This window comes from Mesorhizobium sp. P2_F7 (genome assembly GCF_056403695.1).
Genome location: NZ_JBFUFA010000005.1, coordinates 56548 through 167041, shown reverse-complemented (window position 1 = coordinate 167041; position 110494 = coordinate 56548). Strand labels below are relative to the sequence as shown.

The window sequence follows — 110494 nt, the reverse complement described above, 5'->3', positions numbered from 1 at the left end:
CGCCGAAAAGGGCCATGCCGGCGCCCAGGCGACGCTCGGCAACCTTCTGTTCCAGAGCGGCAAGATCGTGCGCGGGCTGGCGATGATGACGGCCGCGCTCGAACGCGCCTCGCCGGCCGATCAGCCATGGATCCGCGGCATGCAGGAAGAAGCGTTTGCCGCCGCCGGCGAAGCCGACCGCCGCACCGCCATTTCGCTGGCCGATGACATTCTCACCAAGGGCGGCGGCGACCAGTAAGGTTGCTGATCTCCCCCCTCGTGGGGGAGATGCCCGGCAGGGCAGAGGGGGGGCGCTGTCCCTCCGGCCTATCGGGCTGTCGGGCCTACCAAGGCACCAATTTCAGCCAGATAAATTCTCGGCACTTCATAGGTTGATTGAGAGTTCGCGATCCCTCGCGCGCCCCTCTGGCCTGCCAGCCATCTCCCCCACCAGCCATCTCCCCCACAAGGAGATCGGCTCTCACATCAGTTCGCGATCGGTTCCGTCGGCACCATGCTGGGCGCCGGCACCGAGATCGGCGTAACGTGCAGGTGCGACTTCATGGTGTTGTCGGGGCAGGTGTCGTCGATCTTCGTCCACGAGGTGTTGTTGAGCACCAGGTCGCAGCGAGCCATGTGGCTCTGGTCGGAAACCGTCAGGCAAGCGACCTGGCCCAGCTGGTAGGACTTGCCGTTGGCCAGGCACTCCTGATCGGCAAGAGCCGCTGCAGGGGCGACCATGGCAAATGCCAGGCCGATCGGACAAAGAAGGAATCGTATAGTCATGGAACCCCAGCCATGCTGATTTCCAAATCAACGGCGCGATTGTGGCGATATCAGGGTTTGGGCTGATATCAGGCCGGCAGCAAGGCAAGATCGATCGCCACCGGCACGTGGTCGGACGGTTTTTCCCAGGCGCGCACGTGTTTTTCGATCGAGGCCGAGGAAAAACGATTGGCCGCTTCGGGCGACAACAGCAGATGGTCGATGCGGATGCCGTTGTTCTTCTGCCAGGCGCCGGCCTGGTAATCCCAGAAGGTGTAGACATCGGCAGCGTCGGTGACGGCGCGCACCGCCTCGGTGAAGCCGAGATTCTTCAGCCGGCGGAAAGCCTGCCGCGTCTGCGGCTGGAACAGCGCGTCGCCCAGCCAGTTCTCGGGGAAGCGCGCATCGATCGGTTCAGGGATGACATTGTAGTCGCCGGCCAGCACCAGCGCCTCTTCCAAAAGCAGGCGCTGCTCCGCCCAGCGGTGCAGCCGCTCCATCCAGGACAGTTTGTACGGGAACTTCTTGTCGTCATCGATCGGGTTGCCGTTGGGCAAATAGAGCGAGGCGACGCGCAGCGCGCCCTTGTCGGTGGAGAACACGCCCTCAATGAAGCGCGCCTGTTCGTCCGTGTCGTCGCCGGGCAGGCCCCTGGTGACCTCGTCGAAAGGCAGCTTCGACAGCAAAGCGACGCCGTTAAAACCTTTCTGGCCATGGGTTTCGACATTGTAGCCCAGCGCCTCGATCTCGGCGCGTGGGAACTGTTCGTCGACCGTCTTGATTTCCTGCAGGCAGACGATGTCGGGTTGGCTCTCGGTCAGCCAATGGGTGAGGTTGCCGATGCGGGCGCGAACGCCGTTGATGTTCCAGGTGACGATTTTCATGGGCGGCCTCAGGGATGTTCGGGCGGGAGACGTTCGACAAGCCCGATCGTATTGCCTGCCGGGTCCTTTAGAAAGGCCATCCACTCGCTTTCCCCCGCTGGACCGAACGTGCCTTCGGTATCGCGATGGACAAGCGCGGGCGGCGCGGTGAAGGGAACGCCGGATGCTTTCGCCTCGGCATGGAAGGCTTCGAGCCCCGCTATGTCGAGATAGACGGTGCCGGCCGGCACGCCGTCGGTGAACAGCAGGCGCACAGGGCCGGCCATGATGAAGGCGATGCCGGGCGGGTCGTAGCGGGCGTGAACGCTGAGACCGAGCACGTCGCGCCAGAAGGCCAGCGTGACATCAAGATCGCGCCCGGCCGACAGCGCGACCTGACGGACCGCGCCGACCGCAGACATATCGTTAGATGGAGAAACTGGTGCCGCAGCCGCAGGAGGCGACTGCATTGGGGTTGCGGATCTGGAACGACTGACCCATCAGATCGTCGACGAAGTCGATGACCGAACCGCCCATATAGACCAGCGACAGATCGTCGATAAGCACGGTGGCGCCGTCCTTCTCGATGGCGACGTCGTCGTCATTGCGGGTGTCGACCAGGTCGAACTTGTAGGAAAAGCCGGAGCAGCCGCCGCCTTCGACAGAGACGCGCAGCGCCGTCTTGCCGGCTTCGCCAGAGACGATTTTCGCGATCCGCCTGGCGGCGGAGTCGGTCATCTCGACTTTCATGGCAGTCTTGGCATCAGCGCCCATGGGCGTCACCTTGCTTTCGGTTTCACATGATAGGTATGAAGCGGGAAGGGGCAAGTCAACTGCGGCGGCATCAGCCATGACAAATGAGCTTGGCGACATTGGGTTCGGCTATCGGCCGCGCGCGGCTTATGCCAGCGATCCCGCCAAGTCGCGCGGGCGGCTCTATGACGAGGTCGAGAGCCCGACGCGCACGCCGTTCCAGCGCGACCGCGACCGTATCATCCATTCCACCGCCTTCCGCCGGCTGAAGCACAAGACGCAGGTGTTTGTGGCGCATGAGGGTGACCACTATCGCACCAGGCTGACGCATTCGATCGAGGTGGCGCAAATCGCGCGCGCTTTGGCGCGGGCATTGCGCGGCGACGAGGATCTGGCCGAGGCGGTCGCCCTGGTGCACGATTTCGGCCACACGCCGTTCGGCCATACCGGCGAGGATGCCCTGAACGAGCGGATGTCCCAATGGGGCGGCTTCGACCACAATGCGCAGTCGCTGCGCGTGGTAACGCGGCTGGAGCGGCGCTATGCCGAATTCGACGGGCTGAACCTGACCTGGGAAACGCTGGAAGGCCTGGTCAAGCACAATGGCCCGCTGACCGACACCAAGGGTAAAGGCCTGAAGGGCCCGGTGCCGCAGGCGATCCGCGACTATTCCGAACTGCACGACCTCGAACTTGACCGCTACGCCGGCATCGAGGCGCAGTGCGCGGCGATCGCCGACGACATCGCCTACAACACTCATGACATCGATGACGGCCTGCGCTCCGGCTTCCTGACGCTTGACATGCTGGAAAAGGTCGCGCTGCCGGGATCGATCCTTGAAAGCGTGCGCGCCCGCTACCCCGGCCTCGACGATGTGCGCACCGGCCATGAGTTGATGCGCCGTCAGATCACCATGATGGTGGAGGACGTCATCGTTTCGACCACCGCAAACCTGGCGCGTATAAAACCTGAGAGCGCCGAAGCGGTGCGGGCGGCGGGCGAGACGATGGTGACGTTTTCCGCCGAAATGGCGGCGACCGAGAAGGAATTGAAGGCCTTTCTCTACAAGCATCTCTACCGGCATGACGAGGTGATGCGCGTGCGTGGCGATGCCGAGCAGATCGTGCGCGACCTGTTCGACGTCTATTTCGCCGATCCGCGCGCCATGCCGGATGGTTGGCGTGAAGGGCTCGACCGGGCGGAGGATCGCATCAAGGCGCGCAGTGTCGCCGATTTCCTGGCGGGGATGACGGACACCTACGCCTTGAAGGAACATCGCCGTCTGTTTGACCATACGCCCGATTTAAGCTAGGGCGGGCGCGATTTGCCGGCCAATGAGCCGGTTCTCCTGCACAGTCCGCCAGAGCAAGACCCATGAACATCTTCGCCGATTTCAGCGCGCGAATCACAAAAGCCGTCGAAGCGCTTGATTTGAAAGACAGTAATGGCGTTTCGCCTGACCTGTCGCGAATCGCGGTCGAGCCACCGCGCGACGCCAGCCATGGCGATCTCGCCACCAATGCGGCGATGGTGCTGGCGAAGCCGACCGGGCAGAACCCGCGCGCACTGGCCGAACGGCTGGTCGAAGTGCTGCGCACTGACGCCGATGTCGCCGCAGCCGATGTTGCCGGCCCGGGCTTCGTCAATCTCAGACTCAAGGACGCTTTCTGGCAGGCGCATCTGACCGCGCTGCTCGGCGAGGGCCGCAACTATGGCCGCTCGACCATCGGTGGCGGCCGCAAGACCAATGTCGAGTATGTCTCGGCCAACCCGACCGGGCCGATGCATGTGGGCCATTGCCGGGGTGCAGTGGTCGGCGACACGCTGGCCAATCTGATGGCCTTCGCCGGCTACGACGTCACCAAGGAATACATCATCAACGACGCCGGCTCGCAGATCGACGTGCTCGGTCGCTCTGCCTTCCTGCGCTACCGCGAAGCGCTGGGCGACGACATCGGCGAGATACCGTCCGGTCTCTACCCCGGCGATTACCTGGTGCCGGTCGGCGAGGCGCTGGTTGCCGAGTTCGGTCGCAAGCTGTTGCAGATGCCGGATGACGAGGCGCTGGCCATCGTCAAGGACCGCACCATCGACGCCATGATGGCGATGATCCGCTCGGATCTGGCGCTGCTCAACGTCCATCACGACGTGTTCTTCTCCGAGCGTACGCTGCATGCCGACAAGGCGAAGAAAATCCGCTCGGCGATCAACGATCTGACGCTGAAGGGCCATATCTACAAGGGCAAGCTGCCGCCGCCCAAGGGTGAGAAGCCGGACGACTGGGAAGATCGCGAGCAGACGCTGTTCCGCTCGACCGCGGTCGGCGACGACATGGACCGGGCGCTGGTCAAGTCGGACGGCTCGTTCACCTATTTCGCCGCCGACGTCGCCTATCTCAAGGACAAGGTCGATCGCGGCTTTGTCGACCTGATCTATGTGCTGGGCGCCGACCATGGCGGCTATGTCAAGCGGCTGGAAGCGCTGGCGCGAGCGATTGCGGGCGATGATCTGAAGCTCCAGCTGACCGTGCTGCAGTGCAATCTGGTGAAGCTGTTTCGCGACGGCGAACCGGTGCGGATGTCGAAGCGGTCGGGCGATTTCGTCACGTTGCGCGAAGTGGTGGAGGAGGTGGGCCGCGATGCGATCCGCTTCATGATGCTCTACCGCAAGAGCGATGCGCCCCTCGACTTCGACTTCGCCAAGGTGACCGAGCAGTCGAAGGACAATCCGGTGTTCTACGTGCAGTACGCCTCGGCGCGCTGCCATTCGGTGTTCCGGCAGGCGAGCGAGCAGTTGGGCGAGGCCAATTTCGACCGCAACAGCCTGGCTGCAGCCTCGGCGTCGCTGAGGGATGAGGGCGAGATCGGGCTGATCCGGAAGCTGGCTGAATATCCGCGCCTGATCGAATCCGCGGCTCTTGCGCTGGAGCCGCACAGGCTGGCATTCTACCTCTACGATCTGGCCTCCAGCTTTCATGGCCACTGGAATCGGGGCACCGAGAATCCCGACTTACGTTTTGTTAAGGTTAACGACCGACAATTGACGCATGCCAGACTAGGGCTGGTGCAGGCTGTTTCGGATGTTTTGACCTCCGGCCTGACGCTGATTGGGGCTGATGCGCCCACCGAAATGCGTTAGGTTTGACTAAAACACCTGTCACCATTTGCCCACATTGCGCTGGTAAGGGCCAACCCTACGCGACGTCCATGGCGTCCGAATGAGTGCGAGTTCGGGAACAATAATGGCAGACAGAACCCAGCTGAGAGCAGCCGACAACAACGACATCGCCGAGGATGATCCGTTCGCGGAACTGACCAGGATCATGGGTTTCGATCCGCGCCAGCCGGTCAAGCCGCATGCGCCAGTCGTCGAGAAGGCTGTGGACGAGGGTGATTTCGACATCGACCTCGAGAAGGAGTTGATGGGCGAATTCGGCGATGACACTGCTTCCGTGGAAGTAAGCCAGCCTGTTGCCGAGCTCTACCAGCCAGCTGCCGAGGTTTATGAGCCTGCCGAGGTTCGCGAGCCGACTTTCGAAACCGCCGACGCGGCGATGGACGATGCGCTCGCCGCTTCGCTGGACCATGATTTCGTCTTCGACGATGCCGCCGATCATGATTTTGGCGCTCTCCCGCAGGCTGCGACGGCTGCCGTCGAGCCCGCATTCGAAGAACCTGTATTCGATGACGATTTCGACACTGCTGTCGCCAGCTCGCTGGAAAACGTGTCGCCGCTCGAAGACGACCTGCCGATGGACGACGAACTCGCGGCCTCGCTCGAGCAGGGATTGCTGCTCGACGACGATGCGAGGGATGATGTCGAACATGGCGCTGGTGTCGCCGAGGTTGCCGCGCCTGCCGACGACGTCGCGTTCGACGATGATTTCGGCAATGCCGTCTCGCTGTCGCTGGAAGATGAGCTGACGCTGGACCGCCATGTGCCGGCGCAGGACCAGTATGCCTCTCCGGCAACCGAGGTCGCCGATGCCGGCGACCACGCTGTTGCCGACGAGGATTTCGCGGGCCATTTCGACGACGCGATGGCCGATGTCGACATGGATTTCGCTGCCCAGGATCTCGCTGGCCAGGATTTCGAGCCCCAGGCGTTCGAAGCTCAGGCTGTTGAAGCCGTGGATCCGGAAGATCGCGATCTGGAGGCCAGCGCGCCGGTTGAAATCGATGCGCCGCAGGCCGATGAGGCGCCCGCCTGGACCGTCGAGGCCAGCCCCTCCCATGAGGCCGCGCACGAGGAGGCCGCGCACGAAGCATTCGACGATTTCGATCTGAGCATCGATGACGCGGATGCCGACCACGAGCCGATTGCCGAGATGGCGGCCGCCCCGGTGCAGCCAGCTCCGGTACAGCCAATTGCGGTACAGCCAGCTCCGGCCGCCCCCGCCTATGTCGCGCCCACCGTTGTGGCGACCCCGGCCGCGCCGGCTGCTGACGAACGGACATTGGAAGATGAACTCAACGCGCTGCTTGGCGCGATGACCACGCCAAGGCCGGCCCCAGTCATTGAACCCGCCAGGACCATCGAACCCACCCGAGCCTATGAGCCTGTCGTACCGGTGCAGCGGTCCGCTGCGCCGCCGGCGGCTCCTGCAGACAATCTCGACTGGGACCTGGACGAACACGCGCCGGCGCAGGCTCCTCAAGCCGCCGCGGCCCAGAACGATGCCGATTTCGGTGATCTGCTTGCGGGTGAACTCGACGGTCATGAGCCCGAGATCGAGTTCGATGATCATGCCTTCGATGCGGCCTTGGCCAAGGGCATCGATCTCGGTGAGGACGACACAGCCGCACCGATCGCAGGCGACTGGCGTTCGACGCCGCCGGAGCCGGCACGCTCGTGGAGCCGCGTGACGCCGACGCCCGCCCAGCCTTCCTTTGCGGCGCAGCCGCAACCTACTTTTGCAGCGCAGCCGCAACCTACCTTTGCAGCAACGCCTTCCATGCCTGCGGCAGCAGCGCGGACCTATCGCGATCAGCCGGCCGCAGCGGCCGCCTATGTGGCGCCAGCGCCGACGCGCCAGGCGCCGCCTCAGGCCTATGACGAGATGCCCGATGTCGAGACGGTCGATGTGCCAGAGCGTGTCGTGGCGATCGCCGACGACCTCGATATTCCCGAACTCAACTTCCAGGAAGACGAGCCGGCGGCCTATGACGACATAGACGCAGAATTCGCCGGCCTGCTCACCGACATGAACGCGGTGGAAGCGGCGCCGGCGCCTGCTGCCACGCGCAGCGCCGCCTATGACGACGAATCCTACAGTTCAGGCTTCAGTTCGGGTCATGAGCTCGACCAGCGCGCCTATGCGGCGCGGCCGGCCGAAGTACTTGCGGCGACGCAGAATGCCTACGCCGGTGCTGCTGGCGGCTTCGACATGGACGAGCTGCCCGGCAGCCAGCCGGTTTCGCAGGCCGACGATTTCGCCGTCGACGAACTCGACTACGATCCGGATCTCGACGAGGCGATGGCGGTGCCGGGCTTGGCCGAGCAGGAAACCGCAAAGCCGCGCCGGAGCGGCCTGTTTATCGCGGCGGTCGTCGGTGCTGTGGCTGTTATCGGGGGCCTCGGTGCCTTTGCCTTGTCCTTTGGCGGCAAGGGCGGCAGCGACGCTCCCGTAATCGTCAAGGCTGACAACACCCCGATCAAGGTCAAGCCGGAAAACCCGGGCGGCGCCGTCGTGCCGAACCAGGACAACAAGGTCTATGACGCGGTGGCCAAGGGCACCAAGCCGGCCGAGCCGGTGCAGGAGAAGCTGGTCACCAATACCGAAGAGCCGGTCGATGTGAAGGCACAGGAGCCGGAAAGCCGCGTCGTCGATCTGTCGCCCGACGAGACCGACGCTGCCCCGGGCACCGACGCCGCCGGCACACCCGACGCTGCCGCCAATCCCGATGCCGCCGGCAATCCCGATGTGGCTGCAGCACCCGCGCCCAAGTCCGAGGACCGCATCGCGCAGGTTCTGCAGGAAGCCGACAAGAACCCCGATACGGTCGCCGTTGCCCCGCGCAAGGTGCGGACCATGGTGGTCAAGCCCGACGGCTCGCTGGTGGCACGCGAGGATCCGGCGCCGGCTGCGCCGCAGATTGCGGCTGCCGAGCCAACCGATCCGGCGCCGCAGCACGTCGCCCCTTCAGCCGATGCCGAGCAGACTGGTACCGTGGCGCCCGCCACCGATCAGGCAAACAGCGACCAGGCAACTGCCGAGACCGCCAAGCCGGTCAAGCCGGTGAAGCCGGTGGCCGCGCCGAAGGTTGAGACCCAGTCCGCCAACACACCGGAGACGGTTGCCGTGGCGCCGCAGCGCCCATCCGACCAGCCGGTCGACGTGGTCGGCGAGGTCAAGCCCGACCAGGTTGCCTCCATTCCGGCGACGGCTTCGACATCAGGCGGCGGTTCGTGGTCGATGCAGATCGCTTCGCAGCCGACAGTCGAAAGCGCCCAGGCCAACTATGCCGACCTGCAGCGCCGCTACGGCAACGTGCTGGCCGGCCGCACCGCCAACATCGTCAAGGCGGAGATCGCCGGCAAGGGCACCTTCTACCGTGTCCGCGTCCCGGCGCAGTCGCGCAACGATGCGATCAATCTGTGCACCAGCTACAAGGCTGCCGGCGGCAACTGCTTCGTGTCGCGCTAAGACCTGATCCAATCCATCAAAGCCGGCGCGTTCCCAAGGGGGCGCGCCGGCTTTTTCATGTGGACAGGCAAGCGGTTCGGGCGCTTGACGCCCGGGGTGATTCCCTTTGGTGGCGCGAAGCCCTAAACTGACAGGATGACCGAATCAAAATCCATGATCCTCGGCTGTGCCGGGAAATCGCTCACTCGCGACGAAATCCGCTTCTATCGCAATGAATGCCCGTGGGGCTTCATCCTGTTTGCGCGCAACATCGGCGAGACCGAGCAGATCCGCGATCTGGTCGCCGAAATGCGCGACTGCATCGGGCGTCCCGATGCCCTGGTGTTCATCGACCAGGAAGGTGGACGGGTGCAACGCCTGCGGCCGCCGTTGGCGCCGAACTATCCGGCCGGCGGCGCGCTCGGCGCATTGTGGCGCAAGGACCATGACGCCGGCACCCGCGCCGCCTGGCTGATGGCGCGGCTGCATGCTTTCGACCTTTTGCGCTACGGCATCTCGGCCGATTGCCTGCCGGTGCTGGACGTGCCGATCGAGGGCGCCAGCGACGTCATCGGCGCGCGCGCCTATGGCAAGGAGCCACGCCCGGTCATCGAACTTGGCCGCGCGGCGGCGGAAGGGCTGATGTCGGGCGGCGTGCTGCCGGTGATGAAGCACATTCCGGGCCATGGACGCGCCTTTGCCGACACGCATTTCGAACTGCCTGTGGTCGATGCGTCGCTGAGCGACCTGCAGCGGCATGATTTCGCCCCGTTCCGGGAGCTTAGCCATCTGCCGATGGCGATGACGGCGCATGTCGTCTACAGCGCCATCGATCCGAACAACCCGGCGACCACGTCGGGCAAGGTCATCGACGAGATCATCCGCCGCGAGATCGGCTTCGACGGGCTCTTGATGAGCGACGACACTTCGATGAAGGCACTTTCTGGGGATTTCCCGACAAAGGCGGCCTCGATCCTTGCGGCGGGCTGCGATCTGGTCCTTCACTGCAATGGCGTTTTCGAAGAGATGGCGGGCATCGCATCGCGAACCACAGGACTTGAAGGTACGTCGCTGGAACGCGCCAAGCGGGCGCTGACCTATATAAGGGATCGCGACCGGGCTGACGAAACCGAGATACGTGCCGAGTTTGCCACCTATTTCGACGCGGTGGCCTAGAGCCGGATGATTTCAGGTCTGTTCGACCTGAAATCTGAATCCGGCTCTAAACAAGATAGAGAGAGCATGATGTTGTCCGAAAACCGCTTCACACTTTTCGGCATCATGCTCTAAACAGGAGACAAAGGGGCAAGTGGCGGAAACATTGGACAGCAAGGCTGCGAAGGCCGCACCGATGGACCGTCTGTGGGCCGAGAACGACGATTCACGCGTCACCGGCGATCCGTCGCTGGTCGTCGATGTCGCCGGTTTCGAAGGTCCGCTCGACCTCCTGCTGCACCTTGCTCGCACCCAGAAGGTCGATCTGGCGCGCATTTCCATCCTGGCGCTGGTCGAGCAGTATCTGACCTTTGTCGAGACGGCGAGGGCGCTCAGGCTCGAGCTTGCCGCCGATTATCTGGTGATGGCGGCGTGGCTGGCCTTCCTCAAATCGAAGCTTTTGATCCCCAAGCAGCCCGGCGAGGAAGGCGAAAGCGGCGAGGAACTGGCGGCGGTGCTGCAATTCCGGCTGAAGCGGCTGGAGGCCATGCGCGACGCCTCGGCGCGGCTGGTTAACCGCAATCGGCTCGGCCGCGACGTGTTCGCCCGCGGCATGCCGGAAATGGTTATCGTCGAGAAGCGCAACGCCTATTCGGCTTCGCTCTACGACCTGCTCACTGCCTACGCCCAGCAGCGGCAGAAACAGGCGATCACCAATGTGACGATTGCACGTCGCGGCGTGTGGTCGCTCAAGGATGCGCGCAACATCCTGGCCCGGCTGGTCGGCTCTATGCGCGACTGGACGACGCTCGACAGCTTCCTGATCAACTATATGAATAGCCCGGAAGAGCGGCGCACCGCCATCGCCAGTTCGTTCGCCGCGACACTGGAAATGGTGCGTGAGCGCGAGATCGATGTGCGGCAGGACCAGGCGTTTGCGCCGATCTACCTGCGCGACCACCGGGAACCGGCAATCAAAGCAGTCGAGGTGGCATCATGAGCGAACGCGCCAATGCTTCGGTCATTCCGTTCAAGGTCGAAGAAGAGACCGAGGAGGGTGACGTCGTCCAGGATACAACCGAGGGCCAGAATTCGTCGCTGAATCCGGGCGAGCGTCTGCATATGGCGGAAGCCGTGCGCATGGCCGAGGCGATCGTGTTCGCCAGCGCCGAGCCGGTCAGCGAAAAACAGCTCGCAGCCAGACTGCCCGACGGCATCAACATCGCCGCTGCCATGGCCGAGCTGCAGCAGATCTATGCGCGGCGCGGCGTCAATCTGGTCCGGGTCGGCGATGCCTGGGCGTTCCGCACCGCCGGCGATCTCGCCTTCCTGATGAGCCGCGACACCGTCCAGCAGCGCAAGCTTTCACGCGCGGCGCTCGAAGTGCTGGCGATCATCGCCTACCACCAGCCGGTGACGCGCGCCGAGATCGAGGACATCAGAGGCGTCGAGACGTCGAAGGGCACGCTCGACACGCTGCTCGAGACGGAATGGGTGCGCATGCGCGGCCGCCGCCGCACGCCCGGCCGTCCGGTCACTTATGGCACGACGGACAGCTTCCTCGACCATTTTGCGTTGGAGGAGATCCGCGATCTTCCCGGCATGGACGAGTTGAAAGGGGCGGGGCTGCTATCCGGCCGCATGCCGTCGAACTTCGCCATCCCGCTGCCGCCGGCCGATCCGGATGCGCTGACCGAGGACGAGGATGCTCTGACCGACATCGACCTCGAGGAACTCGGCCTGTTGACGCCGCGCGTCACGGAAGATTGACCCGGCAGCGCCTGTCAAAAGCCGCTTTCTGGATGTAGATGCGCCGATTGGTAGCGGGCAGCTTTGCCGAAAACGCGTGACATAAGCCGCGCCTTCATAAACTTTGTCGCTGTTGTGTTTGAATCCCAACGCGAAAACGCATAGATCATCGCCAGGGAAAACATTCGAGAGAGAGTTACAATGGGTTCATTTTCGATTTGGCACTGGATGATCGTGCTGGTGATCGTGCTGCTGGTGTTCGGCCGCGGCAAGATTCCTGAGCTGATGGGCGACATGGCCAAGGGCATCAAGAGCTTCAAGAAGGGTATGGCTGACGACGACACCGCCGATGACAAGCGCACCGTCGAGCACCGCCCCGACGAGACCGTTTCGGCCGTGAAGGAAAAGGCCAGCAAGAGCTGAGCCCAAGGTTCTAGTCGGAACAGATTGCCATGTTTGAAGTCGGCTGGACCGAAATGCTGGTGATCGCGATCGTCATGATCGTGGTCGTCGGGCCCAAGGATTTGCCAAATATGCTGCGCACCTTCGGCCGCACGACGGCGAAGCTGCGCGCCATGGCCGCCGACTTCCAGAAGCAGTTCAACGAGGCGCTGAAGGAAGCCGAACTCGACGACGTCAAGAAGTCGGTCGATACGCTCAGAAGCCTCAATCCGGCAGCCGAGATCCGCAAGCAGCTCAATCCGTTCGAGCAGGCGGCAGCCGATGTGCGCTCCGGCGTCGATGCGGTGATGAAACCGAAGCCGGCCGACGATCCCTCAACACCGGCGGCAGAGACGCCGCAGGCAGTGGAGCCGCTCAAGAATGGCGCGACGGTGATGCCCGGTGTGGGTGCTCCGGACGCTGCCCCGCCAGCGCCGATCTTTCCGGCAATGACTGACGAGTCGGTGGTGACGCCGGCCGCTGGAACGACGGCGCCGCAAAGAGCGCCTGCAAAGAAGGTAGCGGCGCCGAAGCAAGCGAACGCCCCAGCGACCAAGACGGCGGCAGCCAAGGCAGCACCGGCAAAGGTTACATCTGCGGCTAAAGCTTCGGCCAAGCCGTCAGCAGCGACCGCCAAGGTGGCGCCGGCAAAAGCCGCCAAATCAGCTGCTGCACCAAAGGCAGCGACAAAGGCTAACCCGAAGCCTGCGCCGGCAAAAAAGCCTGCGCCCAAGAAGACGGCCGGAGCCGCCAAGTGAGCATTACGGACAGCGAAAAGGACGAGATCGAGAAGTCGTCGGCTCCGCTGATGGAGCATCTGATCGAACTGCGGCGGCGGCTGATCTGGTCGATCGGCGGTTTCTTCGTTGCTTTCCTCGTCTGCTTTTTCTTCGCCAAGAAGCTGTTCAACCTTTTGGTCGTTCCGTTCAAATGGGCGACGCAATGGGCCGGGCTCGATCCGCACAAGGTTGAGCTGATCTATACGGCGCCGCAGGAATTCTTCTTCACGCAGGTCAAGCTCGCCATGTTCGGCGGCATGGTCATTGCGTTTCCGCTGATCGCCACGCAGATCTACAAATTCATCGCGCCCGGCCTCTACAAGAACGAACGCAACGCCTTCCTGCCGTTCCTGATCGCTTCGCCGATCCTGTTCCTGATGGGCGCGTCGCTGGTCTATTTCTTCTTCACGCCGATGGTGATGTGGTTCTTCCTGGCCATGCAGCAGGCCGGCACCGACGACCAGGTGCAGATCTCGCTGCTGCCGAAAGTGTCTGAATATCTCAGCCTGATCATGACGCTGATCTTTTCCTTCGGCCTGGTGTTCCAGTTGCCGGTCGTGACCAGCCTGATGACGCGCGTCGGCATGCTGTCGTCGAAGGCGCTGGCCGAAAAGCGCAAATGGGCGATCGTCATCGCTTTCGTCGTCGCGGCCGTGCTGACGCCGCCCGACCCGATGAGCCAGATCGGTTTGGCCATCCCGACCATCCTGCTCTACGAAGTTTCGATCTGGGCAGCCCGACTGATCGAGCGCGACCAGGTCAAGCAGAAGCTGGCGCGCGAAAAGCAGGAAGCGGCCGAAGCCGTGGCGGAAAAGGCAGCGAAGGCGTCCTCGACTCAGGCTTCTTCCTAGACGGCAAGCCTTGGGCGGCTGCGCCTGCGGAAAAACGCGGCAGTCGCTGAACGCTCGTCTTGCATCGATCAAGGATGCGGTTTACGCCCTCTGGCCTAGCTTGAGGACGAACCAACATGCTCGATATCAAATGGATTCGCGACAACCCGAAGGCCCTTGTCGAGGCGCTGGCCAAGCGCTCGTGGTCGGCTGACGAGGCGCAGTCCACGGTCGACGATCTGATCGCCAAAGACGAGGCGCGGCGCGAGCACGTCACCGAATTGCAGACTAAGCAGGAGCGCCGCAATGCCGCCTCGAAGGAGATCGGCAACGCCATGCGCTCCGGCGATGCCGCGCTTGCCGAGAAGCTCAAGGCCGAAGTCGGCGAGATCAAAACCTTCATCCAGAATGGCGAGGCCCGCGAACGCGAACTCGACAAGGCGCTGAACGACGCGCTGGCGGTGCTGCCCAACGTGCCGTTCGACGATGTGCCGGTCGGCAAGGACGAGCACGACAATGTCGTCAGGCATATTGTCGGCAAGGTGCCGACGCGGCCGAACTGGGTGAAAGAGCATTTCGAGATCGGCGAAGCGCTCGGCATGATGGATTTCGAGCGGGCGGCAAGGCTGTCGGGCTCGCGCTTCACCGTGCTGAAGGGCGGGTTGGCGCGGATGGAACGCGCCATCGGCCAGTTCATGCTCGATTTGCACACGACCGAGCACGGCTATGAGGAAATCATCCCGCCGCTGATGGTCAGGGACGATGTCCTGTTCGGCACCAACCAGCTGCCGAAATTCGAGGACGATCTGTTCTTCACGCCGCATGGCGACGGCCGGCTGGGCCTGATCCCGACCGCCGAAGTGCCGCTCACCAATCTGGTGCGAGAGGAGATCACGGCGCAGGAGAAGTTGCCGCTGCGCTACACCGCACTGACGCCGTGCTTCCGCTCGGAAGCCGGCTCGGCCGGCCGCGACACGCGCGGCATGCTGCGCCAGCATCAGTTCTACAAGGTCGAGCTGGTTTCCATCACCGACCAGGAATCATCGCTCGCCGAACACGAGCGGATGACGCAATGCGCCGAAGAAGTGCTGAAGCGACTGGAATTGCCGTTCCGCACCATGGTGCTGTGCACCGGCGACATGGGTTTTGGTGCGCGCAAGACCTACGACATCGAGGTCTGGCTGCCCGGCCAGAACGCCTATCGCGAGATCTCGTCCTGTTCGGTCTGCGGCGATTTCCAGGCCCGGCGCATGGATGCCCGCTACAAGGACAAAGACGGCAAGGGCAATCGCTTCGTCCATACGCTGAACGGTTCGGGCACTGCCGTCGGCCGCGCACTCATAGCTGTCATCGAAAACTACCAGAATGAGGATGGCAGCGTAACCATTCCTGAAGTGCTGCGGCCTTACATGGGTGGTCTGGCGAAGATCGAATCGAAATAATGCGCATTCTTCTGACCAATGATGACGGCATCCACGCCGAGGGCCTGGCGTCGCTCGAACGCATCGCCCGCACGCTTTCGGACGATGTCTGGGTGGTGGCGCCGGAGCAGGACCAGTCCGGCTATGCGCATTCGCTGTCGATCTCGGAGCCGCTGCGCCTGAGGAAGATCGGCGAGAAGCATTATGCCGTGCGCGGCACGCCGACCGACTGCGTCATCATGGGCGTCAAGAAGATCCTGCCCGAGCCGCCGGACCTGATCCTGTCCGGCGTCAATTCCGGGGCCAACATCGCCGACGACGTGACCTATTCCGGCACCGTCGCCGGCGCCATGGAGGGCGCGCTGCTCGGCATCCGCTCGATCGCGCTCAGCCAGGGCTATTCCTATGTCGGCGAGGACCGCGTCGTTCCCTACGAGACCACCGAGACGCTGGCGCCGGCGCTGCTGAAAAAGCTGGTCGCCATGCCGCTGCCGGACGGCGTGCTGCTCAATGTCAATTTTCCCAACTGCTTACCCGACGAGGTTGCCGGCACGGTCGTCACCTCGCAGGGCAAGCTGGTGCACAGCCTGTGGGTCGACGAGCGCCGCGACGGGCGCGGCCTGCCTTATTACTGGCTGCGCTTCGGCCGCGAGCCGGTCGAGGGCAGAGAAGGCACCGACCTGCATGCCTTGCGCAACCGGCTGGTGTCGGTGACGCCACTACAGCTTGACCTCACCGCGCATGAAATCCGCGACCAACTGACCAAGGCGCTGTCTGATTAAGGTTTTGGAATGAGGAAGGTTTTGGCATGAACTTGCCGCTAGACGACCGCGAGGGTTTCGCTGCTTTCCTGCTGCGCTTGCGTGGCCAGGGCGCGGTGCCGAAGGCGCTGATCGCCGCCTTCGAGGCGACGCCGCGGCGCGGCTTCCTCAACGGCCAGTACCACTCGATTGCGTGGTCGGACGGCATGCTGCCGATCGAATGCGGCGAGGCGATCGAGGGCGCCGACCTGCAGGCGGCGGTGATCGCATCGTTGGCGATAGAGTCTGGCAACCGGGTGCTCGAGATCGGCACGGGGTCCGGCTATACAGCAGCAGTGATGTCGCGGCTGGCGGCACGGGTCGTCTCGATCGACCGCTACAAGACGCTGGCCGAGCAGGCCAGGCAGCGCTTCGAGGCGCTCGGCATCGGCAATGTCGTCGTCCGCCAGGCCGACGGTTCAAACGGGCTCGCCAATGAAGGGCCGTTCGACCGCATCGTCGCCTGGGCGGCTTTCGACAGTCTGCCGCGCTTCCTGCTCGACCAGCTGTCGAGCGGCGGCATCGTCATCGCGCCGATCGGGCCGGAAGAGGGCGAGCAGGTGCTGGCCAAGCTGACCAAGGTCGGCAGCCGTTTCGAGCGCGAGGATATCGGAACCGTGCGCCTGCAACCGATCCTGCGCAGTGTCGCGGCTGTGATCTAGCAGCACGCTCGAATATTTTAAGAAAATTTGCGTCGGATTCTAATGGGTTAACCCGCCAGTAACATTAACGCGCTTTAATCATGACCAGTGTGTACCGGGTCTGTGCGGGTTAGTGCGATGCAATTCAGTGTTTTGAAGGCAAACGGGCGTACTCTGTCGCGGGGGTGCGCTGTCCTCATGCTAGCCGGCGTGGCTGCGGGGTGTAGCTCCCAGGCCTCGCGGTTCAACGGTGTCGACGACGTCTTCACCTCCTCGACCAACAATCAGCGCGCCATCATCGACAAGCAGAGCACCGCGCAGCCCTATCCGGGCGATGTGGCGGCAGCACCCGTCGATGGCAGCCACACCCAGTCGGTCAGCCGCTCCAGCCTGGAGCCGGTCACCGTCCAGCAGCTGCCGCCGCCAAGCCAGCCTGCGGCGGCGCCGATGCGCACCGCTTCGGCACCGGCGCTTGCACCGGCACCGCATGTCGACAGGACTATGACGACCGGCACCGTTCAGCCGGCAAGGCCGTTCAAGAATGCTGGTGAGTCCGATCCGAGACCGGCCGCTGCAGGCACGCCGCATGCCACCGAGATCGTCGTCAGGGACGGCGAGACCATTTCCGGCATAGCCCAGCGCTATCACGTGCCGGCCGATGTGATCATGAAGGTCAACGGCTTGAGCGCCACCAAGGGGCTGAAGACCGGCCAGAAGCTGGTCATCCCGGCCTATGCCTATTCGAGCAAAGGCACCGAGCCGAAGGTCGCCGACGGCAAGCCGGCGAACAGCCCCAAGGCGCCGGCGCCGGAGAAGGTCGCCGTGCTGCCGCAGCAGCCAAAAGTCAAAGACGGCAAATCCGCCGCGCAGGTCGACGCTTCGGCCGCCGCGAACAAGCCGAAGACCGACAAGCCGGCGCAGCAGACGGCTGCGGCCACGCCCAAGGCGGGTGCCGGCACCTATACCGTGCAGTCGGGCGACACCATGTCCTCCATCGCACGCAAGACCGGCGTCGGCGTCGTCGCGCTGAAGCAGGCGAATGGCATGAAGGACGGTCTGCTGAAGATTGGCCAGACGCTGAAGGTTCCGGCCGGTGGCACGGCGACCGTCGCCAGCGTCAAGCCGGCAAAGGTCGATCCAGTGACGACGGCCACCACCCAGCCGGCCGCAAAGCCGACGGAGACGCTCGCCACCTACACGCCGCCGAAAAAGGACGCCAAGGTCATCCAGCAGGCCGAGGACGACGACGCTGTTGCGCCGGATGCCACCGGCATCGGCAAGATGCGTTGGCCGGTGCGTGGCCGCGTCATCTCCAGCTTTGGTGGCGGCAAGGACGGTGTCGACATCGCGGTGCCGGAAGGCACGCCGGTCAAGGCGGCCGAGAATGGCGTCGTCATTTATGCCGGCGACGGCCTCAAGGAATTCGGCAACACGGTGCTGGTGCGCCACGAGAACGGGCTGGTCACCGTCTACGGCCACGCCAGTTCGATCGAGGTGCAGCGCGGCCAGAAGGTCAAGCGCGGCCAGGAAATCGCGTTGTCGGGCATGAGCGGCACCACCGACTCGCCGAAACTGCACTTCGAAGTGCGCAAGAACTCGGCCCCGGTCGATCCCTCAGGCTATCTCGAATAGAACAATAAACGATTGCAGGCCGTCTGACCTCCAGTCCGGCCCGCCGGCTCAGCCCGCCCTGTCAGGGGCGGGCTTTTTCAGTCGTTTTGTTTGACCATGATCTTATCCGAAAACCGGCTTCCACTTTTCGGGATCATGGTCGGACATCAGTCGTTGAGCGGCTTGCCGAGCCGTCCCGCCAGATCCTGGGTGAACTGCCACGCGACGCGGCCGGAGCGGCTGCCGCGCGTCGTCGCCCATTCGAGCGCCTCGGCGCGCAGCTGCTCAGGGTCGATCTCCAGCCCGTGATGGCTGGCATAGCCATTGATCATGTCGAGATATTCGTCCTGCGAACATTTGTGGAAGCCGAGCCACAGGCCGAAACGGTCGGACAGCGAGACCTTTTCCTCGACCGCCTCGGACGGGTTGATGGCGGTCGAGCGCTCATTGTCGATCATGTCGCGCGGCAACAGGTGCCGGCGGTTCGAGGTGGCGTAGAAGATGACATTGGCCGGGCGGCCCTCGACGCCGCCTTCAAGGGCTGCCTTCAGCGACTTGTAGGAGGTGTCGTCATGGTCGAACGACAGATCGTCGCAAAACAGGATGATGCGGAAGGGCGCCGCCTTCAACTGGCCCATCAGCCTGGGCAGCGTGTCGATGTCCTCGCGGTGGATCTCGATCAGCTTCAGCGGCAGGTCGGATTTGGCCTTGGCATTGATCTCGGCATGCACCGCTTTGACCAGCGATGACTTGCCCATGCCGCGCGCGCCCCACAACAACACGTTGTTGGCGGCGTGGCCGGCGGCGAAGCGCTCGGTGTTTTCAACCAGAATGTCGCGCACCCGGTCGACGCCGCGGATCAGGCCGATGTCGACCCGATTGACCTTGCGCACCGGCTCGAGATAGCCGGGATCGGCCTGCCAGACGAAGCAGTCGGCCACGGCAAGATCGGTCTGCGGCACCGGCGGCGGGGCGAGGCGGGTGACCGCCTCGATCAGGCGGTCGAGCTTCTCGTTCAGGGCCTCGATGGTGCTGTCGGTCATATCTCGGTCTTTTGTTTTGTTCTGAAAACGTGCGCAGGGGCGGACATCGTCCTGGTCCGGGTGATAGAAACTGGTTCCAAGCTTTTGTTTGAGCATGATCTTTTGCAAAAACCGCGCCCGCTATCCGGGTGCATGCTCTAACACGGGTCAACCGGCTGGAAAAGCGGCCGAAAGCCGGGCCGTCCAGTTGCATTGGAAACTTTACCCACTATATTCCGGCCAAATTTGGCGAGGCCGCCTTATGGCCTTCTTCGTACCCAGGAGTTCTTGATGTTCGTCACACCGGCATACGCCCAAGCCACCGGAACTCCGCTTGGTCCGTTCGGGGATATCGGCATGATCCTCCCGTTCGTGCTGATCTTCGTGATCATGTATTTCCTTATCATCCGGCCGCAGCGCGCGCAGCTGAAGAAGCGCCAGGAGATGCTCTCGGCGGTGCGCCGTGGTGACACGGTCATCACCGGCGGCGGTTTTGTCGGCAAGGTGACCAAGGTGATCGACGACCATGAGCTCGAGATCGACCTCGGCGGCGGCACCAAGGTGACGGCGCTGCGCTCGACCATCGCCGATGTGCGGGTCAAGGGCGAGCCGGTGGCCAACCAGAACGCGAAGAAGTAACAGCCGAGAGATGAACGGCGGCGCAGCCCGCCGGCAAGGAGCCACGCCAAATGCGGTTCTCGCGCCTCGCGAAGGGCCTGATATGGCTGACCGTAGCCGTCGTGGTGGTGCTCGGTTCGGTCGTTGGCGTGCGCTCAATAGAGGCCACCGGCCGGCTCGTTGACCTCCTTGCCTGGTTGCCGAAGCGGCAGACGAGTTTTGAGCAGCAGGGCGGTTCGCAATTCCTGCTCGAGATCGACAAGGACGATGTAATCAAGTCCCGTCTCGAGGCGGTGCTCGATGACGTCCGCTCATCCTTCCGCGAGGCCAAGATTGGCTACCGGGGGCTTTTCGTATCGGGTCGTGAATTCAGGGTCCACATCTCGGATCCAGCTGACATCGATGCCGCCAAAACAGCCCTCAAAATGTTCACAGGTGAGGCTGCCGGACCCAATTCAGTCAAGGAGTTCGTGCTTGACGAGCCGGAGCCGGCACTGCTCAGGCTCGCTCTGACCGATGATGGCGTGAAACTGCGGACGTCGATGTCCATGGCACGCTCGATGGAAAGCCTCAGGCTCCGGGCAAGCGGAAACGCGCCCGACCCGATCGTGCAGCAGCAGGGCGATGACCGTATCCTGCTTCAGGTACCGGGCTTGCAGGATCCGGAAGGGCTGAAGGAAGTTATAGGCCGGACCGGCAGGCTGACATTCCAACTGATCGATACATCCTGGCCGGTTGAGGACGCGCTCAAGAATCGGCCGCCGCGAGGCTCTTCGGTGCTGTTTTCTCAAGACGAGCCGCCGCTTCCCTACCTGGTCGAAGACCGTGTCATTGTTTCCGGCGACAACTTCGTGAGTGTGAACGCTACCGTCTCATATGCGAATGAGCCCGTTGTATCGTTCAGCTTCGATTCAAAGGGGAAGGCACGTTTTGCTGAGGCGACCTCACAGAATGTCGGCAAGCCGTTTGCTATAATCCTCGACAATCAGGTGCTTTCGGCTCCCATCATCCGCGAACCGATCCTGGGCGGCACCGGCCAGATATCGGGCAACTTCACCATGGAAAGCGCCAAGGAACTCGCCTTGATCCTGCGTTCCGGCCCGATGGGCGCAAAGATGAAAATAGTCGAGGTACGAACGATAGCGCCCGGCGGCGTTCAGAATTAGAATGGAAACCGGCGAAGGCGATTGGCGCCCGGTGCGACCCCGGTCGCAGCGCCGAATTGACCTTAGCGCGCTCGACAATCAACGATGTGCAGGGTAAGGGCGAGCCGGTGGCAAATAACAACGCCAAGAAATAACCGAATTGTCGGCGGAACGATCCGCCAGTATGCCCTGACGGACGACGCCATATGCTGTATTTTTCGCGCCTGAAGATGATCCTGATCTGGCTGGCCGTGGCCGCCACGTTCATCCTTGCCGCGCCCAACCTTTTCCCCGCCAGCACATTGGCGCAACTGCCAAGCTGGGTGCCGAAGCGGCAGATGACGCTGGGTCTCGACCTGCAGGGCGGCTCGCATATCCTCTTGCAGATGGACCAGAACGATCTGGTCAAGGCGCAGCTGGAAACGACGCGCGACGAAATCCGCACACTGCTGCGCGACGCGAAGGTGGGCTATACCGGCCTTGGCGGCACAGGCAAAACCGTGCAGGTGCGCATAACGGATCCCAATCAGATCGATGCCGCAAAGACGGCGCTTAAGCCGCTGACCGATCCGGTCGCCGCCGGCCTGTTCACCGGTGGTTCCATCCAGGAAATGTCGCTGGATGATTCCGAAGCCGGCGTGCTCAAGTTCACCGTCACCGATGCCGGCGTCAAATACCGCACCTCGGCCGCATTGGCGCAGTCGATCGAAGTCGTCGAGCGCCGCGTCAACGAACTCGGCACCACCGAGCCGATCGTGCAGCGGCAGGGCGACGACCGTGTGCTGGTCCAGGTGCCGGGCCTGCAGGATCCGCAAAGGCTGAAGGAGATCATCGGCCAGACCGCCAAGATGACCTTCCAGATGGTCGACACCTCGATGTCGGTGCAGGATGCGCTGAATGGCCGCCCGCCGGCAGGCTCCTCGGTGCTTTACTCGCAGGACGATCCGCCGGTTCCCTATCTGGTCGAAAATCGCGTCATCGTTTCCGGCGAGGATCTCGCCAAGGCGACGGCAACCTACAACTCGCAGAACAACGAGCCGGTGGTTGCGTTCACCTTCAATTCGCGCGGCGCGACCCGGTTCGGTCAGGCGACGCAGCAGAATGTCGGCAAGCCGTTCGCCATCATCCTCGACAACCAGGTGATTTCGGCGCCGGTGATCCGCGAGCCGATCCTCGGCGGTAGCGGCCAGATTTCCGGCAATTTCACCGCCGAAAGCGCCAACGACCTCGCAGTGTTGCTGCGCGCCGGCGCGCTGCCGGCAAAGCTGACCGTGATCGAAGAACGCACCGTCGGCCCGGGTCTCGGCCAGGATTCGATCCATGCCGGCAAGGTCGCCGGCATTATCGGCTCCATTCTCGTCGTCGCCTTCATGTTCGTCGCCTACGGCTTCCTCGGCTTCCTCGCCAACATTGCGCTGGCCGTACACGTGGCGATGATCGTCGGTCTGTTGTCGCTGCTGGGCGCGACGCTGACCTTGCCCGGCATCGCCGGTATCGTGCTGACCATCGGCATGGCGGTCGATTCCAACGTTCTGATCTATGAACGCATTCGTGAGGAGCGACGCGCCGGACGCTCGGTGATCCAGGCGATCGATACCGGCTTCACCAAAGCCTTGGCGACCATCGTCGATTCCAACGTGACGTCGCTGATCGCCACGGTGGTGCTGTTTTATCTCGGCACCGGCCCGGTCAAGGGCTTTGCCATCACCTACGCCATCGGCATCCTGACCACGGTGTTCACCGCCTTCACCTTCACCCGCCTGCTGGTGTCGATCTGGCTGCGCCGCGCGCGTCCGAAGGAATTGCCGCGGGCGCCGGTGACCTTCATTCCGCCTGGCACGAAGATCCCGTTCATGGGCATCCGGCGCTGGACGTTCGCGCTGTCCAGCCTGCTGTCGGTCCTGTCGGTGGTGCTGTTCCTGACCGTCGACATCAACTACGGCATCGACTTCAAGGGCGGTTCGATCATCGAGGTGCAGTCCAAGCAAGGCGACGCCGACATCGGCGATATCAGAAGCCGGTTGTCGGAGCTCAACATCGGTGAAGTGCAGGTGCAGCAGTTCGGCGCGCCGAATGACGTGCTGATCCGTGTCGGCACCCAGGAGGGCGGCGAGAACGCCGAGCAGACCGTCATCGACAAGGTGCGCGGCGAACTGCAGGACACTTATGATTTCCGCCGCGTCGAAGTGGTGGGTCCCACCGTCTCGGGCGAATTGGCCAAGCAAGGCACCATCGCCATGCTGATCGCGCTGATCGGCATCCTGGTCTATGTCTGGTTCCGCTTCGAATGGCAATTCGCGGTCGGCGCCATCGTGGCCACGGTGCACGATGTGGTGATGACGCTGGGCTTCTTCGTCATCACCGGGCTCGAGTTCAACCAGTCGTCGCTGGCGGCGATCCTGACCATTATCGGCTATTCGCTGAACGACACGATCGTCGTCTATGACCGCGTCCGTGAGGATCTGCGAAAATACAAGAAGATGCCGCTGCCGCAATTGTTGAACAACGCCATCAACGAGACGCTGTCGAGAACGACGCTGACCTCGGTGACGACGATCCTGGCGCTGCTGGCGCTGGTGCTGTTCGGCGGCGAGGTGATCCGTTCGTTCACCATGGCGATGCTGTTCGGCGTCGTCTTCGGCACCTATTCGTCGATCTTTATCGCGGCACCCTTGCTGATACTGTTCAGGCTGCGGCCGCAGGCCACGACCGCCGACGAGGAAAAGCCGGTGGGTGGCCGCAAGGCCGTGGCGACCTGACGGCCGCTCAGGTGGCAAAAGGCATCGTCATCCGCGAGGCGCATTTTCCCGGCCGCGCGCCGATCGAGGCCTATGGCAATGGCGGCTTCCGCTTCGCCGATATGTCGCATCGCGGCTCGCTGCTGTGCCTGCCCTCCGGCATCCATGGCTGGGAGCCGGCCGATCCGCTGGCGCTGACGGCGGCGGATTTCGGCCTGCTTTTGGCCGAGGCCGGCAAGGTCGAGATCCTGCTGGTCGGCACCGGCAAGGATTTGCGCCCCTTGCCCGCAGCACTTCGCGCGGCATTGAAAGCGGCGGGCATTGGCTCCGACCCGATGTCGACGGGCGCTGCGGTGCGGACCTACAATGTGCTGCTCGCCGAAGACCGCGCCGTGGCCGCGGCGCTGATCGCCGTCGACTGACGTGACCGATGCCGCCAACATCGTCATGGAGGCGGTGCGCGCCGGCGACCATGATCGCTATGTCAGCGCACTCTATGCGCCCGCCGACAAGCGCGCGGCGCTGTTTTCGCTTTACGCCTTCAACGCCGAGATCGCTTCTGTCCGCGACCGCATCCATGAGGCATTGCCGGGCGAGGTGAGGCTGCAATGGTGGCGCGATGTCATCGCCGCCGAGGCCGCAGCGACGGGCAACCCGCTCGCCGACGCGTTGAAGGCGACGATTGCCGCCCATGGGCTGCCGAAAGCTGCCTTCGACAACATGCTCGAAGCCCGCATATTCGACCTCTATGACGATCCGATGCCGTCGCGTACCGATCTTGAAGGCTATTGCGGCGAGACCGCTGCGGCGCTGATCCAGCTGGCGGCGCTGGCGCTCGATCCCATTGAAGCGCCGCGCTTTGCCGAACTGGCGGGCAGGGCGGGCTGCGCGCAGGCAATGACCGGCCTGTTGCTGCTGTTGCCGCTGCATCGTCGGCGCGGCCAATGCTTCGTGCCGGCCGATATCCTGGCGGCGGCGGGCTCGTCGCCGGAGGAGTTTGTCAGCGGCGATGGCGGGCCCGGCGCGGCGCGCGCGGTGGCTGCAATGATCGCGCTGGCGCAGGAGCATCTCAACGCTTTCGAGCAAGGGGCTCCGGCCCTGCCGGAGACGCTGCGCCCGGCATTTTTGCCGCTGGCCTTGACCAGCGCCTATCTCGGCAAGATGGCGAGTGGCCGCCATGCGCCTCTGTCCGGAGCGGTGCGCCTTTCGGCATTGCGCCGGCATTGGCTGTTGCTCAGACGCGCAATGCGGGGCTGGTCAGCCATTTGACGTAAACGTCAATCGTGCTAGAGATTCTGCGGCCCGAAATCGTCGCCAGAAGACGCGACCGGTCCGGAGGAGATTTCTGTCCATGAGCCTGTCTGTGCTGGTCGCACTCGTCGTTGTCGGCATTGCGCTGTCGGTGCTGGCCGTGCACTTCACCGGCGGCAGCAAGATTGCGACACTGGCCGGCGCCGATCAGGCGCTCAGCCGTTTCGCCGATGATTTTCCCGACGAGAAGGTGACGGCGGTACGCCTGACGGCGGATAGCAGGACGGCGTTTCTCGATGTTGGGCAAGGGCGCATTGGCATCGTCCATAGCGTCGGCGACTGCTTCTTGACCCGCATCGTCACGCCGCACGATATCCAGGCTCTCAACGTCGATGAAGCCGGCGCGATCGCGCTGAAGCTCACCGACTTCACCTGGAAGGGTGGACGCTTTGCCTTTGCCGACAAGGCTGACGCCAGGGCTGTCGCAGCGGTGCTTGCGCCGCACGATCCAAGCCTGGCCAGGGAGGCCGCGTGATGGACGACTATAATTTCCCGCAGGTCACGCAGCTTGCCATCCCGTTCTTCGTCGCCGCCATCCTGATCGAGCTCTGGCTGGTGCGGACCGGCCGCGCCAAGGGCTCGTTCGAGACGCGCGACACGCTGACCAGCCTGATGATGGGCACCGGCAATGTCGTTGCCGGCCTGCTGCTCGGCGTCGTCTCCTACTGGGCGCTGCTGTGGCTGTGGCAGTTCCGCTTCTTCAATCTCGGCCTGTCGGTCTGGGTATTCCTCGCCGCCTTCCTGCTCGATGACTTACGCTATTACGTCTACCACCGCATTGCGCACCGGGTGCGCTGGGTGTGGGCCGAGCACGTCAACCATCATTCCAGCCAGCATTACAATCTGTCGACGGCGCTGCGGCAAAGCTGGACCGGGCTGTTCACCTTCATGTTCGTGCTGCAGGCGCCTTTGGTGCTGCTCGGCTTCCACCCGGCGGTCATCGCCTTCACCTTCGGCTTCAACCTGGTCTGGCAGTTCTGGATCCACACCGAGGCAATCGGCAAGATGTGGGGCTGGTTCGAATTCATCTTCAACACACCTTCGCACCACCGCGTCCACCACGCCACCAACCCGCGCTATCTCGACGCCAATTATGCCGGCACGCTGATCATCTGGGACCGCATGTTCGGCACCTTCGTCGAGGAACTGGAAGAAGATCAACCGCGCTATGGCATCGTGAAGAATCTCGGCACCTTCAATCCGCTGAAAGTGGCGTTCCACGAATGGATCGGCATGTTCAGGGATGCCTTCGCGCCGGGTCTGACGATGCGCGATCGGATCAATTACTTGATCAAGCCGCCGGGCTGGAGCCATGACGGCTCGCGCGACACGTCGGAGACGCTGAAGGCCGCCTATGTCAGGCGAAATCCCGGCGAGGCGGGGAAGCCGGGGCTGCCGATGGCAGTGGCTGAGCCGGCAGAGTAGCGTAATGGCCTAGTCGACGATCTTGATCCGCACCCTTGAGCTGTCGGGCAATTCGCTTAGCTGGTGATGAATGTCAGCCACGCCGACGAACTGCTCGCTCACCGGAAGCACGAACATGTTCTCGACTTCGAATTTGCCTTCAGCAAAGACGGGCAAGAAGGTGAATCCGAAGCATTCTCCAACCTTCGGCTTCTTGCCGGCGGCGTGAAGGCGCTCCACACGCGGCGGAAGGAACCACTCGTCCACGAGATCGGAGAAACCCTGATCATCTCTTCAAAACGCGCCCGATTGTGAGCCACACGCTCGACCAAGCCGGTCCCGGTATCGAGCCAGTAAACCTCATTGTTCGGCCGCTCGACAAACATGCCTCCCACCATTGAACAGACAAGTGGGGTCCAAGGCTCGGGCAAAAGCCATGACCACGCTCTCGCTGCCGCCAGCGCGACATCCGGTTCAAATTGGAAAGCGATCTCCCGCCATATGATGCCCATAGGACCTCCGCCTGGAGGGTATTGCCAGTGGGAGACTGTCTGCAATGGTCCAGGCTATTCAGCCGCCTCGGCCCGCGCCGGCAGGCYCAGCCACTCCCGGCAATCGGCCTGCGCGCGCGAGGTGATGGCATGGCGCTTGGCAACGGTCTTGTCCTTGCCGCGCAGGCGTTTGCCTTCGGTCTTCGGTGCTTCCACCGGCGGGAAGAGGCCGAAATTGACGTTCATCGGCTGGAACGAGCGTTTGCCCGGCTCGTCGTCGGAGACGATGTGGCCACCGGTGATGTGGTTGAGCAGCGCGCCGAAGGCGGTGGTGAGCGGTGGCAGCGAAGGTGCGTCGCCGAGCCGCTCGGCGGCGGCGAAGCGGCCGGCGAGCAGGCCGATGGCCGCGCTCTCTACATAGCCCTCGCAGCCGGTGATCTGGCCGGCAAAGCGCAGGCCGGGCCGCGATTTCAGCTGCAGCGAGCCGTCGAGCAGCGTCGGCGAATTTATGTAGGTGTTGCGGTGCAGGCCGCCGAGACGGGCGAAATCGGCGTTTTCCAGGCCCGGAATGGTGCGGAAGACGCGCACCTGCTCGGCATGCTTCAGCTTGGTCTGGAAACCGACCATGTTGTAGAGCGTGCCCAGCGCGTTGTCCTGACGCAACTGCACGACGGCATAGGCTTTTACCGTCGGGTTGTGGGCATTGGTCAGCCCCATCGGCTTCATCGGCCCGTAGCGCAGCGTCTCGACACCGCGCTCGGCCATGATCTCGATCGGCAGGCAGCCGTCGAAATAGGGCGTGCCTTCCCATTGCTTGAATTCGGTCTTCTGGCCGTCGATTAGCGCCTGCACGAAGGCGAGATACTGCTCCTTGTCCATCGGACAATTGATGTAGTCCTTGCCGGTGCCGCCGGGGCCGACCTTGTCGTAGCGCGACTGGAACCAGCAGGTGTCCATATCGATGGTGTCGAAATGGATGATCGGTGCAATGGCGTCGAAGAAGGCCAGCGCATCGGCGCCGGTCGCCTCGGCGATCGACTGGGCAAGCGAAGGTGCTGTCAGCGGGCCGGTGGCGATGATCGCCTGATCCCATTCCGCCGGCGGAAGGCCCGGCACTTCCTCGCGCTCGATGGTGATCAGCGGGTGCGCTTCGAGCTTTTTGGTCACCGCGTCGGAGAAGCCGTCGCGGTCGACGGCAAGCGCGCCGCCGGCCGGCACCTGGTTGGCGTCGCCGGCGCTCATGATCAACGAGCCGGCCAGCCGCATTTCGGCATGCAGCAGGCCGACGGCGTTGTTTTCGGCATCGTCGGACCGGAACGAATTGGAGCAGACGAGCTCCGCCAACCCGTCCGTCTTGTGGGCATCGGTGCCGCGCACCGGGCGCATTTCATGCAAGATGACGGGAACGCCGGCTTGTGCCGCCTGCCAGGCGGCTTCGGAGCCGGCGAGGCCGCCGCCAACGATATGGATGGGATTTTTGCTCATGAGCGCCGGAATAATCGCTTGGCGCGCGGTTTGCAATTGGTTGGCCGCGCGTGGGCCGTTGCCGCCCCGTAACCACTGCGCCGGACCTGCCTGTTTACACAGCAGGAAAATAGGGATATTTCATATCCTTAATATAAGCTCGATCGGTATCGACCCGGAATCCATTGATGATCCTGAAAAGCCAAGTCGAATGGGCGCTGCACTGCTGCGCCATTCTCGCGGGCCTGCCTGCGGGGCGTTACCTCTCCACAAAAGCGCTCGCCGAGTTCCACGGCCTTCCCAAGGAGTATCTCTCCAAGGCGCTGCAAAGTCTGTCGCAAGCCGGCCTGGTGGATACGACGCTCGGTCCATCAGGCGGATACAGGCTGGCGCGGCCGCCGGCAGAGCTGACCTTCCTCGAGATCGTGGAAGCGGTGGAGGGCAAGTCGCGGACGTTTGTGTGCACCAACATCCGCGAAAACAATCCGTGCCGTCCGCAGGGCTATTGCGAAAGCGGCCCTTGCGCAGTGTCTCGCATCATGTGGGAAGCCGACGAGGCATGGCGGGCAAAATTGCGCAGTGTCCGGCTTTCCGACCTCACCGAAGCGCTGGCTCAGGAGATTCCGGCGGAGCTTTGGAAGAACAGTTTTGAATGGGTGCTAGAGCGCGCCGGATGAGCGCATGACCCTCGCTTGCGGCTGGTCAGCCGTCGCCGGCAAGACAACGGCATAGCTCTGCGGCGACATTGCAAGGGAAAGACCGTTCGCCTCGCAATGGCGATGGACAGTAGCGATCACTTCATTCCTGGCAAGCAAGCGGTCGGCCGGACCAGCCACACAAAACAGCAGATCCATCCCGACTGCCACCGCATCGATCTCCTTCAGCGCGACGAGCGGTGCCGGCTCCTTGACGATCCGTTGGCACTTCTGGAGCACCGCGTGCATGGCCTCCTCGATGATGTGCGGCGCGTGGGTCGCCGCAATGCGCACGGTCAGCGTCATCAGTTGCCTCTCGTCGGGACGGCTTAGATTGGTCAGGCTGAGTTTCGCCAGCACGCTGTTGGGCAGGACGACGATGTTGTTGGCACCGGTGAGCAGGTGGGTGGAGCGCCAGGTTGTTTCGACGATGCGTCCTTCCGTGCCGTCGTTCAGCATGATCCAGTTACCGAGCGTGTAGGGACGCCCCAGCGTCAACGCGACGCCGGAAAAGACGTCACCAAGCGTGTTCTGCAGCGCAAGGCCGACAATGATCGCAACCGCGCCCGACGTTGCCGCCAGCGTCGCTATGGGAACGCCGAAGACGAAACCCGTTATCGACAGCGCAACGCCGAGATAGATGACCGCGACGACGAGCTCCTGGAGCAGGCGCGCTTCTCGCGGCCGATGTTCCACGACGATATAGAGGCGCACGAAGCCGCTAAGCGTCCAGGCAAGGTGTATCCACCAGAGGATGCGCGCCGACTTTGCCAGATACCCGCCCGCGCCTTGGATATCTGTGAGATCTGTCTCAGCCACCCAATGCGGCAGGATACCGCTGAAGCCGAGCACCGCGGTCATGCCGGCGAAGAACAGGATCTGGACGATCAGGCGCGCCATCGGGCGCGCACGGCCCTGGAAATACCAGACGACAATGCCGGCAAGCCCGAGAAGATTGATCAAGACCAGAGGCAGATGATCGCCGAACATGGGTCCCCAATAGGATACAGCTCACAGGCAGGGCCGGGCGCCAGGATGGCGTGCGGCCCTTTCGGCCTACTTCGTGACCGGATAGGTCAATTCTTTCTGGGCGGTATCGACCACGAAAACGGCCAGCAGTTTTGCCGGCTTGGTCTTCGAGCCGTTCTCGCTCACGCTGTGGCGGTCGCCCGGCATTTCCGAAAAGCTCTCGCCGGCCTTGTAGACCTTGGCCGGATCGTCGTTGACCTGGCTGCGGATGGAGCCTTCCAGAACCGTCGCGTAGATGAAGGCCGAACTCGGATGGGTGTGGGCCTCGGAGAAGCCGCCGGGACCATATTCAACCAGGATGCCCTTGATGCTCTTGCCTGGCACATTCGGCAGTTCATGTTCATAGACAAGCGTGACCTTGGCGGCTTTCTCGCCGGCGTGAGCATCCTTGGCTGCGGCCGGACTGACCAGGGCTGCCGTCACGATGACGGCCGCGGCGATTGACTTGATCATTTTCGAACTCCTTTGTGTTGAACAATGCGCTGCGCCTGGGCTGCGGCGCAGCCTGACTGTCATTTCCGCGCCGCGGTGGCGAACCACTGCTCGAAAGTAATGTGGCCAAGGCGGGGATCGTTGTCGGAGACAAGCGAATTGTCGTTCAGCCGCGCGCCGAAGTAGAGCGCCTCCGGATCGGTCACGACCTTGCGGGGATCGCCGGAAGCCTTGAGGTAGCGGGCGACGAGCTCGCTCATGCGCACGCGCTCCGGGCCGGAAATCTCGATCGTGCCGTTGATCGGCGCGGCGAGCGCGACATTGGCCATGGCGTCGGCGACATCGTCGGATGCGATGGGCTGCACATAGGCCGGCGACAGATGCACGGCCTCGCCGACAGCGCCGGATTTGGCGATGGCGGGCAGGAATTCCATGAACTGCGTGGAATGAACGATGGTGTAGGGGGTGCCCGAGGCCTTGATCAGCTTTTCCTGCGCGAGCTTGGCGCGGAAATAACCGGCGTCCTGCAATTGCTCGGTTCCGACAACAGAGAGCGCGATATGGTGCTTGATGCCGGCAGCCTTGTCCGCGGCAAGCAGGTTGCGGCCCGATGTCTCGAAGAAGTCCATCGCGGCCTTGTCCTCGAAGGAAGGCGAGTTGGCGAGGTCGATGACGACCTCGGCGCCGGCGAGTGCTGCCTCGAGGCCTTCGCCGGTGATGGTGTTGACGCCTGTGTTCGGGGCGGCGGCGATCACCTCGTGGCCTTGCCTGCGCAGGCGTTCAGCGGTTTTGGAGCCGATGAGGCCGGTGCCGCCGATGATGACGATTTTCATAATGCTCTCCGTTTGATGGGTTTGCCCTGAGGGGGTTAGTTCAGGCCGGCCTTGTCGAGGCCGTAGAACTTGTCGGCGGAACCGGGCACCGCCTTGAAGGCGACACTGACGCGGTTCCAGGCATTGATGGCCATGATCGAGAAGGTCAGGTCGGAGATTTCCTTTTCCGAAAGCTGCCCACGCACACGCTCATAGAGGTCGTCGGGAATGCCGCCTTCGGGAAGTTTCGTGACGGCCTCCGTCCAGGCTAGGGCGGCGCGCTCACGCGGAATGAACAGGGTCGATTCCCGCCAGACGGCGACGTGATAGAGCCGCAGCTCGCTCTCGCCGTGGATCTTGGCCTCCTTGACATGCATGTCGAGACAGAAGGTGCAGCCATTGATCTGCGATGCCCTGATATGGACCAGGTCGCGGATCGTCTCCTCGATCGCGCTATGCGCCTCGGCCATGCTGAGGTCGGAAAGCTTCTTGAACAGCTCGGGCGATTGTTGGGCGGCGTTCAGGCGCTGTGTCATGGCTTGTCCTTTGGGTTTTGAGGATATTGTATATCCTTAAGGACAATTAATATCCATAATAGCTGGACAGTAAAGCGCCTGCCGCCTAGGATGCGGACATAAGGCTTATGTCAAAATGTAATGGGGATGAGGATGGACGTTGTATCGGCGTTGCGAACGTTCGTGCGGGTGGCGCAGACAAGGTCCTTCTCCGCGGCCGCGATCGACCTCAACCTGACGCAGCCGGCGGTATCCCGGCAGGTCTCCGCGCTGGAAGCGCATCTGAAGACGCGCCTTCTGCACCGCACGACGAGCGCGCTTGCCCTGACGGCCGAGGGTGAACAGATGTTGCCGATGGCGCTGCGCGTGGTGGAGGCGGTCGAAGCGTTGAGCGAAGCGAGTGGCACTGAGGGTGCAACGGTGTCTGGAAAAGTGCGGCTCAGCCTGCCGGCGCCGCTCGGGCTCTCCATTAGCGACCGCCTCGCAAGGCTCTTAGACGATCATCCATCCCTTGCCGTCGAACTGATCTTGCGAGAGGAAGCCTCGGATCTGGTCGCCGATGCCATCGATCTCGAGGTGCGCCTCGGGCCGGTCGGTGACAGCAGCCTGATCTGCCGCCGGATCGGCTGGACGACGGCCTTTCTCGTGGCCTCGCCCAGCTATCTCGAGGCGCGCGGTACACCGCAAGCGCCGCAAGACATCAAAGGCCACAGCTGCATTTGCTACAGCCGGGCCGGCGATGGCCGGTCATGGTCGTTCTCCAATGGGTTGGATGAAGTGGTCGTGCGCGTTGAACCTCGCCTGGTCGCCAACAATTCAATGGCTGTCCATCGGGCAACGCTTGCCGGAGCCGGGCTTGCAGTGCTCTCTCATATCCTGGCCGGACCGGACATCGAAACAGGCAGGCTGGTCAAGGTGATGTCGGATTTTCCGCCGACGCGGCTGCCGATCAACATCGTCTATCCATCCCGCAAGAACATGCCATTGCGTGTGACGACGGTGCTCGACTTTCTTATCCAGTCTGTCCGCGGCGACGCTTCGATGGCGGCATGAAGCGCCCTGGTCGACGGTGTGCTCAGCTGAAAGCCTGCCCTAGAAACAACAACACCCGCCGGGGGAGGATCCGGCGGGTGTCGTTTTGGGGGCCGATCCTCGGGAGGAGGTGGGGATCGGCCGTATTCGTCATCGCCGGGGAGGAGGTCGGCTTTGACGAAATTCTTTAGAAGACGAACTGCGTTCGCTTCGGGAACAACGCCCGCCGCGGGAGGAGGTGCGGCGGGCGCCGTTTTGGTGGTCAACCCTCGGGAGGAGGTGAAGGCTGACCGTATCCGTCAGGGTCGGGGAGGAGGTCGACCCTGGCGAAATTCTGATTAGATCGTCGCCTTACGGGCGATGATCTTGATCTCGTCGCGGACGATGCCGAGATCATGGAGCTGACGGTTCGAAAGGCGACCCAGCTCGGTAACGGTGTCGCGATAAACGCGCCAGTTACGATAGTTGCGGATCAGGTTCATTGTCGTTCTCTTTTTCAAAACTGGTTCGGATCATTTGCGATCCGAAGAGGATTAGACCGCCTTGCGGGCGACGTAGTGGATGTCGCTGCGGCTGATGCCGAGGTCGGTCAGTTCACGGTTCGACAGGCGGCTCAGCTCGGAGACGGTGTCCCGGTAGCGGCGCCAGTTGCGGTAGTTGCGGATCAGGTTCATGGTAGTGCTCGTTTCGTCTTTCTTCGGATCATTCCGTTTGTGTACGAACAGAAAATAGGTGGACCTATATCGATTTAAAAGTGCCATTGACGCATGGCAGCAATGCAAATTGTGCAATGCAACATTAACGCCCGTTCACGGCTTCGACACAAAGAAACCCGAATCGGAAAATGCCGTAGCGTCAATAATTTGACCCGATCGGCTGTCAGAAAGACCAAATTGGGGGAGACGCGGCATGGCGAGCTATTCGTCACGGGTGAGGTTGGATATCGGGCGTTGGCTGCAGGCCGGCCTGATCGACGCGAAGACGGCCGATGCGCTGACGCGCGACATCGACGCAACCGAACGCAAATCGCTGAGCTTCGGAACCATCCTGGCGATGATGGCGGCGCTGCTGTTTGGTGCCGCGATCCTGCTCTTCGTCGCCGCCAACTGGGACGCCATCCCGCGGCTGGTGCGGGTCGCGGCACTGTTTGCCGTCATTCTCGCCGGCTACGTCGGCGGCGCGGTGCTGAAGACGCGCGACCATGCGGCGATCGGCGAGGCGCTTTGGATCGTTGCCGCCGCGGCTTTTGGCGGATCGATCGCGCTGATCGGCCAGATGTACCATCTCACGGGCGACGAGGCCTCGGCCGTTGTCACCTGGGGCATCGGCACGGCGCTTGCCGCGGTGGCGTTGCGCTCGAACCCGCTGACGGTCGCTGCCGTCGGTATCGCCATTGCCTGGCTGTTCGTGCGGGCTTTCAACTTTTATGATCGCCCCGAAGTCCTCAATTTCTTCGTCATCATGGCCCTGGTGATGTTCGTCGTCTCGTTCTGGACACGCAGCCAGCCGGCTCGTCACCTGATTCTGCTTTCGGTCATTTTCTATATCGCGGCACGCGGCATCGACCACAACACGTTGCAATGGGCCATCCCGCTGGTCGTGGTTTCGGCACTGGTGTTCGCCGCCGGTATCTTCGCCGCCGGTCCGGCCGACCGGATATTGCAGCTCGGCGGGCGGCTGCCTTTGCACGCCTTGATCGGCTTTCTGACCGGGCTGGCGATGATCCAGATCGAGCTGGGCGACGACAACGCTTTCAGCATCGGCTTTGCCATCTCCTCGGTCGTGGCACTGGCCGGCATTGCCGCGGCGATCATGCTCGGCGGGCGCGAGAGCAGGGGACTGCGCTGGGTCGCCTATGCCGGCTTTGCCTTCGAACTCGCCATCATCTACGTGGTGACACTGCAGTCGATGCTCGACACGGCCGGCTTCTTCCTCGCCGCCGCGGTGCTGTTTGGCATCCTGGCCCTTGTGATCATCCGCGTGGAAAAACGCATGAAGGCCCCGGAAGGAGCGGCAGCATGATGTCGGGAAAGAAACTTGTCATCTCGGCGCTGATCCTGGCGCTGGTGCAGATCGGCTTCCTGAGCTGGATCATCGCCGGCCGCGCTGCGATCCTGCGTAACGGCAAGGAAGTGTTGCTCAAGATCGAGCCGGTCGATCCGCGCGACCTGTTGCGCGGCGACTATATCATCCTCGGCTACGAGATATCGCGCTTGCCCGTGAAGCTCATCGCCAACATTCCGGCCGGACAGAGCACCAGCGACAACACGCCGATCGTGGTCCGGCTGAAGCCGGGCGCCGACGGCTATTGGCATGCGACCACTGCCTGGTTCGGCAAGGCGCCGACGCCGCCGGCCACCGACGAAGCCGATATCGTCGGCCAGGTCGCGCCGGGCTGGACGCTTGATCCCGAATCCACGATCGCGCCGCAATATGGCATCGACCGCTTCTACTTGCCTGAGGGAAAAGGCATGGCGATCCAGAACGATATGCGTGTGCGGCCATTCGGGGTGCGCGTCGCGCTCGCCGCCAATGGCGAGGCGCAGATCAAGGCGCTGATGGACGGCGACAAGACAATGTTTGAGGAACCGCTTTATTAGAAGACATTACCCAGGGCATGGATTTCGGTAAAAACGATCGCTTCGCCCGCATGCAAACCAGATGGGCGAAGAACCATGACCACTACGCTGACGACGCGCGAAGACATCAATCTCGATGCAGTTTTGCGCGTCGCCTGGAAAAACGACACGGTCGCCATCAGCGACAGGGCCTTGCAACGCATTGCGGAATGCCGAGCCTCGTTCCTGAAACTCATCGAGTCCGATCCTGCGCCGGTCATCTATGGCGTCACCACCGCCATGGGCGAGTTGGCGAGCCGCAAGCTCGAACTTGACGAGCGCGACCGCCATGCGCGCATCAAGACTTTTGCTGCCGCCACCTCCTTCGGCGAACCGCTGCCCGACCGTGTCGTCAGGGCGATCGTGTTGGCTCGGCTGACCAACTTCATCGAAGGCAATGCCGCCACCACGCCGCGCATCGCGCTGGCCGTTGCCGCGATGCTCGACGGCCGTCCGATGCCAATGGTGCCGTCACAGGGGCAGGGCGGCGCCGGCGAGATCCTGGCGCTCTACCCGCTGTTTGCCGCGCTTACCGCCAGCCTGGAGCTCGAAGTGAAGGAGCGGGGTTCGCTGATCAACGGCTCGCCCTGTGCCGCAGCCCTCGTAGCCGACGCGGCGCTGGCGGCGCGCCGCCGCATCGACATGGCGCACAAGGTGTTTGCGCTGTCGATCGAGGCGTTTCGCGCGCCGCTCGAGCACTATGATGCAGCGCTCGACGGGCTTTGGGGCGACGAACACGAAGCGGCGGCCTTGCGCGGATTGCGGCAGTTTCTGGTCGGCGCCGGCGATGGGCGGCGCAATTATCAGGCGCCGGTCAGCTACCGCATTGTGCCCCGCGTGCTCGGCCACGCGCACCGGGCGCTGGCGGGCGCCGAGCATGCGGCGACTGTCTCGCTGGCCTCGATATCGGACAATCCCGTCTATATCCCGCCCGACGCGGCGCATCCGCTCGGACGCTGCATCTCCACCGGCGGCTACCACAATGCCATGGCGACACCGGCGCTCGACGATCTCTCAGCGATCTGGGCCGATCTTTGCCTGCTCTGCGACCGCCATGCCTCCAAGCTGCTAAACGGCAAGGTGTCGCTGCTGCCGGACCTGCTTATGACCGGGCGGCATTGGGCCGACAGCGACGGTCACGGCAATGTCGGCTATGTGCCGATGGCGATTACCGGCTATCTCGAACAGGCCAAGCTTGCGGCGCAGCGTACCTTCATCCCGGGAACCGAATCGGCCGGCGCCGGCCAGGACGATGTCGCCACAACCGCATTCTTCGCCTGGACCAAGGAAGCGACCGCCGGCCGCTGTCTCGATGCGGCGATGGCGATGCTGGCCATGATCGCCTCGCAGGCCATGCATGTCACCGACCGCGCCGCGCCGCCGGCGCTGCAGGCTTTCGTGGCGGATATCAGGAAGATCGTGCCGCCGGTCGATGCCGATCGTGTGCTAGGGCCTGAACTGACGGATTTGGCCGCGTGGTTCACCGGGCAGGTCTTCGAGGCATAGGCGAAAGCTCGTGGGGAAATTGCTGCGCTTGGGCAAGGCTTGACGGACGATCGTTTCAGAGAAGCTTTCTGCGAAGCAGGCGGAAGTCGACAAGGCGCAAAAGTCTGGTTTTGTCGGCAACGAACTTGTCGAATGCCGCATCAAAATCATTGCCGATCGCTCGCCATTCGTCTTTCAACGCACGAGCGCGTCGGGCGCGCAGCCAGTTCTTTATTTTCGTGCCAGCCCTCTTGGGCTTCAGGATGACGCCACAGCCGAAATCGGCATCCACAGTGAAATAGTCGAGATGCGGATTGCCCAGCACGAAATCGATGTATGCCTTGTAAGTCACGCCGCACCACTCACCGTGGAAAAAAGAGGGATTGGCTGCGACCCGATTGGGGGGCAGGCAGTCGTGTATCACCACTGCACCTCCGGGCGAGACCATGCGGAAAGCCTCCTTGATATCGCGCGCAGAGCATTCGTAGGTGTGATGCGGGTCAACGAATACAATGTCGAACGTCTGTCCCTTCAGCCGAGCGTCATCGAGACACGCCGCAATATCCTCGTCAGTGGAGGTGAAATCGACAGGGAGGCCATCGAGCGGCGGCTCTGTCGCCCGATACACAAGGCGCATGCAGGGCTGAAATCCCAATTGCCGTGCTTCCGCGTACCTGAAGCCAGTGGTGCTCGTGTTGATCTCAAGGTAGCTCGTGAGTCCGAAACGAACCGAGAGCAGGCCACAGATGTGGGCTTTGTTCCAATATTCAAGCGTCATCGTTGTCCCGCCATTTCCTGGGCAATGCGTTGATCTCGTTGCCGGCTATCTTCTCAAACGATCAATACCAGCAGGACTCCAGATGGGCGCATGGCTGCGCGCCGGGCAGGGGCTGTGTGGAGAACGGGTGAATGGCCCACGTCTGGTTGGTGCGGATGAAGGGACTCGAACCCCCACGCCTTTCGGCACTGGAACCTAAATCCAGGGCGTCTACCAGTTCCGCCACATCCGCATTGCCCGGCAATCCCATGTAGCCATCATTCTGTCAATGTCGGGGCGAAAATGGCGGTCATTCGCTGCAACGCGAAGATGGTTGAAAATTAGCCTCGCCTGTGACAAAAGGCGTGTCAAATGTGACGGGACGCGCCGATCCGCTTCTGCAGAATGTGATAAGAAGTAGGAAAAACAAGAACTTATTCACATCTTGGAACGCAGTTTGGAAGAATTTGAGCCGTAATTTCGGTCAAATCGCCAGGTTCCGTACCAAAAGCCATTCCCGGCAAGATTGTACCGGCAGGCTGTGAACGGCAGAAGGCCGTGGCAGTCTCTTTGGTGAAGATAAAGGTTTTACGATGCAGGTCACCGAAACGCTCAACTCCGGTCTCAAGCGCGAGATCAAGATCACCGTGCCGGCCGGTGACATGGAAGCCAAGCTGATGGCGCGGCTGTCCGACGCCCGCAACAAGGTCCGCATCAACGGCTTCCGTCCCGGCAAAGTGCCGGTCCAGCACCTGCGCAAGGTCTACGGCAAGTCGTTCATGGCCGAAGTGGTCAACGAGATTCTCAACGATTCGACCCGTTCGATCATCACCGGCCGCGGCGAAAAGGCCGCCATGCAGCCCGAAGTGATCATGACCGAGGACGAGAAAGAGGCCGAGAAGATCCTGGCCGGCGGCGCCGACTTCGAATTCCGCCTCAACTATGAAATCATCCCGGCGATCGAGATCAAGGATTTCTCCGACATCAAGGTGACGCGCCAGGTGTTCGAAGTGCCGGACTCAGAGATCGACGAGCAGGTCCAGCGCGTTGCCGAATCGGCACGCAGCTTCGAGCCGAAGACCGGCAAGGCCGCCGAAGGCGACCGCGTTTCGATCGACTATGTCGGCAAGATCGACGGCGAGGCCTTTGCAGGCGGCACCGGCACCGACCAGCCGCTGGTGCTGGGTTCCAAGGAATTCATCCCGGGTTTTGAGGACCAGCTCATCGGCTCCAAGGCCGGCGACGAGAAGCAGGTCACGGTCACGTTCCCGGAAAACTACCAGGCGGCGCATCTGGCCGGGAAGGAAGCCACCTTCGACGTTACCGTCAAGGAAGTGTCCAAGCCCGGCGCGCTGGAAATCAATGACGAGATGGCCAAGAATCTCGGCCTGGAATCGCTGGAGCGCCTGCGCGACGTGGTGCGCGGCCAGATCGAGAACCAGTTCGGTTCGATGACCCGCCAGAAGGTCAAGCGCCAGCTGCTCGACCAGCTTGACGCGGCCTATTCGTTCGAGGCGCCGTCGAAGCTCGTCGATGCCGAGTTCAACAACATCTGGACCCAGGTCAACCGCGATCTCGAAGCTGCCGGCCGTACCTTCGCCGACGAAGAGACGACGGAAGAAGAGGCACGCGCCGAATATCTGCGCCTTGCCGAGCGCCGCGTGCGCCTCGGCCTGGTCCTCGCCGAGATCGGCGAGAAGGCCGGCGTCACTGTTTCGGACGAGGAACTGCAGCGCGGCCTGTTCGAGCAGGTGCGCCGCTACCCGGCCAACCAGCAGCAGGAAGCCTTCGAGTTCTATCGCAGCAATCCGGAAGCGCTGAACACGTTGCGCGCACCGATGTTCGAGGAGAAGGTCGTCGACCATCTGCTCGGCCAGATCTCGGTCACCGACGTCAAGGTCAGCAAGGAAGAGCTGATGGCCGACGACGAGGAGGCCGATATCGCCAAGGCCAAGCCGGCGAAGAAGGCCGCTGCCAAGAAGGCAGACAAGGCTGAAAAGGCCGACGACGCGGAAGAGCCCAAGAAGAAGGCCGCGCCGAAGAAGAAGGCCGCCAAGGACGCCGAATAAGCGCCTGACGGCTTCTTGTTTGTACGCAATTCCCAAGGGAAAGCGCTACGCGCTTTTCCCGGGAAAACCGTTTCACACTTTTCCTGGAATTGCTCTAGATCAGAAAGGCCGCCCTCGAGGCGGCCTTTTCGTTATGGCGGGTGTGCCTTGAGCCACCGCACACTACCTAAACCATTGTACGGTCGACCTGTTCTACCTGCCGGCCAGATTCTATGGTACACAGGTTCCGCAAGTCCATTTGGGGGAGAAGCGAGAATCCGTTCTGTCGTGCAACGCGCATGCTGGCGGTATCGGCATGCGCAGAATCGTCTCAGGCAAATTTGACGATCAGGGAGGAAATGCCATGCGCTTGGTTGCGTTTTTCGCTGTCATGTCTGTTGCAACCTTTATCGCCAATCCATCGCGGGCACAGGATGCGGCGGCGGGCGAGAAGGTCTTCACCAAATGCAAGGTCTGCCACGTCGCAGACCAGGACACGAACAAGATCGGTCCATCGCTGCACGGCGTTATCGGCCGTACGGCCGGCACGCATCCGGATTTCAAATATTCCGAGGCCATGATCGCCGCCGGCGCATCCGGCGTCAAATGGGATGAACCGACGCTGACCACGTACCTTCACGATCCCAAGGCCATGGTCAAAGGTACGAAGATGGCGTTTCCCGGCCTCAAGAAGGACGAGGACGTCGCCAACGTCATTGCCTATCTGAAGCAATTCTCCCAGTAGCTTGGCGCTTCGGTTGGCAAGGCCGCCCGTTTTCCATTGATGGTCGTCTCAAATGTCGGTCAAGGAAAGCCTCAAGGAAACCGGCGTTCGCATCTCGGAGGCGACGGCCGGTGATTTCTTTGCACTGTTGAAGCCGCGGGTCATGGCGCTTGCGATCTTTACCGCTTTCGTCGGTCTGATGGTGGCGCCCGGGGCGATGAACCCAGTCATCGCCGTGGTCGCAATAGCTGCCATTGCGGTTGGTGCGGGAGCGGCCGGGGCGCTCAACATGTGGTACGATGCGGATATCGACGCGCTGATGTCGCGCACGTCAAAACGGCCAGTTCCATCAGGCCGCGTCACGCCCGGTGAAGCGCTCGGCTTCGGCCTGGTGCTTTCCGCGTTTTCGGTCATGACGCTCGGCGTGCTGGTGGACTGGCTTGCCGCGTCGCTGCTGGCCTTCACCATCTTTTTCTACGTCGTCATCTACACGATGTGGCTGAAGCGCTCGACGCCGCAGAACATCGTCATCGGCGGCGCGGCGGGTGCCCTTCCTCCGATGATTGGCTGGGCGGCGGCCACTGGCGCCATCGGCATTGAAAGCCTCATTCTGTTCCTGATCATTTTCCTGTGGACGCCGCCGCATTTCTGGGCGCTCGCGCTGTTCAAGGCCGGCGACTACGCCGCTGCCGGCATCCCGATGATGCCGAACGTGGCCGGCCAGGCCTCGACCAGAAGGCAGATTTTCGCCTATTCACTGGTCCTGGCACCAACCGGCGTGCTGCCCTGGGCGTTCGGATTCACCAGCGGGTTCTATGGGATTGTTTCGGCTGCGTTGGGCGTGGGTTTCATCTGGTACGCCTGGAAGGCTCTGATCGCCCCCGACAAGGAGATGAAGCCGGCAAAGGCGCTGTTTGCCTATTCGATTTTCTATCTTTTCGCGATCTTTGCTATGCTGCTCGCCGACACCATCGCGATGCGCGCGTTCATCTCAGTCGGAGGTTGACGGCAGGCCCGCTGTTCTTTGGAACACTCGCCGGGTCGGGACGGCAGGTGGGGGTGATCGCTGCACCGAAAACGTTGCACATCAGGATCGGCTCACGACGGTAGAGCACAGAATCCCAGGAGCAGCAGAGCAACGACGCCAAGGCCGAGCAGCAGAATGGTTTTCCGTCCATGACCTGCACCTTCGATTGGAGAGGATATCGAAGAAGGGCCTCAAGAGCCAGCGCATGACCTTGCGAGCCTTTGTGACAAAAGGGCGACAAGCTCCAGGCAATGGAGTATGTTGATTTCGGTGCAGGTCGCGGTTTGCGTGGCCAGTCATGCAGAACGGCAGCACCGTGAAACCGCGACCTTACCGGACCTGGTCTGGAGGAACGGCATGACAAGTTTTCACGTGATTGCAGGCGCCAGCGAAACGCTGGAGCACACCAAAATTCGAAAGATCGGTGTTTCCGATCTTTTCGACGCGCTCAAGCGCGGTGTTGACGATTTCATGGTCAAGCCGTCGCACATCGTTTTTCTCTGCCTGATCTATCCGCTTGTCGGCGTCGTGCTCGCTGCCTGGACTTCGGGCGCCAATGCGTTGCCGATGTTGTTTCCGCTGGTGTCCGGCTTTGCGCTGATAGGTCCATTCGCGGCGATCGGCCTCTATGAGATCAGCCGCAGACGAGAAGCCGGGCTCGACACCTCCTGGAGGCACGCTTTCGAGGTCAGGAATTCTCCGGCCCTGCCGGCAATCGCGGCGGTCGGGATCATGCTGGTTGCAATCTTCATCGCCTGGCTTTTGGCTGCGCAGGTGTTCTACCAATATCTCTTCGGCCCGGCTCCGCCGGAATCAATATCCGGCTTCATCAATGAAATATTCGCCACCGGACGCGGTTGGTCTCTGATTATCCTGGGGCACGCCATCGGCTTCGTCTTCGCCGTGGTGGTGTTGTGCACGACGGTCGTCGCCTTCCCATTGTTGCTCGACCGCGATGTCGGCGCCTACGAAGCCATCCACACCTCGGTGCGAGCGGTGCTGGCAAACCCGATCCCCATGGCTGTCTGGGGGCTGATTGTCGCCGTCGCCTTGATCATCGGCTCGCTGCCGGTGTTTGCCGGGCTGGCGGTCGTGCTGCCGATCCTCGGTCACGCCACCTGGCATGTCTACCGCAAGGTTGTGGAACCGCCGTCGCCCGCCAGATCGGCGAGTTAGATGATATCTGGCCGTGCTGCACCGGCGAGGCTGCCGGTGCAGGCAGCCTGATTTTTCAGTAGGCCGCGTGGCTGAAGCGGGCCTGGTATGCACCCATGGTCAGGTTGCGGAAATCCTTGCCGCTGACATGCACCAGCGTCCTGTGGTCGCCGCCTTCGAAGTAGACCTCGGTGGCATCGCCGAGGCTTTCATCGACTATAACCGGCACATCGTAGGCCGCGCCGATCGGCGGGATGGCGCCGATGTCGCAGTCAGCGAAGAGCGAGATCACCTCGTCTTCAGAGGCGAGCCCAAGACGCTTGTTCATGACGTCCTGCAACTTGCCAAGTTCGATCCTGTGGGTGCTCGGAACCACCGCCAGCGCATAGCCAAGCTCATGGTGGACAACCACCGATTTGGCCAAGATGCTGCCTGGCACATGCGCGGCTATTGCCGATTGCCTGGTCGTGGATGTGCGATGATGGGCGACGGTGTCGTAGGAAATTCCCTTGCCGTCGATGAAGTGCTTCAGCCTGCTTGCGATTGTCATCTTGGCCTCCCTTGCCGGAGTTCGCGACGCATTGGCGGAAACGGGGGCAATCATTCTGCTCCCGTCGTTTCCCGTACTAGCAAAATGGACCAGCCGCCGATTGTTTCAAGGCCGCCGAACGGCAAGCATCCGTTGTTCCCGACAGAAGATGCCTCCGCCGGGTCTTGTTCCAGATGTCAGGGTCCGGCTCCGAAAAACGATATCCGGGTGAGAAGCGTATAATCCGCTTCGAAGAGCATCATCATCACGAACACCAGTATCAATACCGGCGGCAGGATGATCGCATAGGTCAGCGCCAGCCGCTCCCAGGCCATGTGCATGAATACGGCGACGATCAGCCCCGCCTTGAGGATCATGAAGATCAGGATCAGCGACCATCTGAGATAGCCGTGGAGGCCGAAATAGTCGACCAGGTAGGAGCAGGTGCTGAGGATGAACAGCCATGCCCAGACCACCATGTAGAGCTTGATCGGGTGTTCCTGATGAACCTCCGCATGGACGCCGCCGGTCGCTGCCGCATCATGCGCATGACCAGCGTGCAGTGCGGGTTGCCCCATGCCGTTTGCGGTTGCTTCAGCCATGTCAGCCTCTCACCAAAGATAGAAGAATGCGAAAATGAACACCCAGACCAGATCGACGAAATGCCAGTAGAGCCCCATGATTTCGACGTTCTCGTAGCGACCCCTGCGGCTGGTGAAGAAGCCGGGACGTCCGACGTCGTAGTCTCCACGCCAGACCTTTCGCGCCACGATGATGAGGAAGATGACCCCGATCGTGACATGCGTGCCGTGGAAGCCGGTGATCATGAAGAAAGACGAACCGAATTGTGCCGCGCCCCAGGGATTGCCCCAGGGCCGTACCCCTTCGGTGATCAGCTTGGTCCATTCAAAGGCTTGCATGCCGACGAAGGTCGCGCCGAGCGCTGCGGTCAGAAGCATCAGGATTGCCGTTTTGCGACGGTCGCGGCGATAGCCGAAATTGACGGCCATGGCCATCGTTCCGCTGCTCGAGATCAGCACGAAGGTCATGATGGCGATGAGGATAAGGGGGATTTCCTGGCCTCCGATGCGCAGCGCGAAGACCTCGCTCGGGTTGGGCCACGGCACGCGCGTGGAGATGCGCGCGGTCATATAGGAGAGCAGGAAGCAGCCGAAGATGAAGGTGTCGCTGAGCAGGAAGATCCACATCATGGCCTTGCCCCAGGACACGTTCTTGAACGCGCGCTGGTCGGAAGCCCAGTCGGCGGCAATGCCATGCAATCCCGCCGGCCGCGGCTCCGTCTGGCCGATTTGCGTCAGGGTCGTCTCAGCCATGCTCCCGGACCTCCTAGGTCAGTAACTGCCGGCAAATGTCGATGAACGTCGCGGCCCAGCCGGCCAGAAGAGCGAAGATGGCGAGCCAGATGAACAGCAGGAAATGCCAGTACATGGCGCACAGTTCGACACTCAGGCGAAGCCGTTCCGGCCGTGCGCCGTTCCAGGCACTGGTGGTTGTCCTGCCCAGGCCCACCAGCCCGCCGATTATGTGCAGGCCGTGCATCCCGGTAATCAGATAGAAAAAACTGTTGGCCGGATTGGAGGCCAGAAAATAACCGTCGGTGGTCAGGTCCCGCCATGCCATGAGCTGCCCGACGAGGAAGGCGAGCGCGGTGAGCCCGGCCGCGGCAAGGCCGAGCCTGACGGTGTCGATCTGGCGCTTACGCGCCGCGACCGAGGCGCACTGCAGCGCGATGCTGCTCAGGATCAGCATGCCGGTGTTGAGCCAGAGCAGGCGCGGAACCGGCATTGGCTGCCAGTCCGACAGCGCCATGCGCATGAAGTAGGCGCTGGTGAACAGGGCGAACAGGCAGCCGACGACGGCGAGGAAGACGCCGAGGCCGATCTTGGCCGTCGGCAGGCTCGACCCGTCGAAGGGGACATAATCTTCCGCCACACCTTGCTCGAGCCATGGTTTCGACATCAGCCGCTGATGGGAGAGCCACCAGCCGGCAAACCCGGCGATCACGAGCAGGAAGACCAGGATGACACTCATGCCGGCTCCCTGGAGGGGCCGAAGGTGCCCGGCATGTTTTGCGGAATAAAGTCCTCCTTGGCGCCCGGCACGCTGTAGTCATAGGCCCAGCGATAGACGATCGGCAGCTCCTTGCCGAAATTGCCATGCGCCGGTGGTGTCTGCGGCGTCTGCCATTCGAGTGTCGTGGCCCGCCACGGATTGCCGCCAGCCTCGCGGCCATGGCGGATGCTCCAGATCAGGTTGAACAGGAACACGATCTGGGCAAAGCCGACGATGAACGCCATGATGCTGATGAACGAGTTCAGGTGATGCGCCGATTCCGTCATGACCGTCACATCGGTCATCTCGGCGTAGCGCCGCGGCACGCCCATCAGGCCGATATAGTGCATGGGAAAGAAGATCAGGTAGGCGCCGACGAAGGTGACCCAGAAATGGAACCGGCCGAGCGTCTCGTTGAGCATCCGGCCGGTGACCTTCGGGTACCAGTGGTAGATCGCGCCGAAGATAACGACGATCGGGGCAACACCCATGACCATATGGAAGTGGGCGACGACGAACATCGTGTCCGACAACGGGACGTCGACGACGACGTTGCCCAGAAACAGCCCGGTCAGTCCGCCATTGACGAAGGTGACGATGAAAGCCATGGCAAACAGCATCGGTATGGTGAGGTGGATGTCGCCGCGCCACAGCGTCAGCACCCAATTGTAGACCTTGATTGCGGTCGGGATGGCGATGATCAAGGTCGTGGTGGCGAAGAAGAAGCCGAAATAGGGGTGCATGCCGCTGACATACATGTGGTGCGCCCAGACCACGAAGCTCAGCGCGCCGATGCCGACGATGGCCCAGACCATCATCCGGTAGCCAAAAATGTTCTTGCGCGCGTGCGTGCTGATCAGATCGGAGACGATGCCGAAGGCCGGCAGCGCCACGATGTAGACTTCGGGGTGGCCGAAGAACCAGAACAGATGCTGGAACAGGATCGGGCTGCCGCCATTGTGCTGCAGCTGTTCGCCCATCTCGACGACTGCAGGCATGAAGAAGGAGGTGCCGAGCACACGGTCCAGCAGCATCATCACACAAGCGACGAACAGCGCCGGGAAGGCGAGCAGCGCCATGACGGTGGCGGTGAAGATGCCCCAGACGGTCAGCGGCAGGCGCATCAGAGTCATGCCGCGCGTGCGGCCCTGCAGCACCGTCACGACATAATTCAGGCCGCCCATGGTGAAGCCGATGATGAACAGGATCAGCGAGACGAGCATCAGGATGATGCCCCATTCCTGACCGCCAGGCGTGCCGGTCATGATGGCTTGCGGCGGGTAGAGCGTCCAGCCGGCACCGGTCGGTCCGCCGGGCGCAAAGAAGCTCGACACCAGAACCAGCACGGCAAGCAGGTAGATCCAGTAGCTCAGCATGTTGACATAGGGGAAGACCATGTCGCGGGCTCCGACCATCAGCGGGATCAGGTAGTTGCCGAAGCCGCCGAGGAAGAGTGCCGTGAGCAGGTAGATCACCATGATCATGCCGTGCATGGTGATGAACTGGTAGTAGGCCTCAGGGGTGATGAAATCGAACGTGCCGGGGAAGCCGAGCTGCAGCCGCATCAGCCAGGACAGCACCAGCGCGACCAGACCGATGGCCGTTGCGGTTGCCGAATATTGGATGGCGATGACCTTGGCATCCTGCGAGAAGACGTATTTCGTCCACCAACTGTGCGGATGGTAGAGCTCCATTTCCGCGACTTCGGCAGGCGGGACCGCATCTGCAGGCGTGATATCGACCATATAGGAGCACCTCCGTGCCCTTTTCAGCGGGACCCGACAGTTTCGAGTTTTGCCGCAATTTCTAGAGCTGACACCGTCGCGTTGCCCGGCGCCTGTTCCGCCGAGCCCGTCTGCTGCGGCCCCGACAATTGCGCGAACGTCTGCTGCTGGTCGAGCCAGGCCACATAGTCTGCCTGGGTGTCGACCATGACGATGCCATGCATCATCGGATGGCCCTGGCCGCACAATTCGGCGCACAGGACCTGGAAGGTTCCGGTCTTGGTCGGGGTGAACCAGAAATAGGTGACCGAGCCCGGTATCATGTCCATCTTGGCGCGGAATTCCGGCACATAGAAATCGTGCAGCACATCGATCGAGCGCAGCAGCATCTTGACCGGCTTTCCGACCGGCAGGTGCAGGTCGGCCGCTTCGACCACGACATCGTCCTGGCCGTTCGGATCCTTGGCGATGACGCCCAGCGGATTTTCAGCAGTGACGTCACGGGTGTCGGATGTGCCGAGCTTGCCGTCCTTGCCGGGCAAGCGGAAACTCCACTGCCATTGCTGGCCGACGACTTCGACCTCCGTTGCGTCGCTGGGAACGTTGACGAACCGGCTCCAGACGAACAGCCCGGGAACCAGCATGGCGGTGACACCCACTCCGGTGACAATCGTCAGCCACCATTCGAGCCGCTTGTTCTCAGGTTCGTAGGCCGCCCGACTCCCCTCGCGATGACGGAAGCGGAAGACGCAATAGGCCATGAACAGCACCACGGCGGCGAAGACGACGCCGGTGATCCAGAAGGTGATGATGATGGTGTTGTCGATATAGTCCCAGTTCGAGGCAATCGGAGTCCACCACCATGGGCTCAGGAAGTGGAACAACACTGAGCCCACGACGATCAAAACGAGTACAACCACGATGGGCATGTCCCGTTCCTCCCGATATTCCAATTGGCGTGAAGCCATCGCTGGAAATACCAAAGTGCATCATGCGTGATTTGCGATCGAAATTCTAGAGCCGGCTGTGGAAGGGGCAAAAAATCGCTTTTGCGGCGGCGGCCGAGGGCTCAGCGCCGGATTTAAAGCGCCTTGATGACGATGCAGCCGGCCAGGAGCAGCACGACGCCGACGAGCCGCATGCCTGAGACAGGCCGCTGCGGCAGGCGAAACCAGCCGAAATTGTCGACGAAGATGCTGGCGACCTGCTGGCCTGCCACTGTCAGGCTGACCGCTGCCGCCGCACCAATGACGGGGATGGCGGTGAACACCGTCGTGACATAGCTCGCGCCGGCAAAGCCGCCGAGCCAACCCCACCAGGGCATCGACGACAGGCCGGCGAGGCGAGGGCGGGGCGTATTCGTCAGGACAAGCGTGGCCAGAAGCACGACTGCCATCGCCAGCATCGCCACCAGAAACGAAATGGCGCCGACGGCAAACGGCGCGCCGCCAAGGTCGTGCCGGAGTAAGGCGTTCACCGCGCCTTGCACCGGCAGCACGGCGCCGGCCAGCAGCGCCAGCCCGATCCAGCCGAGTTTCGAAGGCGCAAGATTGTCCGCCGCGCCCTTCTGTCCCAGAACGATGAGGGCCGCGCCTGCAAGCACGACGAGCACGCCAAAGGCAGGTCCGGCTCGCAGGCCGGCCTCCGGAATCCCGAGCCAGCCGAATGTGTCGAGGGCGAAAGATGCAAGCATCTGCCCGGCGATGAAGAGCCCGACCGACACGACTGCGCCGAGGCGAGGGAACAGAAGAATGGTCGAAACGACATAGAACGCCGAAGCCGTGCCGCCAATCGCATGCCACCATTCCGCGTTGCGAATGGTGAGCAGCGCTGGCGCCGTTCCGGTAAGGGCTGTGATCGACAGCAGCACGATGGCGCCGACGGCGAGCTGAACCGTCGTCGCGGCAAAGGGCGAGCCGACCGCCTTTGATAGTTGTGCGTTGGCGCCGGCCTGCACCGCGAGCAGGCCGCCGGCGACAAGCGCCAGAGGGATGAAGAGGATTTCCACGATCGCATTCCTTGAGTTTGGCTCGCCGCCAAGCGGCGCTCTAAGGCTCATATGGCCTGCGTTCCTGCGCAGATCGATCTGCTGATTTGCCCACCACTTGTGCAATTTTGCACAGGCGTGCGGAAGAAAGAGAAAGAAAGCGGCCCTCGGTGACGCGTCTGGCTCGCCAAGTGCAACGCTTTCCTCTAACTATCTGCAGAAATGCACAGCTCACGCGACCACATCGACTGGGAAGATCTGCGTATGGTGCTGGCCGTCGCTGATGGCGCTTCGCTGGCGGCGGCGGCGCGCATCCTGGGCGTGAACCACACCACCGTGCTGAGGCGCGTCAATGCGTTCGAAGCGCGGCTTGGCATCCGTCTTTTCGATCGGTTGCCGACAGGCTATGCGCTCACCGCCGGCGGCGAGGAGCTGCTGGGCGCGGCGCGCACAATGGCCGAGACGGTCAATGAGCTGACGCGCAAACTGTCGGGGCAGGACCTCAGGTTCGAAGGCACGTTGCGGGTCACCACCACCGACACGCTGATGGCGTCGGTGCTGCCGCCGATCCTGGCGGCGTTTCATGAGCTCCATCCGGGCATACGGGTCGAAGCGATGACGCAGAATACCATCGCCAATCTGACGCATCGGGATGCTGACGTGGCGATCCGACCGGTGTCGCAGCCGCAGGAAATTCTGGTCGGCCGGCGCATTTCGGGCGTCGCCTTCGGCGCCTACGCGGCGCGATCCTATGCCGGGACGCTGCCGGCGGAGCCGAGATTTGGGCTCCTGCGCTGGATCACGCCCGATGACAGCCTGGCCAACACCGGCGTTGCCCGCTGGATGCGGTCGTCACTGCCGGATGTCGAGATAGTCATGCGCGCCGATTCCCTGGTGACGATGTCGCATGCGGCCGGCGCCGGCATGGGGGTCGCAGCGCTGCCTTGCTATCTCGGCGACAGCTTGCCCGGGCTTGTACGCGTCGGCGGGCTGATCGAGGAGATCGGCTCGGCGCTGTGGGTGCTGGTGCATGACGATCTGCGCCGCACGGCGCGCGTGCATGCCTTCACCAAATTCGTCTCCGGCGAATTGCAGCAGCGGCGCGATCTTCTGGAAGGCAGGCTCGGCGGCGGCGTGCTCGAGTGGAATGCCAGCTGAAGCGCGTGCGTTTCGGGTTCAGCCCGCAAAAAAGCCCTCGAGTTCGGCGGGAGCCGAGGCGCCCAATCACGAAGCGGTGACGGCTGTAACGAAGGCTCGGCAGGCTGCGAAGACTGGATGAAGGCGCCGGGCAAAACACCTTGCGGCGCGTCCCAGCCGAAGTCTGGGCGCGATCCGTAAACCTCTCAAGGAATCCACGATCATGATAAATCGGCGTACTTTCTCCACCGCGCTCGTCGCCGGGGTGGCGACCACCATACTGGCCAGCTCACACACGACGTCAGCGCAGACAGCCCCAAAAATTCGCAATGTCGTTCTGGTCCATGGCGCCTATGCCGATGGCTCGTGCTGGTCGGAGGTGGTTGGCCTGCTGCAACAGGCGGGCTTCAACACAACCGTCGTCCAGCATCCGCTGACGACGCTGGAGGCTGGTGTCGAGGCAACGCGGCGTGCGATCGCACTCCAGGATGGACCAACGGTCCTTGTCGGACACTCTTTTGCCGGCATGATCGTCAGCGAGGCAGGGATGGATACAAAGGTTTCCTCGCTCGTCTATGTCGCGGCGCGCGCCCGGATGCGGGCGAAGATTACACGGCGCTCGCCAAGACTTTTGCCGCGCCGCCGGCGTCGGCCGGGCTCGTCTGGTCCGAGGGCTATGGCAAGCTCAGTGAGGAGGCTTTCCTGCGGGATTTCGCCGGCGATATTCCTCGCGACAAGGCGCGCATCCTCTACGCCGTCCAGGGGCCGATCTCGGACAAGCTTTTCACCGGAAAGACGACGCAAGCGGCCTGGCGCTCGAAGCCAAGCTGGTATGCGGTCTCGACCGAGGATCGCACGATCAATCCGGATCTCGAACGCTTCATGGCCAAGCGCATGAACGCAAAGACCATCGAGGTAAAGGCAAGCCATTTGTCGCTGATCTCTCACCCCGACGTGATCGCCGGGCTCATCTCGCAAGCAGCCGGGTCGCTCAGCTAGCGCGGTTGGCCGGATCTGGGGCGGCATCGAAATCAGCCGCCTCGTGCTCCGTCCGCGCTACTTTGGGTCAGGCTCAGATCAACAACAGGCCCTTCATCGAGGCGTTGCCCTTCTTGCCGATGATGATGTGGTCATGGACGGCGATGCCGAGCGGCTTGGCGCTGTCGATGATCTGCTTGGTCATCTCGATGTCGGCGCGCGACGGTGTCGGGTCGCCGGATGGGTGGTTGTGGACCAAGATGACGGCGCTGGCTGACAGTTCGAGCGCGCGCTTGATCACTTCGCGCGGATAGACCGGCGTGTGGTCGACGGTGCCGACCTGCTGCACCTCGTCGGCGATCAACACGTTCTTCTTGTCAAGGAACAGGATGCGGAACTGTTCGCGGTTCTCGAACGCCATTGCCGAGCGGCAATAGGCAAGAAGCTGCGTCCAGTTGGACAGCACCTCGCGGTCGCGGACTTCCGCGCGCGCCATGCGCTGCGCGGCAGCGGCAATCACCTTCAGGTCGACCGCCACGGCAGGGCCGATGCCCTTTACCTCCTGCAGCAGTGCCACCGGCGCGCCGAGCACCTCGCCGAATGTACCGAACCGCGCCAGCAGCGCCTTGGCGATCGGCTTGGTGTCGACACGCGGGATCAGGCGAAACAGCAGCAGTTCGAGAAGCTCGTAGTCGGGCAGGGCGTCCGCGCCGCCGGCCACGAAGCGCTCGCGCAGCCGGTCGCGATGGCCGTGATAGTGCGGCTTCTCGGTCGGTTTGTCTTTGGGCGCCTTTTCATTCCCCGACGGTTCAATCCACCGCTCGGAGAAGAACCCCCGTTCATCGTCATTGCCGTTGTTCGCCATATGCAGCCCACATCCCTTCGCCGCAGACATTAGAGCTTTTCTGGCGTGGATTGAAACAGTCGGTCGCGCAGATGGTGGAGGCGGCAAGATGCAGCCACGATTGCGCAACAAAACTTAACACCACTTAATGCATGCAGCCACCTTCACCTGAAATGCTGACAGCATCGGGGGCTTTCGCCTTTCTATGCTTGGAGCATGCATGTTCGCAAAAATCGAGACTGGACTATTTGCCGGCCGGGCATCTGTCGCGGCGATGGCAATCCTGTTTTCAACGCATTCGGGCATGGCAGCCGACGCCATTGCCGTGAATTCCGACGATCTCATCCCACCGCCCGATGTTTCCCGATTTGGGCGCTTCGAACAGAAACTGGCCGACTGGCACGTGGTTCTTGGCGGCGGCGCCATCATCGTCCCCAAATATGAGGGCAGCGACGAGTTCAAGGTCATGCCGGTGCCTTTCGTCACCGCGACATTTCTCGACGTCGTGACGATCAATCCGTCAGGCGCCAGCATCGCCGTCTATGAACAAGGGCCGTTCGAACTCAGCGCGCGGCTTGGCTATGAAATGGGCCGCAAGGAGGACGATGCCGATCGCCTTCGCGGCCTGGGCGATATCGACATGGGCGGGAAAGCCGGCGTGAAGGCGGCAGTGAAGTTCGGCCCGGCTGAAATCTTCGCCCAAGTTGACAAGACCATCGGCGGCAGTGACGGTTTGCAGGGCGAGGTCGGGATCGAGGTTAGCCGGCCTCTGACTGAATCGTTGATCGTCGGCGCCAGTGCATCCGCCGTCTTTGCCGATGAAAATTACATGCAGGCTTATTTTGGCGTCACGCCGGAACAGTCGGCTCGCTCAGGGCTGGCGCGTTATGATGCCGGGGCCGGGTTGAAGCGCGCCGATTTTTCGATTTCCGCCACATATATGCTCGATGCGAACTGGATGGTGCGCGGCGAAGCGGGGGTCGGCATTCTCCTGGGTGACGCCGCCGACAGCCCGATCGTCGTCGACAAGGTTCAGCCCTCGGGGATGCTTCTGGTCGGATACCGGTTCTGAGACCACGCAGGCGCGCCAATGCAGGCCATGACAAAATCCGAGCTTGCCCGGCAAAGGCAGCAAGACGATCTGAGCGCGGAATCGGCAAGGCAGGGACCGCGCATACTTATCGTCGAAGACGATTTCGAAATTGCACGCATGCTGGGCGACACGCTTGCCGAAAACGGCATGATCGTGGAAATCGTCGGGAATGGTGTGCGGATGAACGCCGCGCTTCGCGCTCAGAAATTCGATCTCATCGTGCTCGATGTCATGCTGCCCGGCGAAAGCGGCCTCAACATCTGCCGCCGCCTTCGCGCCGAAACGAACATCCCGATCCTGATACTGACCGCGCTTGGCGAAGAAATCGACCGTATCTTCGGACTGGAGATCGGCGCGGACGATTATGTGACCAAACCGTTCAGCGGGCGCGAACTGACCGCGCGGATACGCGCTCTGCTGCGCCGCGCAGCCTATGCTCCCGAAGAGCGGGATCGATCGAGAGTGCTTCGCTTCAACGGCTGGCGCATCGATCCCATACGCCGGCAACTGCATGACCCGAGCAATGCAAGGGTTGCCACCACCACGCATGAATTCGACCTGCTGCTTGCATTCTGCCGCAACGCGGGCCGTGTTCTGTCGCGCGAAGAGCTTCTCGGCGTAACGCATGCCGGGCTTGCCGGCCCGATCGAGCGGAGCGTTGACGTTCATGTCAGCCGCATCCGCCAGAAGATCGAAAAGGATGCGCGCGATCCGGTGCTGCTCAAAACCGTTCGGCTGGGGGGCTACATCTTCACCGCGACGGTGGAGGAGGCATGAGGAGTTTCCTCGGCCGTTTGCTGCCGCAGTCGGTGCGTGGGCAGTTCGCGGCAATCATTGTCGTCGCGGTGATCGTGATCCTGTCCAGCGGCTCGGCCGTCGAGAGTTTTACAGATTATTTCAACCTCCCGACCGTGGAAGACAGCGCCAGACAAACGGATGTTGTCGCTACTCTGCTACGCGGGGCGCGGATGGAGGATCGCGGCGTGATTCTGGCAGCGGCAAGGCGAGGTGGCTTTGACGTCAAGGTGCTGCCCAGGGAACAGATCCGCGCTATCCCGAAGTCCTACCTGGAATGGCAAAGCATCGCTTGGCTTCTGCGGATCGAAAAGGGTTCGATTGATGGGCGCTGGATAAGGATCGGCGGCCAATACGCATTTGTCGTCGACCTGGACCAGCAGAGCGTACTGGCTCATTTCGGCATGCCCGATTCCTTTCTGACATCAGGCACCGTCCGTTCTTCGTTCTACAGGTTCATGGCCTTCGTTGCCTTGCCCACGCTGATCTGGCTCTTTGCCGTATGGACCGTCACAGGCCCGCTGAAGCGCATCTCCACCGCTGTCGGTTCGGCCGAGATCGAGAATGGCGACGAGCTTTTCATCGAACGCGGGTCCACCGAGATGATCGGCCTGACGCGCGCGCTCAACCGGATGAGAATACGTATCCGGACGATGATCGAGAACCGTACGCGCATGTTGCGCAGCGTCAGCCACGATTTGCGCACGCCTTTGACGCGGCTGCGGCTGCGCGCCGAGCGTATGGACGAGAATTCCATTCGCACAGCGATGCTGACCGACATTCAGCATATCGAAGACTTGATCAGCGAGACTTTGACCTATCTGCGCAACGACGTTTCTACTGAGAAGCTGCAGCGCGCCGACATTGCCAGCGTGCTGCAAACCGTCTGCGCGGAATTCTCCGATGTGGGGTTCTCGGTATCATATTCGGGACCGGACCGGCTTCTGGGGTGGTGCAAACCCAATGCGCTGGCCCGTGCGATCACCAATCTCTGCGACAATGGGGTCAAATTCGCCGGCAACGTCACGGTCGCGTTGACACAGACCGGCTCAGCGGCACGGATCGCGGTTGGTGACGATGGGCCGGGCATTCCGATGACGGCGCGCACCCAGGTCTTCGAACCCTTCTTCAAGGAAGATGCCTCGCGCGGCGTTGCTTCGAAACATGGCTTTGGCCTGGGTCTCTCGATCGTTGCGGACATCATCCAGGGACATGGCGGCAGGATCGAACTGCAAGACAACCAGCCCAACGGACTGATCGTTACCGTCGACCTGCCGAATGAACCAGCGATCCAGCTGTCATAACATGGGCCCGCCCGGATCGGGCCGGGGATGCTTCATTCGACTTGCGCGGTCCGCATGCGGAATTGTTGGGCCATCCAGTCGATGAACACGCGCAGGCGCGGCGACAGTTGACGCGTGGGTGAATAGAGGACGTGAACCGGCAAGGGCGTCGGCGGAAAGCCTGCGAGCACCTCGACCAACGCGCCGCTGGCCAGTTCTGAGACCACCCTGTAGCGCGGGACCTGGATCAGCCCGAGGCCGAGGTAGGCGGACGCAACATTGGTTTCGGGGCCGGTCACAGTCACATTGGCAGGCAAGGTGAGCCGGCGGGGCTTGCCGTCGACGCTGAAGACGAGCGGAATGATCTCGGCTGCCTCGGGCGACATCAGGCCGACCATTTCGTGTCCTGCGAGGTCGTCGGGCGTCTGCGGCGTGCCGAAGCGGCTGAGATAGTCGGGGCTGGCGAAGGTGCCCCTTTCCAGCGTTGCCAGGCGCCGCTTGATCAGCGGACTGTCGGCCAGTTCGCCTGCGCGCAGCAAGCAGTCGAACCCTTCACGGATCATATCCAACGGCTGGTGCATCTCGCTGATATGCAGCCGAATATCGGGATACAGCTCCCGGAAGCGGGGCAGGCCCGGCAACAGGAAATACCGCGCTTGGGTGCCATGCATGTCGACGCGCACCAGGCCCGACGGTTTGGCGCCGACAAAGGCGCCCTCGGCGTCTTCCAGGTCGGCGACCAGGCTGACGCAGCGCTGATAGTAGGCTTCGCCATCCAGTGTCGGACTGACCTGACGGGTCGTGCGCTGCAACAGCCGCACGCCCAGCCGTGCCTCCAGACCTTTTACCGCGTCGGTGACGGATGAGCGGGGCAGTCCGAGGTCGTCGGCGGCCTTGGTGAAGCTGCGCCGCTCGACGATGCGGATGAAGACGCGCATGGCGTCGAAGCGATCCATTGTTCGAAATCTCGAATGATGATGTCGGATTATGCCTGATTATCCGTGATACGGGAAGGTGCATCTTGCTGTCAGCCGATCTACGGCAGCCAACAAGGAGACAGACCATGACCAACCAGACCAACCAGACCGGCAAGATCGCCCTCGTCACCGGCGCCTCGGGCGGCATAGGTGCTGCCGTCGCCGAGCGCCTCGCCAGGGACGGCTTCACCGTCGTGGTGAACTATGCCGGCAATGCGGCTGCCGCAGAGGCGGTCGTCGCCAGGATCGAAGCGGCCGGCGGCAAGGCGGTGGCGGCGAAGGCCGACATTTCGGACGCTGCCGCGGTGGCGCGTATGTTCGACACGGCCGAAACCGCTTTCGGCGGCGTCGACGTGCTGATCAACAATGCCGGCATCATGAACCTCGCCAGCATTGCCGACAGCGACGATGCGCTGTTCGACCGTACGATCGCCGTCAATCTCAAGGGCACCTTCAACACGCTGCGCGAAGGGGCGAAGCGTCTGCGCGACGGCGGCCGGATCGTGAATTTCTCGTCCAGTGTCGTCGGCCTGCTGCAGCCGACTTATGGCGTCTACGCCGCCACCAAGGCGGCGGTTGAGGCGATGACCAGCGTGCTCGCCAAGGAGCTGCGCGGCCGCAATATCACCGTCAACGCCATTGCGCCGGGACCGACGGCAACCAAGCTGTTCCTCGACGGCAAGCCGCAGGATCTCGTCGATCGCCTGGCCAAACTGGCCCCGCTCGAACGCCTCGGTCAGCCTAAGGATATCGCCGACGCGGTCGCCTTCCTCGCCGGCCCGGACGGCGCCTGGATCAACGGTCAGACGCTCAGGGCCAATGGCGGGATCATCTGATCCGGCCGGCTCCGGCAAACCCTGAACCGCTTCAACCACACCTCAATCAAGGAACCACAGTCATGTCCAAATTCGTCATTCTCGTCACCGGTGCGTCCTCGGGCTTCGGCCTGATGACCGCCAGGTCGCTGGCCGAAGCCGGCCACACCGTATACGCCACGATGCGCGAGACCGCCGGCCGCAATGCGCCGCAGGTTGCGGCCGTCGCCGCCTGGGCCGCCGAGCACAAGGCCGATCTGCGCACCGCCGAACTCGACGTGCAATCGGACGCCTCGGCCGAGGCCGGCATCGCCCACATCATCGCCGATGCAGGGCGGCTCGATGTCATCGTCCACAATGCCGGTCACATGGTGTTCGGCCCGGCCGAGGCCTTTACCCCCGACCAGTTCATTCAGCAGTACGACGTCAACGTTCTGGGGGCCCAGCGGGTCAACCGCGCGGCACTTCCGCATCTGCGCGGGCAAGGCAAGGGCCTGCTGGTCTGGGTCGGCTCGTCCTCGACACGCGGCGGCACCCCGCCATTCCTGGCGCCCTATTTCGCGGCCAAGGCTGCGATGGATGCGCTGGCCGTTTCGTACTCCACCGAGCTCGCGCTATGGGGGATCGAAACAACCATCATGGTTCCCGGCGCCTTCACCAAGGGCACCAATCATTTTGCCCATTCCGGCAAGCCGTCCGATGCGGCGCGGGCGGCCGAATATGAGGCCGGGCCCTATGCCGGGATTGCCGACCGGGCGCTGAAGGGGCTGGCCGGCCTCGAGCCCGCCGACGCCGATCCATCGGAAGTGGCGCGCGAGATCGTCCGCGTCGTGGATATGCCGTTCGGCAAGCGGCCGTTCCGCGTCCATGTCGACCCGTCGCAGGATGGCGCCGAGATCGTCAACGGCGTTGCCGACCGGATGCGCCGCGAAATCTACCGCAACATCGGCCTCGAAGAGCTGCTTCACCCGGCTGTTGTTGGCTAAGCCTTCAGACCGTGGGCCTTCTACCGGCCAGACTAATATCGACCGCTCAGGCCGGCAGGCCGGGGCGGTCGAGCTTGTTTGGCGAGAGCGTGAAGATCTCGCAGCCGGTCTCGGTGACGCCGATCGTGTGCTCGTATTGCGCCGACAGCGAGCGGTCGCGCGTCACCGCGGTCCAGCCGTCCGACAGCACTTTTACATGCGGCCGGCCGAGGTTGATCATCGGCTCGATGGTGAAGATCATGCCCGGCCGCATCTCGACGCCTTCGCTCGAGGTACCGTAATGCAGGATGTTGGGCGCGTCGTGGAACAGCTGACCGACGCCGTGGCCGCAGAAGTCGCGCACCACCGAGCAGCGCTCGGCCTCGGCATAGGTCTGGATGGCGGCGCCGATGGCGCCGGTGCGGGCGCCGGGCCGGACCGCCGCGATGCCGCGCATCAGGCACTCATGGGTGACTTCGAGCAGGCGTTCGGCGGCGCGCTTGATGGTGCCGACCGGATACATGCGTGAGGAATCGCCATGCCAGCCGTCGAGGATGTAGGTGACGTCGATGTTGACGATGTCACCGTCTTTCAGCGGCTTGTTATCGGGAATGCCGTGGCAGACGACGTGGTTGATCGAGGTGCAGGACGATTTGGTGTAGCCGCGGTAATTGAGCGTCGCCGGCAGCGCGCCGTGGTCCATGCCGTATTCGAAGACGAAGCGGTCGATGGTTTCGGTGGTGACGCCCGGCTGCACCATCGGTACCAGCTCGTCGAGGCAGCGCGCGGTGAGATCGCAGGCCTTGCGCATGCCGGCAAAGCCTTCCTCGCCGTAGAGGCGGATCTGGCCGGTGTTCCTGAGGGGTGCCGTTGCGGCGTCGAGATAAGTGACCATAGTGTCCGTTTTGCCTGTAAGCGGGCGATGCATTTCAGCCCGTTCGAAAATCTCTCCAGATTTGGCATTGGAAGCCGCAAGGTTCAAGGAAGAACTGCCGGCGAGGGGCTCGCGCCGGTGATATTCATGCCTTGCGGCCATTGTCTTCCGGCCTTTGCCCCGCCTGCGCGAAGCTTTCCTTTTTCAACTCAGTCAGCTAGGCCGGTGGAAGCATCAGGAGATTTTGCCGTCCCATGGCGTTCAAGCACGCAAAACCCGTCATGACGCCGATCAGGGCCACCTGCTCGGGCTTGATGGCGTTGCTGCTGCTTGCGCTGCTCAGTCTGTTCCAGGCCGAAGCGACGGCATCGGCGACCGCAAATCTGGGCGGGCCGAGCATCAGCACGACGCGCCAGGGCGATGCGGTGGCGCTGCTGCGCGTCACAGCCAAGGCGCAAGGCCTCGAAATCCGCGCCGGCCGGCCAGTGCCTGCCAAAGCCGTCAGCGGCAATGCAGCGGCGATTGCGCCGACCACCGGCTTCTTCCTGCTGGACCAGGGTTTGCCGGTCCTGGCAGCGGCGCCATCCGCGTTTATCTCTGCACCACGTGTGCATGCCAACCAGCCGCGGGCGCCGCCATCCGCCTAGCCTGAGCGCGGTTTATCAGCCCGCGCATCTTTCAATCCATCTCATTGTTTTTGCGTCGCGGTTCCGCGGCGGCCGCCGGCCGTCCACGGATGTCGCGCCACGCGCCATTTTCGGAAACGTTCCATGCAACGCATCAAAACAGTCAAAACACTGACCCGCGCGGTTTCGGCCGCCCTGTTCCTTTCGGTACAGGCGCTCATCTGCATCGGCACCGTCTACTGGGCAATCGCCGAGACGCTCGGCATGGCGGGGACCGCTGCACTTGTGCTTGCCGCGATCTTCGCTTTGCCCTCGGCTTATGTGCTCTTCATTGCCGTGCGCATGGCCTATGAGGCAGAGACCGATCCGGCCAACCAATAGCAACAATTCCACGAACGAGTGCAGCGGTCTCCATTGGGAATTGCTTAAAAACAAAGCGTTAAAGTGCGCGCCTGGGCGCGCTTTAACGCCCGACAGCTGCGACCGCAGTGACGACACATTCTTGCGCGACATCAGGTCAAAGCAACTTTTGACGACGAACGGCGTTGTGGCGACACCAGTTCGGGAGACTTGGAAATGGACAGATTGCAATTCGAGGTGCCGGTGCGCATCGCGCCCTCGCCCGGTATGCCGGTAGAAGAGATCTACAGCGTCGAACAGGCGCTGGATGTCCTGCATGAGTGGCCAAAGAAGCGACAGGGCAAGGTCTATGAGGCGGCATTCAATGCCTGCTTCGGCGCCACGGTGGATGTGGTCAAGACCGAGGACGCCTGCCGCGCCTTCATGGCGTTCTGCCGGGTGAGTGGACTGCTGGCGAGGGACATGATGATTACGGCCAAGCGCAGCGGCGGCGAGGCGAGGGGCCTGCGGTTCTAGAGCCCTTTTGATCCGGAGGCCCGCCAACCGACTCGCTCGGATCGACGCGGACTCCGCGGCGTTAAGGTTCCGTTTCCGACTTCACAGCTAGGCATGACGCCATAGAGCAGCGTCTGATTCGTTGCGTCAGTGTCATGGTGCAGAATATGTCCTCAGCAAATGTGCGCGCCTTTCCTTTAGACCGGCAGACCATGCTGGTGCGCGAGGTGGCGGCCAGGCTGGGCAGGCTGCATGGCGACACGGCCAACTCCTTCTGGAAGGCCACGGCGCGCGACCTCCTCGACAAGGCGATCGCCGCCGGCAGCGACGCGGCTTCGGCCGCCAACGATGTCCGCCGGTTTTTCGCCGCCGTCCAGGACGAGATGCATTTTAGGGCGAACGATGCCGCGCCGGGGCAGCGTCAGACGCGCACCCGCTTCTAAACCTCCGCAGGCACGCCCCGCCGCCCGACATCACTGGCTCAGAGGCGCCGACACCAGCCGCGGCCCGGTCTTGGCGTCGACGATCTCGGGTTTGGCGCTGTCGATCGTGCCGTCCCAGCCGCCGCCGAGCGCCTTGTTAAGGGCGACATAGTCGGTGGCAATGGCGATGCGACTTTGCAGGAGATCGTCCTCGGCCGAATAGAGCGACCGTTCGGCATCGAGCACGTCGAGAAGGCTACTTTCGCCTGACTTGAACAGCGTGCGCTCGAGATTGGCGGCCTCGCCATAGGATTTCACGGAAGCGGCAAGCTTGCCGTTGCGGATGCGCTCCTGGCGCAGCGCAACGATGGCGTTCTCGACATCTTCGAGCGCCGTCAGCACGGACGTCTTATAGGCGATGAAATACTGGTCGCGCTCGGCCCTGGCGACGTCAGCCGCCGCCTTCAATTGCCCGGCATTGAAGATCGGCACGCTGAGCGTCGGTCCGAACGACCAGCCGATGGTGGAATTCTTGCCGAGGTCGCCGACCCTGAAAGCCGACGTGTCGATATTGCCGGTCAGGCTGACCGCGGGATAGCGGGCCGCCTCGGCCTGGCCGACCTTGGCGGTGTTCTGGGCGTACTGCCGCTCGGCCATGCGCACGTCCGGCCGGGTCAGCAAAATGTCGGCCGGAATGCCGGTCGGCAGCGGCAGGCGCGGAGCCGGGATCGGTGCTCCGCGCTTCAGCCGCTCGTTCAGTGCCGCCGGCGGGCGGCCGGTCAGCACGGAAAGCCGGTGTACGGCTTGGGCGTAGCTGGCCTCGAGCGAGGGGACATCGGCCGCCGTGGCGCTTGCCTGTCCCTGGGCCTTGGCGACGTCGGCCGCCGTTGCCGTGCCGGCCAGCAGCATGGTGTGGGTGAGGGCGGCGGGCTGTTGTTGCGATGCGGCCGTGCGCCGCGCCAACTGGATGCGCGCCTGGTAGCCGCGTGCCTGCGCATAATAGGAGGCGACGTCGCCGACCAGGGTCAGCAGCGTCGAGCGTAGCTCCTCTTCGGAAGCATCCACACCGTAGCGGGCGGCCTCGACGCCCCTGCGGTTGGCGCCGAACAGGTCGAGCTCCCAGCTGGCGTCGAAGCCGGCCTGGTAATAGCTGTAGGCATCGCTGGCGGCACCACCTTCCGTGGTCGCGGCGGTCTTGTTGCGGTTGGCGGAGCCGCTGCCGTCGACGGTGGGGAACAAGGTCCCGGCGCTCTGGCGGTAGCTGGCGCGGGCCTGGCGGATCTTGGCCTTGGCGGTAGCGACATCGAGGTTGCCGGCAACCGCCTCGTCGATGAGCGTGTTCAGTTGCGGATCGCGCAGCCGCTGCCACCATTGCGACAGCTGCGGCGGCCTGGCTATTGAAGCCGTCTTCTGGTCGCTCCAGCTTGCCGGCATCGCCAGAAGCGGTTTCTCATAGTCCGGCCCGACGACGCAGCCTGAAAGCAGGACGACGGCAAAAATAGGCAAAAGCGTCCGCCTCGCGGCCGGACGGCCACGTTCAAAACCTGTCATGTGAAGAACCCTTATTGCTGGTTGGCTGCTGCTGGTGCTTCGCCCTGTTTAGCCGCCCCGCCCTTGAAGATGCGCCGCACTGTGACGAACAGCAGCGGCACCAGGAATACGCCGATCACCGTCGCCGCTATCATGCCGCCCATGACGCCGATGCCGACGGAGTTCTGCGCGCCCGAGCCGGCGCCGTTGGCGATCGCAAGCGGCGTGACGCCGAGGATGAAGGCCAGCGACGTCATCAGGATCGGCCGCAATCGTTGTCGCGCTGCCTCCAGCGTCGCCTCGACCAGACCCATTCCGGCGGTCTGCCGCTCGATGGCGAACTCGACGATGAGGATCGCGTTCTTGGCGGCGAGGCCGATCGTGGTCAGCAGGCCGACCTTGAAATAGACGTCGTTGGTCTGACCGAACAGGCTTGCCGCGAGCAGCGCGCCGAAGATGCCGATCGGCACCGACAGCATGACCGCGAATGGGATCGACCAGCTCTCATAAAGCGCTGCCAGGCAGAGGAACACGACGAGCGCCGAGATCGCATAAAGCGACAGCGCCTGGTTGCCGGACAGCCGTTCCTGGTGCGACAGCCCGGTCCATTCATGGGAGTAGCCGGGCGGCAGCTGCGCCACGAGTTTGTCGATCTCGTCCATAGCGGCGCCAGAGCTAATACCCGGCGCCGCAGCACCCTGGATCTCGACCGCGGCCGAACCATTGTAGCGTTCGAGCCGCGGCGAGCCGAATGTCCAGTGGCTGGAGGCGAAGGAAGAGAACGGCACCATGGTGCCGGCGGAGTTGCGGACCTGCCATTTGTCCAGATCCTCCGGCTGCATGCGGAAATTCGGGTCCGACTGCAGGTAGACCGGCTTCACCCGTCCGCGATCGATGAAGTCATTGACGTAGTCGCTGCCCCAGGCGGCCGACAGCGTGTTGTTGATATCGGCGAGGTTGACGCCAAGCGCGCTGGCTTTCTCCTGGTCGATGTCGACCGAGAATTGCGGTTGGTCCTCCTGGCCGTTGGGCCTTGTGGCGGTGAGCACCTTGCTCTGCGCGGCAAGACCCAGCAACTGGTTGCGGGTCTGGATCAGCGCGTCATGGCCGGCGCCGTTGACGTCCTGCAGGTAGAAGTCGAAGCCGTTGGTGTTGCCGAAACCCTGGATGGCGGGCGGAGCCAGCGCAAACACCTGCGCGTCCCTGATCTTGCGGAAGGCGCCCATGGCGCGGCCGGCGACCGCTTGCGCCGCCAAGGCCGGCGATTTGCGCTGGCTGAACTCCTTCAGCGGCACGAAAGCGATGCCGACATTCTGGCCGGCGCCGCCGAAGCCGAAGCCGGAGGCAGCGAACACCCCTGCGACGGCGTCCTTTTCATCGTTGAGATAGTGGTCGGTGACTTGCTTCAGCACGCGCTCGGTGCGGTCCTGCGTCGCGCCGACCGGCAGCGACACGCTGGTGATCAGGATGCCCTGGTCCTCTTCCGGCAGGAAGGAACTCGGCAGCCGGGCAAACATCCAGCCCATGGCGATGACGATGGCCAGGAACACGGCGAGGAAACGCCAGGACCGGTTGATGATGCCGTGCGAGCCGTCGCGATAGGCCGTCGTGCCGCGGTCGAAGACGCGGTTGAACCAGCCGAAGGGGCCGGTCTGCGTGACATGGTCCTTGGGCCGGCGCAGGATGGTGGCGCACAGCGCCGGCGTCAGCACCAGTGCGACCAGCACCGACAGCACCATCGCCGAAACGATGGTGACCGAGAACTGCCGGTAGATGATGCCGGTCGAACCGCCGAAGAAGGCCATCGGCACGAACACCGCCGAAAGCACCGTGGCGATGCCGACCAGCGCGCCGGTGATCTCGTTCATCGATTTGCGCGTCGCCTCTTTCGGCGACAGGTCTTCTTCCTGCATGACGCGCTCGACATTCTCGACCACGACGATGGCGTCGTCGACGAGCAGGCCGATGGCGAGCACCATGGCGAACATGGTCAGCGTGTTGATCGAATAGCCGAAGAAGGAGAGCACGCCGAATGTGCCGAGCAACACCACCGGCACGGCGATGGTCGGGATGATGGTGGCGCGCAAGTTCTGCAGAAAGACGAACATCACCAGGAAGACGAGCACGATGGCTTCGAGCAGCGTCTTGACCACCTCCTCGATCGACAGCCGCACGAAGGGCGAGGTGTCGTAGGGGTAGACGACCTCGACGCCTTGCGGGAAGGTCGAACTCAGCCGGTTGATCGTCGAACGCACCGCTTCCGCCGTGCTGATGGCGTTGGCGCCGGTCGCCAGATTGATGGCGACACCGGCCGCCGGCTTGCCGTTGTAATTGGCCTGCGTCGTATAGCTTTCGGCGCCGAGCGCGACGGTGGCGACATCGTTGAGGCGGACCAGCGAGCCGTCGGTCTGGCTCTTCAGGATGATGTTGCGGAACTGTTCGGCGGTCTGCAGCCGGCTCTTGGCGGTTACCGTTGCATTGAGCTGCTGGCCCTTGCGTTGCGGCAGGCCGCCGAGCTGGCCGGCCGACACCTGCGTGTTCTGCGCCTCGATCGCGGCGGCCACGTCGCTCGGCATCAAGGCATATTTGGCGAGCCGGTCGGGGTCGAGCCAGATGCGCATGGCGTAGCCGGACCCGAAAAGCTGCGTCGAGCCGACACCCGCGACGCGCTTCAGCGTGTCATTGATGGTCGAGTCGACATAGTCGGCAAGGTCGGTCGAGTTCATCTTGCCGTCACTGGAGACGAAGCCGATGACCATCAGGAAGCCGGTCGAGGATTTGGAGACGGTGATGCCGTTGCTCTGCACCACCTGCGGCAGCTGCGACTGCACCAGCTGCAGCTTGTTCTGGGTCTGCACCTGCGCGGTATCTGGATCGGCCGCGGTGGTGAAGGTCAGTGTGATCGAGGCCGCACCCGTCGAGGTCGACGTCGCCGTCATGTAGTCGAGATTGTCGATGCCGGTCATGCCTTGCTCGATGACCTTGGTCACCGAGTTTTCCACCGTCTGGGCGTCAGCGCCGGGATAGGTGGCGCTGATGTTGACCGTGGTCGGCGCGATCTGCGGGTATTGCGAGATCGGCAGCGTAGTGAGGGCGAGCAGGCCGCCCAACATGATCACGATGGCGATCACCCAGGCGAAGATCGGCCGGTTGATGAAGAATGCGGACATCGGCTCAGTTCCCGGTCTTCGGGGCGTTGGCGGCCACCTCAGAGGTGGCAGGCACGGCCGATGAGGTCTGCGCGCGGTCCTTGACCTCGCCGGTCGCCTCGTCGATCGTCACCTCGACACCGGTCGCGTCGCCACCTGGGCGCACGAGTTGCAAGCCCTCGACGATGACGCGGTCGCCGTCGCCGACCCCCGAATCCACCAGCCAGCTGTTGCCGACGCTGTTGCGCACGGCAAGCACGCGCTGTTCGACCTTGCCGGCGGCGTTGATGACCATGGCTGTCGCTTCACCCTTGGTGTTGCGGCTGACGGCGCGCTGCGGCACCAGGAAACTGTTCTGAGCGACGCCTTCTTCGATGAGCGCGCGCACATACATACCGGGCAGCAACAGGCGATCCGGGTTGGGGAACTGGGCTCTCAGCGCGAAAGTGCCGGTGGACTGGTCGACATTGGCGCTGGCGAATTCCATCTTGCCGGTCTGCGTATAGACGGTGCCGTTGTCGAGCTTCAGCTTGACGCTGACATTGGGGCCGCTGAACTTCAGCCGGCCTTCGTTGATCGCTTGGCGCAAATTGAGCAGGTTGGTGCTCGACTGCGTGACATCGACGTTGATCGGATCGAGCGCACGAATGGTGGTGAGCACCGTGTCCTGGTTGGCAGTGACCAGGGCGCCCGGCGTCAGCGACGACTTGTCGATGCGGCCGGCGATCGGCGCGGTGATCTTGGTGTAGTCAAGATTGATGCGCGCGGTTTCGACACTTGCCTTGGCCGACGCCACATCCGCCTGGGCCTGCGCCAGCGTCGCGGCGGCATCGTCGTAGTCCTGCTGCGAGACCACCTTCTGCGCCAGCAGGCCGGCGTAGCGGTCGAACTTGGACTGAGCGGTAGGCACCGCCGCTTCGGCCTTCTGCTGGGCTGCCTTCGCGCTATCCAGGGCTGCCTGGTAGCTCGCGGGGTTGATGAGGTAGAGCGGCTGGCCGACCACGACCTCGCTGCCTTCCTGGAAAAGCCGGGCCTGGATAATGCCATTCACCTGCGGGCGCACATCGGCGGTCAGCGAAGCGCTGGTGCGCCCAGACAGTTCGGCGGTGATGGCCACCGACTGGGGATGCAGGGTGACGACACCGACTTCGGGCCGGCCGGCAGCGCCCATGCCTGCCGGGGCCTTGCCCTCTTCCTGCGAACAGGATGCCAAAATGAGCGCGGCGCCCAGCATCGCGGCCCAGGATGCGGACCGACGCGACGGCAAAAAGGACTGGCTGGAGGGGAACGGCATGGCGTCGATCATCTTTCGCTGGGGTTGCGGTCGAAGGTCATGGCAATCGGAAGGTTATGGCAATCGGCCGCGCTCGCTTGCGCGTGGCGTCGAGCAATGCCTCGAAGCGGCTCATCTCGCGCTCCTTCTCGGCGGCCAGGGCGTATTCGACAAGCACAATGAAGTCTTTGGCAGAATGAAGTCTTGGCCGCGATGCCCAGCACCATCAATAGGCCAATAGACAGCGTTTCGCCAAGCGCTTTGCCCGTGATCGGCAACGGTCAGTCCTTACGCAATTTTCTTGTCATCAAGGACGGCGCTCGACTATGTCGAAAACGGCAGCGACAGGCGCCAGGCGGCGAAGCTTAGCCGGATCGCGCCCTTGAGCGTGTCTGCCGGCAGGGCCGGCTGCATGGTTCGAGCGCCGCGGCCGGTCGAACTGAGCGAGCCGCCGACTGGGCCAAAGGCTGCCATCAGCCGCAGCATCATCAGGGCTTCCCACATTGTCGTGCTTTCGTTGCTTGACGGCGGCCGGGACGAGCCGGCCGCCCATTTCGGGAAAACAAACCGGCCGGCCCGAGAACGGGTGTGTCAGCGGGCCGGCCGGCGCAGCCGGTCAGAGTTGCTCATCAGTCCGGGGTAGGGCATCGGGAGCGTGTCTGTCATGGCCAGGCAGACCTCCGGGGCCGGCTGCGTGCGGCGGATGTCCCCAGGGACCGGGGGGTGGTTCGTGGGGTTCCGCCGAGGCAAGGATTTCAAGCTGTTCGGGCGTCAGTTTGGTGCGAAGCACTGAAATGGCGTCCTTCAATTTGGTGGCTGCGACCGCGCGCTCGGTAACATCGTCGGCCAGCCTTTCCTGGAAGGCGAAGGGGTCGCGAGGGCCCTGATCCGCCTTGCCGCCGGAGCCATCTGCGACGCCAGGGCCACGATTGCCGGAACCACCGGGGCCATGATCGGGCCCGGGCGGTGCCAGCACCGCCTGCAGCGCGCTGGTGTAGTCGCGCCAGGCGTCGAGTTGTTCGCTGCGCACCCCGATGCGGGTCTCGAGCGTAGCGAGCCGGGCCGCGAGCACAAATTGTGGCGGCGGGCCGATGCGATGCGGGCCGAAGCCTTCCGGACCATGCCATGCCGGCCGGTGGGGCCAGGGACCTTGATCCGGAGAGCCTTGATCCGGAGAGCCTTGATCCGGGGTACCTTGGTCCGGGCCGTCCTGCAGCGCCAGGATTTGCGGCTGCTCGCCGGGCACGGGGCCGGCCTGCTGCGCAAGGGCGGGATGAATGGCGACCGCGGAGAACAGGCCGAGCGCCAGAAGTCTGCTTTGCATGACGTAATCCTTTCCCACATGCATCGGATGGCAGCAGGATAGGGGGCCTCTTTTTCCGCTTTGCTTCGGTGTGTTGCCGAAGGTTTCCAGCAAAGGGAGATTTGTTTCGGAATGTTTCTGCCGGATTGCCGGCAACATTCGGTTGCAATTTTATCTGCTGTGCGCCGGCGGCTTGCCTATAATCGGCGCGGTAAATCGGCAAAGGGCACATCGCAGGCAATGCAATCGCAACCCCACATACTTGTCGTCGACGACGACCGCGAGATCAGGACGCTGCTCGGGCGCTATCTCGACGGCCAGGGGTTCCGCGTGTCGATGGCGGCGGACCGGCGCGAATGCGAACAGAAGCTCGGCGCCGGCCAATTCGACCTGCTCGTGCTCGACGTCATGCTGCCCGATGGCTCCGGACTCGATATCTGCCGGGGATTGCGCGACCGCAAACCGCATATCCCGATCATCCTGCTGACGGCGCTGAAAGAGGATGTTGACCGCATCATCGGCCTGGAACTCGGCGCCGACGATTATATCGGCAAGCCGTTCAACCCGCGCGAGCTCTCCGCCCGCATCCGTGCTGTGCTGCGGCGCGCCGCACCAGAGGAGTTTGCCGCACCCCGTGCGCGCATCTACCGCTTCGCCAGCTACACGCTGGAGCCGGACATCCGCAAAGTGACCGACGCAGAAGGTGCCCTTGTCGATCTCACCGGCGCCGAATTCGACCTGCTGCAGGTGTTTCTCGACCGGCCCGGCCGGCTGTTGTCGCGCGACCAGCTGCTCGACCTCACACAAGGGCGCGAGCGCGAACCGCTTGATCGTTCCGTCGACGTGCTGATGAGCCGGCTGCGTCGCAAGTTTGGCGATACGGGCGACGGCCCGCTGTTCAAGACGGTCCGCAATGGCGGCTACCAGTTGACCGCGCGCGTCGAGGCCGTGGAGGCCGAGATATGAACTCGCTGCGCCGGCGGCTCATTCTGTTGCTGGTTGCTTCGATCGTCGGCGTGGTCGGCCTGGCCACCGCCGCCGTGATCAGCGTGCGCGGCGGCGGGCCGCCGCCGGAACTGACTGTGCCCTGGATTGCGCAACAGATGGAACTCGTGGTGCGGCTGCAGCCGGGTCCCGTCCCGGATGTGCTGAACGTGCAACTCACCGATCATGCTGCCGGCGGCAAGGTCGCCCGTGCCGAAACGGCGATGCTCAACGACATACTGCGCCGCCGAGGGTTCGACCTCCGGGCTATCGTCAGCGAGAAGACCGACGAACCCGGCCAACTCGCATCGGTGCAGTTGCCCGACGGCCGCTGGGCGATCATGGAGGTGCCGCACGTCAAGCCGCCAAGGCGCGAATGGCTGGTTCTGGCCGGCTGGATCTCGCTCATCGTCGCCGGCGCCACGGCGGTGTCGGTCTATTTCACTTCCGTGTTGATCCGGCCGCTGGAAATGCTGGAAGCCGCCGTCTCCAAGATCGGCTCGGACGGCGTGCTGGCGTCGGTGCCGGAAGTGGGCTCGGCCGAGGTCAAGGCGACCGCGCATGCGCTGAACCAGCTCTCCGCCCGGCTGAAGACGGCCATGGAAAGCCGCATGCGGCTGGTCGCCGCCGCCGGCCATGATCTCAGAACGCCGATGACGCGCATGCGGCTGCGCGCCGAATTCCTCGACGACGATCGCGATAAATGGCTGCACGATCTCGACGAACTCGACCGCATCGCCGACAGCGCGATCCGGCTGGTGCGCGAGGAGGTCAACCAGGACGCGGTCGAACCGGTCGACCTGGGACGGCTGGTGCGCGACATTGCGGCCGAGATGCGATCGCTGGGGCATCAGGTTTCGGCCGACCGCCTCGACAAGGTCTCGGTGCGGGCAGGGGCGCTGGGCCTGCGCCGCGCCTTGCGCAATCTGATCGTCAACGCCGCCACGCATGGCAAAGGTTGCAGCGTTTCGCTAACCGCTGCCGACGGCCGCGCCGTCCTGGCAATCGCCGACCATGGCCCCGGCATTCCATCGGAACTCCTGAACAAGGCGTTCGAGCCATTTTTCCGCGTCAATCCCGCCCGCTGGCAATCCATCCCCGGCGCGGGTCTCGGGCTCGCCATCGCCAAGGAAATCGTCGAACGCTATGGCGGAACCATCACGCTGGAAAACCTGCCTGGCGGCGGGCTTTTGCAGACGGTTGGATTTGAGGCGGTTTAGCGTGACATCGGCCTTTCGGCGATCCCGATGCCGTCAGGGCTCGAATCGGCTATGCCTGCGCCATGCAGGAAACGTCTCTCTACGTCCCGGTGAAGCGGTTTCTCGAGAGCCTGGAATTCACGGTCAAGGGCGAAATCGGCAATTGCGATATCGTCGCGCTGCGCGACGGTGAGCCACCGGTGGTGGTCATCTGCGAACTGAAACTGCAGTTCAATCTGGAACTCGTCCTTCAAGGCGTCGATCGCGCCGCGGCCTGCGATGAAGTGTGGCTGGCGGCGCGGATGTCGGCGCGGGGCAAGGGCCGCGAGCACGATCGCCGTTTTCGCGCGCTCTGCCGGCGGCTCGGGTTCGGGCTGTTGGCCGTCAGCGCCAAGGGCGAGGTCGAACTGCTGCTCAGCCCGGCGGCCTTGCCGCCGCGCCGCGACCCGAAGCGGCGCTCGCGGCTGATGGAAGAACACCGGCGCCGGCGCGGCGATCCGGTGGTCGGCGGCGGTTCGCGCGCGCCTGTTATGACCGCCTACCGGCAGGATGCGCTGGCCTGCGCCGCCGCCATGACCGACGGCCCGAAGCGCCCGCGCGATCTGAAGGCGATTTCGCCGCGCGCGGCCAGCATCCTTTTGGACAATGTCTATGGCTGGTTCGCCAGGGCCGAGCGCGGGGTCTATGCGCTGACCGAAGGTGGCCATGCCGCCTTGCAGCGCTGGCCGCAGGTGGCGCACGACCAGGGGTGAGGATTTTTCGCAGTGCCTGCAGCGTTACTCCTTGGCGGCGCTCAACCGCCGGTAGGAGACGCCATCGAAACTTGCCGTCACAAAGTCGGTGGCCGACATCTTTCGTTTGCGGCCGTCGCTGCAGCTGTAGAGCGGCCAACCGACATCGCTGCATTCGCTGGCGGCGCAAAAGCGGGCAAGGCAATTTCCGACGGTCACCCGGAAGCCGCCAGTGCCTGCAAAACCCTGCAGCAGGCTGCCGTCCGCCGCACGCCATGTCCGCGCCCGGAATTCCGCTCGCAAGGACCATGGCTCGAGCGGGACTGCCAGGCCGGTCTGGGTGGCGCGTCCCGCAAGGTTCAGCCGGCTGCGCGCCATCCCCGTCGTATAGGCGGTGATGAGATCCGATCCGCCGGCATAGGCGGGGGCTATGCTGGTGTGATCAAGCACATGCGAGATTTTCTCGCCGGCTTCTGCCCGCTGCATCAATACGACCGTCAAGGCGAGGAGAGCAAAGCAGGCTTGCAGACCATTCCAGCCGCCGCTCTGCGTCTGCCGCCGGTCCGCCTGCGATGTCTCCCAAGCCAGCATCCTGCCGATCCCACCCGTGGCGCCCGCCACAATCCGCCGTCATCGATGAAGGCACAATGACGGCTGGACCCTGGCCGGTAAAGACGGCGTTGCCAAACTTAGGGCGGATGCATCTCGGGAGGAATGCTTGTTCGTCGTTTCCTATTCCAGCCCCTTGGCGCGGTCCCAGGCTTTCGACCACATCCTGAGCGACTTCTGGTCGAGGGCCTTCGGCAGATGCAGGCGCTTCTGGGCTTCTTCAGAGGGGTAGAGATTCGGATCGGCGCGCAATGTCTCGTCGAGCAGCGGGAGCGCCGCCTTGTTCGCGGTCGAGAAGCCGGTATCCGTGGCGGCGGAGGCGGCAATCTCAGGACGCAAGACAAAATCGATGAAGGCGAGCGCGGCTTCCGGATGCGGGGCGTCGCTCGGGATCGCCAATATGTCGGCCCACACCAGATTGCCTTCCTTCGACAGGCGATAGGTGATGGTGAATGGCCGCTTCGCCTCCTTGGCCCTGATGTCGGCTATGTGCATGTCACCGGAAAAGCCGAGCGACAGGCAGGCATCGCCTTCGGCGAGGTCGTTGATGTAGCTGGAGCTGTGGAACTTGCGCACGTAAGGACGGATCTTCGCGACCACGTCCACCGCTTTCTGCAACTCGTCGGGGTTGGTGGTGTCGGGGTCCAGCCCGAGATAGATCAGCGCCAGGCCGAGCACCTGCTCGGCGTCGTCGAGCATGGTGATGCCGCACGGCGCGAATTTGGCGGCGATTTCCGGGTCGAAAAGCATGCGCAGCGAGTCGACCGGGGCATCGGGCATGATGGCGCGGATCTTCTCGATATTGTAGCCAACGCCGGTCGTTCCCCACATCCACGGCACGCCATGCGCGCCGCCCTTGTCGACCTCGTCGAGGCGAGAGCCGACGGCCGGGTCGATATTGCCGAGATTGGAAAGGCGGCTCTTGTCCAGCGTCGCCCAGACGCCGACCGGCAATTCGCGTTGCAGATGTGGTGCAAGGTTGATGGTGACGAGGTCGTAGCCCGAGCCGCCGGTGAGCAGCTTGGTTTCGACGATGTCGTTGGAATCGAACATGTCGTAGGTGACCTTGATGTCGCTCTCGGCCTCGAATTTTTCGATGGTGCCGGGCCCGAAGTAGGACTCCCAGGAATAGAGATGCAGGACCTTTTCCTCGGCCTGGGCCGAGGTCGCAAAAAGGCATGCCGCGGCAAGCGCGAGCCAATGTTTCATCATGTCCTCCTTGGTGGACCCCGATCGGGGCCGTTCAGTCAGGCTGCATTTCTGGCAAGCAGGCGATCCGGCGTCGGCTCCAGCAGCACGCCGTAGAGATCGGGGCGCCGGTCGCGGAACACGCCCCAGCTGCGCCTTGCCGCCGCGATCTCGTCGAGGTCGAGCGCTGCCGTGATCACGCTGTCGGAGACGCGGTCGGCCTCGGCGAGCTTGGCGCCGGTGTGATCGGCAATAAAGGACGAGCCGTAGAAGACGATCTCGTTTGCTTCACCGGTCTCGACGCCGACCCGGTTGGCGGCGATGACCGGGGTCAAATTGGCGCCGGCATGGCCCTGCATGACGCGTTGCCAATGGTCGCGCGAATCCCAGCCGCGAAACGATGGCTCCGAGCCGATGGCCGTCGGGTAGATCAGCACCTCGGCGCCCATCAGCACCATGGAGCGGGCTGCCTCGGGAAACCACTGGTCCCAGCAGATGCCGGCGCCGATCTTGCCGGCGGCGGTTTCGAAGACGCGGAAGCCGGTGTCGCCATCGGCGAAGTAAAGCTTTTCGGAATAGCCCGGACTGTTCGGAATATGGCTCTTGCGGTAGTGGCCAAGCACCTTGCCGTCGGCGTCGATCATGACCAGCGTGTTGTACCGTCGCGAGCCGTCGCGCTCGAACAGCGAAACCGGCAGGACGACGCCGGTTTCGCGCGCCAGCGCCGCCATCCGAGTGATGGTCCTGTGGCCGTCGAGGGGGAGGGCACGGACATTGTGCCTGACATCCTCGTCCATGCAGAAGTAGACGCCTTCGAACAGCTCCTGCAGTACGATGAGCCCGGCGCCGCGCCGTGCGGCTTCGCGGACATGACGCTCCAGCCTGTCGAGGTTGCTCTCGACCTCATCGGTGCAAGCGATCTGGACAGCGGCAGCAATCAACTGGCGCATGGTTCACCTCACAAGGGCTGCTGTTGGGTGACGCAATGGATGCCGCCGCCATTTTCGTAGATGCGGTCCATGTCGAGCTGGACGATGCGGCGGTCCGGGTGCAGCCGGCCAAGCGTTTCCTTCGCCAAAGCATCGGCCTTGCTGTCGCCGAATTGCGGCGTGTAGAGCGCGCCGTTGCCGATGTAGTAGTTGGCATAGCTGGTCAAAAAATCGTCGCTGGTTGGGCGCACATCGGTGGCGGCGGGGATGGACACCACTTCGAAGCCGCGCCCGCGTGCGTCCCTGGCCTTCGCCAGGATGGCAAGTGCTTCGGCGTGGGAGCGGCCCCACTCGGAGGTGTCGCCGGCCACACTGCTGGCGACGAGCAGGCCCGGTTTGACGAAGCGCAGCGAGCCGTCGATGTGCCCGTCGGTGATGTCGAGGCCGCGCACACCCGGGATCCAAATCACCGTTTCGACGCCGAGGATCGACTTCAGATGCCGTTCGATGTCGGCGCGCGAGACGCCCGGATTGCGGTTGTCGTTGACCCAGCAGCTTTCGGCCAAAAGCAAGGTTCCGTCGCCGTCATATTCTATGCCGCCGCCTTCGCCGCGGATCGCGGCAATATGGCGGATCACGCCGAGATGCTCAGCAACCTTGCCGGCGATTCCGGCATCGCTGGCATGCGCCTGCTTGTCGCCCCAGCCATTGAAACGGAAGTCGACGGCAACAACGGCGCCGTCCTCGGCACGCAAGAACACCGGGCCGGAATCGCGCATCCACATGTCGTCGGTGGCGATGTCGACGAGCTCGACCTTTGGCCCGCACAGCCTTGCCGCCAGTTGATGTTCGGATGCTGCAGCGGCCATTGCCACCGGCTCGTTCTGAGCAATCGCCGCGGCCAGCCGGCCCAGTGTTTCCTGCACGCTCTCGTAATAGGCGCCCGGTCCGCCATAGACCGCCGGCGTGCTCGGCCAGGCCATCCAGGTCCTGGCATGCGGCTCGCTCTCGGACGGCACGGTGACCTTCCAGTCTTCGGCCCTGGCTTTCTTGATCGCGATCTCAGGCATGAGTGCCCACCCCGCTGCTGCTATGATGGCGTGACGTCGTGTCCATGATGTCCTCACACCGGCTGTTCCTGGGTGATGCAGTGGATGGCGCCGCCCGCCGGCACGACGGCGCCGACATCGACGGTAACGATGCGGCGGTCCGGGAAGGCGCGGGCCACTGCTGCCACGGCTTCCTCGCCGGACGGACGCCCGAAGCTAGGCATGACGACGCCGCCATTGGCGAGCGCGAAATTGATGTAGGAGCGTGCGAACACAGCACTTGTCGCCTCGACGTCATAGGCCTCGGGAATGGGGATAACCTCGAAACTGCGGCCGCGCGCGTCGGTCTGGCCGGCAAGGGCGGCAAGATTGTCGGCAAGGATGCGGCCATGCAGGTCGGACGGATCGGGATTGAATTCGAACATCACCACGCCGGGCTTGACGAAGCAGCACATGCCGTCGACATGGCCGTCGGTCTCCAGATCCAGCGGATCGCCGGGAAGCCACACCACCTTTTCCAGGCCGAGCATGCGCAACAATTCCTTCTCCACCCAGGCCTTGGAGATGCCGGGATTGCGGTTGGAATGGAGCAGGCTGGTTTCGGTCGCGATCAGCGTGCCTTGACCGTCGGTGGTCAGCGAGCCGCCTTCGCAATGCAGGAAGGAACGCAGGATGTGGGCTTCTTCCCGCGCGAGCAGCCGTTCGGCCAGCGCGTTGTCCTGGTCATAGGGCTCATGCTTTCGGCCCCAGGCGTTGAAGCGCCACGACACGCCGGCCAGGCCGCCATCGGCCAGCTTCAGGAAGGTCGGGCCGGAATCGCGGATCCAGCAATCGTCGATCGGAATTTCGACCACCTCGATGCCATTGCCAAGCTGGGCGCGGGCGCCGCCGGCATGGTCGGGATGCGCCACCATGGTGACCGGCTCGAACTCAGCGATGGAATGGGCGACATCGGCATAGGCCTTTTGCACGGCAGGGAGCGTGTCGCCATACATGTCGTGCCGGTGCGGCCAGGCCATCCATGTCCTGGCATGCGGCTCGAACTCCGCCGGACGGCGGATCTTCAAATGCTGCGCCGGCCATTCGATGGCGTTCATCAAACTCTCCATTCATGTATCGAACTCATTGTTAATCGGCATCGGCCGCCGTACAACTGAGAAGGGTTCCTGCTTTCAGTGAATGGAATTCATGAATGGTAAAGTTTCGGCACATTCCGCCGACGCAGTTCCTGAAAGGGTTCGAAGCGGCATCGCGCCTGGAAAGCTTCAGCCGCGCCGCCGAGGAACTCGGCCTCTCCCAGTCGGCGATCAGCCACCAGATGCGCCTGCTCGAAGGTCATATCGGCCAGCCTTTGTTCATGCGCTTCGGCCGCGAGGTGCGGCTGACCGATGCCGGCCGCGACTATCAGCGCACCGTGCGCCGCTGCCTCGACCTTCTGGAGGAGGGGTACCGGCGGCTGGAGCCCTACCGAAAGCCCGGCAGCGTCGTGATCTACGCGCCGCGCGATTTCAGCCGACGCTGGCTGCTCAGTCGCTTGCCGGCGTTGCGCGCGGCGGTGCCGGCCTGCGAGCCATGGCTGGATACCAGTGGCGCGCCTGTCGATTTCGAAACCATGGAACTCGACCTCGCCATCGTCTACGCCGATGCGCCGCCGGAAGGCTGCGAAAGCCTGCTGATCGCCAGGGATTTTCTGTCTCCCGTCGCAACAAGAGATCTGGCCAGCACGCTCCACACACCCGCCGGCCTGCTCGGCGTTCCGCTCATCCATGACGAGCGCCCGACCGGCTGGGCGGACTGGCTGCGCAGCGCCGGCGTGGAGCCGAACGGCACCTGGCACGGCAGCAATTTCAGCGACAGCGACTTGGCGCTCGCCGCCGCCGAGCACGGCCAGGGCGTGGCGCTGGGTAGCCTGTTTTTGGCGGTGCCGGCGCTTGCTTCAGGGGCGCTCGTGCAGCCATTCGAGCAGGTCTTGGACACCGGTCGCGGATGGTACGCAATTTCCACGCAGGATCGGCTTCGGGATGTCGATGTGCGGGGAACGTGGGAGTGGTTGCGCGGGCAGGCGCAGACGGCCTCGCTCGCTGCATCGTGACAGGCCGAAGGTTGCGGAACCGGGTCACAAGGTGCGAGTTTGGCGGCACGATTTTTTCGCCAGGATGCCACCATGCCCATACGCCAGATTGTGTTTTGCTCGGCAGCGATCGTCATTGCCGCTACAAATTTCGCCGACGCCCGGCCTGACACGCGCAAAATGACGTGCGCGCAGACCCAGGCGCTGATCCAGAGTCAGCATGCCGCTGTGCTGTCCACCGGACCAAACACCTATGACCGCTATGTCCGCCAATTCGGCAATGAGTGTGATGCTCCTGCCGTGCCGAAGGCTAGGTATGTGCCGGCCAGTGACGGCCAGTGCAGGGTTTATCGGTGCGAAGAGGCGTCGCCACTGGTTCCGAACTGATCGGAGCCGCCAGTGCCTGCTGGGCCTTGTCGTTGACAAGGCAGAGATCAACAGCACGATCAGGAAGCCGTTCCGGACGCCCACCACCGATAGCCAAATCAGCATCGACGAGCGGGTGAAACGCGTCGCGCCGAGCGCGTCAACCCCAGCTCGAACCAACGGGTTGCATAACACTTGCTATCCGTGCATTCGCTCAGCGCTCTGCGCCGCTACTGACCAATATGCGACGCGACCGACATCATCGCCTCAGAGTTCGGGTGGGCGCCCAACCCGCCATCGAAAACCTCGGAGAACGTCCAGCGAACGACGCCGTTGCGGTCGAGCAGGAACTGGCCCATGAGCTGGCCCACGCCGGTCGCCATCATTTGCTGGTCCGCTTCAGTGATGTCGTAATTGTCTTTTTTGTTCAGATATTCGAGCGTGGCAAACGGATCCATCGGCTCAGGCATTTCGCCCGGCACGTTGAGCCGCATCGCCTTCAGATCGTTCACTGAGACCTTATGCGGCAATGCGCTCTCGCCCTCAGTTATTTGCATATTGGGCAATCCAAAGGCGCGGTGCGAAACGCGCTCCGGATCGGATGCAGCAAGCAAACCAACCATGGGATGGTACCGGAGATAAAGGCGCGCCCGCTCGATGGGCGTGTTCACCACCGTGAGGCTTTCGATGCCCTTTGCGTTAAGGGCTGGTGTGAGCAGCGAAACCGTCGCGATATGACGCCCGCAAAACGGACAATGCAGACCTCGATACAGCCCAACCAGCACTGGCTTCTCGCCGCGGAAATCGTCGATAGCTACCTTGCCCTCGCGAGTAATCGCGTCGAGTACGAAATTGGGCGCTCGTTCGCCCGGTTGCAGAGGACCTACGTCGGCGCGGTCGGACATGCTTGATCCTCCTCGCGGGTCAATCCAGTAAGGGAAGCGCGGCGGTGCATTATAGCACAGAAATGGCGGACGTTGGGGCGCTACCTTAGTGTCGGCACTTTCCGATTGATTTCCGGGCAGTGGCCTATCTTCGCACCTCGTCCGTCGCCAACGTTGGGGCCGACAAAGACAGCGAGAGGCGCGCCAGGCGAGGCGATCGGGGCGTTTGCCGGTTCAAACGGCTATGAGATCGTCGAAGGCTATTGCGACGCGGCGGTGAGCGGTGCCGACGGGATTACAGCGCGTCCTGGTTTTTCCGCAATGTTGGAGCGGCTGCTGTCCAATGGCGTGCGCACCATTCTCGTCGAGACTGCCTCCCGCTTTGCCCGCGACCTGCTTGCAGAGTTGCAACAGGAAGTCGCAGAGCTCGCAACGCGGACACCGCTCAGTTCGCGCTGGTAACCTACTGCGCCCGCCCCCCGCTTGGTCTGCGGCGGGGGCAGGGGCTGGCTTGCGGGCCTCTTAACCTAGGCGGCGCGCCGTTGGGGGATTTGGAGACCCGGACGGGCTCGACGAGGGTCGACGGCGGTCACAATGGTATGGTGGTGATCGCAGTAGACACGATCCGGCGAAGTTGCCCCTGCACAAAAACGGTAGCCGCCAGGTACTGACGGGTCTTCGCTCACCGGGAAGCGGCACTGATGGACGCCGAGCTGAATGAGGGGAACGTCTCTCGGAGTTAGTCTGACTTTTTCGGGCATGGTTTTCAGGTTCCTTGGTTCATAGCCATTGCTGGCTGACAGCCGCAGTGCGACCCGTCGGGCGAGCTTCTCTCGATTTGGAGGGCTTTGGATCACCATATGGTGCTCGTCGTACCGTCAATGAAGCCCGACGCCCGGTTTTTGAAGCCAATAGTTTGCGACTTAAGGCCACACCTGCGCCGACGCGGAGGTGCATTTCGGGTCCCTTATCGGGTCCGCAGACATTAGGTCACAATCAAGTCGTTGAAAGAACTGGTACGCCCAAGGGGAATCGAACCCCTGTTACCGCCGTGAAAGGGCGGTGTCCTAACCGCTAGACGATGGGCGCGCTCAGACGAAGCGGCTTATAATTGCGTTGTTGCCAACCGGCAACCCATCAGCAGCCAGATGCAACAACTTTTTTCAGGAGGGGCGAAAACTGCCGTTTCGTTGAGCCAGCGCGGCTTTCTAGGCTCCGACGATCGCGCATCTCCGGAGATTAGCCTGAACGCTCCTCACGGTCGTCATCCACGGGCGAAGCAAGTAGCATAGCGACGCAGACCCGAGAATCCATGCCGCCACGTCAAGGCGCAGCTGCGGTGCAGATTCTGCTCCGCTGCACTTCCTGGCAAATGTAACGGCATGGATCCTTGGGTCTGCGCGCCGCTTCGCGTCGCTACGCCCAAGGATGACGAAGTCGCGGGTGCCTCGGCCAATCTCGAACGTTGTTGATAGCCGGAAGGAACAATGTTGTTGATAGCTGGCCGGAAGGAAACGACGAGCTGCCGACAGTCCGTCTGCCGTTTGGAGAGGGTTACCCCCGCCGGCGGCAGCGCCAGTTCCAGTCGCGCTCGGGGCCGACGTCGACGTGGACGGATTCGGTGTGGCAGTAGGTGCCGACGCCGCCGCGGCCGGGCATGGTCCTGATGTAGCTCGCCAGCTCCCATTTGGAGACGCCAGGAACCTGGATGTCGGCGGCGGCGCAATACATGTGCAGCGAGTTCTTGGCGCCGTTGGCGCGGCGGTTGCGGGCCGGGTCGCGGTAGCCGGAGGTGACCATCATCTTGCGGCCGTAGTGGCCTTCAATCGTCTTCAGCACGCGCACCAGCGATGGCTTCAGGCAGGCGACGTCGACGCTTTCGTTCTGCTTCAAGAGGCCGTTGGGTGCCAGCCGGGCGAGGCCGGCGGCCGACGCCACCTGATAGCTGCCACCCGAGCCTTCGTCCTCGTTCAAATCGACGTCGCTTTCATCGTCGATGCCGGATTTGCGCTTGATCTCGAACAGCGCCGTCTGGCGCACGCCGGGCAGCGCATCGCTGCCGGTGATGTGGTTGCTGCTGTCGTCGCCGAGCGAGGCCAACTGCACCGGCTTGTCGGCCGAACTGGCCGAGGCCAGCGTGACGATCGGCTTTGCCGGCGCTGCCTTGGGCTGGGCCGCAACCGCAGGCTGTTCGCCCGAGCGGGAGTTGATCAGTGGAGTAGGTGCAGCCGAGGCTGGTGCCGTGCTGAACAGCGAAGCGAGAAAGCCCTTCTTCGGCGCATCGACCTGCTGAGGAGCGGCGGCCGTCACATAGACCTCGTTGGTCGCAGGGGCTGCGGCGGTCGGTTTCGGCGCGGTCACGCCAGCATCGGCGGCGGCAATCTTCTGTGCCACGGCGTCCGTTGCGGCCGCGGTCTGCGCCGGCTGCTGCAGTGCCTGCGGCGTCTGGCGGACGATGGTTTCGGCGCCGGCGGGAACAGTGACTGGGAAGCTGGTGCCGGGCTTGGCCACCGGCACATAGGCGACCTGCTCGGGCAGCGTCGCATCGCCCGCCGCCGTCATCATCATCTGCGGACCTGTCGATGTGACCTGCACGGTCGAATCGCCTGGCGCCGCAGGGCTGGTGCCTGAAGCCGCGGCGATGTCAGAAGCGGTGGCGTTGTAGCCGGGCATGCCGACCGACATTGTCGGGTCGCCGGCCGAGGTGCAGGACGCCAGAAGCACGGAGAAAAGCGCTGCCGCTATGGTGCGACCCTCTCTCCCCGCGAGACGCGATCCTACTGATTTCAAAACTAAATTCCCCCTCGGTGTCCGGTCGGCCTGCTATTGGTGCGGCGTCGAAGCGTTCACGTCCAATAACCTTGTGTTCCCAAACCGGAAACGAGACTTGTGTCAATTCTGCAAGCCTCTGAATTAATCGCTCGTTGGAGGCGAATTGAGGCTACTTGATGGTTGACGACACCATTTCGCCCCGTTTTGCCGGCCCGTCAACTCACCAGACATTACATTCCGTTACACACAGGCACCTGCAAAAGGTGCCGGCCGTTACACTCGCACCTTGACATAGGTGCCGGGGGCATCTCCCAGGGTTTTCATATGCTTGCCCGGTTTGCGGGCCGGAACGAGGGTGTCTTCCTGGGTCTCGATCCAGTGCTGCCAGTGCGTCCACCAGGAGCCGGGATGCTCCACTGCATTAGCGAACCATTGGCCAAAATCGCCCACCGGCTTGCCGCCGGTCCAGTACTGGTACTTCTTGGCTGCCGGCGGATTGACGACACCGGCGATGTGGCCGGAGCCGGCCATCACATACTCGACGTCGCCGCCGAAGTATTGCGAGCCGAGGAACACGGACAGCGCCGGCGCGATGTGATCTTCCTTCGACGCCAGATTGTAGACCGGGATGGTGACGTCGGCCAGCGACACAATGCGGCCGGCGAGCTGCATCACGCCGCGCGTCAGATTGTTCTCGAGATAGCAGTTGCGCAGATAGAAGGAATGGTTGGCCGCCGCCATGCGGGTGGAATCGGCGTTCCAGTAGAGCAGATCGAAGGGCAGGGGATCCTTGCCGCGCATGTAATTGTTGATGACATAGGGCCAGATCAGGTCGCCCGAGCGCAGCATGTTGAAGGCTGTCGCCATCTTGGTGCCGTCGAGATAGCCCTTCTCATTCATCGACTTCTCGACCGCCGCCACCTGGTCCTCGTCGACGAACACTTTCAGGTCACCGGCATGGGTGAAGTCGACCTGCGTGGTGAAGAAGGTCGCCGACTTGATGCGGTTGTCGCCTTCCTGCGCCAAGAGCGCGAGGGCTGCCGCCAAAAGCGTGCCGCCGACGCAGTAGCCGATGGCGTTGACCTCCTTCTCGCCGGTCGCCTTCTCGATCGTATCGAGGCCGTATTGCAGGCCTTCCCGGATATAGGCCTCCCAACCCTTGGCGCCGTGGCGCTCGTCGGGGTTGATCCAGGAAATGACGAAGACGGTGTGGCCCTGCTCGATCGCCCAGCGGATGAAGGATTTCTGCGGGTTGAGATCGAGGATGTAGTATTTGTTGATCCATGGCGGGCAGATCAGCAGCGGGCGCTTGAGCACGGTCTCGGTCGTCGGATCGTACTGGATGATCTCGGCGACATCGCTGCGCCCGACCACCTTGCCGGGTGACATGGCAACGTTCTTGCCGATCTCGAAGGGCGAATAGTCGGCCTGTCTCAGTTTCAGGTCGCCCTTGCCGGCGGCGATGTCCTCGGCCAGCATCTTCATGCCGCGCACCAGGTTTTCACCATTCGAGGCGACGGTTTCGCGAAACAGCTCCGGATTGGTCAGGATGAAGTTCGACGGCGAGATGGCGTTGGACACCTGCTTGACGTAGAAGCTCGCCTTGTGGCGAGTGTGGTCGTCGAGGCCTTCGGCGTGCTCGACCAGGTCAGCCGCCCAGCGCGAGGTGACGAGATAGGCCTGTTTGAGAAAATCGAAGAAAGCATTGCGGCCCCATTCGGGGTCTTGAAAACGTTTGTCGCCGCGCTCGGGCTTGACCGCATCGTCGGGCGCCTCGGCATTCGGACTGATGCGCTGGATGGCGTTGCCCCAGACGGTCATGTAGCCGGCGAACAGCCGCGTCTGCGCTTCGAGCGCGCGCTGCGGATCGGCCAGCCAGTATTCGCTGAGCTTGGAGAAGGTTTTGACCATGTCGACCACGGGCTCGGCGACGTGATCGCGCACCTCGCCCTTTTCGCGCGGCTCGGCCCAGGCGGAGGCCGCCTTGCCGGCCTGTTCGACCATGCGCGCCATGTTCAACGCGAAGCGTTCCGGGTCTTTCACCAGATATTGCTCGACGGTCGAAGATTGATCATCTTCCGCTTTGCTCGAATCAGGTGTTTTGGACATGGCTCGCGGGGTTCCTCCCGAGGCGTTTTCTTGACATATTATCATGGGACATCTGACCGGGTCCAATGCGCTGTACCCCGGCTGCCAGGAAAACAATATGACGATTAACACCGGCAAGACCATTTTTTCGGGGGCAGGCCGCTTTTGCCGCATCGCTGTTGCGACAGCTTTTCTGGCGCCAGGGCTGTTGGCAGCAGGCGGCTGCACGAGCGCCAACACCGGCAACGGGATGAATACCGGCCTGACCCAGGGCCCGCAGGACACCGGCTCCTATCCCAATCTCAACATCCCGCCGCAGGTGGCGGCAAAGCAGCTCACCCCTGAGGAGACCCAGGCCAAGCTTGCCCAGTTGAAGGGCGAACAGCAGGCGCAGGCGGGCAAGGGCGGCGGCGGTGTCCCTTCCACCAGCCCGGCGGCCCTGAACTCGCTGGCGAAGAACCATGGCAAGGACACGCTGAAGCAGATCGAGGCCAAATGCGATCCCGCCCTCGACCCTACCTGCAAATAGAGCTATATGGCGCGCCGAAAGCCGCCTTTGCCAAAGGCGCTTAGCCAAAGCCAATTCTAATCGTCTGGAACTGACATGGAAGAATTTCACAAGGTCCGCCGGCTTCCGCCTTACGTGTTCGAGCAGGTCAACCGGCTGAAGGCCAGTGCCCGTTCGCGCGGCGCCGACATTATCGACCTTGGCATGGGCAATCCTGACCTGCCGACGCCGAAGGCGATCGTCGACAAATTGTGCGAAGTGGTGCGCGATCCGCGCACGCATCGCTATTCCTCCTCGCGCGGCATTCCCGGCCTGCGCCGCGCCCAGGCCGCCTACTATCAGCGCCGCTTCGGCGTGAAGCTCAATCCCGACACGCAAGTTGTGGCCACGCTCGGTTCGAAGGAAGGCTTCGCCAACATGGCGCAGGCGATCACCGCGCCCGGCGACGTGATCCTGTGCCCCAACCCGACCTATCCGATCCACGCTTTCGGCTTCATCATGTCGGGTGGCGTCATCCGCTCACTGCAGGTCGAGCCGGATGACGGCTTCATTCCGGCGCTCGAGCGCGGTGTCCGCCATTCGATCCCGAAGCCGCTGGCGCTGATCCTCAACTATCCGTCGAACCCGACGGCGCTGGTCGCCTCGCTCGATTTCTACAAGGACGTCGTGGCCTTCGCCAAGAAGAACGACATCATCATTCTGTCGGACCTTGCCTATTCGGAGATCTATTTCGACGGCAATCCGCCGCCTTCGGTGCTGCAGGTGCCGGGCGCCATCGATGTCTGTGTCGAGTTCACCTCGATGTCGAAGACCTTCTCCATGCCGGGCTGGCGGATGGGCTTTGCCGTCGGCAATGAGCGGCTGATCTCGGCGCTGACCCGGGTCAAGTCCTATCTCGACTACGGCGCCTTCACGCCGATCCAGGTCGCGGCGGCACACGCGCTCAATGGCGACGGCGCCGACATCGCCGAAGTGCGCGAGGTCTATCTGAAGCGCCGCGACGTCATGGTCGACGCCTTCAGCCGCGCCGGCTGGACCATTCCCGCACCGGCGGCCTCGATGTTCGCCTGGGCGCCGATCCCGGAACCGTTCAAGCACCTCGGCTCGCTTGAGTTTTCCAAGCTCCTGATCGAGCACGCCGACGTGGCGGTGGCGCCTGGCATTGGCTTCGGCGAGCATGGCGACGATCACGTGCGCATCGCACTGGTCGAGAACGAGCACCGGATCCGGCAGGCGGCACGCAACATCAAGCGCTTCCTGGCGTCCAGCGCCAAGCAGCCGAACAATGTGGTGCCGCTCGCCGCGCACCGCTAGAGCGGTTCACCGTTTCACAGAAACGGCGATCTGCTCTAACTCATTGTTTTTGACGCAATTCCGGACGGAAAACCGTTTCACACTTTTCCTGGAATTGCTCTAAGGTCGCCGCACATCTTATTTGAGCAGTTTTGAGGGGCGTCGCCGGATATGGCTGAAGCGTTGCGTGTTGGAATTGCGGGTCTCGGTACCGTCGGCGCTTCGGTGGCGCGCGTGTTGCGCGACAAGGCGGCCGAGCTGACGCGCCAGTGCGGTCGGGACGTCGTCGTCACTGCCGTTTCGGCCCGCGATGCCAAGCGCGATCGCGGCGTTGACCTCACCGCCGCCAAATGGTTCGACGATCCGGTCAAGATGGCGCAGACCGCCGACATCGACGTCTTTGTCGAACTGATAGGCGGCGATGAAGGGCCTGCGCGCTCGTCGGTCAAGGCAGCGCTTGAGGCCGGTCGCCATGTCGTCACTGCCAACAAGGCGCTGCTAGCCAAGCACGGCGTAGCACTTGCCGAAATCGCCGAGAAGAAGGGCGTGCTGCTCAACTACGAGGCGGCGGTGGCCGGCGGTATTCCGGTCATCAAGACGATGCGCGAGGCGATGGCCGGCAATTCGGTCACCCGCGTCTTCGGCATCCTCAACGGCACCTGCAACTACATACTGACCCGCATGGAGGCCGAGGGCATCTCGTTCGACGAGTGCCTGAAGGACGCGCAGCGGCTGGGCTATGCCGAGGCCGACCCGACCTTCGACATCGAGGGCCATGACACCGCGCACAAACTGTCGATCCTGACCAGCCTGGCCTTCGGCACGAAAATCGCCGCCAACGATATCTACATGGAAGGCATTTCCAACATCAGCCAGGCCGACATCCGCGCTGCCGGCGACCTCGGCTACCGGATAAAACTGCTTGGCGTCGCGCAGCGCACCGACAGCGGCATCGAGCAGCGCGTGCACCCGACCATGGTGCCGACGGCCTCGGTCATCGCGCAGGTGCATGGCGTCACCAACGCGGTCGCCATCGAAACCGACATTCTGGGCGAACTTCTGCTCTCCGGCCCCGGCGCCGGTGGCAACGCCACCGCGTCCGCCGTGGTCGGCGACATCGCCGACATCGCCAAGAGCCGGCCGGGCTTCCAGCACGGTCCGGTGTTCGGCCTGCCTGCGAAGGAATTGCGCCCCTACAAGAAGGCGCAGATGCGCAGCCATGCCGGCGGCTATTTCATCCGGCTGACCGTGCATGACCGCATTGGCGTCTTTGCCGCGATCGCCAAGCGCATGGCCGACAACGATATTTCGCTGGAATCGATCGTCCAGCACGCGGCCGGGCCGGAAACCGATGCGCAGAAGACGGTCATCCTGGTCACCCACGAGACCACGGAAGCTGCCGTGCGCAAGGCCGTCGACGGCATCACCAAGGACGGTCATCTCACCGACAAGCCGCAGGTCATCCGCATCGAGCGGGCGGGGTAAGGAAAGTCATCTTTCTTCTTTAATCGATTGATATTGCTTCGATTTCGAAAAATTGACGCGGCAAGTCTTGCCCTTGTCATGGAGCTTTGACACAAGAAGCGCGCCCCTCGCGGACGCGGGTTGTGAACGAGGATTTCTCCCGATGAATGTGGCCCAGAACATTGTCGCCGGTCTCGACCGGATACTCACCATGGAAGTTGTGCGCGTCACCGAGCGTGCCGCGGTCGCTGCCGCCAGATTGCGCGGGCGCGGCGACGAAAAAGCCGCCGACCAGGCCGCAGTCGACGCCATGCGCCAGGAACTCAATCGCCTCGCCATCAAAGGCACGGTGGTGATCGGTGAGGGCGAGCGCGACGAGGCGCCGATGCTCTATATCGGCGAGGAAGTCGGCAGCGGGAAGGGACCGGCGGTCGACATCGCGCTCGATCCGCTCGAAGGCACGACGATCTGCGCCAAGAACCTGCCCAATGCGCTGGCCGTCATCGCCATTGCCGAAAAGGGCAGCCTTTTGTTTGCCCCCGACGTCTACATGGACAAGATCGCCATCGGTCCGGGCTATGCCGAAGGCGTCATCGATATCGACGCCTCGCCGGCCGAAAACATCGCCAGCCTGGCCAAGGCCAAGGGCGTCGCGGTATCCGAAATCACCGCCTGCATCCTCGATCGACCGCGCCATGAAAGGCTGATCGAAGCGGTGCGCGCCATGGGCGCGGCGATCCGGCTGATCGGCGACGGAGATGTCGCCGGCGTCATTCACACCACCGACCCGGAAGAGACCGGCATCGACATCTATCTCGGCACCGGGGGTGCGCCGGAAGGCGTGCTGGCGGCGGCAGCACTGCGCTGCACCGGCGGCCAGATGCAGGGCCGGCTGATCCTCGACACACAGGAAAAGGTGGCGCGCGCGGCCAAGATGGGCATTGTCGAGCCGAAGCGGGTCTATCGCGCCGAGGAAATGGCGCGCGGCGATGTGCTGTTCGCGGCGACCGGCGTCACCGACGGCAACATGCTGGCCGGCGTCAAGTTCGGCAGCAATTCCATCACCACGCACACCATCGTGCTGCGCTCCTCGTCGCGCACCGTGCGCGAGATCAAGGCGCGTCACCAGGATCTGGAAAAGTTTTGAGACTTTCCTGTTTAGCCGTCGCATATTGCCTGAAATGACAATCTGCAGACGACGCGTCATATGACGGGCGACAACCGCCTCTTCCTCGATGTCAGGCAGTCCGCAACCGGTGTTTCCTGGGAACACCGGTTGAGCGAACGGCAGGACATGACGGCGCTTGCGATCGCGCAGGGACATGGCGTGCCCGACATTGTCGCGCGCGTCTTGGCCGGGCGCGGCGTCACCGCCGACAAGGCCGAGCGCTTCCTCGATCCGACGATCCGCGACCTGTTGCCCGACCCGGCCTCGCTGACCGACATGGACAAGGCCGCCGCTCGTATCGCCGACGCAGTCATGGCCGAGGAAAAGGTGGCGATCTTCGGCGACTACGATGTCGACGGCGCCGCCTCGTCGGCGCTGCTCAAGCGCTTCCTGACGCATTTCTCGGTGCCGTCTGAAATCTATATTCCCGACCGCATCTTCGAGGGCTATGGCCCCAATCCGGAGGCGATGCGCGAGCTGGTCTCGCGTGGCGCGACGCTGATCGTCACCGTCGATTGCGGCACCAACAGCGCTGTCTCCATCGATGCGGCCAAGGCGGCCGGCGCCGATGTCGTGGTGCTCGACCACCATCAGGTCGGCGGTGTGCTGCCGGAGGCGATCGCGGTCGTCAATCCCAATCGCGAGGATGATCTGTCGGGGCAAGGCCATCTGTGCGCGGCCGGCGTCGTCTTCCTTGCCCTGGTGCAGACGGCGCGAATCCTGCGCAGCCGCTTGCCCGACGCCGCGCAGCCGGACCTGCTTTCGCTGCTTGATCTCGCCGCGCTTGCCACCGTTTGCGACGTGGTGCCGCTGATCGACGTCAACCGCGCCTTTGTGGTCAAGGGCCTGCAGATGGCGCGTCAGCAGAAGAATGAGGGGCTGGCCGCACTGGCGCGGGTGTCGCGCATCGGCGAGCCGATCAGCACCTTTCATCTCGCCTATCTGATCGGGCCGCGCATCAATGCCGGCGGCCGCATCGGCGATGCAGCGCTGGGCAGCCGGCTGCTCGCCACCGACGATCCGGTCGAGGCCGGCACCATCGCCGAGACGCTCGACCGGCTCAACCAGGAACGCCAGCAGATGGAGCTGGAGATGCTGGCCGCGGCGCGCGCCGAGGCCGATGCCGAGCTTGCCGGCGGCAGTGGCCCGGCCGTCATCGTCACCGCCAGCACCAGCTGGCATCCGGGCATTGTCGGGCTGATTGCGTCGCGGCTGAAGGACCATGCGCGGCGGCCGGCCTTCGCCATTGCCTTCAATTCAAATGGCATCGGCACCGGCTCTGGCCGTTCCGTGTCGGGCTTCGACCTCGGACGACTGGTGCGCGAAGCGGCCGATGCCGGGCTGATCGTCAAGGGCGGCGGCCATGGCATGGCGGCCGGCATCACGGTCGAACGCGCCAAGCTCGGTGAACTCCGGGCCTTTTTCGAGGAGCGCGCGGCGGCCGAAGTGTTCCGGCTGCAGGACGAGGAAAGCCTGGCCATTGACGGTGCGCTCGCCGCCGAAGGCGCTACGCTTGCCCTGCTCGATGCACTGGAAAAGGCCGGTCCGTTCGGCGCCGGCCATGTCGCGCCGGTGTTCGCGCTGCCGCGCCACCGGCTGGCCGACGCGCGGGCAGTCGGCACCAACCACATCCGCGCCGATTTGCAGTCCGATAGCGGCGGCCGCATCCAGGCGATCGCCTTTCGCGCGGTCGATACCGCGCTCGGCGAATTCCTGTTCAAGAACCGCGGCAAGACGATCCATGTCGCCGGCTCGCTTTCGGGCAATTACTGGAACGGCAACCGCACGGTGCAGTTCCGCATCACCGATGCGGCCAAGGCCTGACGTGTCCGCCTACAAATTTTGGTGACACGCATTAGTAGTACAGACAGTTGTCATCTACCGCCTGTTTGTAGTCGCGGCTGTTAACTATGATTCAAGGCATCGATTAAGAAGTAAAAATGGCAGAACATGTTGGAAGCCCTAGACTCTCTCGGTTCGCGAGCGTAGAATTTTGGACGCGAATGCTGATCTATTTGTTTGTTTTGATGGAGGTTAGAAATGCCTGTAATCAGACATGAATAAATTGTATCAAAGTTTATTTCTTCCAAGGCTATCGACTTCGGCGCGTTGGGAAAATTTGTAGCCGAGCACGGGGCCAGCATTGCTGCATCTAGCAGTGGGGACTATGGGGTCCGCTTTGGTCACTACAACATTCTTGCCTGTTTTAACATCGGCCCAATAAATGACGGCCTGGAAAAGAAACTCAGTGGGCGTGGAATCGCCGCAGAGGTTATCGGCTGAGGTCGGAACTTCGAATCTGGCACAGGGCATGCTCTCTCGCCGCGACTTCTGCTGCGAAGCATGTGAGTAAACGCCCGGACATTCCATGTTGAGTCGGGATGATCTAGAGCGCCGGTTGTCGCTCGCGTTAAAGATTGCGAAGCGGGCAATTGGCGCTCTCGGTTCAGACGGTTACCGCGACGAGGCGGCGCTCGAAGACAGCTTCGGTCCCGACAAGCCGCTTGCCGAAACCGCGATGTTTCTGTACGCGGCTCGCGCAGTCACAGGGTTGGCGCGGCTGGACAGCCAAGTCGATGAGCTTTTACGTGACCTGGCACTGCTGGCGAGAGCGGATCGCACGGCATTTGCAATCGCACTGTACCCGACTATTTGCTTTCAGTTGGGGATGCCGCACATCTTGCTTACCCAACTCGGACTTAAAGACGCACGCTTCGATTGCCTGCTGGCCTTGAGCGCTGAAGCCTTGGCACATCGGGGCAGGGAAGTAGTACCCCATCGCGTACTGGAAGGACTGTGGCTTCGATCATTGTGGAGCCAGACGCCCCCGGGTCCAGAGTTCGATCTTATCGCTGTGAACTCTGTGATGAACAACTCCCTCGACCTATTGTGGGGCAGCCGCGAGGATGCTTACGCCTACACTCACACCTTCATGTATTTCACAGATTTCGGATATGCCAATCGCCAATTGCCTCGCGATCGATTGCAAATTATTGGGGAATCGGAAGGGTTACTTGCGCGAAGTCTTCTTGTCGAAGACTTTGACCTCGCTGCGGAAACGCTGATGATCTGGCCTCTTGTCGCAGCGCCTTGGTCTCCTGCGGCCGCGTTCGGGTTGCGTGTGTTGGCGGAACTTGAAGATCGATTTGGGTTTCTACCCGCTGGCAACGGAGTTCCGGAGAAGTTCGGCCACCTCGAGGGCAACGAGAGAACCAAGTACGCAATCGCCGCCTCATATCACACAGCCTACGTCATGGGCATGCTTTGTGCGCTGTCGTTGCGCCCTGGCAATGCGCCGCCGTCCAGCATTGTCGGCGAGCTCGCGCCGGCGATTTTGATTGAAGAGCTTTTCAGCGCGATCCGGGTCGTGGATACGCCTTGGCAGTCGACGTTCCAGAAGCTCGATCTGTCTGAACAGCGAGCCTTGGCGCCATTTTTGCTGGACATCGCGCTGTTGGAGACGACTCGAAACCACAATGTGGTGGGCGCTGCCAACTTGCTCGAAACGGCCTCCCGGCATGGCATCGCCAATACCCTTGTCTGTGCACAGACAGCCGAGCTCCTTCGGCGACTTTCCGTATGCAGCGACACACAGTCAAATTAGTGCGTTTGTCTCGATTCGTTGTCTCTTCGGCAAGACGATCCATGTCGCCGGCTCGCTGTCGGGCAATTACTGGAACGGTAACCGCACGGTGCAGTTTCGCATCACCGATGCGGCAAAGGCCTGATGTCGCCGGATTGGCTTAGGCGAGAACCGTCTGCAGCCGCTTCAATTCGCTGATCTGCGCCATCGTCGCCTGGTAGCCGAGGCTGATCGCCTCGTCGGCGCGGTGGAATTCGGTCAGGCCGATATGGCTGAGCTTGGGCTGCAGCGACATGTCGGGGGGATCGCCGGCCAGCCTCGCGCGCGAAATGCGGTCCTGGATGATGTTGAAGGCCTCGACCATGACGCCGGTGATGCCGAGACGCGTCTGGTGCGCCTGGTGGTCGGGGTCGGCCTGGCCGGGCCGCGGCGCGTCCTTCTCAATGAGCAGTTCTCCGGCGCTGTGCTTGATGACGGCGGCGCGGCCGAACAGATCGTAGTGAAGGTTGACCGCGACGACCAGCTGCTGCTCGTAGGCACGGCAGACCGAAACCGGCACCGGGTTGACCAGCGCGCCGTCGACCAGCACGCGGCCGTTGCAATTCACCGGTTCGAACACGCCGGGCAGCGCATAGGAGGCGCGCATGCCGGTGATCAGCGAGCCGCTCGACAGCCAGATTTCATGGCCGGTGCGGATTTCGGCGCCAACGGCGACGAAAGGCTTTGTCAGGTCTTCGAAACGGATGCCGGCCATGTGCTCGCGCAGTCTGGCATCCAGCTTCATGCCGCCGAACAGGCCGCTGCCGCGCAGATTGAGATCGAGCAGGCCGAAGATGCGGCGCTTGGTCAGGCTGCGGGCGAACTCCTCGAGCTGGTCCAGCTTGCCGGCGAGGTAGCAGCCGCCGACCAGCGCGCCGATCGAGGTGCCGGCGATCATCGAGACTTCGATGCCGGCTTCATCGAGTGCGCGCAGCACGCCGATATGCGCCCAGCCGCGGGCGCAGCCGCCGCCCAGTGCGAGCGAAATGCCTGTCTTGCCCGCAGGTTGCGGGTCAGGCACGCCGCCGGACGATGAGGGGCCATTGGCCTCCCGCACGTCTGGTCTGCTACGCAATGACGCCCATTCGAGCATCATGATCTCCCATGTCCCAAGCCCGTTCTACAGGACGGACGTTTGAAAATAGTGAATATGAGTGGTTTGCGACTGTTGAATGGTTCACGCAGGCTTCCGGTACGTTTTTTCCGCATCGAACAGCGGCGTACTGCCATCGTCGGCAAGCGTTGCCTTGCCGTCGTTGATCCCCACCGTCCGATAAAAGCATGAACGCCGGCCTGTGTGACAGGTTGCGTCGTGGCCCAACACTTTCACGCGAAGCCACAAAGCGTCCTGGTCGCAGTCGGTCCGCATCTCGACGACATGCTGAAAATTGCCTGAGGTTTCGCCCTTTTTCCAAAGTGCGTTGCGCGAGCGCGACCAGTAGTGGGCGATGCCGGTTTCCAGCGTCAGCCCCAGAGCCTCGGTGTTCATGTGCGCGACCATCAGCAGCATGCCATCTTCGGCATCGGTGACGACGACGGTGACGAGACCGCCGGCATCAAAGCGCGGTGAAAACACCGCGCCTTCTTCGAGAGCCTTCTTGTCCGATGGAGCCTTGGGAAATGTTAGTGCCGACATCGCCGGTCCTTGATCTAGCGATGCCGGCAAGGGGGCTTACACCCCGAGGCCGCGCACCATGGTGACGAAACGGACCTGTTCCTCAGGCGTGTCCTTGAACACGCCGGTGAAGGTCGAGGTCAGCGTGGTGGAGCCCTGCTTGCGGATGCCGCGCATGGCCATGCACATGTGCTCAGCCTCGATCATGACGGCGACGCCGCGCGGATTGAGCACATCCTGGATGACGCCGGCGATCTGCGCGGTCATCGCTTCCTGCGTCTGCAGGCGATGGGCGAAGATATCGACGACGCGGGCGATCTTGGACAGGCCGACGACCTTGCCGTCCGGCAGATAGCCGACATGCGCCTTGCCGATGATCGGCACCATGTGGTGCTCGCAATGCGAATGGAACTGGATGTCCCTGACGATGACGAGATCGTCATAGCCGGCGACTTCCTCGAAAGTGCGGCCAAGTTCCTCGGCCGGGCACATGTCGTAGCCGTTGAACATTTCGAGGAAGGCCTTGGTGACACGCTTGGGCGTGTCGATCAGCCCTTCGCGGTTCGGATTGTCGCCGGTCCAGCGCAACAGCGTGCGCACGGCGGCCTCGACCTCGGCCTCGCTCGGCCTGTCGGTGACCGGCTTGTCCAGATAGTCGGAGGGGGGCATGATTTTCTTGATGACGGCATCCATAAAGGCGTCTCCCGTAGTTCCTCTCTCAGGAGGAACGAGTTGAACGGACCACGACCTTTCGGGTGCTGAAAACTCGCCCTGTTTCCAGCCCGCAAGCGGCGTGAACGAAATGGGCAAGGACGGCGGCTTTGCGTTGCCTTGTCGATACCCGACTGCCAGCATTATATATGGTCGTGCCCAGCGAATGAAAGACGCCATAGCGGCAATCGCTGTTCGCTTGGCGGCGACGGATTGGAAAAATATGATTGACGACGTCTACAATGCGAAAATTCTGGGTTTTGCCGGAAACATCGCACGCATCGGCCGGCTCGATCATCCGGATGCGACGGCACGCGCGCATTCCAAATTGTGCGGCTCGACGGTAACCGTCGACCTCAAGATGGACGATGGCGTCGTCACCGATTTCGCCCATGACGTAAAAGCCTGCGCGCTCGGCCAGGCGTCGTCCTCGATCATGGCCCAGCATGTCATCGGCGCCAGCGCCGATGAATTGCGCTCGGTGCGCGACACCATGCTGAAGATGCTGAGGGAAAACGGCGCGCCGCCAGAAGGCCGGTTTGCCGATTTGAAATACCTGGAGCCGGTGCGCGACTACAAGGCGCGCCATGCCTCGACCATGCTGACCTTCGACGCGGTCGTCGATGCCATCGGCCAGATCGAGAAGAAGCGCGCCGAAGAAGCAGCCTGATATAGCGCCGGTTTCGCGCCGGCCATGATGGAGGAACCGCTTGCATTGGTTGACGGTGGCACTGGGCCTTGCGGTTTCGCTGGTGACGAGCGGTTATGCGGCAGGAGCAGAAAGCGCTTCGAAGCAGAAGGCTGCCGCCTACCTTTCTGACAAACTGGCTGGCTGCTGGACTATCCCAGTCGACGACGGATCCGTGATCACGATCACGCGCGTCCAAATCAGTCTGAACCCGGATGGCTCGCTCGCCGGACCGCCAAAGATACTCAACCCCGCAACAGAACCACAGGGCAAGAGGTTCAATGATAGCGCAGTTCGGGCAATTACCCCGTTGTGCACCCTTCACTGGCCTTGCAGCTTTTGCCGATAGCTACCAGGATTGGCGCGAGACGACGGTCAATTTCGATGCCGGAGTGATGTCATCCAGCGCGCAGCAGAAATAGAAACCGAAGGCTTAAGAAGGGCGCCGGCTTAGGTCTGCTGTTCCTGCACCCGTCTGCTTTCGGCAAATTCGTTCCTCACCCAGTCGGCAAAGGCCTTGGCCGGTTCCGGCAGGTCCTTCAAACTCCTGGCGACCAGCCAGTAGGCGCCGGATGCGACGTCGATGTCGAACGGCTTGACCAGCGCGCCGGACGCAATCTCCTCACCGATCTGCAAGAGGTCGCCCAGCGCCACGCCATGGCCGAGCAGGGCCGCCTGCTTCGACAGCGACACATCCGCCAGCATCGGGCCGCGCGCCGGAATGGCGTCGGCGCCCACGCCGGCTGCCTCGAACCAGCGCGCCCAGCCTTGACGGTTTTCCTCGTGCAACAGCGTGTAGCGGGCGAGGTCGAGCGGCTTTTCGAGAGGAGGGCCCGACGCCAGCAAGGCCGGCGACAGGACCGGCGAATCGACGGTCGAGGCAAGCCATTCGGCCTCGCTGCGCGGCCATGAGGTGGCGCGTGCACTGAAGCGCAAGGCGAGTTCAGGCTGATCGCTGCGGAACTCGATCGGCCTTGGATCGACTTCGAGGGAGACGTCGATATCGGGCCGCAACTTGCTGAAGCGGTTGAGCCGCGGCAACAGCCATACCGAGGCCAGCGATGGTTCGACGCTGACGCGGACCACCGACTGCGCAGGGGCCGCCACCAGGTCCGAAAGCAGTCTGTCGATGTCGTCGAAACTCCTGACCAACTGGTCGAGCAGGCGCTGGCCAGCCTCGGTCAGTTCGACGCGGCGGTGATGGCGGTGGAACAAGGGCCGGCGCAGGAACTGCTCGAGTTCGCGGATCTGCCGGCTGATCGCTGCCTGCGAGACGAACAGCTCCTCGGCGGCCCGGCTGAAACTCAATTGCCGGCCGGCCGCCTCGAAACTCCGCAACGCCGTCAGGGGCAGCCGTCCGCGCTTCATTCGCATAACCCAAAGTTATCCGAAGCGGAAATTATACTCGTTTGAAGGCGAAGACCAGTGGGCGTCTAATCCGTCTCAAAGGAGACACGGACATGATCCAGTTTCTGGAAATCTTTGGCGATGTGATGCGGATCGCGACGTTTCAATGGCGTGATGACAGGCGGCATAATGCCCCGCGCATTGAGGAAAGGCCGGCCGGCCGCTGGGCGGCTCCCGCGGAGCGGCACCCCTTTCGCCGCTCGCGACCCTGAAGCCAAGAAAGAGGCGAGTGAGTGAATGGGATTGCGTTTGCCAGCCGAAGCCCACATCTATCGGCCTGGAAACGCAAGCTGACCCGGAAGTCGGTTTCGGGGTCACGTTCGGAAAGAGACAGCGGTGGGCGACCAACATCCGCATGTGCATGCCGCCGGGCAGACCCAGCGCGGGCGCAACTGGCCCGGACCATGGCGCAAGACGCCCGGCCGCATTTTAGGCACGTCGCTGGTGCGCCTCTATCAACTGACACTGTCCGGTTTTGTCGGCAATTCCTGCCGGCATCTGCCGACCTGTTCCGAATACGCGCATGAGGCGATTGCCCGCCACGGTCTGTGGGTCGGCGGCTGGATGGGCCTGTTCCGCGTGCTGCGCTGCGGGCCGTTCGGAACGCATGGCATAGACCGTGTGCCCGAGGTGCTCGCTCCGCGCTATGTCTGGTTCACACCTTGGCGGTATTGGCGGATCGGCAAGAAGCGGGGTGAAGCCTGACGGCGACTCTAGGTCGCCGATTCAAATCGCCAAAGCCGCATTTCTTTACGGTCCGGTAGGGTTAACGTCAGCCTGCACAAAGACTGCGCATTTGAGTCAAAATCGAGCCAAGACGCTTCGCTAAGCGCCTTCTGTCATTCCCCAGGAGAGCTCACATGCGTCGGATCGAAACCCACCCCTTCATTATTGCCGCGGTCCTGTTCCTGCTGGCCTGGTTTCTGGGGTTTCCGATGCGCGCGCAATCGGCACCGCTTGGCGATCTCGAATGCACGCTGATCCAGGACGCGGCGAGCGGCGAGACGCTCTATCAGAGCGGCGTCTGCGACCAACGCGTCAGCCCGGCGTCGACCTTCAAGGTGCCGCTGGCGCTGATCGGCTACGACAGCGGCATCCTGAGCGACGCGCAAACGCCGAGCTGGGACTACAAGCCTGAGTTCAAGGCGGTGAAGCGCGACCACAAGACCGTCGACCCGACGATCTGGGAGCGCGACTCGATCGTCTGGTATTCGCGCGAGATCGTGCGCCGGCTCGGCGCGAAAAGATTTGCCGGCTATGTCTCGAAATTCGGCTACGGCAACATGGATGTCTCGGGCGATGCCGGCAAGGACAACGGGCTCACGCAATCCTGGATCAATTCCTCGCTCGAGATATCGCCGGTCGAGCAGACAGCTTTCTTGCGCCAGCTGCTTGCCGACAAAATGCGGGTTTCTGCCAAGGCGCATGAGATGACCCGGGCCATCCTGCCAAGTTTTAAGGCCGGTGATTGGACGGTGCAGGGCAAGACCGGCAGCACCAGGCTCGGCAACAGCAAGGACAAGCGTTCTCTCGGCTGGTTTGTGGGCTGGGCCAAAAAGGGCGACCGCAGGATCGTCTTTGCCCGACTGGTCGTCGACACCAAGCCGATCGACGCGCCGAAAGGCCCAGCGACACGCGCGGCTTTCCTGAAGGACCTGCCGCAGTTGGTGAAGTGACCTTGGCTTAAGCGCTTCGGCGGGCACGGATAAGGTGGCCGCCGGAATTCCTTGCCTCTGCCTTTGGCGCCCTGGAGAAGCGGGCGGCGATGTCGCTGCTTTCCAGATCTTCGATCTCATCGAAGCCGAGCTCGCGCAGCGATTGCGCTAGTGTGGCCGGGGCGAAGAAGCTGATCCAAGGCTCGCCGACAGCGGCGACGCGCGCTGCATGGAAGGACAGCGCAGCCCGTCCCGCCGCATCGCGGTTCTCGGCCGGCTCGCTATAGTCGAAGACGACCTCAGAGCCGGGAATGCCAGCAATCCAGGATAGGGTGCCGAAGATGGCTTCCTGTGTCAGATATGGCACGACCCCAAGCCAGATGAAAAAGCTCGGCTCCGCCGGCTTCAGACCAGCCAACGCTAGTTCGTCCGCCAGGCTCTGCCGCTCGAAATCGACAGGCACGAAAGTGGTGGCCGACGGTTCGGCAAGGCCAGCATTGGCGATGCATTTGCGTTTCCAGGCCTGCGTTGCCGGATGGTCTACTTCGAAGACGGCAAGGTTGGGGTAGGGATTGCGCAGCGAAAACGTGTCGAGGCCAGCGCCGAGCACCACCACTTGCCGGACGCCCCTGCGCACCGCCGCAGTCAGCCAGTCCTCGGCGAGACGGGCACGCGCCGCCACGAACAGGCGCATGCGCCGGCTGCGCTCATCTTCCTGCTCCAGGTCCTGCGCCGTCGGTGCAGCATCGCCCAGAATCGCACTCGCATAGGGGTCGCGAAACAGCCCCGCCTGCGGTGAGAACTGGTGGAGGGCCCGCATGCGCGCGACGCCCAGGGCGGTTCGGCTGGGTTTTAAGTCTTCCATGCCTGGGATTCCAACCCGCGTCCGGGAAATTCGCAAGCCTGTGCGACTGGGCTGCGACATCTGTCGCGCCATTTCCTGACGGCTGCGCCAATGACCGCTCTTTACCTCACGCCGTGCTGCCTCTAAAACCCGCCCGCTGCCGGATGCTTCCGGCTTCACACCACGACCACCCGCGCTCGTTTGCGGGACTGGATAGGAGATACCTGATGCTGAATTCCGTTTCCCTGACATTTCCCGATGGCTCCGTCCGCGACTACGACGCGGCGATGACCGGTGCGGGCCTGGCCGAATCGATCTCGAAGTCGCTGGCCAAGAAAGCCGTCGCCTATGCCATCGATGGCACCGTGCGCGACCTTTCCGACCCGCTCGGCAAGTCCGGCAAGGTCGAGATCATCACGCGCACCGATCGGCGCGCGCTGGAGCTCATCCGCCACGATGCGGCACACGTGCTGGCGGAAGCCGTGCAGGAGTTGTGGCCGGGAACCCAGGTCACGATCGGGCCGGTGATCGAGAACGGATTCTATTACGACTTCGCCCGCAACGAGCCGTTCACGCCGGACGATTTCCCGGTGATCGAGAAAAAGATGCGCGAGATCATTGCGCGCAACAAACCGTTCAGCAAGGAGGTCTGGTCGCGCGACAAGGCGAAAAAGGTCTTTGCCGACAAGGGCGAGCGCTACAAGCTCGAACTGATCGACGCCATTCCTGAGGAACAGGATCTCAAGATCTATGCCCAGGGCGACTGGTTCGACCTCTGCCGTGGTCCGCACATGGCCTCGACCGGCCAGATCGGCAACGCCTTCAAGCTGATGAAGGTGGCCGGCGCCTATTGGCGCGGCGATTCGAACAATCCGATGCTGACCCGCATTTACGGCACGGCGTGGGCCGAGCAGGCTGAGCTCGATGCCTACCAGACGATGCTGGAGGAGGCGGAGAAGCGCGACCACCGCAAGCTCGGCCGCGAGATGGACCTGTTCCATTTCCAGGAAGAGGGGCCGGGCGTCGTCTTCTGGCATGCCAAGGGCTGGAAGATGTTCCAGAACCTGGTCAACTACATGCGTCGCCGCCTCGACGAGCAGGGCTACCAGGAGGTCAACGCACCGCAGGTTCTGGACAAGAGCCTGTGGGAGACGTCGGGCCACTGGGGCTGGTACCGCGACGCCATGTTCAAGGTGACGGTGGCCGGCGACGACACCGATGACGACCGCGTGTTCGCGCTGAAGCCGATGAATTGTCCGGGCCATGTGCAGATCTTCAAGCATGGGTTGAAATCCTATCGCGATCTGCCCGTAAAGCTTGCAGAATTCGGCAATGTGCATCGCTACGAACCGTCCGGCGCGCTGCACGGGCTGATGCGCGTGCGCGGTTTCACCCAGGACGATGCGCATATCTTCTGCACCGAGGATCAGCTTGCCGCCGAGTGCCTGCGCATCAATGACCTGATCCTGTCGACCTATGCCGATTTCGGCTTCGACGAGGTCAGTGTGAAGCTGTCGACGCGGCCTGACAAGCGCGTCGGCACCGACGAGGCTTGGGACCACGCAGAAGCGATCATGAACAGCGTGCTGGATACGATTCGCACACGTTCGGGCAACCGCATCAAGACCTCGATCAATCCGGGCGAGGGCGCTTTCTATGGGCCGAAGTTCGAGTATGTGCTGAAGGACGCCATCGGCCGCGAATGGCAGTGCGGCACCACGCAGGTCGACTTCAATCTGCCGGAGCGCTTTGGCGCCTTCTACATCGGTTCGGATTCGGAAAAGAAGCAGCCGGTGATGGTGCATCGCGCCATCTGCGGCTCGATGGAGCGCTTCCTCGGCATCCTGACCGAGCATTATTCCGGTCATTTCCCGCTGTGGTTCGCACCTCTGCAGGTGGTGGTGGCGACCATCACCTCGGATGCCGACGACTATGCCCGCAAGGTTGTCGCGCAACTGAAGGCGGCCGGGCTTATCGCCGAAGCCGACCTGCGTAACGAGAAGATCAACTACAAGGTACGCGAGCATTCATTGGCCAAGGTTCCGGTGATCCTCGTCTGCGGCAAGCGCGAGGCGGAGGAGGAGACGGTCAACATCCGCCGGCTCGGCTCCCGCGATCAGGAATCGCTCAAGCTGGCCGATGCGCTCAAGCTGCTGTCCGACGAGGCCACTTCGCCCGACCGCAGACGGCGCGCGGCCTGATCCATCGATATCTCCGGGAATGGCGGTGGAGCGATCCACCGCCATTTTCACATGCCTGTCACGCCAACCCTGTAATGAGCCGCCATGCTCAAGCTGAAAATGCGGGAAAGACCGTTTCCCGAGCTCTCCTACGCCAATGCGAGCCAGCCGGCGCTGACGCGCTGGTTCATCCATTCCATTGAAGGCCTGTCGGGGCGCGACCGCTATGCTGCGCTCTACGACTTCTGGCGCCGCCAGGTGGCGCCGACGGGCGAGCGCGTGTTCAGCCGCATGTTGGAGCTGATCGACGTCAAGGTGCGCAGCGCCGATCAGTGGCCGCCGGCGAAGCTGCCTGACACGCCGCTGGTGATTGTCGCCAACCATCCGTTCGGCATTGGCGACGGCATTGCCGTGCTGTCTCTGGTCGAGCAGCTCGGGCGTCCGTTCCGGGTCATGATCCACAAGGATCTGCTCAAGATCCGCGAGATGGAACCGTACTCGCTGCCGATCGACTTTTCCGAGACCAAGGACGCGGTAAAGAACAACATGGCGGTGCGCCACGAGGCGGTGCGGCTGTTGAAAGAGGGCGTCACCATCGTCGTGTTTCCGGCCGGCGGTGTCGCCACCGCGCCGAAAGGCTTTGGCCGTGCGCGCGACCTGCCGTGGAAGATGTTTCCAGCGCGCCTCGTGCAGGACGCCAAGGCGTCGGTGGTGCCGATGCATTTTTCCGGTCAGAACGGCCGGCTGTTCCATCTGGTCAGCGGACCCATGAACATGGCCGAGCGTGAGGGAAGGGTGGCGAAATTCGTCGGCAAGGCATCGCTGACGCTGCGCCTTTCGATGCTCATCCGCGAATTCGCACGGCTGTCCGGCAAGGCGATCGACGTTCGCGTCGGCAACGTGCTGCGCTGGGACGAACTGGAGCCGCTGCGCGACCGCAAGACCTTGCTCGATCGCCTTCATCGCGGCGTCTTCGATCTGGCGCCGGCCGCACCGCGTGGCCGCGTCCATTTCCTGCCGCGCCGGCTGCGCAAGGCAGCTTGAGAGACGCTAACTAGGGCGTGTACTCATAAACGACGATCAGTCGATCAACGATTTCGGCCAACCTCGGCCCTTTTGCTCAATAGCTCCTAGGGCAGTGGGAGCGGTTTGTCGCTGAGTGTACGCAAGTAGGCGATCAGGTTGACCCGTTCGGTCTCGTCCGGGACGCCAGGCACCTCCATGTAAACGCCCGGCGTGGTGAGCATGGGCTCAAGCAGATATTTGTTCAGGTCCTCGTACGTCCATACACCCTCCAAGCCCAGCAAGGTGTCGGAGTAACGCATATTTGCCATGGATGCCTTGTCGCGGCCGACGACGCCCCATAAGTTCGGTCCCGTTTTGATCGCTCCCTGTGGCTCGGCATTGTGGCAACCGTGGCACACATGTGTGAAGTAGGTTCGGCCTTTCTCGACATCGGCAGCAGCCAACTTCATCGAGATCGGGGCTGGTGTTGGCAAGACGACGCCGTGCGACATGAGATAGTCAGCGACTTCGCGTTGCCCCTTGAATTTTGCCAGATGGAGCGGTGTCTTGCCGTCCTTTGTCTTCGCATTCACGTCCGCGCCGGCCGTCGGCACCGCGTTCGATGAGCAGTTTTGCCGCCGCAAAATGACCGCCCTTGACCGCAAGATAGAGTGGTGTCGCGCGCCCGTCGCTCTCATCGACGCCGGCACCAGCGTCGAGCGCTGCCGTGATCGCCGCGACATCGCCCTTCGTGGCGGCGTCGTGAATGTCGGCGGCATGCGATACAATCGGTGCAAGCAGTAGTGGAATGAAAAGCAAGGACATGCGCATTTGGCATCTCCCAAGGCAAACCGCGGTACGCGCCACGGTTTCGAGACAGTAAGAGCATACCACGAATGCCTGATCGTAGCCACTTCACTGGTGCCGAGTCGCAAGGTCCCCATCCATCCGGGTCATCAGACTTGTTGCGCTAGAGGTCCGCTTTGAGGCCGCTAACCTTCTTGCTTTCGTCAAGCTCGCGGCCATCCGGCTCTGGCTTCGGGTCTATGAGCCCACGACCTAGTCGGCGCCTTCCTCGGGATCGATCGCCGAAGCCTCGGTGGCCAGGACCTCAATTTCCTGGTTCTGGCCGGCAACGACGGTGAAATCCTTCTGGTAGATGCGGTCGCGGTTCTTGGCGATGATGGTGTATTGGCCCTCGGCCAGCACCATCGAGGCGAAGGCGCCGACGGCTTCCTTGATCGGATCGCCGGATTCGTTGAGCAGTGACCAGGATGTATCGGCGATCGCTTCGCCGCCGGTCTCGCGCACCAGCTTCATGGTCATCTCGGCTGCACGATGTTCGACCGTGGCTTCGGTCAGCTTGCCGGCCTCGACGCGGATGTCAGAGCGAATGACGGCATTCACCGCGCCATAGGTGGAGACGACATGGTAGACGCCGGCGTTGAGCCGCACGACGCTGTTTGGTTCGACATCGGGAATGATCAAGGCGCGGTCGCCATTCGCCTCGGCGGTGCCCTCATAGATGGAAAAGCGCAGCTTTTTGGGTGGAATGCGCACGCCGCCCGAGAGCACCGCGTCGAGCTTGAGGCCGCCGGCATCGAGCACCAGGCTTTCGCGCTTGGCGTCCTTGCCGACGGTGATGCGCTTGGTGGCGCCGGCGCGTCCGTAGGAGGCGTGCACCAGATAGCTGCCGGGTTCGAGCTGGAACACCGCGGTGCCGCCATGCGCGGACGCCACCATCGGCAGCTTGCCGTCGCTGGCCGCCTCGGGCTTGAAGACACGCCAGACGATGCCGCGCGTGATATCGGCGCCCTTGTCGGTCAACTGCGCCGACAGCGTTATGGCGCCACCGCCACTGAGCGCCAGCGACCTCTCGCTCTTGGGCGATGCATAGCTCGAAATGTCGGGGAGTTTCAGATTGGAGATGCCGTCAGCATTCTGCGCCATGGCCATCGAGGCCGGCGCAAACAGCGCTGCGGCAAGCCAAATCAGCAAAAGGCGCAATGTCCCCTCAAACATGCCTTGCGTTGAAGCCCAAGGCGGTGGCAATTTCAAGGCTTAAGAGTCCGATCCGCCTAGGCAACAGGCTCTTTCGTCCGGCGCGTGTGCGCCAATGCCCGAGCCGCCCCGATCCGCGATGGCGCGCTTCAGCTCAAAATCGAGTGCTTTAGGAGACCAGGCCCCCATGGCGTCGCCGATCATCGACTTCCTGCTGACCCGAAATTCCGCGCCGATCCCTGAATTGAAGGAACCGGCGCCCAGCGATGCCGATATCGCCAGCATGATTGCGGCTGCAAGCCGGGTGCCCGATCACGGCCGGCTGGAGCCTTGGCGCTTCATCCTCTATCGCGGCGAGGCGCGTGTCGAGATCGGCAGGAAGCTGGCGGCGCTCGCCGAACAGCGCGAAGGGCCGCTGCCGGAAAACCGCCACAACCAGGAGCTGGCTCGGTTTTCGCGAGCGCCGCTGGTGATCGGCGTGGTCTCGGTCCCAAAGGACAACCCGAAGATACCGCAATGGGAGATGTTCCTGTCCGGCGGCATGGCGGCGATGAACCTGATGATCGCGGCCAACGCGCTGGGCTACGGCACCAACATGATCAGCAACTGGTATTCCGACGTGGCCGAGGGCAGGGCGCTGCTTGGACTGGCGCCACAGGAACGCGTCATCGGCTTTGTCCATATCGGGTCCTACCAGGGGCCGGCGCCGGAGCGGCCGCGGCCCGATCCGGCAAAGCTCTATGCCGATTATTCGGGGCCATGGAACGGCTGACTGGTGTGCGAGCCGTGGCGAGCCGGTTCACGGCGGCTTGCCAGACGCGTTTGGTAGGTTCGACGTTTCTGTGGATGCCTTGGCGATGCACACGTGAAAAGCGATGCCCTTCGTCCAAACACACGGTAAGAGGGCGGCTTGGGTGATGCGCTTGCGCATCGACCTTGGGATTGCGGGGGCGTCGGCGGCATGAAGAAACGAGACTCGTTGGCAACCCGGCTGCGCTACGGGTTCGACAAGAGCATGGCCGCCGGCCCCATCGCGCTGATCGGCTGGCTTGCCGTCGCTTCCCTGCTGATCATCATCGCCGCCGCGGCTTTCCTTGCGGTGACACGCATCGCGCCGGAGGGCGGCGAGCCGCTGAACTTCTTCGAAGCGTTCTGGGAATCGCTGATGCGTACGCTCGATTCCGGTACGATGGGCGGCGACACCGGCTGGGCCTTCCGGCTCGTCATGCTTTTTGTCACGCTTGCCGGCATTTTCGTCGTGTCGGCGCTCATCGGCGTGCTCAGCGCCGGCGTCGACAGCAAGCTCGATGAATTGCGCAAGGGCCGTTCGCGGGTGCTGGAGAGCGACCACACCATCATCCTCAACTGGTCGCCGTCGATCTTCGACGTCATCTCCGAACTCGTCATTGCGAATGCCAGCCGCCGCCATCCGCGCATTGTCGTCATGGCCAATATGGACAAGGTCGCGATGGAGGACGAGATCGCGGCCAAGGTCGACAAACTGGGCAACACACGCATCATTTGCCGCAGCGGTGACCCGACTGACCTCTATGATCTCGCCATCGTCAACCCGCAGACCTCGCGCTCGGTCATCGTGCTGTCGCCGGACGGCGACGATCCGGATTCGCAGGTGATCAAGACGGTGTTGGCACTGGCCAACGACCCGAACCGGCGCACCGCGCCCTACAACATCGCCGCCGAAATCCGCGATGGCAAGAACGCCGAGGTCGCCCGCGTCGTCGGCGGGGCCGAGGTGCAACTCGTGCTGGCCGATCAGCTGATCTCGCGCATCGTCGTGCATTCGAGCCGGCAGTCGGGTCTCAGCGGGGTCTATTCGGAGTTGCTCGATTTCGACGGCTGCGAAATCTACACGACCGAACAGCCAGATCTTGTCGGCAAGACCTTCGGCGAGGCGGTGATGGCGTATGAGCATTGCGCACTGATCGGGCTCTGCGACCAAAACGGCCGCGTCAATCTCAACCCGCCGTCGGAGCTGGTGATCGGCAAGGACATGCGCGCCATCATCATCGCCGAGGACGATGCCGCCATCAAGCTGGGAGGCGCGGCGGCCAAGGTCGATACCGCGGCGATCCTTCGCCATCAACCTGTCGAGGCGAAGCCCGAGCGCACGCTGATCCTCGGCTGGAACCGGCGCGGTCCGATCATCACCTATGAACTGTCGCGCTATGTCGCGCCGGGCTCGATCCTGACCATCGCCGCCGATACGCCCGGTCTCGAGCAGGAAGTAGCCGGACTGCCGGTCGTCGGCGACAATCTGGCGGTGTCCTGCCGCATCACCGACACCTCGAGCAGCACCGAGCTTGCCAGCCTGGACGTACCTTCCTACGACCATGTGCTCGTGCTGGGCTACAGCGAGACCATGGCAGCGCAGCCCGCCGATACGCGCACGCTGGTGACGCTGCTGCATCTGCGCAAAATCTCAGATGATGCCGGCACGCATATCTCGATCGTCAGCGAGATGATCGACGTGCGCAACCGCGAGCTGGCGGCGGTGACCAAGGCCGACGACTTCGTCGTCAGCAACCGGTTGGTCAGCCTGATGCTGGCGCAAGCGTCGGAGAACCAGTATCTCGCTGCGATCTTCGATGATTTGCTCGACGAAGAGGGCTCTGAAATCTACATGCGCCCGGTCGGCGACTATGTCGCCATCGACCAGCCGGTGACATTCTGGACGATCGCGGAATCGGCGCGGTTGCGTGGCGAGATCGCCATCGGTTACCGGCGCGTCCGCACTGCTGAGACCGATGAGCGGGCGCTGGGCGGCGTCACCGTCAACCCGCTGAAGTCGGAAGCGCTGGCCTACCTGCCGGAGGACCGGGTCATCGTCCTGGCGCGCGATTAAGAGGAAACGCCTGCCGCCTTGGCGCGAGCCAGAAGCCGTTCGGCCAGCCGCAGATGCGGCCGGTCGTACATCTTGCCGTCAATGCCGACCACACCAGGATTTCCTGCCGCCTCGAAGGCAGAGACGATCGCCTGCGAGCGTTCCACCGCCTCGGCCGATGGCGTGAAGGCGGCGTTGATGACCGGCACCTGTGCCGGGTGAATCGCCATCTTGCCGGTAAAGCCGTCGCGCTCTGCCTCGACGCATTCGGCTTCGAAGGCGGCCATGTCACGAAAGCCGGGGAAGACCGTGTCGATCGCCGCGACTTCGGCCGCGCCGGCGGCGAGAATGGTCATGGTGCGGGCAAGGCGGAAGACATCGGTATAGCAGCCGTTCTCGTCGCGCGCCGCGCGCGCGCCGATCGCCGCCGACAGATCCTCCGCACCCCAGGTGAGGCCGGCAAGCCGGGCGCTTGCCCCGGCATAGGTCGCGGCGGCAAGCACGCCAGCGGCGGTCTCGGTGATGATCGGCAGGATTTTTATGCCGCCGTCCGGCAATCCGTTTTCGGCTTCGTGCACGCGGAGCTTCGCGGAGAGCTGCTGCACGTCCTGGCCGCTGTTCGATTTCGGCAGCATGATGCCGTCGGGTTTGGCCGAGACCAGGGCGGCCAGATCGTCGTCGGTCAATCCGCTCGAGAGATCGTTGACTCGGATATAGATGGCGGAGCTTGTCTGCTGCCTGTTGCCGGCAATGAAGCGTGCCGCGATCTCGCGCGCCGCTACCTTGTTTTGCGGCGCCACCGAATCCTCAAGATCGACGATGACCACGTCGGCGCCGGCGCCAAAGCCTTTCTCCAGCTTCTTTTCGGAATCGCCGGGCACAAACAGCAGCGAGCGCATCAGGCTGCCTTTTTCATCATCATCGCCTGGCGCGTGCATTTGGCGACGAGCACGTCGTTCTGATTGTAGGCGCGATGCTCGAACTCGACGATGCCGCGGTCCGGTTTCGATTTCGATTCCCTGACCGAGAGCACCGTGGTCTCGACACGGATGGTGTCGCCGTGGAAGACCGGGTGCGGAAACACCGTCTCCTTCATGCCGAGATTGGCGACCGTGGTGCCGACGGTGATGTCATTGACGGAGATGCCGATCATCAGGCCGAGCGTGAACAGCGAATTGACCAGCGGCTTGCCCCATTCGCTCCTTGCGGCGAAGTCGAAGTCGATATGCAGCGGCTGCGGGTTCAGCGTCATCACCGAGAACAGCATGTTGTCGCTTTCGGTGACGGTCTTGCGCAGTGTGTGCTTGAAGACATGGCCGACGACGAACTCTTCGAGATAAAGCCCGGCCATTATCGTCCTCCTCTGCTGCCTGACGGTTGATAGGCGCTGCCCGTGTCACCCGCAAGCCAGTTAATAAACATGGTGAACCGTTCGTAAACCATTTCTGCCTAGGGTCATTCCCGGGGCCGGAGCTTTTCGGCAAGGGGGCATAAGCAGGCGGTATGGTTGTTGTTTCGCATTTCCTGAAATGGATCTACACCGCCAAGGTGTCGGAGCGTGCCGCCGCGGCGAGCGCGCTGGCCCGTGCCTACATCAACGCCGAACTGCCCTTTGAGGACCGCTGCGCCGCGGAGGCGGCGCTGACGCTGCTGCTCGACGACGCTTCGTCGAAGGTGCGGCTGGCGCTGGCCGAGGCGCTGTCGATGAGCCATCACGCCCCGCTGCAGATCATCAGCGCGCTTGCCTCTGACCAGCCGGAAGTGGCGGCCCTGGTGCTGGCGCGCTCGCCGCTGCTCACCGATGCCGATCTGATCGACCGCGTTGCTGCCGGCCACAAGGCGACGCAAAAACTGATCGCCGACCGGCCGGTCGTCTCGATGGCGGTTGCCGCGGCCATTGCCGAGATCGGCGAACCGGAAGCGTGTGCCGCGCTGCTCGCCAATGACGGCGCCGATATAGCATCGCTCAGCTTTCGCCGTATGGCCGAGCGGCATGGCCATATTGCTCATCTACGAGAGGCAATGGTCACCGATGTCAGGTTGCCCGCCGACTGCCGGCATATGCTGCTGGTCAAGCTCGGCGAAACGCTCAAAGCTTCACCGCTGGTGATGGCGTTGATGGGGGCGGCCAGAGCCGAGCGCGTCACGCGCGATGCCTGCGTCAAGGCTTCGGTGCGACTGGTCGAAGGCACGCGCACGGAGGAACATGGCGCGCTCATCGAGCATCTGCGGCTGCGCGGCGACCTGACCGCTAGCTTCATCATCCGCACCATTGCTCACGGCAAGGTCGACTTTTTCGGCTCGACCCTGGTCGCGCTCAGCCAGCAATCGGAGCAAAGGGTGCGGGCGCTGCTTGCCGGCGGCCAGGATGTTGCTCTGCAGGCGCTGTTTCGCGGCGCCGGCCTTGCCGCTCCGACCCATGGTATCATCCTGCGGGCGCTCAAGATCTGGCGCGAAGTTGCCAATGGCAAGCGCATCGCCGGCGTGCAGGAAGTCAGCTGGCTGATGCTGAAGGAACTCGGCGGCCAGTCCACCGAGGGCGATCTCGCCGGCCTGGTCAAGTCGATCCATCTCGACGCGCTGCGCGAAAACGCGCGCGGGCATGCGCTGGCGATCGCAGCAGCTTAGGGCGCATTGATATTCAGGTGAGGCCGGCCTGCAAATGGCCGATACCTGCGCTTCCGGTGCTCACGTACATAAAGTACGCTCCGCTTCGGTTCTCGGTATCAGCTGTTTTCGACTCGGCCTGACCTGAATCTCAACACGCCCTTTGTCCTGCCTAGCCCCTATCTTTGGCGAAAAAATCCGGGAAGTCCTCGATCGTGGCGGCGACGATGCGCAGCGAGGCTGCGATCTGCAGCGTGTCGGCACTGCCGCTGCGCTCTGAGAGGCCGGCTGCATATTGCCGGGCGACGGCGACCGTCGCCGTCTGGGGATCGCCTGGTGCGCGAAACAGCAGTTCACGCGCCAGGCCGCGTAGGAAATTGTCGATCGAAAGCGCGGTTTCGGAAGGCGTGGCGGGGCTCTGCTGCGCGGTGCGCAGGCGCAGGATTTCGAGGCCGAGGGTGACGGCAGCGATGCTGCCGCCGAGGATGGCATCGCCTTTCCTGCCGGTGTTCTGCAAGAGCGGCATCAACTGGTTGATGCGGTCATAGGCGAGGCTCTCGAAGGCAGAACGCCGCGGCACCCGCTCATGCAGGCAAAGCCGGGCCAGGTCCTCGCGCATGGCGCGCACGATGCGGTTGGCGGCAAGCCACGGATCGGCCGGCAGCACGACGATGAAGACGCCGATCGCCAGCAGGATGCCGACCAGCACTGAAGCCGAGCCGGCGAAGAACGGGCCTGGAGCATAGGTCATAGCCTGATGCGGGCTGAGGAAGGCGAGGAAGTTGATGGCAAAGGCGGTCGCCACACCAACAGTGCGCGGATTGGCCATGCCCAGCGCCGTGGGTATCAGGATCGGCACGACAAACAGCGCGAACCAGCCGAAGCCGGGCAAAGCGGGCAGGGCGACCTGGCCGACAAGGAAGGCAAAGGGCAAAGCCAGCAGCGTTCCCCTGAAGAAGCCCCAGGACACCTGCACCGGGTCAGGACGCGCGGCGAAAAGACTGGAGACGACAGCAACGAGAATGACGGTGCCGGCCGCATCGGACCATTTCGTCGTCAGCCAGAAGGCGGCGACCGCCAGCGTGGCAATGGCCGCGCGTATGGCATTGCGCAAAGCGCCGGGGTAGTCGCGGTGCACCACCAGCGCAGGCTGCTGCCTGTTGGCCCGGCCCGGGCGCGTCACCGGTGCGCGCAGAGCGTCGAGACCGCGCAGCACTTGCTTGAAGGCTTCGGCGAAATCGGCGGCGATGGTCAGGCGCGTTATCGTGCCGACCCTGTCGTCGCCCTGATCGGCCGAGGCGTCGGGCATTTGCCGGGCCTTGCCGGCAATCGCGTCGAGCCGCGTCACCCAGGGCGACGTGTCGTCCAGCGCCTCGGGCGCGGCTGCAAGTTCGCTGACCAGTGACTGCAGTTCGGAGCGCACCGGGATGAGTGCTGCGTTTTTCGGCGCCGCGTGCGAGTGCAGCTCGCGCGCCGCCGACAGCGCCGACAGGAGCTGGCCGATGGTGCGGCGGACCGGATGGGCGCGGGTGGCGAAGCTCGGCGCTTCGAGCCGTGCATAAGTGCGCATCTCGGCCAACGTCTGGGCATCGGCGATGAGCTTGCGGTGCAGGCCGGCCAGCACTGCCGGATCGCCGCCGGAAAAGGCGCCGCCTGCATAGGTGGCAAGGTCGAGGATGCTGCGCTTCAGCCGCGAAATGATGGCGTCGGCGGCCAGCTTGGGCAGGATCAGCCGGCTGGTCAGACCGGCACAGACGATACCGAGCACGATCTCGGCGCAGCGCGCGACAGCGAGATCGACGATCACATGCGGCTGGCCGAAGGCAGGCAGCCCAATGATCATCGCGG

General features: G+C 63.0%; 110 protein-coding genes, 2 tRNA genes and 2 pseudogenes (2 of these 114 running past the window's edge). 63 read left to right on the top strand and 51 right to left on the bottom strand.

All coding sequences use genetic code 11. The features are described 5' to 3' along the window. Window positions 1-238, top strand: the 3' portion of a protein-coding gene (locus AC1DZ8_RS19425) for a tetratricopeptide repeat protein (protein WP_477308064.1). 587 nt of this gene lie to the left of the window's left edge; only the last 238 of its 825 coding nucleotides appear in the window; its start codon lies off the left edge, out of view; the stop codon is at window positions 236-238. A gap of 227 nt (window positions 239-465) precedes the next feature. On the opposite strand, the gene AC1DZ8_RS19420 is transcribed toward AC1DZ8_RS19425, so the two are convergent. The 4 genes from AC1DZ8_RS19420 to erpA form a co-directional block, all read right to left on the bottom strand. Continuing rightward, on the bottom strand, window positions 466-765 hold the full coding sequence (locus AC1DZ8_RS19420) for a hypothetical protein (protein WP_477308066.1): 300 nt from the start codon (window positions 763-765) through the stop codon (window positions 466-468). Window positions 766-833: 68 nt separating this feature from the next. After that, window positions 834-1628, bottom strand: a complete 795-nt coding sequence (gene xth / locus AC1DZ8_RS19415; protein ID WP_477308068.1) for an exodeoxyribonuclease III — start codon at window positions 1626-1628, stop codon at window positions 834-836. An 8-nt stretch (window positions 1629-1636) separates the two neighbouring features. Continuing rightward, complete coding sequence (locus AC1DZ8_RS19410; RefSeq protein WP_477308070.1) at window positions 1637-2029, bottom strand: VOC family protein; 393 nt, start codon at window positions 2027-2029, stop codon at window positions 1637-1639. A gap of 4 nt (window positions 2030-2033) precedes the next feature. Continuing rightward, the gene (erpA, locus tag AC1DZ8_RS19405; RefSeq protein WP_142865088.1) at window positions 2034-2381 is read right to left on the bottom strand and encodes an iron-sulfur cluster insertion protein ErpA; all 348 of its coding nucleotides are present in this window, start codon (window positions 2379-2381) and stop codon (window positions 2034-2036) included. A gap of 76 nt (window positions 2382-2457) precedes the next feature. Here erpA and AC1DZ8_RS19400 point away from each other — a divergent pair, with 76 nt between their 5' ends. From AC1DZ8_RS19400 to AC1DZ8_RS19340, 13 genes are all read left to right on the top strand, one after another. Next, window positions 2458-3672 (top strand): deoxyguanosinetriphosphate triphosphohydrolase, encoded by a 1215-nt coding sequence (locus AC1DZ8_RS19400; protein ID WP_477308072.1) that lies wholly within the window; start codon window positions 2458-2460, stop codon window positions 3670-3672. Between the two features lie 62 nt (window positions 3673-3734). Continuing rightward, entirely contained in the window at window positions 3735-5498 is a 1764-nt protein-coding gene (gene argS, locus AC1DZ8_RS19395; RefSeq protein WP_477401455.1) for an arginine--tRNA ligase, read from the top strand. 103 nt (window positions 5499-5601) lie between these two features. Further along, window positions 5602-9006: an SPOR domain-containing protein gene (locus tag AC1DZ8_RS19390; protein WP_477308076.1), complete on the top strand. Its 3405-nt coding sequence runs from the start codon at window positions 5602-5604 to the stop codon at window positions 9004-9006. Window positions 9007-9141: 135 nt separating this feature from the next. Beyond that, complete coding sequence (nagZ, locus tag AC1DZ8_RS19385) at window positions 9142-10161, top strand: beta-N-acetylhexosaminidase (protein WP_455858973.1); 1020 nt, start codon at window positions 9142-9144, stop codon at window positions 10159-10161. A gap of 175 nt (window positions 10162-10336) precedes the next feature. Next, window positions 10337-11140 carry a segregation and condensation protein A gene (locus AC1DZ8_RS19380; protein ID WP_477308146.1) on the top strand — a complete coding sequence of 268 codons (804 nt, stop codon included), beginning with the start codon at window positions 10337-10339 and terminating at the stop codon, window positions 11138-11140. Beyond that, window positions 11137-11910, top strand: a complete 774-nt coding sequence (scpB, locus tag AC1DZ8_RS19375; RefSeq protein ID WP_477308078.1) for an SMC-Scp complex subunit ScpB — start codon at window positions 11137-11139, stop codon at window positions 11908-11910. Before AC1DZ8_RS19380 ends, scpB begins: the two co-directional genes overlap by 4 nt. 180 nt (window positions 11911-12090) lie before the next feature. Continuing rightward, complete coding sequence (locus tag AC1DZ8_RS19370; RefSeq protein WP_023667688.1) at window positions 12091-12312, top strand: twin-arginine translocase TatA/TatE family subunit; 222 nt, start codon at window positions 12091-12093, stop codon at window positions 12310-12312. A 29-nt stretch (window positions 12313-12341) separates the two neighbouring features. Next, complete coding sequence (gene tatB / locus AC1DZ8_RS19365; RefSeq protein ID WP_477308081.1) at window positions 12342-13088, top strand: Sec-independent protein translocase protein TatB; 747 nt, start codon at window positions 12342-12344, stop codon at window positions 13086-13088. Beyond that, the gene (gene tatC / locus AC1DZ8_RS19360) at window positions 13085-13960 is read left to right on the top strand and encodes a twin-arginine translocase subunit TatC (protein ID WP_477401452.1); all 876 of its coding nucleotides are present in this window, start codon (window positions 13085-13087) and stop codon (window positions 13958-13960) included. The genes tatB and tatC overlap by 4 nt, the downstream gene beginning before the upstream one ends. A gap of 116 nt (window positions 13961-14076) precedes the next feature. Then, window positions 14077-15381 (top strand): serine--tRNA ligase, encoded by a 1305-nt coding sequence (gene serS, locus AC1DZ8_RS19355; protein WP_477308085.1) that lies wholly within the window; start codon window positions 14077-14079, stop codon window positions 15379-15381. Then, on the top strand, window positions 15381-16142 hold the full coding sequence (gene surE / locus AC1DZ8_RS19350) for a 5'/3'-nucleotidase SurE (protein WP_477308087.1): 762 nt from the start codon (window positions 15381-15383) through the stop codon (window positions 16140-16142). The genes serS and surE overlap by 1 nt, the downstream gene beginning before the upstream one ends. 26 nt (window positions 16143-16168) lie before the next feature. Next, window positions 16169-16822 carry a protein-L-isoaspartate(D-aspartate) O-methyltransferase gene (locus AC1DZ8_RS19345; RefSeq protein ID WP_477308089.1) on the top strand — a complete coding sequence of 218 codons (654 nt, stop codon included), beginning with the start codon at window positions 16169-16171 and terminating at the stop codon, window positions 16820-16822. A 117-nt stretch (window positions 16823-16939) separates the two neighbouring features. Beyond that, window positions 16940-18433 (top strand): peptidoglycan DD-metalloendopeptidase family protein, encoded by a 1494-nt coding sequence (locus AC1DZ8_RS19340; protein WP_477308091.1) that lies wholly within the window; start codon window positions 16940-16942, stop codon window positions 18431-18433. Between the two features lie 146 nt (window positions 18434-18579). Here the strand turns inward: AC1DZ8_RS19340 and AC1DZ8_RS19335 are convergent, their stop codons facing one another. After that, window positions 18580-19455 (bottom strand): ATP-binding protein, encoded by an 876-nt coding sequence (locus AC1DZ8_RS19335; RefSeq protein ID WP_477308093.1) that lies wholly within the window; start codon window positions 19453-19455, stop codon window positions 18580-18582. Window positions 19456-19725: 270 nt separating this feature from the next. Between AC1DZ8_RS19335 and yajC the strand changes: the two genes are divergently transcribed. The 7 genes from yajC (at window position 19726) to AC1DZ8_RS19300 (ending at window position 26671) form a co-directional block, all read left to right on the top strand. Further along, window positions 19726-20073 carry a preprotein translocase subunit YajC gene (gene yajC, locus AC1DZ8_RS19330; protein WP_112564772.1) on the top strand — a complete coding sequence of 116 codons (348 nt, stop codon included), beginning with the start codon at window positions 19726-19728 and terminating at the stop codon, window positions 20071-20073. A gap of 50 nt (window positions 20074-20123) precedes the next feature. Continuing rightward, window positions 20124-21218 (top strand): SecDF P1 head subdomain-containing protein, encoded by a 1095-nt coding sequence (locus AC1DZ8_RS19325; protein ID WP_477308096.1) that lies wholly within the window; start codon window positions 20124-20126, stop codon window positions 21216-21218. A 185-nt stretch (window positions 21219-21403) separates the two neighbouring features. Next, on the top strand, window positions 21404-23956 hold the full coding sequence (gene secDF, locus AC1DZ8_RS19320) for a protein translocase subunit SecDF (RefSeq protein ID WP_477308098.1): 2553 nt from the start codon (window positions 21404-21406) through the stop codon (window positions 23954-23956). Between the two features lie 11 nt (window positions 23957-23967). Further along, on the top strand, window positions 23968-24357 hold the full coding sequence (locus AC1DZ8_RS19315; protein WP_477308100.1) for an Mth938-like domain-containing protein: 390 nt from the start codon (window positions 23968-23970) through the stop codon (window positions 24355-24357). Window positions 24358-24382: 25 nt separating this feature from the next. Continuing rightward, window positions 24383-25204 (top strand): phytoene/squalene synthase family protein, encoded by an 822-nt coding sequence (locus tag AC1DZ8_RS19310; RefSeq protein ID WP_477308148.1) that lies wholly within the window; start codon window positions 24383-24385, stop codon window positions 25202-25204. 82 nt (window positions 25205-25286) lie between these two features. Next, on the top strand, window positions 25287-25721 hold the full coding sequence (locus tag AC1DZ8_RS19305; protein WP_477308102.1) for a hypothetical protein: 435 nt from the start codon (window positions 25287-25289) through the stop codon (window positions 25719-25721). Beyond that, the gene (locus AC1DZ8_RS19300; protein ID WP_477308104.1) at window positions 25721-26671 is read left to right on the top strand and encodes a sterol desaturase family protein; all 951 of its coding nucleotides are present in this window, start codon (window positions 25721-25723) and stop codon (window positions 26669-26671) included. The genes AC1DZ8_RS19305 and AC1DZ8_RS19300 overlap by 1 nt, the downstream gene beginning before the upstream one ends. Window positions 26672-26680: 9 nt before the next feature. On the opposite strand, the gene AC1DZ8_RS19295 is transcribed toward AC1DZ8_RS19300, so the two are convergent. Next, the gene (locus AC1DZ8_RS19295) at window positions 26681-26917 is read right to left on the bottom strand and encodes a hypothetical protein (RefSeq protein ID WP_477308106.1); all 237 of its coding nucleotides are present in this window, start codon (window positions 26915-26917) and stop codon (window positions 26681-26683) included. Window positions 26918-27216: 299 nt separating this feature from the next. Further along, entirely contained in the window at window positions 27217-28626 is a 1410-nt protein-coding gene (gene trmFO / locus AC1DZ8_RS19290) for a methylenetetrahydrofolate--tRNA-(uracil(54)-C(5))-methyltransferase (FADH(2)-oxidizing) TrmFO (RefSeq protein WP_477401448.1), read from the bottom strand. Window positions 28627-28793: 167 nt separating this feature from the next. On the opposite strand from trmFO, the gene AC1DZ8_RS19285 reads away from it, so the two are divergent. Then, on the top strand, window positions 28794-29282 hold the full coding sequence (locus AC1DZ8_RS19285) for an RrF2 family transcriptional regulator (RefSeq protein WP_436260344.1): 489 nt from the start codon (window positions 28794-28796) through the stop codon (window positions 29280-29282). Here the strand turns inward: AC1DZ8_RS19285 and AC1DZ8_RS19280 are convergent. The 4 genes from AC1DZ8_RS19280 to AC1DZ8_RS19265 form a co-directional block, all read right to left on the bottom strand. Beyond that, the gene (locus tag AC1DZ8_RS19280) at window positions 29265-30290 is read right to left on the bottom strand and encodes a mechanosensitive ion channel family protein (RefSeq protein ID WP_477308110.1); all 1026 of its coding nucleotides are present in this window, start codon (window positions 30288-30290) and stop codon (window positions 29265-29267) included. The two genes, AC1DZ8_RS19285 and AC1DZ8_RS19280, sit on opposite strands and share 18 nt — an antisense overlap. 66 nt (window positions 30291-30356) lie before the next feature. Continuing rightward, the gene (locus AC1DZ8_RS19275) at window positions 30357-30782 is read right to left on the bottom strand and encodes a cupin domain-containing protein (RefSeq protein WP_477308112.1); all 426 of its coding nucleotides are present in this window, start codon (window positions 30780-30782) and stop codon (window positions 30357-30359) included. Between the two features lie 59 nt (window positions 30783-30841). Then, complete coding sequence (locus tag AC1DZ8_RS19270; RefSeq protein ID WP_477401446.1) at window positions 30842-31594, bottom strand: SDR family oxidoreductase; 753 nt, start codon at window positions 31592-31594, stop codon at window positions 30842-30844. A 35-nt stretch (window positions 31595-31629) separates the two neighbouring features. Further along, entirely contained in the window at window positions 31630-32109 is a 480-nt protein-coding gene (locus tag AC1DZ8_RS19265; protein WP_352588645.1) for a carboxymuconolactone decarboxylase family protein, read from the bottom strand. Window positions 32110-32241: 132 nt separating this feature from the next. On the opposite strand from AC1DZ8_RS19265, the gene AC1DZ8_RS19260 reads away from it, so the two are divergent. Continuing rightward, window positions 32242-33141: a LysR family transcriptional regulator gene (locus tag AC1DZ8_RS19260; protein ID WP_477308116.1), complete on the top strand. Its 900-nt coding sequence runs from the start codon at window positions 32242-32244 to the stop codon at window positions 33139-33141. A 317-nt stretch (window positions 33142-33458) separates the two neighbouring features. Here the strand turns inward: AC1DZ8_RS19260 and AC1DZ8_RS19255 are convergent, their stop codons facing one another. Then, a complete protein-coding gene (locus AC1DZ8_RS19255; RefSeq protein WP_142865062.1) occupies window positions 33459-33602 on the bottom strand; it encodes a DUF1127 domain-containing protein in 144 nt (47 codons plus the stop codon). 51 nt (window positions 33603-33653) lie between these two features. Beyond that, the gene (locus tag AC1DZ8_RS19250) at window positions 33654-33794 is read right to left on the bottom strand and encodes a DUF1127 domain-containing protein (RefSeq protein WP_006335194.1); all 141 of its coding nucleotides are present in this window, start codon (window positions 33792-33794) and stop codon (window positions 33654-33656) included. Between the two features lie 235 nt (window positions 33795-34029). Between AC1DZ8_RS19250 and AC1DZ8_RS19245 the strand changes: the two genes are divergently transcribed. The 3 genes from AC1DZ8_RS19245 (at window position 34030) to AC1DZ8_RS19235 (ending at window position 37244) form a co-directional block, all read left to right on the top strand. Next, on the top strand, window positions 34030-35142 hold the full coding sequence (locus AC1DZ8_RS19245) for a DUF2157 domain-containing protein (RefSeq protein ID WP_477401443.1): 1113 nt from the start codon (window positions 34030-34032) through the stop codon (window positions 35140-35142). Further along, window positions 35139-35720: a GDYXXLXY domain-containing protein gene (locus AC1DZ8_RS19240; RefSeq protein ID WP_477308121.1), complete on the top strand. Its 582-nt coding sequence runs from the start codon at window positions 35139-35141 to the stop codon at window positions 35718-35720. Before AC1DZ8_RS19245 ends, AC1DZ8_RS19240 begins: the two co-directional genes overlap by 4 nt. A gap of 75 nt (window positions 35721-35795) precedes the next feature. Then, the gene (locus AC1DZ8_RS19235; RefSeq protein ID WP_477308123.1) at window positions 35796-37244 is read left to right on the top strand and encodes an aromatic amino acid lyase; all 1449 of its coding nucleotides are present in this window, start codon (window positions 35796-35798) and stop codon (window positions 37242-37244) included. A gap of 55 nt (window positions 37245-37299) precedes the next feature. On the opposite strand, the gene AC1DZ8_RS19230 is transcribed toward AC1DZ8_RS19235, so the two are convergent. Beyond that, window positions 37300-38001 carry a class I SAM-dependent methyltransferase gene (locus AC1DZ8_RS19230; protein ID WP_477308125.1) on the bottom strand — a complete coding sequence of 234 codons (702 nt, stop codon included), beginning with the start codon at window positions 37999-38001 and terminating at the stop codon, window positions 37300-37302. A gap of 147 nt (window positions 38002-38148) precedes the next feature. After that, window positions 38149-38233: transfer RNA gene (locus tag AC1DZ8_RS19225), tRNA-Leu, on the bottom strand. 340 nt (window positions 38234-38573) lie between these two features. Here AC1DZ8_RS19225 and tig point away from each other — a divergent pair. The 4 genes from tig to AC1DZ8_RS19205 all read left to right on the top strand — a co-directional run bounded on the left by tig (window position 38574) and on the right by AC1DZ8_RS19205 (window position 42955). Then, the gene (gene tig, locus AC1DZ8_RS19220; protein ID WP_477308127.1) at window positions 38574-40049 is read left to right on the top strand and encodes a trigger factor; all 1476 of its coding nucleotides are present in this window, start codon (window positions 38574-38576) and stop codon (window positions 40047-40049) included. Window positions 40050-40419: 370 nt separating this feature from the next. Continuing rightward, window positions 40420-40773 carry a c-type cytochrome gene (locus AC1DZ8_RS19215; protein ID WP_477308149.1) on the top strand — a complete coding sequence of 118 codons (354 nt, stop codon included), beginning with the start codon at window positions 40420-40422 and terminating at the stop codon, window positions 40771-40773. Between the two features lie 52 nt (window positions 40774-40825). Then, window positions 40826-41758 (top strand): heme o synthase, encoded by a 933-nt coding sequence (cyoE, locus tag AC1DZ8_RS19210; protein ID WP_477308129.1) that lies wholly within the window; start codon window positions 40826-40828, stop codon window positions 41756-41758. 378 nt (window positions 41759-42136) lie between these two features. Continuing rightward, window positions 42137-42955: a DUF2189 domain-containing protein gene (locus AC1DZ8_RS19205; RefSeq protein ID WP_477308131.1), complete on the top strand. Its 819-nt coding sequence runs from the start codon at window positions 42137-42139 to the stop codon at window positions 42953-42955. 55 nt (window positions 42956-43010) lie between these two features. Here AC1DZ8_RS19205 and AC1DZ8_RS19200 read toward each other — a convergent pair whose 3' ends face one another. The 7 genes from AC1DZ8_RS19200 to AC1DZ8_RS19170 all read right to left on the bottom strand — a co-directional run bounded on the left by AC1DZ8_RS19200 (window position 43011) and on the right by AC1DZ8_RS19170 (window position 49268). After that, complete coding sequence (locus tag AC1DZ8_RS19200; protein ID WP_477401440.1) at window positions 43011-43484, bottom strand: aminoacyl-tRNA deacylase; 474 nt, start codon at window positions 43482-43484, stop codon at window positions 43011-43013. Window positions 43485-43660: 176 nt separating this feature from the next. Beyond that, window positions 43661-44065, bottom strand: coding sequence for a cytochrome C oxidase subunit IV family protein (locus tag AC1DZ8_RS19195; RefSeq protein WP_477308135.1), 405 nt, complete (start codon window positions 44063-44065; stop codon window positions 43661-43663). A gap of 9 nt (window positions 44066-44074) precedes the next feature. Further along, window positions 44075-44797: a heme-copper oxidase subunit III family protein gene (locus AC1DZ8_RS19190; protein WP_477308136.1), complete on the bottom strand. Its 723-nt coding sequence runs from the start codon at window positions 44795-44797 to the stop codon at window positions 44075-44077. 13 nt (window positions 44798-44810) lie between these two features. Then, window positions 44811-45515 (bottom strand): cytochrome c oxidase subunit 3, encoded by a 705-nt coding sequence (locus AC1DZ8_RS19185; RefSeq protein WP_477308138.1) that lies wholly within the window; start codon window positions 45513-45515, stop codon window positions 44811-44813. After that, window positions 45512-47281, bottom strand: coding sequence for a cytochrome c oxidase subunit I (gene ctaD / locus AC1DZ8_RS19180; protein ID WP_477308140.1), 1770 nt, complete (start codon window positions 47279-47281; stop codon window positions 45512-45514). Before ctaD ends, AC1DZ8_RS19185 begins: the two co-directional genes overlap by 4 nt. Before the next feature lie 23 nt (window positions 47282-47304). Beyond that, window positions 47305-48189, bottom strand: coding sequence for a cytochrome c oxidase subunit II (locus AC1DZ8_RS19175; protein ID WP_477401437.1), 885 nt, complete (start codon window positions 48187-48189; stop codon window positions 47305-47307). A 152-nt stretch (window positions 48190-48341) separates the two neighbouring features. Continuing rightward, window positions 48342-49268 (bottom strand): DMT family transporter, encoded by a 927-nt coding sequence (locus AC1DZ8_RS19170; RefSeq protein ID WP_477308261.1) that lies wholly within the window; start codon window positions 49266-49268, stop codon window positions 48342-48344. Between the two features lie 201 nt (window positions 49269-49469). Here AC1DZ8_RS19170 and AC1DZ8_RS19165 point away from each other — a divergent pair, with 201 nt between their 5' ends. Both AC1DZ8_RS19165 and AC1DZ8_RS19160 read left to right on the top strand, forming a co-directional pair. Continuing rightward, entirely contained in the window at window positions 49470-50405 is a 936-nt protein-coding gene (locus AC1DZ8_RS19165; RefSeq protein ID WP_477308263.1) for a LysR family transcriptional regulator, read from the top strand. A gap of 358 nt (window positions 50406-50763) precedes the next feature. Continuing rightward, window positions 50764-51383 (top strand): annotated as a pseudogene (locus AC1DZ8_RS19160) (alpha/beta hydrolase). 73 nt (window positions 51384-51456) lie between these two features. On the opposite strand, the gene radC reads toward AC1DZ8_RS19160, so the two are convergent. Then, the gene (gene radC / locus AC1DZ8_RS19155; RefSeq protein ID WP_477308265.1) at window positions 51457-52227 is read right to left on the bottom strand and encodes a RadC family protein; all 771 of its coding nucleotides are present in this window, start codon (window positions 52225-52227) and stop codon (window positions 51457-51459) included. Window positions 52228-52426: 199 nt separating this feature from the next. On the opposite strand from radC, the gene AC1DZ8_RS19150 reads away from it, so the two are divergent. The 3 genes from AC1DZ8_RS19150 to AC1DZ8_RS19140 are packed head-to-tail and all read left to right on the top strand — an operon-like array spanning window position 52427 to window position 55398. Then, complete coding sequence (locus tag AC1DZ8_RS19150; protein WP_477308267.1) at window positions 52427-53278, top strand: MipA/OmpV family protein; 852 nt, start codon at window positions 52427-52429, stop codon at window positions 53276-53278. A gap of 18 nt (window positions 53279-53296) precedes the next feature. Further along, on the top strand, window positions 53297-54076 hold the full coding sequence (locus AC1DZ8_RS19145) for a response regulator transcription factor (protein ID WP_477308269.1): 780 nt from the start codon (window positions 53297-53299) through the stop codon (window positions 54074-54076). Further along, window positions 54073-55398, top strand: a complete 1326-nt coding sequence (locus AC1DZ8_RS19140) for an ATP-binding protein (RefSeq protein WP_477308271.1) — start codon at window positions 54073-54075, stop codon at window positions 55396-55398. Before AC1DZ8_RS19145 ends, AC1DZ8_RS19140 begins: the two co-directional genes overlap by 4 nt. Window positions 55399-55430: 32 nt before the next feature. Here the strand turns inward: AC1DZ8_RS19140 and AC1DZ8_RS19135 are convergent, their stop codons facing one another. Beyond that, complete coding sequence (locus AC1DZ8_RS19135; RefSeq protein WP_477308273.1) at window positions 55431-56333, bottom strand: LysR family transcriptional regulator; 903 nt, start codon at window positions 56331-56333, stop codon at window positions 55431-55433. A gap of 107 nt (window positions 56334-56440) precedes the next feature. Between AC1DZ8_RS19135 and AC1DZ8_RS19130 the strand changes: the two genes are divergently transcribed. Together AC1DZ8_RS19130 and AC1DZ8_RS19125 are read left to right on the top strand one after the other, a co-directional pair. Then, window positions 56441-57190: an SDR family oxidoreductase gene (locus tag AC1DZ8_RS19130; protein ID WP_477308275.1), complete on the top strand. Its 750-nt coding sequence runs from the start codon at window positions 56441-56443 to the stop codon at window positions 57188-57190. Between the two features lie 62 nt (window positions 57191-57252). Further along, on the top strand, window positions 57253-58155 hold the full coding sequence (locus tag AC1DZ8_RS19125) for an SDR family oxidoreductase (protein ID WP_477308277.1): 903 nt from the start codon (window positions 57253-57255) through the stop codon (window positions 58153-58155). Window positions 58156-58201: 46 nt separating this feature from the next. On the opposite strand, the gene map is transcribed toward AC1DZ8_RS19125, so the two are convergent. Then, on the bottom strand, window positions 58202-59029 hold the full coding sequence (gene map / locus AC1DZ8_RS19120; protein ID WP_192257239.1) for a type I methionyl aminopeptidase: 828 nt from the start codon (window positions 59027-59029) through the stop codon (window positions 58202-58204). Window positions 59030-59262: 233 nt separating this feature from the next. Between map and AC1DZ8_RS19115 the strand changes: the two genes are divergently transcribed. From AC1DZ8_RS19115 to AC1DZ8_RS19100, 4 genes are all read left to right on the top strand, one after another. Continuing rightward, window positions 59263-59655 carry a hypothetical protein gene (locus AC1DZ8_RS19115; RefSeq protein WP_477308279.1) on the top strand — a complete coding sequence of 131 codons (393 nt, stop codon included), beginning with the start codon at window positions 59263-59265 and terminating at the stop codon, window positions 59653-59655. A gap of 123 nt (window positions 59656-59778) precedes the next feature. Further along, entirely contained in the window at window positions 59779-60015 is a 237-nt protein-coding gene (locus AC1DZ8_RS19110) for a hypothetical protein (protein ID WP_477308281.1), read from the top strand. A 195-nt stretch (window positions 60016-60210) separates the two neighbouring features. Next, window positions 60211-60510, top strand: a complete 300-nt coding sequence (locus AC1DZ8_RS19105) for a DUF982 domain-containing protein (protein ID WP_477308283.1) — start codon at window positions 60211-60213, stop codon at window positions 60508-60510. A 146-nt stretch (window positions 60511-60656) separates the two neighbouring features. Continuing rightward, complete coding sequence (locus AC1DZ8_RS19100) at window positions 60657-60932, top strand: DUF6074 family protein (protein ID WP_477308285.1); 276 nt, start codon at window positions 60657-60659, stop codon at window positions 60930-60932. A 30-nt stretch (window positions 60933-60962) separates the two neighbouring features. Here AC1DZ8_RS19100 and AC1DZ8_RS19095 read toward each other — a convergent pair whose 3' ends face one another. The 3 genes from AC1DZ8_RS19095 to AC1DZ8_RS19085 are packed head-to-tail and all read right to left on the bottom strand — an operon-like array spanning window position 60963 to window position 66884. Continuing rightward, window positions 60963-62462, bottom strand: coding sequence for an efflux transporter outer membrane subunit (locus AC1DZ8_RS19095; RefSeq protein WP_477308287.1), 1500 nt, complete (start codon window positions 62460-62462; stop codon window positions 60963-60965). 11 nt (window positions 62463-62473) lie between these two features. Next, window positions 62474-65611: an efflux RND transporter permease subunit gene (locus AC1DZ8_RS19090; RefSeq protein ID WP_477401432.1), complete on the bottom strand. Its 3138-nt coding sequence runs from the start codon at window positions 65609-65611 to the stop codon at window positions 62474-62476. A gap of 4 nt (window positions 65612-65615) precedes the next feature. Continuing rightward, complete coding sequence (locus AC1DZ8_RS19085) at window positions 65616-66884, bottom strand: efflux RND transporter periplasmic adaptor subunit (RefSeq protein ID WP_477308392.1); 1269 nt, start codon at window positions 66882-66884, stop codon at window positions 65616-65618. Here AC1DZ8_RS19085 and AC1DZ8_RS19080 point away from each other — a divergent pair. Next, window positions 66805-67104, top strand: coding sequence for a hypothetical protein (locus AC1DZ8_RS19080; RefSeq protein WP_477308396.1), 300 nt, complete (start codon window positions 66805-66807; stop codon window positions 67102-67104). The two genes, AC1DZ8_RS19085 and AC1DZ8_RS19080, sit on opposite strands and share 80 nt — an antisense overlap. Window positions 67105-67187: 83 nt before the next feature. Here the strand turns inward: AC1DZ8_RS19080 and AC1DZ8_RS19075 are convergent, their stop codons facing one another. Together AC1DZ8_RS19075 and AC1DZ8_RS19070 are read right to left on the bottom strand one after the other, a co-directional pair. Further along, complete coding sequence (locus AC1DZ8_RS19075; RefSeq protein WP_477308291.1) at window positions 67188-67367, bottom strand: hypothetical protein; 180 nt, start codon at window positions 67365-67367, stop codon at window positions 67188-67190. 112 nt (window positions 67368-67479) lie between these two features. Continuing rightward, window positions 67480-68187, bottom strand: coding sequence for a hypothetical protein (locus tag AC1DZ8_RS19070; protein ID WP_477308293.1), 708 nt, complete (start codon window positions 68185-68187; stop codon window positions 67480-67482). A 219-nt stretch (window positions 68188-68406) separates the two neighbouring features. On the opposite strand from AC1DZ8_RS19070, the gene AC1DZ8_RS19065 reads away from it, so the two are divergent. From AC1DZ8_RS19065 to AC1DZ8_RS19055, 3 genes are all read left to right on the top strand, one after another. After that, complete coding sequence (locus AC1DZ8_RS19065) at window positions 68407-69132, top strand: response regulator (RefSeq protein WP_477308295.1); 726 nt, start codon at window positions 68407-68409, stop codon at window positions 69130-69132. After that, window positions 69129-70370, top strand: a complete 1242-nt coding sequence (locus AC1DZ8_RS19060) for a sensor histidine kinase (RefSeq protein ID WP_477308297.1) — start codon at window positions 69129-69131, stop codon at window positions 70368-70370. Before AC1DZ8_RS19065 ends, AC1DZ8_RS19060 begins: the two co-directional genes overlap by 4 nt. Before the next feature lie 62 nt (window positions 70371-70432). Beyond that, the gene (locus tag AC1DZ8_RS19055; protein WP_477401429.1) at window positions 70433-71101 is read left to right on the top strand and encodes a DUF2161 domain-containing phosphodiesterase; all 669 of its coding nucleotides are present in this window, start codon (window positions 70433-70435) and stop codon (window positions 71099-71101) included. 24 nt (window positions 71102-71125) lie between these two features. Here the strand turns inward: AC1DZ8_RS19055 and AC1DZ8_RS19050 are convergent, their stop codons facing one another. From AC1DZ8_RS19050 to AC1DZ8_RS19030, 5 genes are all read right to left on the bottom strand, one after another. Further along, on the bottom strand, window positions 71126-71671 hold the full coding sequence (locus AC1DZ8_RS19050; protein WP_477308301.1) for a hypothetical protein: 546 nt from the start codon (window positions 71669-71671) through the stop codon (window positions 71126-71128). A gap of 141 nt (window positions 71672-71812) precedes the next feature. Continuing rightward, on the bottom strand, window positions 71813-72898 hold the full coding sequence (locus tag AC1DZ8_RS19045; protein ID WP_477308303.1) for an extracellular solute-binding protein: 1086 nt from the start codon (window positions 72896-72898) through the stop codon (window positions 71813-71815). A gap of 38 nt (window positions 72899-72936) precedes the next feature. Continuing rightward, window positions 72937-73827, bottom strand: a complete 891-nt coding sequence (gene aguB / locus AC1DZ8_RS19040) for an N-carbamoylputrescine amidase (RefSeq protein ID WP_477308305.1) — start codon at window positions 73825-73827, stop codon at window positions 72937-72939. A gap of 8 nt (window positions 73828-73835) precedes the next feature. After that, window positions 73836-74876, bottom strand: coding sequence for an agmatine deiminase family protein (locus tag AC1DZ8_RS19035; protein ID WP_477308307.1), 1041 nt, complete (start codon window positions 74874-74876; stop codon window positions 73836-73838). A gap of 53 nt (window positions 74877-74929) precedes the next feature. Continuing rightward, window positions 74930-75952: an agmatine deiminase family protein gene (locus AC1DZ8_RS19030; protein ID WP_477308309.1), complete on the bottom strand. Its 1023-nt coding sequence runs from the start codon at window positions 75950-75952 to the stop codon at window positions 74930-74932. A gap of 95 nt (window positions 75953-76047) precedes the next feature. Between AC1DZ8_RS19030 and AC1DZ8_RS19025 the strand changes: the two genes are divergently transcribed. Both AC1DZ8_RS19025 and AC1DZ8_RS19020 read left to right on the top strand, forming a co-directional pair. Beyond that, window positions 76048-76947: a LysR substrate-binding domain-containing protein gene (locus AC1DZ8_RS19025; RefSeq protein ID WP_477308311.1), complete on the top strand. Its 900-nt coding sequence runs from the start codon at window positions 76048-76050 to the stop codon at window positions 76945-76947. A gap of 72 nt (window positions 76948-77019) precedes the next feature. Continuing rightward, entirely contained in the window at window positions 77020-77313 is a 294-nt protein-coding gene (locus tag AC1DZ8_RS19020) for a hypothetical protein (protein WP_477308313.1), read from the top strand. A 209-nt stretch (window positions 77314-77522) separates the two neighbouring features. Here the strand turns inward: AC1DZ8_RS19020 and AC1DZ8_RS19015 are convergent, their stop codons facing one another. Beyond that, entirely contained in the window at window positions 77523-78197 is a 675-nt protein-coding gene (locus AC1DZ8_RS19015; RefSeq protein WP_477308315.1) for a peroxiredoxin-like family protein, read from the bottom strand. A gap of 153 nt (window positions 78198-78350) precedes the next feature. On the opposite strand from AC1DZ8_RS19015, the gene AC1DZ8_RS19010 reads away from it, so the two are divergent. Next, window positions 78351-78638, top strand: a complete 288-nt coding sequence (locus AC1DZ8_RS19010; RefSeq protein WP_477401425.1) for a recombinase family protein — start codon at window positions 78351-78353, stop codon at window positions 78636-78638. 65 nt (window positions 78639-78703) lie between these two features. Here AC1DZ8_RS19010 and AC1DZ8_RS19005 read toward each other — a convergent pair whose 3' ends face one another. The 4 genes from AC1DZ8_RS19005 to phaC form a co-directional block, all read right to left on the bottom strand. Further along, on the bottom strand, window positions 78704-79036 hold the full coding sequence (locus tag AC1DZ8_RS19005; protein ID WP_477308319.1) for a GcrA family cell cycle regulator: 333 nt from the start codon (window positions 79034-79036) through the stop codon (window positions 78704-78706). Window positions 79037-79190: 154 nt separating this feature from the next. Beyond that, a tRNA-Glu gene (locus AC1DZ8_RS19000) sits at window positions 79191-79265 on the bottom strand. Window positions 79266-79730: 465 nt separating this feature from the next. Continuing rightward, window positions 79731-80861 carry a YcbK family protein gene (locus AC1DZ8_RS18995; protein ID WP_477401532.1) on the bottom strand — a complete coding sequence of 377 codons (1131 nt, stop codon included), beginning with the start codon at window positions 80859-80861 and terminating at the stop codon, window positions 79731-79733. Between the two features lie 360 nt (window positions 80862-81221). After that, window positions 81222-83057, bottom strand: a complete 1836-nt coding sequence (gene phaC, locus AC1DZ8_RS18990) for a class I poly(R)-hydroxyalkanoic acid synthase (RefSeq protein ID WP_477308321.1) — start codon at window positions 83055-83057, stop codon at window positions 81222-81224. 97 nt (window positions 83058-83154) lie between these two features. Here phaC and AC1DZ8_RS18985 point away from each other — a divergent pair, with 97 nt between their 5' ends. The 6 genes from AC1DZ8_RS18985 (at window position 83155) to AC1DZ8_RS18960 (ending at window position 91073) form a co-directional block, all read left to right on the top strand. Then, window positions 83155-83565: a hypothetical protein gene (locus AC1DZ8_RS18985; protein WP_477401423.1), complete on the top strand. Its 411-nt coding sequence runs from the start codon at window positions 83155-83157 to the stop codon at window positions 83563-83565. Window positions 83566-83640: 75 nt separating this feature from the next. Beyond that, window positions 83641-84858, top strand: coding sequence for an LL-diaminopimelate aminotransferase (locus tag AC1DZ8_RS18980; RefSeq protein WP_023681615.1), 1218 nt, complete (start codon window positions 83641-83643; stop codon window positions 84856-84858). Between the two features lie 150 nt (window positions 84859-85008). Further along, window positions 85009-86322 (top strand): homoserine dehydrogenase, encoded by a 1314-nt coding sequence (locus AC1DZ8_RS18975; protein WP_477308325.1) that lies wholly within the window; start codon window positions 85009-85011, stop codon window positions 86320-86322. Between the two features lie 142 nt (window positions 86323-86464). Continuing rightward, window positions 86465-87448 (top strand): class II fructose-bisphosphatase, encoded by a 984-nt coding sequence (gene glpX / locus AC1DZ8_RS18970; RefSeq protein ID WP_477401421.1) that lies wholly within the window; start codon window positions 86465-86467, stop codon window positions 87446-87448. Window positions 87449-87508: 60 nt separating this feature from the next. After that, a complete protein-coding gene (recJ, locus tag AC1DZ8_RS18965; RefSeq protein WP_477308329.1) occupies window positions 87509-89293 on the top strand; it encodes a single-stranded-DNA-specific exonuclease RecJ in 1785 nt (594 codons plus the stop codon). Between the two features lie 544 nt (window positions 89294-89837). Next, on the top strand, window positions 89838-91073 hold the full coding sequence (locus tag AC1DZ8_RS18960) for a DUF6895 family protein (RefSeq protein ID WP_477308331.1): 1236 nt from the start codon (window positions 89838-89840) through the stop codon (window positions 91071-91073). A 139-nt stretch (window positions 91074-91212) separates the two neighbouring features. Here AC1DZ8_RS18960 and AC1DZ8_RS18955 read toward each other — a convergent pair whose 3' ends face one another. The 3 genes from AC1DZ8_RS18955 to folE all read right to left on the bottom strand — a co-directional run bounded on the left by AC1DZ8_RS18955 (window position 91213) and on the right by folE (window position 93399). Beyond that, window positions 91213-92184, bottom strand: coding sequence for a patatin family protein (locus AC1DZ8_RS18955; RefSeq protein ID WP_477308333.1), 972 nt, complete (start codon window positions 92182-92184; stop codon window positions 91213-91215). Window positions 92185-92268: 84 nt separating this feature from the next. Beyond that, a complete protein-coding gene (gene hisI, locus AC1DZ8_RS18950; RefSeq protein ID WP_477308334.1) occupies window positions 92269-92727 on the bottom strand; it encodes a phosphoribosyl-AMP cyclohydrolase in 459 nt (152 codons plus the stop codon). Window positions 92728-92763: 36 nt separating this feature from the next. Next, window positions 92764-93399, bottom strand: a complete 636-nt coding sequence (gene folE, locus AC1DZ8_RS18945) for a GTP cyclohydrolase I FolE (RefSeq protein ID WP_454574164.1) — start codon at window positions 93397-93399, stop codon at window positions 92764-92766. Window positions 93400-93640: 241 nt separating this feature from the next. On the opposite strand from folE, the gene AC1DZ8_RS18940 reads away from it, so the two are divergent. Continuing rightward, a complete protein-coding gene (locus AC1DZ8_RS18940; RefSeq protein ID WP_477308337.1) occupies window positions 93641-94087 on the top strand; it encodes an iron-sulfur cluster assembly scaffold protein in 447 nt (148 codons plus the stop codon). Window positions 94088-94555: 468 nt separating this feature from the next. Here the strand turns inward: AC1DZ8_RS18940 and AC1DZ8_RS18935 are convergent, their stop codons facing one another. Further along, the gene (locus AC1DZ8_RS18935; RefSeq protein WP_477308339.1) at window positions 94556-95473 is read right to left on the bottom strand and encodes a LysR substrate-binding domain-containing protein; all 918 of its coding nucleotides are present in this window, start codon (window positions 95471-95473) and stop codon (window positions 94556-94558) included. 92 nt (window positions 95474-95565) lie between these two features. Between AC1DZ8_RS18935 and AC1DZ8_RS18930 the strand changes: the two genes are divergently transcribed. The 3 genes from AC1DZ8_RS18930 (at window position 95566) to blaOXA (ending at window position 97188) form a co-directional block, all read left to right on the top strand. Then, window positions 95566-95724 (top strand): hypothetical protein, encoded by a 159-nt coding sequence (locus AC1DZ8_RS18930; protein ID WP_477308341.1) that lies wholly within the window; start codon window positions 95566-95568, stop codon window positions 95722-95724. Window positions 95725-95848: 124 nt separating this feature from the next. Next, the gene (gene yidD / locus AC1DZ8_RS18925) at window positions 95849-96217 is read left to right on the top strand and encodes a membrane protein insertion efficiency factor YidD (RefSeq protein WP_477401417.1); all 369 of its coding nucleotides are present in this window, start codon (window positions 95849-95851) and stop codon (window positions 96215-96217) included. 155 nt (window positions 96218-96372) lie between these two features. Next, window positions 96373-97188, top strand: coding sequence for a class D beta-lactamase (blaOXA, locus tag AC1DZ8_RS18920; RefSeq protein ID WP_477308345.1), 816 nt, complete (start codon window positions 96373-96375; stop codon window positions 97186-97188). A gap of 7 nt (window positions 97189-97195) precedes the next feature. On the opposite strand, the gene AC1DZ8_RS18915 is transcribed toward blaOXA, so the two are convergent. Continuing rightward, a complete protein-coding gene (locus AC1DZ8_RS18915) occupies window positions 97196-98032 on the bottom strand; it encodes an SAM-dependent methyltransferase (RefSeq protein WP_477308347.1) in 837 nt (278 codons plus the stop codon). A gap of 206 nt (window positions 98033-98238) precedes the next feature. On the opposite strand from AC1DZ8_RS18915, the gene thrS reads away from it, so the two are divergent. Then, a complete protein-coding gene (thrS, locus tag AC1DZ8_RS18910; RefSeq protein WP_477308349.1) occupies window positions 98239-100212 on the top strand; it encodes a threonine--tRNA ligase in 1974 nt (657 codons plus the stop codon). A gap of 84 nt (window positions 100213-100296) precedes the next feature. Continuing rightward, the gene (locus tag AC1DZ8_RS18905; protein ID WP_477308351.1) at window positions 100297-101235 is read left to right on the top strand and encodes a lysophospholipid acyltransferase family protein; all 939 of its coding nucleotides are present in this window, start codon (window positions 100297-100299) and stop codon (window positions 101233-101235) included. 86 nt (window positions 101236-101321) lie between these two features. Here AC1DZ8_RS18905 and AC1DZ8_RS18900 read toward each other — a convergent pair whose 3' ends face one another. The 3 genes from AC1DZ8_RS18900 to AC1DZ8_RS18890 form a co-directional block, all read right to left on the bottom strand. Continuing rightward, a complete protein-coding gene (locus tag AC1DZ8_RS18900; RefSeq protein WP_477308353.1) occupies window positions 101322-101789 on the bottom strand; it encodes a c-type cytochrome in 468 nt (155 codons plus the stop codon). Beyond that, entirely contained in the window at window positions 101716-102027 is a 312-nt protein-coding gene (locus AC1DZ8_RS18895; protein ID WP_477308355.1) for an ankyrin repeat domain-containing protein, read from the bottom strand. The genes AC1DZ8_RS18900 and AC1DZ8_RS18895 overlap by 74 nt, the downstream gene beginning before the upstream one ends. Window positions 102028-102255: 228 nt before the next feature. Then, a complete protein-coding gene (locus AC1DZ8_RS18890) occupies window positions 102256-103218 on the bottom strand; it encodes a hypothetical protein (protein WP_477308356.1) in 963 nt (320 codons plus the stop codon). Between the two features lie 166 nt (window positions 103219-103384). On the opposite strand from AC1DZ8_RS18890, the gene AC1DZ8_RS18885 reads away from it, so the two are divergent. Beyond that, a complete protein-coding gene (locus AC1DZ8_RS18885) occupies window positions 103385-103969 on the top strand; it encodes a nitroreductase family protein (protein ID WP_477308358.1) in 585 nt (194 codons plus the stop codon). A 189-nt stretch (window positions 103970-104158) separates the two neighbouring features. Then, the gene (locus tag AC1DZ8_RS18880; protein ID WP_477308360.1) at window positions 104159-106060 is read left to right on the top strand and encodes a CASTOR/POLLUX-related putative ion channel; all 1902 of its coding nucleotides are present in this window, start codon (window positions 104159-104161) and stop codon (window positions 106058-106060) included. Here AC1DZ8_RS18880 and AC1DZ8_RS18875 read toward each other — a convergent pair. Together AC1DZ8_RS18875 and AC1DZ8_RS18870 are read right to left on the bottom strand one after the other, a co-directional pair. Next, entirely contained in the window at window positions 106057-106938 is an 882-nt protein-coding gene (locus AC1DZ8_RS18875; protein ID WP_477308362.1) for an HpcH/HpaI aldolase/citrate lyase family protein, read from the bottom strand. The genes AC1DZ8_RS18880 and AC1DZ8_RS18875 overlap by 4 nt on opposite strands. After that, window positions 106938-107402, bottom strand: a pseudogene (locus AC1DZ8_RS18870) (MaoC family dehydratase); the annotation flags it as partial. The pseudogene AC1DZ8_RS18870 and the gene AC1DZ8_RS18875, both read right to left, overlap by 1 nt. A 140-nt stretch (window positions 107403-107542) precedes the next feature. Here AC1DZ8_RS18870 and AC1DZ8_RS18865 point away from each other — a divergent pair. Next, on the top strand, window positions 107543-108667 hold the full coding sequence (locus AC1DZ8_RS18865) for a DUF2336 domain-containing protein (RefSeq protein WP_477308364.1): 1125 nt from the start codon (window positions 107543-107545) through the stop codon (window positions 108665-108667). A gap of 151 nt (window positions 108668-108818) precedes the next feature. Here AC1DZ8_RS18865 and AC1DZ8_RS18860 read toward each other — a convergent pair whose 3' ends face one another. After that, a protein-coding gene (locus tag AC1DZ8_RS18860) for an FUSC family protein (RefSeq protein ID WP_477308366.1) crosses the window boundary here: on the bottom strand, window positions 108819-110494 show its 3' portion. 394 nt of this gene lie beyond the right edge of the window; the window shows 1676 of its 2070 coding nt (coding positions 395-2070); its start codon lies off the right edge, out of view — the gene reads right to left on this strand; the stop codon is at window positions 108819-108821.

Bases quoted from the DNA above. Each gene is read 5' to 3' on its own strand.
- AC1DZ8_RS19420 (WP_477308066.1), bottom strand. From the start codon at position 765: ATGACTATACGATTCCTTCTTTGTCCGATCGGCCTGGCATTTGCCATG.
- AC1DZ8_RS19035 (WP_477308307.1), bottom strand. From the start codon at position 74,876: ATGCCTGAGATCGCGATCAAGAAAGCCAGGGCCGAAGACTGGAAGGTC.
- aguB (WP_477308305.1), bottom strand. From the start codon at position 73,827: ATGCGCCAGTTGATTGCTGCCGCTGTCCAGATCGCTTGCACCGATGAG.
- AC1DZ8_RS19240 (WP_477308121.1), top strand. From the start codon at position 35,139: ATGATGTCGGGAAAGAAACTTGTCATCTCGGCGCTGATCCTGGCGCTG.
- tatB (WP_477308081.1), top strand. From the start codon at position 12,342: ATGTTTGAAGTCGGCTGGACCGAAATGCTGGTGATCGCGATCGTCATG.
- AC1DZ8_RS19235 (WP_477308123.1), top strand. From the start codon at position 35,796: ATGACCACTACGCTGACGACGCGCGAAGACATCAATCTCGATGCAGTT.
- AC1DZ8_RS18890 (WP_477308356.1), bottom strand. From the start codon at position 103,218: ATGTTTGAGGGGACATTGCGCCTTTTGCTGATTTGGCTTGCCGCAGCG.
- AC1DZ8_RS19110 (WP_477308281.1), top strand. From the start codon at position 59,779: ATGCAACGCATCAAAACAGTCAAAACACTGACCCGCGCGGTTTCGGCC.
- AC1DZ8_RS19335 (WP_477308093.1), bottom strand. From the start codon at position 19,455: ATGACCGACAGCACCATCGAGGCCCTGAACGAGAAGCTCGACCGCCTG.
- AC1DZ8_RS19255 (WP_142865062.1), bottom strand. From the start codon at position 33,602: ATGAACCTGATCCGCAACTATCGTAACTGGCGCGTTTATCGCGACACC.
- AC1DZ8_RS19380 (WP_477308146.1), top strand. From the start codon at position 10,337: ATGGACCGTCTGTGGGCCGAGAACGACGATTCACGCGTCACCGGCGAT.
- AC1DZ8_RS19100 (WP_477308285.1), top strand. From the start codon at position 60,657: ATGTCCTCAGCAAATGTGCGCGCCTTTCCTTTAGACCGGCAGACCATG.
- surE (WP_477308087.1), top strand. From the start codon at position 15,381: ATGCGCATTCTTCTGACCAATGATGACGGCATCCACGCCGAGGGCCTG.
- AC1DZ8_RS19265 (WP_352588645.1), bottom strand. From the start codon at position 32,109: ATGACACAGCGCCTGAACGCCGCCCAACAATCGCCCGAGCTGTTCAAG.
- AC1DZ8_RS19390 (WP_477308076.1), top strand. From the start codon at position 5,602: ATGGCAGACAGAACCCAGCTGAGAGCAGCCGACAACAACGACATCGCC.
- AC1DZ8_RS19125 (WP_477308277.1), top strand. From the start codon at position 57,253: ATGTCCAAATTCGTCATTCTCGTCACCGGTGCGTCCTCGGGCTTCGGC.
- AC1DZ8_RS19020 (WP_477308313.1), top strand. From the start codon at position 77,020: ATGCCCATACGCCAGATTGTGTTTTGCTCGGCAGCGATCGTCATTGCC.
- xth (WP_477308068.1), bottom strand. From the start codon at position 1,628: ATGAAAATCGTCACCTGGAACATCAACGGCGTTCGCGCCCGCATCGGC.
- AC1DZ8_RS19070 (WP_477308293.1), bottom strand. From the start codon at position 68,187: ATGCAAAGCAGACTTCTGGCGCTCGGCCTGTTCTCCGCGGTCGCCATT.
- tig (WP_477308127.1), top strand. From the start codon at position 38,574: ATGCAGGTCACCGAAACGCTCAACTCCGGTCTCAAGCGCGAGATCAAG.
- AC1DZ8_RS19250 (WP_006335194.1), bottom strand. From the start codon at position 33,794: ATGAACCTGATCCGCAACTACCGCAACTGGCGCCGCTACCGGGACACC.
- AC1DZ8_RS19150 (WP_477308267.1), top strand. From the start codon at position 52,427: ATGTTCGCAAAAATCGAGACTGGACTATTTGCCGGCCGGGCATCTGTC.
- AC1DZ8_RS18875 (WP_477308362.1), bottom strand. From the start codon at position 106,938: ATGCGCTCGCTGCTGTTTGTGCCCGGCGATTCCGAAAAGAAGCTGGAG.
- AC1DZ8_RS18915 (WP_477308347.1), bottom strand. From the start codon at position 98,032: ATGGAAGACTTAAAACCCAGCCGAACCGCCCTGGGCGTCGCGCGCATG.
- AC1DZ8_RS19075 (WP_477308291.1), bottom strand. From the start codon at position 67,367: ATGTGGGAAGCCCTGATGATGCTGCGGCTGATGGCAGCCTTTGGCCCA.
- AC1DZ8_RS19015 (WP_477308315.1), bottom strand. From the start codon at position 78,197: ATGTCCGACCGCGCCGACGTAGGTCCTCTGCAACCGGGCGAACGAGCG.
- AC1DZ8_RS19135 (WP_477308273.1), bottom strand. From the start codon at position 56,333: ATGGATCGCTTCGACGCCATGCGCGTCTTCATCCGCATCGTCGAGCGG.
- AC1DZ8_RS19310 (WP_477308148.1), top strand. From the start codon at position 24,383: ATGGAGGCGGTGCGCGCCGGCGACCATGATCGCTATGTCAGCGCACTC.
- AC1DZ8_RS19045 (WP_477308303.1), bottom strand. From the start codon at position 72,898: ATGAAACATTGGCTCGCGCTTGCCGCGGCATGCCTTTTTGCGACCTCG.
- AC1DZ8_RS18880 (WP_477308360.1), top strand. From the start codon at position 104,159: ATGAAGAAACGAGACTCGTTGGCAACCCGGCTGCGCTACGGGTTCGAC.
- AC1DZ8_RS18975 (WP_477308325.1), top strand. From the start codon at position 85,009: ATGGCTGAAGCGTTGCGTGTTGGAATTGCGGGTCTCGGTACCGTCGGC.
- AC1DZ8_RS19280 (WP_477308110.1), bottom strand. From the start codon at position 30,290: ATGTTCGGCGATCATCTGCCTCTGGTCTTGATCAATCTTCTCGGGCTT.
- secDF (WP_477308098.1), top strand. From the start codon at position 21,404: ATGCTGTATTTTTCGCGCCTGAAGATGATCCTGATCTGGCTGGCCGTG.
- hisI (WP_477308334.1), bottom strand. From the start codon at position 92,727: ATGTCGGCACTAACATTTCCCAAGGCTCCATCGGACAAGAAGGCTCTC.
- thrS (WP_477308349.1), top strand. From the start codon at position 98,239: ATGCTGAATTCCGTTTCCCTGACATTTCCCGATGGCTCCGTCCGCGAC.
- AC1DZ8_RS19175 (WP_477401437.1), bottom strand. From the start codon at position 48,189: ATGCCCATCGTGGTTGTACTCGTTTTGATCGTCGTGGGCTCAGTGTTG.
- argS (WP_477401455.1), top strand. From the start codon at position 3,735: ATGAACATCTTCGCCGATTTCAGCGCGCGAATCACAAAAGCCGTCGAA.
- folE (WP_454574164.1), bottom strand. From the start codon at position 93,399: ATGGATGCCGTCATCAAGAAAATCATGCCCCCCTCCGACTATCTGGAC.
- AC1DZ8_RS19200 (WP_477401440.1), bottom strand. From the start codon at position 43,484: ATGACAATCGCAAGCAGGCTGAAGCACTTCATCGACGGCAAGGGAATT.
- AC1DZ8_RS19285 (WP_436260344.1), top strand. From the start codon at position 28,794: ATGATCCTGAAAAGCCAAGTCGAATGGGCGCTGCACTGCTGCGCCATT.
- AC1DZ8_RS19410 (WP_477308070.1), bottom strand. From the start codon at position 2,029: ATGTCTGCGGTCGGCGCGGTCCGTCAGGTCGCGCTGTCGGCCGGGCGC.
- AC1DZ8_RS19190 (WP_477308136.1), bottom strand. From the start codon at position 44,797: ATGGCTGAGACGACCCTGACGCAAATCGGCCAGACGGAGCCGCGGCCG.
- map (WP_192257239.1), bottom strand. From the start codon at position 59,029: ATGGTCACTTATCTCGACGCCGCAACGGCACCCCTCAGGAACACCGGC.
- AC1DZ8_RS19105 (WP_477308283.1), top strand. From the start codon at position 60,211: ATGGACAGATTGCAATTCGAGGTGCCGGTGCGCATCGCGCCCTCGCCC.
- AC1DZ8_RS19270 (WP_477401446.1), bottom strand. From the start codon at position 31,594: ATGAAAATCGTCATCATCGGCGGCACCGGCCTCATCGGCTCCAAAACC.
- ctaD (WP_477308140.1), bottom strand. From the start codon at position 47,281: ATGGTCGATATCACGCCTGCAGATGCGGTCCCGCCTGCCGAAGTCGCG.
- AC1DZ8_RS19275 (WP_477308112.1), bottom strand. From the start codon at position 30,782: ATGATCAAGTCAATCGCCGCGGCCGTCATCGTGACGGCAGCCCTGGTC.
- nagZ (WP_455858973.1), top strand. From the start codon at position 9,142: ATGACCGAATCAAAATCCATGATCCTCGGCTGTGCCGGGAAATCGCTC.
- AC1DZ8_RS19345 (WP_477308089.1), top strand. From the start codon at position 16,169: ATGAACTTGCCGCTAGACGACCGCGAGGGTTTCGCTGCTTTCCTGCTG.
- AC1DZ8_RS19325 (WP_477308096.1), top strand. From the start codon at position 20,124: ATGCGGTTCTCGCGCCTCGCGAAGGGCCTGATATGGCTGACCGTAGCC.
- glpX (WP_477401421.1), top strand. From the start codon at position 86,465: ATGAATGTGGCCCAGAACATTGTCGCCGGTCTCGACCGGATACTCACC.
- AC1DZ8_RS18940 (WP_477308337.1), top strand. From the start codon at position 93,641: ATGATTGACGACGTCTACAATGCGAAAATTCTGGGTTTTGCCGGAAAC.
- AC1DZ8_RS19370 (WP_023667688.1), top strand. From the start codon at position 12,091: ATGGGTTCATTTTCGATTTGGCACTGGATGATCGTGCTGGTGATCGTG.
- AC1DZ8_RS19195 (WP_477308135.1), bottom strand. From the start codon at position 44,065: ATGGCTGAAGCAACCGCAAACGGCATGGGGCAACCCGCACTGCACGCT.
- scpB (WP_477308078.1), top strand. From the start codon at position 11,137: ATGAGCGAACGCGCCAATGCTTCGGTCATTCCGTTCAAGGTCGAAGAA.
- AC1DZ8_RS19050 (WP_477308301.1), bottom strand. From the start codon at position 71,671: ATGCTGGCTTGGGAGACATCGCAGGCGGACCGGCGGCAGACGCAGAGC.
- AC1DZ8_RS19095 (WP_477308287.1), bottom strand. From the start codon at position 62,462: ATGACAGGTTTTGAACGTGGCCGTCCGGCCGCGAGGCGGACGCTTTTG.
- AC1DZ8_RS19260 (WP_477308116.1), top strand. From the start codon at position 32,242: ATGGACGTTGTATCGGCGTTGCGAACGTTCGTGCGGGTGGCGCAGACA.
- AC1DZ8_RS19205 (WP_477308131.1), top strand. From the start codon at position 42,137: ATGACAAGTTTTCACGTGATTGCAGGCGCCAGCGAAACGCTGGAGCAC.
- AC1DZ8_RS18885 (WP_477308358.1), top strand. From the start codon at position 103,385: ATGGCGTCGCCGATCATCGACTTCCTGCTGACCCGAAATTCCGCGCCG.
- AC1DZ8_RS19245 (WP_477401443.1), top strand. From the start codon at position 34,030: ATGGCGAGCTATTCGTCACGGGTGAGGTTGGATATCGGGCGTTGGCTG.
- AC1DZ8_RS19305 (WP_477308102.1), top strand. From the start codon at position 25,287: ATGAGCCTGTCTGTGCTGGTCGCACTCGTCGTTGTCGGCATTGCGCTG.
- AC1DZ8_RS18980 (WP_023681615.1), top strand. From the start codon at position 83,641: ATGGAAGAATTTCACAAGGTCCGCCGGCTTCCGCCTTACGTGTTCGAG.
- AC1DZ8_RS19085 (WP_477308392.1), bottom strand. From the start codon at position 66,884: ATGCCGTTCCCCTCCAGCCAGTCCTTTTTGCCGTCGCGTCGGTCCGCA.
- AC1DZ8_RS19115 (WP_477308279.1), top strand. From the start codon at position 59,263: ATGGCGTTCAAGCACGCAAAACCCGTCATGACGCCGATCAGGGCCACC.
- AC1DZ8_RS19145 (WP_477308269.1), top strand. From the start codon at position 53,297: ATGCAGGCCATGACAAAATCCGAGCTTGCCCGGCAAAGGCAGCAAGAC.
- AC1DZ8_RS18985 (WP_477401423.1), top strand. From the start codon at position 83,155: ATGACGATTAACACCGGCAAGACCATTTTTTCGGGGGCAGGCCGCTTT.
- AC1DZ8_RS18905 (WP_477308351.1), top strand. From the start codon at position 100,297: ATGCTCAAGCTGAAAATGCGGGAAAGACCGTTTCCCGAGCTCTCCTAC.
- AC1DZ8_RS19080 (WP_477308396.1), top strand. From the start codon at position 66,805: ATGAGCGCGGCGCCCAGCATCGCGGCCCAGGATGCGGACCGACGCGAC.
- AC1DZ8_RS19130 (WP_477308275.1), top strand. From the start codon at position 56,441: ATGACCAACCAGACCAACCAGACCGGCAAGATCGCCCTCGTCACCGGC.
- AC1DZ8_RS19060 (WP_477308297.1), top strand. From the start codon at position 69,129: ATGAACTCGCTGCGCCGGCGGCTCATTCTGTTGCTGGTTGCTTCGATC.
- AC1DZ8_RS18935 (WP_477308339.1), bottom strand. From the start codon at position 95,473: ATGAAGCGCGGACGGCTGCCCCTGACGGCGTTGCGGAGTTTCGAGGCG.
- AC1DZ8_RS19055 (WP_477401429.1), top strand. From the start codon at position 70,433: ATGCAGGAAACGTCTCTCTACGTCCCGGTGAAGCGGTTTCTCGAGAGC.
- AC1DZ8_RS19025 (WP_477308311.1), top strand. From the start codon at position 76,048: ATGGTAAAGTTTCGGCACATTCCGCCGACGCAGTTCCTGAAAGGGTTC.
- AC1DZ8_RS19090 (WP_477401432.1), bottom strand. From the start codon at position 65,611: ATGTCCGCATTCTTCATCAACCGGCCGATCTTCGCCTGGGTGATCGCC.
- AC1DZ8_RS18865 (WP_477308364.1), top strand. From the start codon at position 107,543: ATGGTTGTTGTTTCGCATTTCCTGAAATGGATCTACACCGCCAAGGTG.
- AC1DZ8_RS19215 (WP_477308149.1), top strand. From the start codon at position 40,420: ATGTCTGTTGCAACCTTTATCGCCAATCCATCGCGGGCACAGGATGCG.
- AC1DZ8_RS19030 (WP_477308309.1), bottom strand. From the start codon at position 75,952: ATGAACGCCATCGAATGGCCGGCGCAGCATTTGAAGATCCGCCGTCCG.
- AC1DZ8_RS18930 (WP_477308341.1), top strand. From the start codon at position 95,566: ATGATCCAGTTTCTGGAAATCTTTGGCGATGTGATGCGGATCGCGACG.
- AC1DZ8_RS19300 (WP_477308104.1), top strand. From the start codon at position 25,721: ATGGACGACTATAATTTCCCGCAGGTCACGCAGCTTGCCATCCCGTTC.
- AC1DZ8_RS19230 (WP_477308125.1), bottom strand. From the start codon at position 38,001: ATGACGCTTGAATATTGGAACAAAGCCCACATCTGTGGCCTGCTCTCG.
- AC1DZ8_RS18995 (WP_477401532.1), bottom strand. From the start codon at position 80,861: ATGTCGGTCGGCATGCCCGGCTACAACGCCACCGCTTCTGACATCGCC.
- AC1DZ8_RS19340 (WP_477308091.1), top strand. From the start codon at position 16,940: ATGCAATTCAGTGTTTTGAAGGCAAACGGGCGTACTCTGTCGCGGGGG.
- serS (WP_477308085.1), top strand. From the start codon at position 14,077: ATGCTCGATATCAAATGGATTCGCGACAACCCGAAGGCCCTTGTCGAG.
- phaC (WP_477308321.1), bottom strand. From the start codon at position 83,057: ATGTCCAAAACACCTGATTCGAGCAAAGCGGAAGATGATCAATCTTCG.
- radC (WP_477308265.1), bottom strand. From the start codon at position 52,227: ATGGCGAACAACGGCAATGACGATGAACGGGGGTTCTTCTCCGAGCGG.
- AC1DZ8_RS19185 (WP_477308138.1), bottom strand. From the start codon at position 45,515: ATGAGTGTCATCCTGGTCTTCCTGCTCGTGATCGCCGGGTTTGCCGGC.
- yajC (WP_112564772.1), top strand. From the start codon at position 19,726: ATGTTCGTCACACCGGCATACGCCCAAGCCACCGGAACTCCGCTTGGT.
- erpA (WP_142865088.1), bottom strand. From the start codon at position 2,381: ATGGGCGCTGATGCCAAGACTGCCATGAAAGTCGAGATGACCGACTCC.
- blaOXA (WP_477308345.1), top strand. From the start codon at position 96,373: ATGCGTCGGATCGAAACCCACCCCTTCATTATTGCCGCGGTCCTGTTC.
- AC1DZ8_RS18955 (WP_477308333.1), bottom strand. From the start codon at position 92,184: ATGCTCGAATGGGCGTCATTGCGTAGCAGACCAGACGTGCGGGAGGCC.
- AC1DZ8_RS19005 (WP_477308319.1), bottom strand. From the start codon at position 79,036: ATGGTGATCCAAAGCCCTCCAAATCGAGAGAAGCTCGCCCGACGGGTC.
- AC1DZ8_RS19165 (WP_477308263.1), top strand. From the start codon at position 49,470: ATGCACAGCTCACGCGACCACATCGACTGGGAAGATCTGCGTATGGTG.
- AC1DZ8_RS19065 (WP_477308295.1), top strand. From the start codon at position 68,407: ATGCAATCGCAACCCCACATACTTGTCGTCGACGACGACCGCGAGATC.
- AC1DZ8_RS18895 (WP_477308355.1), bottom strand. From the start codon at position 102,027: ATGCGCATGTCCTTGCTTTTCATTCCACTACTGCTTGCACCGATTGTA.
- cyoE (WP_477308129.1), top strand. From the start codon at position 40,826: ATGTCGGTCAAGGAAAGCCTCAAGGAAACCGGCGTTCGCATCTCGGAG.
- AC1DZ8_RS19400 (WP_477308072.1), top strand. From the start codon at position 2,458: ATGACAAATGAGCTTGGCGACATTGGGTTCGGCTATCGGCCGCGCGCG.
- recJ (WP_477308329.1), top strand. From the start codon at position 87,509: ATGACGGGCGACAACCGCCTCTTCCTCGATGTCAGGCAGTCCGCAACC.
- AC1DZ8_RS19140 (WP_477308271.1), top strand. From the start codon at position 54,073: ATGAGGAGTTTCCTCGGCCGTTTGCTGCCGCAGTCGGTGCGTGGGCAG.
- AC1DZ8_RS18960 (WP_477308331.1), top strand. From the start codon at position 89,838: ATGTTGAGTCGGGATGATCTAGAGCGCCGGTTGTCGCTCGCGTTAAAG.